Source organism: Xylophilus rhododendri, assembly GCF_009906855.1.
GTDB lineage: Bacteria > Pseudomonadota > Gammaproteobacteria > Burkholderiales > Burkholderiaceae_C > Xylophilus > Xylophilus rhododendri.
On record NZ_CP047650.1, the window covers coordinates 5,558,993 to 5,668,611 of the forward strand.

104 protein-coding genes, 1 tRNA gene and 2 pseudogenes (2 of these 107 running past the window's edge) are annotated in these 109,619 nt (G+C 68.6%); 55 read left to right on the forward strand and 52 right to left on the reverse strand.

The genetic code is table 11. From position 1 onward, the window contains the following. The 3 genes in view from GT347_RS25715 to GT347_RS25725 are tightly spaced (at most 5 nt apart) and all read right to left on the reverse strand, a layout consistent with a single transcriptional unit that may run on beyond the window. Positions 1 to 353, reverse strand: partial view of an EamA family transporter gene (locus GT347_RS25715; RefSeq protein ID WP_160554893.1) — the beginning only. 517 nt of this gene lie to the left of the window's left edge; 353 of the gene's 870 nt are visible here — the first part of the coding sequence; its start codon is at positions 351 to 353; the stop codon falls past the left edge of the window. Next, positions 350 to 904, reverse strand: coding sequence for a phosphonate degradation HD-domain oxygenase (locus GT347_RS25720; RefSeq protein WP_160554894.1), 555 nt, complete (start codon positions 902 to 904; stop codon positions 350 to 352). The genes GT347_RS25715 and GT347_RS25720 overlap by 4 nt, the downstream gene beginning before the upstream one ends. A 5-nt stretch (positions 905 to 909) precedes the next feature. Then, complete coding sequence (locus tag GT347_RS25725) at positions 910 to 1,647, reverse strand: phosphonate utilization associated transcriptional regulator (protein ID WP_160554895.1); 738 nt, start codon at positions 1,645 to 1,647, stop codon at positions 910 to 912. Between the two features lie 154 nt (positions 1,648 to 1,801). On the opposite strand from GT347_RS25725, the gene GT347_RS25730 reads away from it, so the two are divergent. The 6 genes from GT347_RS25730 to phnX are packed head-to-tail and all read left to right on the forward strand — an operon-like array spanning position 1,802 to position 8,325. Continuing rightward, the gene (locus GT347_RS25730; RefSeq protein ID WP_160554896.1) at positions 1,802 to 2,839 is read left to right on the forward strand and encodes a putative 2-aminoethylphosphonate ABC transporter substrate-binding protein; all 1,038 of its coding nucleotides are present in this window, start codon (positions 1,802 to 1,804) and stop codon (positions 2,837 to 2,839) included. A gap of 20 nt (positions 2,840 to 2,859) precedes the next feature. Beyond that, complete coding sequence (locus tag GT347_RS25735; protein WP_160555523.1) at positions 2,860 to 3,954, forward strand: putative 2-aminoethylphosphonate ABC transporter ATP-binding protein; 1,095 nt, start codon at positions 2,860 to 2,862, stop codon at positions 3,952 to 3,954. Next, positions 3,951 to 5,672 (forward strand): putative 2-aminoethylphosphonate ABC transporter permease subunit, encoded by a 1,722-nt coding sequence (locus GT347_RS25740; protein WP_160554897.1) that lies wholly within the window; start codon positions 3,951 to 3,953, stop codon positions 5,670 to 5,672. The genes GT347_RS25735 and GT347_RS25740 overlap by 4 nt, the downstream gene beginning before the upstream one ends. Beyond that, a complete protein-coding gene (locus GT347_RS25745; protein ID WP_160554898.1) occupies positions 5,669 to 6,361 on the forward strand; it encodes an HAD family hydrolase in 693 nt (230 codons plus the stop codon). The genes GT347_RS25740 and GT347_RS25745 overlap by 4 nt, the downstream gene beginning before the upstream one ends. Before the next feature lie 5 nt (positions 6,362 to 6,366). After that, entirely contained in the window at positions 6,367 to 7,485 is a 1,119-nt protein-coding gene (locus GT347_RS25750; protein ID WP_160554899.1) for a TIGR03364 family FAD-dependent oxidoreductase, read from the forward strand. Between the two features lie 18 nt (positions 7,486 to 7,503). Then, positions 7,504 to 8,325, forward strand: a complete 822-nt coding sequence (gene phnX, locus GT347_RS25755) for a phosphonoacetaldehyde hydrolase (RefSeq protein ID WP_160554900.1) — start codon at positions 7,504 to 7,506, stop codon at positions 8,323 to 8,325. A 144-nt stretch (positions 8,326 to 8,469) separates the two neighbouring features. Here phnX and GT347_RS25760 read toward each other — a convergent pair. Then, positions 8,470 to 9,156: pseudogene (locus GT347_RS25760) on the reverse strand (DUF4743 domain-containing protein); the annotation flags it as partial. A gap of 66 nt (positions 9,157 to 9,222) precedes the next feature. On the opposite strand from GT347_RS25760, the gene GT347_RS25765 reads away from it, so the two are divergent. Continuing rightward, a complete protein-coding gene (locus GT347_RS25765) occupies positions 9,223 to 10,434 on the forward strand; it encodes a PrpF domain-containing protein (protein ID WP_160554901.1) in 1,212 nt (403 codons plus the stop codon). Positions 10,435 to 10,441: 7 nt separating this feature from the next. On the opposite strand, the gene GT347_RS25770 is transcribed toward GT347_RS25765, so the two are convergent. After that, complete coding sequence (locus tag GT347_RS25770; protein WP_160554902.1) at positions 10,442 to 10,849, reverse strand: winged helix-turn-helix transcriptional regulator; 408 nt, start codon at positions 10,847 to 10,849, stop codon at positions 10,442 to 10,444. 86 nt (positions 10,850 to 10,935) lie between these two features. On the opposite strand from GT347_RS25770, the gene GT347_RS25775 reads away from it, so the two are divergent. Further along, the gene (locus tag GT347_RS25775) at positions 10,936 to 11,790 is read left to right on the forward strand and encodes an SDR family oxidoreductase (protein WP_160554903.1); all 855 of its coding nucleotides are present in this window, start codon (positions 10,936 to 10,938) and stop codon (positions 11,788 to 11,790) included. 6 nt (positions 11,791 to 11,796) lie between these two features. Here GT347_RS25775 and GT347_RS25780 read toward each other — a convergent pair whose 3' ends face one another. Together GT347_RS25780 and sigJ are read right to left on the reverse strand one after the other, a co-directional pair. Next, positions 11,797 to 12,276, reverse strand: a complete 480-nt coding sequence (locus GT347_RS25780) for a carboxymuconolactone decarboxylase family protein (RefSeq protein ID WP_160554904.1) — start codon at positions 12,274 to 12,276, stop codon at positions 11,797 to 11,799. An 88-nt stretch (positions 12,277 to 12,364) separates the two neighbouring features. Then, the gene (gene sigJ, locus GT347_RS25785) at positions 12,365 to 13,246 is read right to left on the reverse strand and encodes an RNA polymerase sigma factor SigJ (protein ID WP_160554905.1); all 882 of its coding nucleotides are present in this window, start codon (positions 13,244 to 13,246) and stop codon (positions 12,365 to 12,367) included. A gap of 72 nt (positions 13,247 to 13,318) precedes the next feature. On the opposite strand from sigJ, the gene GT347_RS25790 reads away from it, so the two are divergent. The 3 genes from GT347_RS25790 to GT347_RS25800 are packed head-to-tail and all read left to right on the forward strand — an operon-like array spanning position 13,319 to position 15,905. Next, positions 13,319 to 13,948, forward strand: coding sequence for a helix-turn-helix transcriptional regulator (locus GT347_RS25790; RefSeq protein WP_160554906.1), 630 nt, complete (start codon positions 13,319 to 13,321; stop codon positions 13,946 to 13,948). Then, the gene (locus tag GT347_RS25795; RefSeq protein ID WP_160554907.1) at positions 13,938 to 14,909 is read left to right on the forward strand and encodes an ornithine cyclodeaminase family protein; all 972 of its coding nucleotides are present in this window, start codon (positions 13,938 to 13,940) and stop codon (positions 14,907 to 14,909) included. The genes GT347_RS25790 and GT347_RS25795 overlap by 11 nt, the downstream gene beginning before the upstream one ends. 30 nt (positions 14,910 to 14,939) lie before the next feature. After that, on the forward strand, positions 14,940 to 15,905 hold the full coding sequence (locus GT347_RS25800; protein WP_160554908.1) for a threo-3-hydroxy-L-aspartate ammonia-lyase: 966 nt from the start codon (positions 14,940 to 14,942) through the stop codon (positions 15,903 to 15,905). Here the strand turns inward: GT347_RS25800 and GT347_RS25805 are convergent. The 6 genes from GT347_RS25805 to GT347_RS25830 form a co-directional block, all read right to left on the reverse strand. After that, entirely contained in the window at positions 15,856 to 16,059 is a 204-nt protein-coding gene (locus tag GT347_RS25805) for a hypothetical protein (RefSeq protein ID WP_160554909.1), read from the reverse strand. The genes GT347_RS25800 and GT347_RS25805 overlap by 50 nt on opposite strands. A 75-nt stretch (positions 16,060 to 16,134) precedes the next feature. Then, a complete protein-coding gene (locus GT347_RS25810; protein WP_160554910.1) occupies positions 16,135 to 16,839 on the reverse strand; it encodes an alpha/beta hydrolase in 705 nt (234 codons plus the stop codon). Further along, positions 16,839 to 17,156: an ATPase with chaperone activity gene (locus tag GT347_RS25815; RefSeq protein WP_160554911.1), complete on the reverse strand. Its 318-nt coding sequence runs from the start codon at positions 17,154 to 17,156 to the stop codon at positions 16,839 to 16,841. Before GT347_RS25815 ends, GT347_RS25810 begins: the two co-directional genes overlap by 1 nt. 17 nt (positions 17,157 to 17,173) lie before the next feature. Continuing rightward, entirely contained in the window at positions 17,174 to 17,599 is a 426-nt protein-coding gene (locus tag GT347_RS25820; protein ID WP_160554912.1) for a PACE efflux transporter, read from the reverse strand. Positions 17,600 to 17,648: 49 nt separating this feature from the next. Then, positions 17,649 to 18,728: an NAD(P)H-dependent flavin oxidoreductase gene (locus tag GT347_RS25825; RefSeq protein WP_160554913.1), complete on the reverse strand. Its 1,080-nt coding sequence runs from the start codon at positions 18,726 to 18,728 to the stop codon at positions 17,649 to 17,651. A gap of 32 nt (positions 18,729 to 18,760) precedes the next feature. After that, complete coding sequence (locus GT347_RS25830) at positions 18,761 to 19,453, reverse strand: GntR family transcriptional regulator (RefSeq protein WP_160554914.1); 693 nt, start codon at positions 19,451 to 19,453, stop codon at positions 18,761 to 18,763. A gap of 121 nt (positions 19,454 to 19,574) precedes the next feature. On the opposite strand from GT347_RS25830, the gene GT347_RS25835 reads away from it, so the two are divergent. From GT347_RS25835 to GT347_RS25850, 4 genes are all read left to right on the forward strand, one after another. Beyond that, positions 19,575 to 21,011, forward strand: a complete 1,437-nt coding sequence (locus GT347_RS25835; protein WP_160554915.1) for an aldehyde dehydrogenase — start codon at positions 19,575 to 19,577, stop codon at positions 21,009 to 21,011. A 13-nt stretch (positions 21,012 to 21,024) separates the two neighbouring features. Then, the gene (locus GT347_RS25840; protein ID WP_160554916.1) at positions 21,025 to 21,942 is read left to right on the forward strand and encodes an NAD(P)-dependent oxidoreductase; all 918 of its coding nucleotides are present in this window, start codon (positions 21,025 to 21,027) and stop codon (positions 21,940 to 21,942) included. Between the two features lie 46 nt (positions 21,943 to 21,988). Next, positions 21,989 to 22,984, forward strand: coding sequence for a tripartite tricarboxylate transporter substrate binding protein (locus GT347_RS25845; RefSeq protein ID WP_160554917.1), 996 nt, complete (start codon positions 21,989 to 21,991; stop codon positions 22,982 to 22,984). A 74-nt stretch (positions 22,985 to 23,058) separates the two neighbouring features. Then, complete coding sequence (locus tag GT347_RS25850) at positions 23,059 to 23,961, forward strand: dihydrodipicolinate synthase family protein (RefSeq protein ID WP_160554918.1); 903 nt, start codon at positions 23,059 to 23,061, stop codon at positions 23,959 to 23,961. Between the two features lie 4 nt (positions 23,962 to 23,965). Here the strand turns inward: GT347_RS25850 and GT347_RS25855 are convergent, their stop codons facing one another. The 5 genes from GT347_RS25855 to GT347_RS25875 form a co-directional block, all read right to left on the reverse strand. Then, entirely contained in the window at positions 23,966 to 26,275 is a 2,310-nt protein-coding gene (locus tag GT347_RS25855; RefSeq protein WP_160554919.1) for an FdhF/YdeP family oxidoreductase, read from the reverse strand. 98 nt (positions 26,276 to 26,373) lie between these two features. Then, on the reverse strand, positions 26,374 to 27,174 hold the full coding sequence (locus GT347_RS25860) for a LytR/AlgR family response regulator transcription factor (RefSeq protein WP_160554920.1): 801 nt from the start codon (positions 27,172 to 27,174) through the stop codon (positions 26,374 to 26,376). Next, positions 27,171 to 28,205, reverse strand: coding sequence for a sensor histidine kinase (locus tag GT347_RS25865; protein WP_160554921.1), 1,035 nt, complete (start codon positions 28,203 to 28,205; stop codon positions 27,171 to 27,173). Before GT347_RS25865 ends, GT347_RS25860 begins: the two co-directional genes overlap by 4 nt. Further along, positions 28,205 to 28,531, reverse strand: coding sequence for a 2TM domain-containing protein (locus tag GT347_RS25870; protein ID WP_229722533.1), 327 nt, complete (start codon positions 28,529 to 28,531; stop codon positions 28,205 to 28,207). Before GT347_RS25870 ends, GT347_RS25865 begins: the two co-directional genes overlap by 1 nt. A gap of 7 nt (positions 28,532 to 28,538) precedes the next feature. Continuing rightward, complete coding sequence (locus GT347_RS25875) at positions 28,539 to 29,054, reverse strand: DUF6622 family protein (protein WP_160554922.1); 516 nt, start codon at positions 29,052 to 29,054, stop codon at positions 28,539 to 28,541. 182 nt (positions 29,055 to 29,236) lie between these two features. On the opposite strand from GT347_RS25875, the gene GT347_RS25880 reads away from it, so the two are divergent. Then, positions 29,237 to 30,127: an undecaprenyl-diphosphate phosphatase gene (locus GT347_RS25880; protein ID WP_160554923.1), complete on the forward strand. Its 891-nt coding sequence runs from the start codon at positions 29,237 to 29,239 to the stop codon at positions 30,125 to 30,127. A gap of 84 nt (positions 30,128 to 30,211) precedes the next feature. Then, positions 30,212 to 30,907 (forward strand): DUF4136 domain-containing protein, encoded by a 696-nt coding sequence (locus GT347_RS25885; RefSeq protein ID WP_160554924.1) that lies wholly within the window; start codon positions 30,212 to 30,214, stop codon positions 30,905 to 30,907. 5 nt (positions 30,908 to 30,912) lie between these two features. Here the strand turns inward: GT347_RS25885 and GT347_RS25890 are convergent, their stop codons facing one another. Beyond that, positions 30,913 to 31,737, reverse strand: coding sequence for a proteasome-type protease (locus GT347_RS25890; protein WP_160554925.1), 825 nt, complete (start codon positions 31,735 to 31,737; stop codon positions 30,913 to 30,915). Between the two features lie 50 nt (positions 31,738 to 31,787). Continuing rightward, entirely contained in the window at positions 31,788 to 34,406 is a 2,619-nt protein-coding gene (gene mutS / locus GT347_RS25895; protein ID WP_160555525.1) for a DNA mismatch repair protein MutS, read from the reverse strand. A 353-nt stretch (positions 34,407 to 34,759) separates the two neighbouring features. Between mutS and GT347_RS25900 the strand changes: the two genes are divergently transcribed. Beyond that, the gene (locus tag GT347_RS25900; RefSeq protein ID WP_229722534.1) at positions 34,760 to 35,113 is read left to right on the forward strand and encodes a hypothetical protein; all 354 of its coding nucleotides are present in this window, start codon (positions 34,760 to 34,762) and stop codon (positions 35,111 to 35,113) included. A 79-nt stretch (positions 35,114 to 35,192) separates the two neighbouring features. Beyond that, entirely contained in the window at positions 35,193 to 35,411 is a 219-nt protein-coding gene (locus tag GT347_RS25905) for a hypothetical protein (protein ID WP_160554927.1), read from the forward strand. 10 nt (positions 35,412 to 35,421) lie between these two features. Here GT347_RS25905 and GT347_RS25910 read toward each other — a convergent pair whose 3' ends face one another. Continuing rightward, complete coding sequence (locus GT347_RS25910; protein WP_229722535.1) at positions 35,422 to 36,447, reverse strand: protein-tyrosine phosphatase family protein; 1,026 nt, start codon at positions 36,445 to 36,447, stop codon at positions 35,422 to 35,424. A 158-nt stretch (positions 36,448 to 36,605) separates the two neighbouring features. On the opposite strand from GT347_RS25910, the gene dapD reads away from it, so the two are divergent. Then, positions 36,606 to 37,589 carry a 2,3,4,5-tetrahydropyridine-2,6-dicarboxylate N-succinyltransferase gene (gene dapD, locus GT347_RS25915; RefSeq protein ID WP_160554929.1) on the forward strand — a complete coding sequence of 328 codons (984 nt, stop codon included), beginning with the start codon at positions 36,606 to 36,608 and terminating at the stop codon, positions 37,587 to 37,589. A gap of 6 nt (positions 37,590 to 37,595) precedes the next feature. Here the strand turns inward: dapD and GT347_RS25920 are convergent, their stop codons facing one another. The 4 genes from GT347_RS25920 to GT347_RS25935 form a co-directional block, all read right to left on the reverse strand. Beyond that, a complete protein-coding gene (locus GT347_RS25920; protein WP_160554930.1) occupies positions 37,596 to 38,753 on the reverse strand; it encodes a hypothetical protein in 1,158 nt (385 codons plus the stop codon). A gap of 224 nt (positions 38,754 to 38,977) precedes the next feature. Further along, entirely contained in the window at positions 38,978 to 40,123 is a 1,146-nt protein-coding gene (locus tag GT347_RS25925) for a mechanosensitive ion channel family protein (RefSeq protein WP_160554931.1), read from the reverse strand. A 67-nt stretch (positions 40,124 to 40,190) separates the two neighbouring features. Then, on the reverse strand, positions 40,191 to 42,371 hold the full coding sequence (locus GT347_RS25930) for an FUSC family protein (RefSeq protein ID WP_229722536.1): 2,181 nt from the start codon (positions 42,369 to 42,371) through the stop codon (positions 40,191 to 40,193). 12 nt (positions 42,372 to 42,383) lie between these two features. Then, positions 42,384 to 43,343 carry an inositol monophosphatase family protein gene (locus tag GT347_RS25935; protein ID WP_160554932.1) on the reverse strand — a complete coding sequence of 320 codons (960 nt, stop codon included), beginning with the start codon at positions 43,341 to 43,343 and terminating at the stop codon, positions 42,384 to 42,386. Between the two features lie 121 nt (positions 43,344 to 43,464). Between GT347_RS25935 and GT347_RS25940 the strand changes: the two genes are divergently transcribed. Together GT347_RS25940 and cysE are read left to right on the forward strand one after the other, a co-directional pair. Beyond that, positions 43,465 to 44,235, forward strand: coding sequence for an RNA methyltransferase (locus GT347_RS25940; RefSeq protein ID WP_160554933.1), 771 nt, complete (start codon positions 43,465 to 43,467; stop codon positions 44,233 to 44,235). Positions 44,236 to 44,266: 31 nt separating this feature from the next. Further along, positions 44,267 to 45,043: a serine O-acetyltransferase gene (cysE, locus tag GT347_RS25945; protein WP_160554934.1), complete on the forward strand. Its 777-nt coding sequence runs from the start codon at positions 44,267 to 44,269 to the stop codon at positions 45,041 to 45,043. A 6-nt stretch (positions 45,044 to 45,049) separates the two neighbouring features. Here the strand turns inward: cysE and GT347_RS25950 are convergent, their stop codons facing one another. From GT347_RS25950 to yjgA, 4 genes are read right to left on the reverse strand one after another with little or no spacing between them, the layout of a single operon-like run. Further along, positions 45,050 to 46,573 carry a M81 family metallopeptidase gene (locus tag GT347_RS25950; RefSeq protein ID WP_160554935.1) on the reverse strand — a complete coding sequence of 508 codons (1,524 nt, stop codon included), beginning with the start codon at positions 46,571 to 46,573 and terminating at the stop codon, positions 45,050 to 45,052. A 4-nt stretch (positions 46,574 to 46,577) separates the two neighbouring features. Next, positions 46,578 to 47,549: a Bug family tripartite tricarboxylate transporter substrate binding protein gene (locus GT347_RS25955; protein WP_160554936.1), complete on the reverse strand. Its 972-nt coding sequence runs from the start codon at positions 47,547 to 47,549 to the stop codon at positions 46,578 to 46,580. A gap of 58 nt (positions 47,550 to 47,607) precedes the next feature. After that, on the reverse strand, positions 47,608 to 48,192 hold the full coding sequence (gene mog, locus GT347_RS25960; protein ID WP_160554937.1) for a molybdopterin adenylyltransferase: 585 nt from the start codon (positions 48,190 to 48,192) through the stop codon (positions 47,608 to 47,610). Then, positions 48,182 to 48,829: a ribosome biogenesis factor YjgA gene (gene yjgA, locus GT347_RS25965; RefSeq protein WP_160554938.1), complete on the reverse strand. Its 648-nt coding sequence runs from the start codon at positions 48,827 to 48,829 to the stop codon at positions 48,182 to 48,184. Before yjgA ends, mog begins: the two co-directional genes overlap by 11 nt. Before the next feature lie 101 nt (positions 48,830 to 48,930). On the opposite strand from yjgA, the gene pmbA reads away from it, so the two are divergent. Beyond that, positions 48,931 to 50,328 (forward strand): metalloprotease PmbA, encoded by a 1,398-nt coding sequence (gene pmbA / locus GT347_RS25970; protein ID WP_160554939.1) that lies wholly within the window; start codon positions 48,931 to 48,933, stop codon positions 50,326 to 50,328. Between the two features lie 22 nt (positions 50,329 to 50,350). Here the strand turns inward: pmbA and GT347_RS25975 are convergent, their stop codons facing one another. The 7 genes from GT347_RS25975 to GT347_RS26005 all read right to left on the reverse strand — a co-directional run bounded on the left by GT347_RS25975 (position 50,351) and on the right by GT347_RS26005 (position 57,850). Further along, on the reverse strand, positions 50,351 to 51,841 hold the full coding sequence (locus GT347_RS25975) for a DUF6600 domain-containing protein (protein ID WP_160554940.1): 1,491 nt from the start codon (positions 51,839 to 51,841) through the stop codon (positions 50,351 to 50,353). A gap of 156 nt (positions 51,842 to 51,997) precedes the next feature. After that, positions 51,998 to 52,456, reverse strand: a complete 459-nt coding sequence (locus GT347_RS25980; protein WP_160554941.1) for a GatB/YqeY domain-containing protein — start codon at positions 52,454 to 52,456, stop codon at positions 51,998 to 52,000. A gap of 126 nt (positions 52,457 to 52,582) precedes the next feature. Continuing rightward, the gene (gene rpsU / locus GT347_RS25985; protein ID WP_007833691.1) at positions 52,583 to 52,795 is read right to left on the reverse strand and encodes a 30S ribosomal protein S21; all 213 of its coding nucleotides are present in this window, start codon (positions 52,793 to 52,795) and stop codon (positions 52,583 to 52,585) included. 121 nt (positions 52,796 to 52,916) lie between these two features. Further along, positions 52,917 to 54,155 carry a BaiN/RdsA family NAD(P)/FAD-dependent oxidoreductase gene (locus tag GT347_RS25990; protein WP_160554942.1) on the reverse strand — a complete coding sequence of 413 codons (1,239 nt, stop codon included), beginning with the start codon at positions 54,153 to 54,155 and terminating at the stop codon, positions 52,917 to 52,919. A gap of 99 nt (positions 54,156 to 54,254) precedes the next feature. Further along, a complete protein-coding gene (gene araD / locus GT347_RS25995) occupies positions 54,255 to 56,021 on the reverse strand; it encodes an L-arabinonate dehydratase (RefSeq protein WP_160554943.1) in 1,767 nt (588 codons plus the stop codon). Between the two features lie 10 nt (positions 56,022 to 56,031). Next, the gene (locus GT347_RS26000; protein WP_160554944.1) at positions 56,032 to 56,841 is read right to left on the reverse strand and encodes an aldolase/citrate lyase family protein; all 810 of its coding nucleotides are present in this window, start codon (positions 56,839 to 56,841) and stop codon (positions 56,032 to 56,034) included. A gap of 28 nt (positions 56,842 to 56,869) precedes the next feature. Further along, positions 56,870 to 57,850: a Bug family tripartite tricarboxylate transporter substrate binding protein gene (locus tag GT347_RS26005; RefSeq protein ID WP_160554945.1), complete on the reverse strand. Its 981-nt coding sequence runs from the start codon at positions 57,848 to 57,850 to the stop codon at positions 56,870 to 56,872. A 140-nt stretch (positions 57,851 to 57,990) separates the two neighbouring features. Between GT347_RS26005 and GT347_RS26010 the strand changes: the two genes are divergently transcribed. Then, a complete protein-coding gene (locus tag GT347_RS26010; RefSeq protein WP_160554946.1) occupies positions 57,991 to 59,097 on the forward strand; it encodes a LacI family DNA-binding transcriptional regulator in 1,107 nt (368 codons plus the stop codon). A gap of 7 nt (positions 59,098 to 59,104) precedes the next feature. Here GT347_RS26010 and GT347_RS26015 read toward each other — a convergent pair whose 3' ends face one another. Continuing rightward, positions 59,105 to 60,094 (reverse strand): LacI family DNA-binding transcriptional regulator, encoded by a 990-nt coding sequence (locus GT347_RS26015; protein ID WP_229722538.1) that lies wholly within the window; start codon positions 60,092 to 60,094, stop codon positions 59,105 to 59,107. A 228-nt stretch (positions 60,095 to 60,322) separates the two neighbouring features. Between GT347_RS26015 and GT347_RS26020 the strand changes: the two genes are divergently transcribed. Genes GT347_RS26020 through GT347_RS26055 form a run of 8 tightly spaced genes read left to right on the forward strand, consistent with a single transcriptional unit; the run spans position 60,323 to position 68,135 of the window. After that, on the forward strand, positions 60,323 to 61,648 hold the full coding sequence (locus GT347_RS26020; protein WP_160554948.1) for an ABC transporter substrate-binding protein: 1,326 nt from the start codon (positions 60,323 to 60,325) through the stop codon (positions 61,646 to 61,648). Beyond that, the gene (locus GT347_RS26025) at positions 61,648 to 62,379 is read left to right on the forward strand and encodes an SDR family NAD(P)-dependent oxidoreductase (RefSeq protein ID WP_160554949.1); all 732 of its coding nucleotides are present in this window, start codon (positions 61,648 to 61,650) and stop codon (positions 62,377 to 62,379) included. The genes GT347_RS26020 and GT347_RS26025 overlap by 1 nt, the downstream gene beginning before the upstream one ends. Before the next feature lie 7 nt (positions 62,380 to 62,386). Beyond that, on the forward strand, positions 62,387 to 63,256 hold the full coding sequence (locus GT347_RS26030; protein ID WP_160554950.1) for a carbohydrate ABC transporter permease: 870 nt from the start codon (positions 62,387 to 62,389) through the stop codon (positions 63,254 to 63,256). Positions 63,257 to 63,269: 13 nt separating this feature from the next. Continuing rightward, positions 63,270 to 64,082 (forward strand): carbohydrate ABC transporter permease, encoded by an 813-nt coding sequence (locus GT347_RS26035; RefSeq protein WP_160554951.1) that lies wholly within the window; start codon positions 63,270 to 63,272, stop codon positions 64,080 to 64,082. Positions 64,083 to 64,095: 13 nt separating this feature from the next. Further along, positions 64,096 to 65,070, forward strand: coding sequence for an alcohol dehydrogenase catalytic domain-containing protein (locus GT347_RS26040; RefSeq protein ID WP_160554952.1), 975 nt, complete (start codon positions 64,096 to 64,098; stop codon positions 65,068 to 65,070). 13 nt (positions 65,071 to 65,083) lie between these two features. After that, on the forward strand, positions 65,084 to 66,148 hold the full coding sequence (locus GT347_RS26045) for an ABC transporter ATP-binding protein (protein WP_160554953.1): 1,065 nt from the start codon (positions 65,084 to 65,086) through the stop codon (positions 66,146 to 66,148). 8 nt (positions 66,149 to 66,156) lie between these two features. Next, entirely contained in the window at positions 66,157 to 67,083 is a 927-nt protein-coding gene (locus GT347_RS26050) for a sugar kinase (protein ID WP_160554954.1), read from the forward strand. Between the two features lie 5 nt (positions 67,084 to 67,088). Beyond that, the gene (locus GT347_RS26055) at positions 67,089 to 68,135 is read left to right on the forward strand and encodes a tagatose 1,6-diphosphate aldolase (protein ID WP_160554955.1); all 1,047 of its coding nucleotides are present in this window, start codon (positions 67,089 to 67,091) and stop codon (positions 68,133 to 68,135) included. Positions 68,136 to 68,195: 60 nt separating this feature from the next. Here GT347_RS26055 and GT347_RS26060 read toward each other — a convergent pair whose 3' ends face one another. Beyond that, positions 68,196 to 68,966: a TSUP family transporter gene (locus GT347_RS26060; RefSeq protein ID WP_195812372.1), complete on the reverse strand. Its 771-nt coding sequence runs from the start codon at positions 68,964 to 68,966 to the stop codon at positions 68,196 to 68,198. Further along, positions 68,963 to 70,126, reverse strand: coding sequence for a mandelate racemase/muconate lactonizing enzyme family protein (locus GT347_RS26065; RefSeq protein ID WP_160554956.1), 1,164 nt, complete (start codon positions 70,124 to 70,126; stop codon positions 68,963 to 68,965). Before GT347_RS26065 ends, GT347_RS26060 begins: the two co-directional genes overlap by 4 nt. 52 nt (positions 70,127 to 70,178) lie before the next feature. Between GT347_RS26065 and GT347_RS26070 the strand changes: the two genes are divergently transcribed. Then, positions 70,179 to 70,898, forward strand: coding sequence for a GntR family transcriptional regulator (locus GT347_RS26070; RefSeq protein ID WP_160554957.1), 720 nt, complete (start codon positions 70,179 to 70,181; stop codon positions 70,896 to 70,898). Between the two features lie 3 nt (positions 70,899 to 70,901). Here GT347_RS26070 and GT347_RS26075 read toward each other — a convergent pair whose 3' ends face one another. The 9 genes and pseudogenes from GT347_RS26075 to GT347_RS26115 all read right to left on the reverse strand — a co-directional run bounded on the left by GT347_RS26075 (position 70,902) and on the right by GT347_RS26115 (position 84,492). Further along, a complete protein-coding gene (locus GT347_RS26075) occupies positions 70,902 to 71,873 on the reverse strand; it encodes a Bug family tripartite tricarboxylate transporter substrate binding protein (protein WP_160554958.1) in 972 nt (323 codons plus the stop codon). A gap of 113 nt (positions 71,874 to 71,986) precedes the next feature. Next, on the reverse strand, positions 71,987 to 72,871 hold the full coding sequence (gene cobA, locus GT347_RS26080; RefSeq protein WP_160554959.1) for a uroporphyrinogen-III C-methyltransferase: 885 nt from the start codon (positions 72,869 to 72,871) through the stop codon (positions 71,987 to 71,989). Next, complete coding sequence (gene ybiB, locus GT347_RS26085; protein WP_160554960.1) at positions 72,868 to 73,821, reverse strand: DNA-binding protein YbiB; 954 nt, start codon at positions 73,819 to 73,821, stop codon at positions 72,868 to 72,870. Before ybiB ends, cobA begins: the two co-directional genes overlap by 4 nt. A gap of 90 nt (positions 73,822 to 73,911) precedes the next feature. After that, entirely contained in the window at positions 73,912 to 76,719 is a 2,808-nt protein-coding gene (locus tag GT347_RS26090; protein ID WP_160554961.1) for a nitrate reductase, read from the reverse strand. Positions 76,720 to 77,360: 641 nt separating this feature from the next. Next, positions 77,361 to 78,559: pseudogene (locus tag GT347_RS26095) on the reverse strand (NAD(P)/FAD-dependent oxidoreductase); the annotation flags it as partial. Positions 78,560 to 78,838: 279 nt separating this feature from the next. After that, a complete protein-coding gene (locus tag GT347_RS26100; RefSeq protein WP_160554962.1) occupies positions 78,839 to 81,274 on the reverse strand; it encodes a glucose/quinate/shikimate family membrane-bound PQQ-dependent dehydrogenase in 2,436 nt (811 codons plus the stop codon). 182 nt (positions 81,275 to 81,456) lie between these two features. Beyond that, complete coding sequence (locus tag GT347_RS26105) at positions 81,457 to 82,275, reverse strand: ABC transporter ATP-binding protein (protein ID WP_160554963.1); 819 nt, start codon at positions 82,273 to 82,275, stop codon at positions 81,457 to 81,459. Further along, positions 82,272 to 83,186 carry a nitrate ABC transporter permease gene (gene ntrB, locus GT347_RS26110; RefSeq protein ID WP_160554964.1) on the reverse strand — a complete coding sequence of 305 codons (915 nt, stop codon included), beginning with the start codon at positions 83,184 to 83,186 and terminating at the stop codon, positions 82,272 to 82,274. The genes GT347_RS26105 and ntrB overlap by 4 nt, the downstream gene beginning before the upstream one ends. 10 nt (positions 83,187 to 83,196) lie before the next feature. Continuing rightward, positions 83,197 to 84,492, reverse strand: coding sequence for a CmpA/NrtA family ABC transporter substrate-binding protein (locus GT347_RS26115; protein WP_160554965.1), 1,296 nt, complete (start codon positions 84,490 to 84,492; stop codon positions 83,197 to 83,199). Positions 84,493 to 84,844: 352 nt separating this feature from the next. Between GT347_RS26115 and GT347_RS26120 the strand changes: the two genes are divergently transcribed. Next, positions 84,845 to 86,926 (forward strand): DUF6351 family protein, encoded by a 2,082-nt coding sequence (locus tag GT347_RS26120; RefSeq protein WP_160554966.1) that lies wholly within the window; start codon positions 84,845 to 84,847, stop codon positions 86,924 to 86,926. Here the strand turns inward: GT347_RS26120 and GT347_RS26125 are convergent. Both GT347_RS26125 and GT347_RS26130 read right to left on the reverse strand, forming a co-directional pair. Continuing rightward, positions 86,923 to 88,191, reverse strand: a complete 1,269-nt coding sequence (locus GT347_RS26125) for a nitrate regulatory protein (RefSeq protein WP_160554967.1) — start codon at positions 88,189 to 88,191, stop codon at positions 86,923 to 86,925. The two genes, GT347_RS26120 and GT347_RS26125, sit on opposite strands and share 4 nt — an antisense overlap. Positions 88,192 to 88,248: 57 nt before the next feature. After that, positions 88,249 to 89,313, reverse strand: a complete 1,065-nt coding sequence (locus tag GT347_RS26130; protein WP_160554968.1) for a hypothetical protein — start codon at positions 89,311 to 89,313, stop codon at positions 88,249 to 88,251. Between the two features lie 90 nt (positions 89,314 to 89,403). Between GT347_RS26130 and tsaD the strand changes: the two genes are divergently transcribed. Beyond that, positions 89,404 to 90,447, forward strand: coding sequence for a tRNA (adenosine(37)-N6)-threonylcarbamoyltransferase complex transferase subunit TsaD (gene tsaD, locus GT347_RS26135; protein WP_160554969.1), 1,044 nt, complete (start codon positions 89,404 to 89,406; stop codon positions 90,445 to 90,447). Positions 90,448 to 90,516: 69 nt separating this feature from the next. On the opposite strand, the gene GT347_RS26140 is transcribed toward tsaD, so the two are convergent. Continuing rightward, complete coding sequence (locus GT347_RS26140) at positions 90,517 to 90,906, reverse strand: Hsp20/alpha crystallin family protein (protein WP_229722540.1); 390 nt, start codon at positions 90,904 to 90,906, stop codon at positions 90,517 to 90,519. Between the two features lie 105 nt (positions 90,907 to 91,011). Between GT347_RS26140 and GT347_RS26145 the strand changes: the two genes are divergently transcribed. Next, complete coding sequence (locus GT347_RS26145; RefSeq protein WP_229722542.1) at positions 91,012 to 92,283, forward strand: branched-chain amino acid ABC transporter substrate-binding protein; 1,272 nt, start codon at positions 91,012 to 91,014, stop codon at positions 92,281 to 92,283. A gap of 9 nt (positions 92,284 to 92,292) precedes the next feature. On the opposite strand, the gene GT347_RS26150 is transcribed toward GT347_RS26145, so the two are convergent. After that, the gene (locus tag GT347_RS26150; RefSeq protein ID WP_229722544.1) at positions 92,293 to 92,568 is read right to left on the reverse strand and encodes a hypothetical protein; all 276 of its coding nucleotides are present in this window, start codon (positions 92,566 to 92,568) and stop codon (positions 92,293 to 92,295) included. 187 nt (positions 92,569 to 92,755) lie between these two features. Between GT347_RS26150 and rpsO the strand changes: the two genes are divergently transcribed. The 19 genes from rpsO to GT347_RS26245 form a co-directional block, all read left to right on the forward strand. Next, complete coding sequence (gene rpsO, locus GT347_RS26155; protein ID WP_160554972.1) at positions 92,756 to 93,022, forward strand: 30S ribosomal protein S15; 267 nt, start codon at positions 92,756 to 92,758, stop codon at positions 93,020 to 93,022. A gap of 225 nt (positions 93,023 to 93,247) precedes the next feature. Continuing rightward, a complete protein-coding gene (pnp, locus tag GT347_RS26160) occupies positions 93,248 to 95,386 on the forward strand; it encodes a polyribonucleotide nucleotidyltransferase (protein ID WP_160554973.1) in 2,139 nt (712 codons plus the stop codon). Positions 95,387 to 95,461: 75 nt separating this feature from the next. Continuing rightward, positions 95,462 to 96,448 carry an NAD(P)H-quinone oxidoreductase gene (locus tag GT347_RS26165; protein WP_160554974.1) on the forward strand — a complete coding sequence of 329 codons (987 nt, stop codon included), beginning with the start codon at positions 95,462 to 95,464 and terminating at the stop codon, positions 96,446 to 96,448. A gap of 9 nt (positions 96,449 to 96,457) precedes the next feature. Next, the gene (gene tpiA / locus GT347_RS26170) at positions 96,458 to 97,207 is read left to right on the forward strand and encodes a triose-phosphate isomerase (RefSeq protein WP_160554975.1); all 750 of its coding nucleotides are present in this window, start codon (positions 96,458 to 96,460) and stop codon (positions 97,205 to 97,207) included. A gap of 24 nt (positions 97,208 to 97,231) precedes the next feature. Further along, positions 97,232 to 97,663, forward strand: coding sequence for a preprotein translocase subunit SecG (secG, locus tag GT347_RS26175; protein WP_160554976.1), 432 nt, complete (start codon positions 97,232 to 97,234; stop codon positions 97,661 to 97,663). Between the two features lie 136 nt (positions 97,664 to 97,799). Further along, positions 97,800 to 97,884, forward strand: a tRNA-Leu gene (locus GT347_RS26180). Positions 97,885 to 97,948: 64 nt separating this feature from the next. Continuing rightward, positions 97,949 to 98,308: an NADH-quinone oxidoreductase subunit A gene (locus GT347_RS26185; RefSeq protein WP_160554977.1), complete on the forward strand. Its 360-nt coding sequence runs from the start codon at positions 97,949 to 97,951 to the stop codon at positions 98,306 to 98,308. 33 nt (positions 98,309 to 98,341) lie between these two features. Further along, a complete protein-coding gene (locus GT347_RS26190) occupies positions 98,342 to 98,824 on the forward strand; it encodes a NuoB/complex I 20 kDa subunit family protein (protein ID WP_160554978.1) in 483 nt (160 codons plus the stop codon). Continuing rightward, positions 98,821 to 99,438, forward strand: a complete 618-nt coding sequence (locus GT347_RS26195) for an NADH-quinone oxidoreductase subunit C (protein WP_160554979.1) — start codon at positions 98,821 to 98,823, stop codon at positions 99,436 to 99,438. Before GT347_RS26190 ends, GT347_RS26195 begins: the two co-directional genes overlap by 4 nt. Positions 99,439 to 99,463: 25 nt before the next feature. Further along, positions 99,464 to 100,717 (forward strand): NADH-quinone oxidoreductase subunit D, encoded by a 1,254-nt coding sequence (locus GT347_RS26200; RefSeq protein WP_160554980.1) that lies wholly within the window; start codon positions 99,464 to 99,466, stop codon positions 100,715 to 100,717. Continuing rightward, a complete protein-coding gene (gene nuoE / locus GT347_RS26205; RefSeq protein ID WP_160554981.1) occupies positions 100,714 to 101,244 on the forward strand; it encodes an NADH-quinone oxidoreductase subunit NuoE in 531 nt (176 codons plus the stop codon). Before GT347_RS26200 ends, nuoE begins: the two co-directional genes overlap by 4 nt. Then, entirely contained in the window at positions 101,241 to 102,596 is a 1,356-nt protein-coding gene (gene nuoF, locus GT347_RS26210; RefSeq protein ID WP_160554982.1) for an NADH-quinone oxidoreductase subunit NuoF, read from the forward strand. Before nuoE ends, nuoF begins: the two co-directional genes overlap by 4 nt. Positions 102,597 to 102,617: 21 nt before the next feature. Next, entirely contained in the window at positions 102,618 to 104,771 is a 2,154-nt protein-coding gene (gene nuoG / locus GT347_RS26215) for an NADH-quinone oxidoreductase subunit NuoG (protein ID WP_160554983.1), read from the forward strand. Beyond that, a complete protein-coding gene (nuoH, locus tag GT347_RS26220; protein WP_160554984.1) occupies positions 104,768 to 105,844 on the forward strand; it encodes an NADH-quinone oxidoreductase subunit NuoH in 1,077 nt (358 codons plus the stop codon). Before nuoG ends, nuoH begins: the two co-directional genes overlap by 4 nt. Positions 105,845 to 105,850: 6 nt before the next feature. Further along, on the forward strand, positions 105,851 to 106,393 hold the full coding sequence (nuoI, locus tag GT347_RS26225; RefSeq protein ID WP_160554985.1) for an NADH-quinone oxidoreductase subunit NuoI: 543 nt from the start codon (positions 105,851 to 105,853) through the stop codon (positions 106,391 to 106,393). A 31-nt stretch (positions 106,394 to 106,424) separates the two neighbouring features. Beyond that, positions 106,425 to 107,066, forward strand: a complete 642-nt coding sequence (locus GT347_RS26230; RefSeq protein ID WP_160554986.1) for an NADH-quinone oxidoreductase subunit J — start codon at positions 106,425 to 106,427, stop codon at positions 107,064 to 107,066. Then, positions 107,063 to 107,371 carry an NADH-quinone oxidoreductase subunit NuoK gene (nuoK, locus tag GT347_RS26235; RefSeq protein ID WP_160554987.1) on the forward strand — a complete coding sequence of 103 codons (309 nt, stop codon included), beginning with the start codon at positions 107,063 to 107,065 and terminating at the stop codon, positions 107,369 to 107,371. The genes GT347_RS26230 and nuoK overlap by 4 nt, the downstream gene beginning before the upstream one ends. 21 nt (positions 107,372 to 107,392) lie before the next feature. Continuing rightward, entirely contained in the window at positions 107,393 to 109,549 is a 2,157-nt protein-coding gene (gene nuoL, locus GT347_RS26240; protein WP_160554988.1) for an NADH-quinone oxidoreductase subunit L, read from the forward strand. A gap of 28 nt (positions 109,550 to 109,577) precedes the next feature. After that, positions 109,578 to 109,619 carry the 5' portion of an NADH-quinone oxidoreductase subunit M gene (locus tag GT347_RS26245; protein WP_160554989.1) on the forward strand. The gene runs 1,434 nt beyond the window's last position, so 42 of the gene's 1,476 nt are visible here — the first part of the coding sequence; the start codon lies at positions 109,578 to 109,580; the stop codon falls past the right edge of the window.

Sequence of the window (109,619 nt, forward strand, 5' to 3'; positions counted from 1 at the left end):
GCCTGGCCCGACAGCCGCTCGCCCACGAATATCGCGCCCACCAGCGCCACCAGCATCGGCGCGGTGCCGCGCATGATCGGATAGGTCAGCCCCAGGTCGCCATGGCGGTAGGCGCCGGCCAGGGCGATGTAGTAGGCGACGTGGATGGTCCACGACGCGACGATGTAGGGCCAGGCGGCCGCCACCGGCAGGCCGAACCAGATCGCCGCGGGGATGGCGAAGAGCACGCCCAGGCTGTGCACCAGGGCGGTATCCAGCGACTTGTCGCCGCCCGATTTGATGAGGGCGTTCCAGCCCGCATGCAGCAGCGCGGCGAACAGGATCGCCAGGACCAGCGGTATGCCGAGCGTCACGCCGCGGCCAGCCGGCAGCGCTGCGCGCGGGCCAGGTAATGGGCAAGGTCGGGCGTGTACAGGCCTTCGACCTTGGCACGGTCGTCCCACAGCCGCAGGCGCACCGCCTCGGCCGCGTTCGGCCGCGCGATGAAGGCCTGGGCTTCATCGGCCGAGAACACACCGCCCTGCAGCAGCAGGCTGCGCTGCGAATCGGCCGACAGTCCGTCGCGGTATTCGGGCCGGGTGGCGCAGAGGTAGCGCTTGGCATCCACATGCCAGCGGATGGCGTCGAGCACCCGTTCGCCGAACAGGCCGCGCAGAAAGGGCAGGGCGGCGAACTGGTGCAGGTCGTCGATGCCGCGCTCGGTCGGTGTCTCGCCGTGGTCGTGCAGCAGATGGCCCAGGTCGTGCAGCAGGGCCGCCGTCACCAGCTCGTCGTCGGCGCCGTCCTGCTCGGCGAACCAGGCGGTCTGCAGCGCGTGTTCGGTCTGGGTGACCGGCTCGCCACTGTACTGGGTGGCGCCGTGGCGCGCGAAGAGCAGGGCGATGTCGTCGAAGGCCAGCGCCATGGCGATCAGGCCTCGGCGGTGCGCCGCGTGGCGCGTTTGCCGGCGGCCGCCGGTGCCGGCGCGGCGGGTTGCTCGCTGTAGTTGTGCAGGGTGCGTTCGCGGCTGTTCATCACATGGTCGAACATGGCCTGGCCGGCGGCCTCGGCGTCGTGGGCGGCGATGGCCTTGACGATCTGCCGGTGCTCTTTCGTGTAGACCGCCATCGATTCCACCGTGAGGTTCTTGCGCCGGATCAGCGACAGCTCGCGGATCAGCCGGCGGTAGTGGGCGGTGAACTTGGCATTGCCCGCCAGGCGCAGCAGGCTGTCGTGGAATTCGAGGTTGTGTCGGTGGAACTCCTGCGCATCGCCGGCCTTGGTGGCCTGGTCCATCGCATCGACCAGCTGGCGCAGGGACTTGGCCTGGGCGGCGGTGGCGGTCTCGGCGAGCTTGCGGCCGATGTACATCTCCATCACGGCGCGCAGCTCGAAGATCTCCAGCGCCTCGTCGAGCGGGATGTCGCGCACGAACACGCCGCGGTTCTTCTCGGTGCGCACCAGGCCGGCCTCGTCGAGCATGCGGAAGGCCTCGCGCACCGGGCCGCGCGATACGCCGAGCTGCGTGGCGATGGTGATCTCGGTGAGCTTGGCGCCGGGCGCCAGGTCGCCGGCCAGGATCATGCGTTCGAGCTCGTTCTGCACCAGTCCGGCGAGCGAGTTGCCCTGGAGTTGTGCGATGGCGTCGGTAGGGGTGGAAATGGTCATGGCCGGGTTCCGGAGAAATACCTGTTTTCCAGATTGTCTACGATCTACAAAAAACAAACTACTAAAACTGGCCCCGATTTTGCTTGGAGGAAATGTCACGAACATGACTTCCACGGGCATCAAAGTCCGCCCGGTTCAACCTCTGGAGCAACGCATGAAAATCGCCAGCAAGTCGTTTTGGGCCGCCGCCATCGGGCTCGTGTTCGCCGCCTCCGCCTTTGCGCAGAAGCAGCAGCTGATCGTCTACACCGCACTGGAGACCGACCAGCTCAAGGCCTACCAGGAAGCCTTCAACCGCGAGAACCCCAACATCGAGATCAAGTGGGTGCGCGACTCCACCGGCGTCATCACCGCCAAGCTGCTGGCCGAGAAGGCCAACCCGCAGGCCGATGTGGTGATGGGCGTGGCCGCGACCAGCCTGGCCCTGTTCCAGCGCAACGGCATGCTGGAGCCCTACGCGCCGCTGAACCTCGACGCGATCATGCCGGCCTACCGCGACAAGAAGAACCCGCCGGCCTGGTTCGGCATGGACGTGTTCGGCGCCACCGTGTGCTTCAACACCGTCGAAGCCAAGAAGAAGAACATCCCGATCCCGACCACCTGGAAGGACCTGACCAAGCCCGAATACAAGGGCCAGGTGGTGATGCCCAACCCGGCGTCTTCCGGCACCGGCTACCTCGACGTGGTGTCCTGGCTGCAGATGTGGGGCGACGAAGGCGGCAAGGGCGGCGGCTGGAAGTACATGGACGCGCTGCACGAGAACATCGGCCAGTACACCCACAGCGGCTCCAAGCCCTGCAACATGGCGGCTGCCGGCGAATACGTGGCCGGCATCTCCTTCGAATACCGCGGCCACACCAACAAGGCCAAGGGCGCGCCGATCGAACTGGTCTTCCCGAAAGAAGGCCTGGGCTGGGACCTGGAAGGCTTCGCCATCTACAAGGGCACCAAGAAGCTGGAGGCCGCGAAGAAGCTGGCCGACTGGGCTTCGTCCAAGGACGCGATGCGCCTCTACGGCAAGAACTTCGCCATCACCGCACAGCCGGGCGTGGCGCCCAAGCTGGCCGGCATTCCGGACGACTACGAGTCGCGCCTGATCAAGCTCGACTTCGACAAGGCCGCCGCCAGCCGCGAGGCGACGCTGGCCGAATGGTCGCGCCGCTACGACGCCAAGAGCGAGCCCAAGAAGTGAGCCACGCGCCGGCCCCGGCGATGCGCGCGGACGAGGCCTACCTCGACCTGCGCGGCATCCACAAGCGCTTCGGCGCCTTCACCGCGCTGCAGAGCATCGACCTGGCGATCCGCAAGGGCGAGTTCGTGTGTTTCCTCGGCCCCTCGGGCTGCGGCAAGACCACGCTGCTGCGCATCGTCGCCGGGCTGGAGACGCAGACCTCCGGCCGCATCGTGCAGGCCGGCCGCGACATCTCGGTGCTGCCGCCGGCCGGGCGCGACTACGGGATCATGTTCCAGTCCTATGCCTTGTTCCCCAACCTGAGCGTGGCGCAGAACGTGGGCTACGGCCTCGTCAACCGCGGCCAGGGCCGGGCGCAGATCGCGGCCCGGGTGGAGGAACTGCTCGCCCTGGTCGGCCTGCCGGGCAGCGGCGCCAAATACCCGGCGCAGATGTCCGGCGGCCAGCAGCAGCGTATCGCGCTGGCGCGGGCCCTGGCCACCTCGCCCGGCCTGCTGCTGCTGGACGAGCCCCTGTCCGCGCTGGACGCCACCGTGCGGGTGCGCCTGCGCAACGAGATCCGCGGCCTGCAGCGCAGCCTGGGCGTGACCACCATCATGGTCACCCACGACCAGGAGGAAGCCCTGTCGGTGGCCGACCGCATCGTGGTGATGAACCACGGCGTGATCGAGCAGGTGGGCACGCCGATGGAGGTCTACCGCGAGCCGGCCACGCCCTTCGTGGCGCACTTCGTGGGCAAGGTCAACAAGCTGGCGGCGGTGGCCGAGGGCGAGCGCTGGTTCCGCTGCGGCGACAAGCGTTTCCAGAGCGCGCCCGGCACCGGGGCGGATTTCCGCGCCGGCCGCGAGGTCTCGCTCTACATGCGGCCGGAAGACCGGGTGGTCGGCGAGATGCCGGCCGACGAGCCGCTGCGCTGCGCCGGCACCGTGCGCGCCATCGAGTTCCTCGGCGGCAACTGCCTGGCCGAGGTGGATGTGGAGGGCCTGCCGGGCCAGCCGCTGCAGCTCCAGTACTCGCTCAACCAGATGGACGAATTCAATGTGCACGAGGGCGCCCGGGTGAGCTTCGCGCTGCGCGCCGACCGGCTGCGGGTGTTCCCCGCGGCGAACGCATGAACGCCGTGACAGCTGTGGCGGCCCCGGTGCGGGCGCCGGCCCTGCGGCAGCGGGTGGATGGCTCCGATCGTGTGGCCCACCTGGGCCTGCTGCTGGTCGTGGCGCTGCTCTGCGTGGGCCTGCTGGCACCGCTGGGGCTGATCCTGTCCAAGGCGCTGGACGCGCCGCAGGGCGCGGGCCTGGGCAATTTCACCGCCTACCTGGCGTCGCCCGCGCTGCTGACCAGCCTGTGGCACAGCGTCTGGGTGTCGGCGCTGGTGACGGCCATCGTGATCCCGCTGGCCTTCGCCTTCGCCTATGCGCTGACCCGCAGCTGCATGCGGGCCAAGCCGGTGCTGCGCGCGGTGATGCTGCTGCCGCTGCTGGCGCCTTCGCTGCTGTCGGCCATCTCGCTGATCTACTGGTTCGGCAACCAGGGGCTGGCCAAGGGCTTCTGGCTGGCGCTGGGCTTCGATGGCATCTACGGCGCGCCGGGCATCGTGCTGGCCGAATGCTTCGCCACCTTTCCCCATGTGCTGATGGTGCTGGTCACCGCCCTGGCGCTGGCCGACGCGCGGCTCTACGAGGCGGCCGATGCGCTGGGCACGGGCACCGTGCGCAAGTTCTTCACCATCACGCTGCCCGGCGCCAAGTACGGGCTGATCTCGGCGGCGCTGGTGTGCTTCACCCTGGTCATCACCGACTTCGGCATTCCCAAGGTGGTGGGCGGCAATTTCAATGTGCTGGCCACCGATGTCTTCAAGCTGGTGATCGGCCAGCAGGACTTCCAGCGCGGCGCGGTCGTGGCCCTGCTGCTGCTGTTGCCGGCGGTGCTGACCTTCGGTGTCGACACCCTGGTGCAGCGCAAGCAGACCGCCACGCTCACCGCGCGTGCCGTGGCCCTGGTGCCCCGGCCCGCGCGCGGCTTCGATGCGGCGATGACGGCCTACTGCCTGCTGATCGCGGCCCTGGTGCTGGCCATGTTCGGCATGGCGGTGTTCGCCTCCTTCGCCAAGCTCTGGCCCTACAACCTCACGCCGGGGCTGGGCCACTACATCTCGGGCCTGGTCGATGCGGAGCTGGGCGACGCGATGGTCAACAGCCTCAAGCTGGCGGCCAGCACCGCCGTCGTCGGCACGGCTGTCGTCTTCGTCGGCGCGTATCTGCTGGAGAAGACCCGGGGCTTCGATGCGCTGCGGCCGGTGGTGCGCCTGCTGGCCATGCTGCCGATGGCTGTGCCGGGCCTGGTGCTGGGCCTGGGCTATATCTTCTTCTTCAATGCGCCGGGCAATCCGCTGAACGGCCTCTACCAGACGCTGCCGCTGATGGTGCTGTGCACGGTGGTGCATTTCTATACGACCGGCCATCTGACGGTGGTGACGGCGCTGAAGGCCATCGATGCCGAATTCGAAGCGGTGTCCGCCTCGCTCAAGGTGCCGCTCTACAAGACCTTCTGGCGGGTGACGCTGCCGATCTGCCTGCCGGTGCTGCTGGACGTGTCGCGCTACTTCTTCATCAATGCGATGACGACGATCTCGGCGGTGGTCTTCCTGTATTCGCCCGACACCAAGCTGGCCTCGGTCGCCATCCTGAACCTGGACGAGGCGGGCGACACCGGCCCGGCTGCCGCCATGGCGGTGCTGATCGCCGGCACCTCCGCCCTGGTCACCCTGGCCTACATGGGCCTGGGCCGGCTGGTGGACCGCCGCACGCAAGCCTGGAGGGCCCCCGCGCGATGAGCTGCCTGGCTGTCTTCGACCTCGACAACACCCTGCTGACCGGCGACAGCGAAGTGCTGTGGGTACGCTACCTGCTGGACCAGGGCCTGCTGCCCGGCACGCTGGCCGAGCGCAATGCGGACATGGACCTGCGCTACCACGCAGGCAAGGCCACGCCGGCCGAGTTCTGCGCCTTCTACGCCTCCACCTTCGGCGGCCGCACGCCCGAGCAATGGGCGCCGGTGCTGCCCGGTTTCGTCCAGACCATCGTCCGGCCGCGCATCGCGCCCGGTGCCCATGCGCTGGTGGAACGCCATCGCGCGCGCGGCGACCTGCTGGTGCTGAGCACGGCCTCCAGCCGTTTCCTTTCGGAGCCCACCGCCGCGCTGCTGGGCTTCGAGCACCTGATCGCCACCGAGATGGAGATCGCCCCCGACGGCCGTTTCACCGGCCGCAACCAGGGCACGCTCAACATGCGTGAAGGCAAGGTGCTGCGCCTGCGGCACTGGCTGGGCGAACGCGGCATGGATGCCGACGAAACAATGGAGGCCGCCGTGTTCTACAGCGACTCCATCAACGACCTGCCGCTGCTCGCCGCCGTCGGCCGGCCGGTGGCGGTGACGCCCGATGCCCGGCTGGAAACCCAGGCCCGCATCCGCGGCTGGCAGGTGCTGCCCACGCTGGCGGTCGAACCCAGCCCTCTCTCCTGAACCTCATGGACAAACCTTACGACCTGATCGTCGTCGGCGCCGGCATCGTCGGCCTGGCGCATGCCTATACCGCCGCCCGACGCGGCCTGCGCGTCTGCGTGGTGGAGCGCGACGCGGCCTGCGTGGGCGCCTCGATCCGCAACTTCGGCTTCATCACCGTCACCGGGCAAGGTGCGGGCGACACCTGGCGCCGGGCGCGGCGGGCCCGCGAGATCTGGGGCGAAGTCGCACCGCAGGCCGGCATCGAAGCGATCCACCACGGGCTGTACCTCACGGCCTTCCGGCCGCAGGCGCTGAAGGTGCTGGAAGAGTTCATGGGCACCGAGATGGGCGAGCAGTGCGAGCTGCTCGACGTGGCCGAGGCCGCCCGGCGCTCCTCCGTGCTGCGGCTCGACGGCGCCCAGGGCGTGCTCTACAGCCCGCACGAGATGCGGGTCGAATCCCGCACCGCCATCGGCCTGTTGGCGAAATGGCTGGCCGAGGTGCATGGCGTGGACTTCCGTTTCTCGGAGGCGGTGCTGGAAGTGGCCACGCCCCGGGTGCGCACCTCGCGCGCCGTGCTGCATGCCGAGCGGGTGGCCGTCTGCACCAACACCGATCTCAACGGCCTGTTCGCCGAACGCATCGCGCCGCACCGGCTGCGCCTGTGCCTGCTGCACATGCTGCGGGTGGTGCCGGAGCCGGGCTTCAAGCTGCCCGGCTCCGTCATGGCCGACCTGAGCCTGGTGCGCTACCACGGCTACAGCCATTTGCCGGCGGCCCGGGTGCTGATGGAGCAGATGCGGCGGGAGGAGGGCGAGTCGCTGGACAACGGCATCCACCTGATCGTGGTGCAGAGCGCGGATGGCTCCCTGGTCGTCGGCGATTCCCACCACTACGGCGCCGCGCCCGAGCCCTTCGCCGACGAGCGGGTGGACGAACTCATCCTGCGCCATCTGAACGAAACCCTGAAGCTGCAGCAGTGCCGGGTGAGCGAACGCTGGGTCGGCATCTATCCCTCCTCGCCATCGACCGACTGCCTGATCGACAGCCCCGACGAAGCCACCCGCCTGGTGCTCGTCACCAGCGGCACCGGCGCCAGCACTGCCTTCGGCATCGCCGAGGACGTGTTCGCCGGCTGGTAAACCCAACAAGAGACATCCATGCGCCAGCAACCCGATCCCCGGCAACTCGCCGCCGTCGTCTTCGACTGGGCCGGCACCATCCTCGACTTCGGCTCCTGCGCGCCCATGGGCGCCTTCGTGAAGCTCTTCGACCGCTTCGGCGTGGCGATCACCATCGAACAGGCGCGCGGCCCGATGGGCGTGGCCAAGTGGGACCACATCAAGGCCCTGTCCCTGCTGCCCGAGGTGGCCGCGCAGTGGGAATCCAGATACGGCAAGCCGATCACGGATGCCGACGTGGACCATCTCTACGAGGTCTTCACCCCGATGAACGCCGCCGTGGTGGCTGACTTCGCCGACTTCATCCCCGGTGCGCTGGAGACGGTGGCCGCCTGCCGCGCACGCGGGCTGAAGATCGGCTCGACCACCGGCTACAACCGGCCGATCATGGACATCGTCACGCCCATCGCCGCGGCCGGCGGCTATGTGCCGGACAACCTGGTCTGCGCGGGCGATCTCGTCTCCGGCCGGCCCTCGCCGCTGATGATGTGGCGCAGCTTCGCCGACCTGGGCGTGTGGTGGCCGGCCACGGTGGTGAAGGTGGACGATACCGACGTGGGCATCCTCGAAGGCCTGCATGCCGGCACCTGGACGGTGGGTGTGGCCGTCAGCGGCAATGCCCTGGGCCTGACGCTGGCGGAGTGGCAGGCCCTGTCGCCCGGCGACCAGCAGGTGGCGCGCATTCGCGCATCGGCCAAGCTGTGGGATGCCGGGGCGCATTACGTCATCGATTCGGTGGCCGACCTGCTGCCGGTGCTGGACGAGATCGCCGGCAAACTGGCGCGCGGCCTCAGGCCCTGAGGGGGCGGCGCGGCAGAGGGCCACGGCCACGCAGGCTTCGAGCGTGAGCCGGCCGGCGGCGATCCAGGCATCGAGGGTGGTGTCGGGCAGGACCTCGAAGCGCAGCACCTCGCCATCCTGGTTGGCCGGCTGTTGGCCGGCGGGCAGGGTGCAGGCATAGGCATGCACGGTTTCCACCTGCCAGCCATGGCTGCCCGAATCAGAGACGGGCCGCCGCACGGTGAAACGGCCGGCGAAGACCGGCGGCGAGGCGAGGTCGGCGAAACGCAGGCCGGCTTCTTCCCAGGCTTCGCGCTCCAGCGCCTCTTCGACCGACTCCCTTGCCGACACCATGCCGCCCATCAGCGTGTCCCACAGGCCGGGGTCGGTGGCCTTGTCGAGGGCGCGCTGCTGCAGCCACCAGTGGCCGGTGACGGCGCATCGTGCATGCAGCTGCACTGCGTCGGTGTGGATGCCCAGCTGCCGCGCCACGCCGCGTTCGACCACGGCCAGCGCGGGTTCGCCGCTCGCCGCACGCACGGCCAGGGCCTCATCGCGCCAGCCGCCGGCATGGCCGGCCTCGCGCAGCCAGCGGGCGATGGCGGCCAGTGCAGCGTCCGGCTCGCCTTCCAGATGGCCATTGGCGCGGATGCCGAGCCCGGCCCGCGCCATCGCATCCAGCAGTTCGGGCGCCACCGAGCCGGCCTGCTGGCCCGCGATCCACAAAGGAATACGCGGCTGCACCGGCTCACGCGATGCACGCACGCGGATGTCCGGCCACCAGGGCGGCGCCTGCTTCTCATCGATTGCCATGTCCAAGATTTCCTCCGCTGGCCTGTGCAGGCCGAACATCCCACTGTGTCGCTGAGTCTTCTATAAGACCTTAAGCTCCAGGTCTTATAGAAGACCTGCGCCGTCATGAACCATTTTCCCAGCCCGCGCCTGCACCAGGGCGTTCTCGAATTCCCGGTCCACCACATGCGCGGCGGCACCTCCACCGGGCTTGTCATCCATGAGGCATTCGCGCCCGAAAGCCAGGCCCTGCGCGAGGAACTGCTGCGCCACCTGATGGGCGTTCCGCTGGCCGGACAGCGGCCCGGCAACCGCCAGATCACCGGCCTGGGCCGCGGCCCGGCGACCAGCAACAAGGTCTTCTTCGCCTACCGGGAAGACGGCCCCGAAGGCCCGCGCCTGGTCAGCACCCTGGCGCAACTGGCCAGCGACCATGGCGAAATCGACTGGAGCGTGAACTGCGGCAATATGTCCTCGGCCTTGCCGCTGTGGGCGATGGACACGGGGCTCTTCACCGCCGGGCCCGGCACCGTCGACCTGGACATCCGTAACACCAATACCGGCGTGATCACCACCGGCCGCATGGTGGTCCGGGAAGGCGGCGGCTTCGAGTTCGCCGCGATTCCCGGCGTGGACGGCGCCTTCCCCTCGGTCGACCTGTTCCTGCACCACCCGGTGGGCGCCAAGACCGGCCGCCTGCTGCCGACCGGCCGGGCGCTGGACACCATCGCCGGCCACGAGGTCTCCTGCGTGGATGTGGCCGTGCCCATGGTCATCCTCGACGCGGCGGGCTTCGGCAAGACGGCGCACGAGCCGGTGAAGGAACTGGAGGCCGATGCGGCATTCATGGCGGCCTTGCGTGCCGTCTGGATCGAGGCCGGCCTGCTGATGGGCCTGAAGCGGCGCGACGGCTCGCCCATGAGCCGGGCCGAGATCGAACGCAGCGAGACCATTCCCAAGGTCTGCATCGTCGGCGCTCCGCGCGCGGATGGCCACATCGCCGTGCGTTACTTCACGCCGCAGACGGGACATGCCTCGATGGCGGTTTCGGGCGGCTGCTGCCTGGCCGCCGCCGCGCTGATCGAGGGCTCGGTGGCCCACCGCGTCGCCCAGGGTTTGCCGGCCGTGGGTGCGGCCTTCGGCGAGGTGCAGGTCGGCATCGAGAACCCGGCCGGCATCCTGGAAGCCACGGTGGTGGCGCGCTGCGACGGCACCGGCCCGCTGGAGGTGGAACGCGCCGCCTACCGCCGCAGCGCCCAGGTGCTGCTGCGCGGCACGGTGCCCTTGTACCGGGCCTCGCCGGAACTGGTGGCGGCCGTGATGGAGCGCCAGGGCTGAGCGCGCCTCAGGCCGCCTCGGCGACGGCCTCGCGCTCGCGCCGGGCGGCCATGATGCGCCAGAGGTTGCCCTCGATCCAGTCGGTCAGCCCCTCCACCTGCCGCGCCACTTCCACGCCCATGGGTGTGAGCTGGTATTCGACATGCGGCGGCACGACGGGGTAGGACACCCGCAGCACGAAGCCATCGGCCTCCAGCCCCTGCAGGGTCTGCGCGAGCATCTTCTCGCTGACGCCGCCGACCTTGCGCCGCAGCTCGCTGAAGCGGTGCGTGCCCGACAGCAGCGCCACCAGCAGCAGCACGCCCCAGCGGCTGGTGACGTGCTGCAGCACCTCGCGCGAAGGGCAGTCGGCCACGAAGAGTTCGCCGCGCCGCATCTGCTCGGCCAGGCTGCGGGTGGGTGTGGGTGGGGTCATGACACTTACCTTCATGTGCGTACTTACGAAAAGTTCGTGTGGCCGGTATTGTCGCGGCTCTTTCTCGAAAACGCACAGGACATCTCATGATCGCCATCACCGGAGCCTCGGGCCAGCTGGGCCGCCTCGTCATCCAGGAACTGTTGAAGACCGTGCCCACGTCACAGATCGTCGCCGCCGTGCGCACGCCTTCGAAGCTGCAGGACCTCGCCGCGCTAGGCGTGGTCGTGCGGGAAGCCGACTACGAAAAGCCGGCCACCCTGGCCGCCGCCTTCGCCGGCGTGGACAAGCTGCTGCTGATCTCCTCCAACGAACTCGGCCGCCGCGCCACCCAGCACCGCGCCGCCATCGATGCCGCCAGGCAGGCGGGCGTGGGCCTCATCGCCTACACCAGCGTGCTGCATGCCGACCCATCGCCCCTGGCCCTGGCCGGCGAACATCGCGAGACCGAGGCCATGCTCCAGGCTTCCGGCGTGCCCTATGTGCTGCTGCGTAATGGCTGGTACACCGAGAACTACGCGGCGTCCATCCCGTCCGCGCTGCAGCACGGCGCCCTGCTGGGCAGCGCTGGCGAAGGCCGCATCGCCTCGGCCGCGCGTGCCGACTACGCCGCCGCGGCAGCCGTCGTGCTGCAGGCAGAAGGGCAGGCCGGCAAGGTCTACGAACTGGCCGGCGATGCCAGCTACACCCTGGCCGAGTTCGTCGCCGAGCTGTCCAAACAAACCGGCAAGACCATCGCCTACAACAACATGCCCGAAGCCGATTTCAAGGCCGTGCTCCTGCAGGTCGGGCTGCCCGAGGGCCTGGCCGGGCTGCTGTCCGATTCGGATGCCGCAGCCGCCAAGGGCGCGCTCTTCGACGACGGCCGCGCACTCTCGCGCCTGATCGGCCGTCCGACCACGCCGCTGGCCGTCACCATCGCGGCGGCCTTGAAGGCCTGAGGCGGCTCAGAACAGCCCGGCCTTGGCCAGGCCATAGGCCTTGTCGGCCGAGCCGGGCACGTTGCGAAAGCCGATGCTGAGGCGGTTCCAGGCATTGATCGTCATCACCACGAAGCTCAGGTCGCTGAGTTCCTTCTCGGAGAACTCGGCGCGCACGCTCTCGTAGATGTCGTCGGGCACGCCGTGTTCGGGCAGCTTTGTCAGCACCTCGGTCCAGGCCAGGGCGGCGCGTTCGCGTGCGCTGAACAGGGCCGACTCGCGCCAGATCGGCAGGTGGTAGATGCGCAGCTCGCGCTCGCCGTGGATCTTGGCTTCCTTCACATGCATGTCGAGGCAGAAGCCACAGCCGTTGATCTGCGAGGCGCGGATCTGCACCAGGTCGAACAAGGTGTTGTCGATGCTGCTCTTCTTGAGCAGCATGCTGAGTTCGACGAGCTTGTTGTAGAGCTCGGGGGATTGCTGAAGGGCGTTGATGCGCTGGGTCATGGTGTGCTCCGTTGGGCCATGAGTGCTCCGGAAAGTGGAGCCTCTGTCCTCAAGACGGCTCAGCCCGCGGCTTTGTGACAGCGCCCGCTCAAATACCCGAAGACAGCCGCGCGAGCTTGTGCGGATTGCGCTGCACATGGATGCGCAGGATGTGCTGGCCGTCGGTCTCGAAAGCCTGGGCCGATTCGATCCGCCCGTCGATCCAGCGCAGCAGCGCCCACTGGCCGTTGAACCGTACCAGCTCCACCCGCATCCGCTCGCCGTAGTTGCGGAAGGCCGCGAAGTACAGCTGCGCGATGCGGCGCGATCCCAGCAGCGCCTGGCCGAAGCTGGGCACGATGCCGCCGCCGTCGCTCAGCAATTCGGACTGCTCGGCCAGCAGCGCCTGCAGGCCGTGGAAGTCGCCGCGCGAAAGGGCGTCGGCAAAGCCCCGCAGCACCTGGTACTGCAGCTTCGGCTGCACGGCCGGCGCGGGGCCCGCCTCGCGCAGCTGCGCCTTGGCGCGGCTCACCACCTGGCGGGCCGCGGCCTCGCTCTTGCCGATGGCCTCGGCCACCTGGGCATAGTCGGCATCGAAGACCTCACGCAGCAGGAAGGCGGCGCGGGATTCGGGCGAGAGGCGGTCCAGCAGCACCAGGAAGGCGACCGAGATGTCGTCGGCCAGTTCGCGGGTCTGCTCTGGCGTCTCGGGGCCGCTCTCGGCCAGCGGCTCGGGCAGCCAGAAGCCGGGATAGGCCTCGCGCCGCACCTTGGCCGCGCGCAGGCGGTCGATGGCCATGCGGGTCGTCATGGTGACCAGCCAGGCCTCGGCATTGGCCACGCCCTGCTGCATGCGGCCTTCGTCCTCGTGCCAGCGCAGCCAGGCGTCCTGCACCAGGTCCTCGGCCTCGTGTACCGAGGCCAGCATGCGGTAGCCGATGGCCATCAGGCGCGGTCGCAGGCGTTCGAAGCTGCCGGTGGTGTCTTGCATGGCGGGGCAGTGTACGGCGGGGTGCTGGAATCAGGTCTTGATAAATATTCCAGAACTGGACAGAATATCCAGATGGCCAGGCGCAACCCCGAACACACCCTGCTGCTGCAACAGCTGCGGCATGTGGCCGATGGCCTGGCGCAGACCTTCGCGCCTTTCTGCGAAGTGGTGCTGCACGATCTGCGGGATCCGAAACACACGGTGCTGGCGATCCACAACGGGCTCTCGGGCCGCGAGCCCGGCGAGCCGGCCACGGCGCTGGGCCGGGCGCGCATCCTCGATCCGGAATATCCGCAGGTCATCGCCAACTACGCCAACCAGTTCGCCGATGGCCGGCAGGCCAAGAGCACCTCCATCGGCATCAAGGATTCGGAAGGCCGCTACGTGGCCGCCCTTTGCCTGAACGTGGACCTGACGCTGTTCAGCGGCTTCCAGACCGCGCTGGCCCAGTTCGCCGCGGTGGATGCGCACACGCCCGCCGGCGAATCGCTGGACCCGGACGGCGCCGAACGCCTGCGCCGCCGCATCGACGCCTTCGCCGCCCGGCTGGCCACCACGCCGCGGGCGCTGAAGGCCGCCGACCGGCGCGCCCTCCTCAAGGAACTGCGCGAGGCCGGCCTGCTAGACGTGCGCCGCGCCATGGACACCATCGCGGCGCATCTCGGTGTGTCGCGCGCCTCGGTCTACAGCTATGCCAAATGAGGCCCGCCTGATCCTGCTGGACCGCGACAGCCTCGCCAGCCTGCTGCAGCCCGACGAGGTGCTGGAGGCCGTGCGCGAGGCCTTCCGCCTGCACAGCCGTCGCGCGGGGCGGGTGTTTCCCGTGGTGCGCGAAGCCTTGCCCGGCGGCGGGGTGTTCGGCATCAAGTCGGGCGATGTGCCGGACGAGGCGCTGCTCGGCTTCAAGGCCGCAGGCTTCTGGCCTGCCAATCGCGCTCTGGGCGGCGAGCCGCACCAGGCCACCATCGTGTTGATCGATCCCAAGACCGGGCGGCCGCAGGGCGTGATCGACGGCAATGCCATCACCACTTTACGCACCGGCGCGGCCGGCGCCCTGGGCCTGCAGCTGCTGGCCCGGCCGGACTCCACAAGCGCCTGCGTTTTCGGCACCGGCGTGCAGGCCGGCATCCAGGTCGACTACGCCCTGCGGCTGCTGCCGGGCCTGCGCACCGTGCGTTATCTCACCCACGACGGCCTGCGGCGCCCCGCATTCGAGGCCCGCTTCGAAGGGCGCTGCGACATCGCCCTGGCCACCGATGCCAACGCAGCCGTCGAGGCCAGCGACATCGTCATCACCGCCACGCCCGGCAAGGCCGCGCTCTTCGACGCCGCCGCCGTGCGGCCCGGCACCCATCTCAATGCCGTGGGCGCCGACACCCGCGGCAAACGCGAGCTGCCCGAGGGCCTGCTGCCGCGCTGCCGGCTCTTCGTGGACGACCAGCTCCAGGCCCGCCAGATCGGCGAGGCGCAATGGTCGCCCGATACGGCCTGCACCGAGATCGGCGATGTGCTGACCGGCACTGCCGCCGCCTGCCGCCAGCCGCAGGACATCACCGTCTTCGACATGACCGGCCTGGCCCTGCAGGACCTCACCGTCGCCCGCCTGGTGCTGCAAGGCGCCGTGGCGCGCGGCATCGGCACCAGCATCGCCTGGCCCTGGTAATCCTTCCAACCCCAACCTTCCGACACCGCCATGACAGAACTCGTCCTGCCCACCTACGAAGACGTGAAGGCCGCAGCCGTGCGCCTCGAAGGCCATGCGCACAAGACCCCCGTCATCACCTCGCGCACCTTCGACGAGGAGACCGGCGCCCAGGTCTTCTTCAAGGCCGAGAACCTGCAGCGCATGGGCGCCTTCAAGTTCCGCGGCGGCTTCAATGCATTGAGCCGTTTCGACGAGCGCCAGCGCAAGGCGGGCGTGGTCACCTTCTCCTCGGGCAATCATGCGCAGGCGATCGCACTGTCGGCCCGCATCCTGGGCATTCCGGCCACCATCGTCATGCCGCACGACGCGCCGGCGATGAAGGTGGCCGCCACCAAGGGCTATGGCGGCAACGTGGTCTTCTACGACCGCTACAAGGAAGACCGCCAGAAGATCGGCCGCGACCTGGCCGAGCAGCACGGCATGACACTGATCCCGCCCTACGACCACCCCGATGTGATCGCCGGCCAGGGCACGGCCGCCAAGGAGCTGTTCGAAGAGGTCGGCCCGCTCGACGCCTTCTTCGTCTGCCTGGGCGGCGGCGGGCTGCTGTCGGGCTCGGCACTGGCCACCCGTGCCCTGTCGCCGGACTGCCAGCTCTACGGCGTGGAGCCGGAGGCCGGCAACGACGGCCAGCAGTCCTTCCGGTCGGGCAGCATCGTCCACATCGACACCCCCAAGACCATCGCCGACGGCGCGCAGACCCAGCACCTGGGCGACTACACCTTCGGCATCATCCGCCGCGACGTGAACGACATCGTGACCGTGTCGGACGCCGAATTGGTCGAGGCCATGCGCTTCGCCGCATCGCGCATGAAGCTGGTGATCGAGCCGACCGGCTGCCTCGGTTTCGCCGCCGTGCGCAAGATGAAGGACCAGCTGCGCGGCAAACGCGTGGGGGTGCTGGTCAGCGGGGGGAATGTGGATATCGCGAGCTTCTGCCGTTTGCTGGGCTGAGGTCTTCTGCGGCGTGGGGCTCGCCCGGTTTGGCGGCCTCGCTTTGCTCCCATGCCGCCACTTCCTTGATCGCCAGGGCCTGGGTTTGCTCGAACAAGTCCTGATCCTTCAGGAAATCGTCAAGGCTCGATCCGTGATGCTTGCTGCTGTTCATGTTTTCAACTCCATCAGCAGAAGGTAGCAAGCCTTGCTTGCCATTCGTCAGCGATAGGTGCAGCTGAGAGGCTCTTCAGGCCTGCAAGATCGCTCTGACGCGGTCCAGAACCGGCCGCATCCGATCAGGCTGCTCCTGCAGCCACCGATGCAGCAAATGCCCGGCCGGCAATGAAATCAGCTCGACGCGGGCCGCCTGCCTGGCCCGTTGGCGGTATTGCTCGATGACCGCGGGCGGGATGACGGCGTCCTGCTCGCCGAGCACCAGCAGCAGCCGGCCGCGAAAGTGCTCCAGCGCCTCGAAGGCGGGCGATGCGGCGAAGTCGCTGGTGGACCGGATGGTCTGCTGGAACGCCGGGCCGAAGGGCAGGGGCTCGGCGGCGGCTTCGTAGGCGGCGGGGCAGAACAGCACCAGGGCTTCGGGCTGCAGGCGGGTGATCAGGCGGCAGGCGATATGGCCGCCCATGCTGCTGCCGATGAGGGCCAGGGGAGGGCGCATCCGCCGGGCCTGGGCGACCGCCACCGCCTGCTCGACGCGGTCGTCCAGGCTGGAATCGGAAAGCTCGCCGCCGGTGTCGCCGTGGCCGATGTGGTCGAAGGCGGCGCCGGGCAGGCCGTGCTCGGCGAGGTGGGTGAGCAGGTATTGGGCGGTGCGGTGGTTCGACTGCCCGCCGCCGTGCAGGGCCAGCACGCGGAGTGTGTCGCCATCGGCGGCCGAGGTGATCGCGCCGGCCAGGCGGTAGCCGCGAAAGGGAACGCTGAACGCGCGGACCGCCGTCATCACGCTTCGAGCAGCCAGGCCGGGACGTCCCACTGCAGCAACTCGGCCACCCGGCACATCACCCAGCGGGCTTCCGCCGGGCTGACGCTGGCCGGCGGCTGCAACAGGCCGTCCAGGCATTTGCGCAGCGCCTCGCTCTCGCTGAGGTTGCCGCCGAACTGCACCGTCTGGCACAGCTCCGACACCTGGGCGGCCAGGTCCTCGCAGAATTCGAGCCGCGCTTCCAGGGCCTCGCGGGCCAGCGTGGGCCGGCCGCGCTGCAGGTACAGCGCCATGAAGCTCTCGGGAATCGGGATCTGGTTGGTGTCTTCTTCCATGGCGGTTCTCCAGTTTTTCAAGCCGCGCTGGCGGGCAGGCCGAAGATGCGGTCGAAGGCCCAGTTGAAGACGAAGGTGTAGACCAGGAAGAAGCAGAGCAGGCCGATGTCCAGCCAGAAGGCCTGCACGATGGACACCCCCAGCCCGAAGGCCACCAGCGGGATCAGCATCAGCGCCAGCCCGCCCTCGAAACCCACGGCATGGGCCACGCGCCGCGCCAGGCTGCGGCCGCGTTTGGCCTGGCCCGCCTCCCAGCGCTCGAAGAGCATGTTGAAGACCAGGTTCCAGAGCACCGCCACCACCGAGCAGGCCACCGCCACCAGCGTGGCGCGGCCCAGCTGTTGCTCGCCGCCGGTCGTGGCCGACAGGCCGAAACTGGTGCAGACGATGGCGATTCCCTCGTACAAGCCCACAAACACCACCCGCCGCCAGATACCCTGCATCGCCTGCCTTTTTCGTAGAGCCGTGGAATGTACAGAAAAAGCGTGACGCTCAATGTCCGGCCAGGGATTGCAGGCGCCGCAGCGTCTCGGCCGCCAGCGTGCGGGTCAGCTCGGCCGCCGGCATCGCACGGCCCAGGGCCGCGGACTGGCCCGACCAGAGGGACATGAAGTCGCCCGAGCCCGTGGGCTCACTGGCCGCACGCAGGGGTGCGAGTGCGCCGCCAGCCAGCGGAAAGGCCGGCGCCAGCGGCGACATCGGGCCCAGATCCCGCATCACCCTGTTCATCAGCCCGCGCGCCGGCCGGCCGGTGAAGATCCGGGTCATGGCGGTGCTGTCGTCATGCGATGCCTTCAGGGCGGCCCGGTGCGGCGCCGGCACCTTGGCCTCGGGGCTGAACAGATAGGCCGTGCCCAGCTGCACCGCCGATGCGCCCAGCGCGAAGGCGGCCGCGATGCCGCGTGCATCGCCGATGCCGCCGGCCGCGATCACCGGCACGCCGATCGCATCGACCACCTGCGGCACCAGGGCCATGGTGCCGACCTGGGTGGCGATGTCGTCGCTGAGGAACATGCCGCGATGGCCGCCGGCCTCCGCACCCTGGGCGATGACGGCGTCGCAGCCGCGCTCGGCCAGCCAGACGGCCTCGCGCACCGTGGTGGCCGAGGAGATGACCTTGGCGCCCGTGGCCTTGACCCGGTCCAGCAGCGCGGCGGGCGGCAGGCCGAAATGGAAGCTCACCACCTGCGGGCGCAGCTCCTCGACCAGGGCGCAGAGCTTCTCGTCGAAGGGCGCGCGGCTGGAGACGGGGATGGGGCCGTCCGGATCCACGCCCAGCTCCAGGTAATAGGGCCGCAGCCACGCGCGCCAGGCCTGTTCGGCCGCCTCGTCGGCCAGCGGTGCCTGGTGGCAGAAGAAGTTCAGGTTGAGCGGCTTGCCGGACTGCTGGCGAAAGCTCGCGATCTCCGTCCGCGCCTGGGCTTCGCTGAGCAGGGCGCAGGGCAGGGAGCCCAGGCCGCCGCCCTCGGCCACGGCGATGGCCAGCGGCGACAGGCCGGGCCCGGCCATGGGGCCGAGCAGGATGGGCAGTTCGATATCGAAGAGTTCGGTGACTGCGGTGGGCAGTGCCATGTTGGGTCCTTGGTTCCAGGGGGGAAGGATGTTCAGCGGGTGAGGAACTTGCCGACGTAGAGCCGCCGGGCCCGGTCCATGTGTTCCAGCGCCAGTGCGCCCAGCGTGGGCCGGTCGCCTCTCCGCAGCGATTCCACCATGGCGGCGTGTTCCTCGCAGGCCTGGGCCAATGCCCCCGCGTCGGCGATGCCATAGGCCCGGGCGGGAAAACTCAGCCAGTCGTGCAGCCGGATCGATTCGGCCAGGTAAGGGTTGTCGCACAGGCCGTAGAGCACCCGGTGGAAGGCCATGTTGGTGCGGTGGATGGCGATCAGGTCGCCGGTCAGCACGGCGGCGGCATGGGCGTCGCGCGCGGCCTCCAGGGCCTGCAGCCGGGGCGGTGCGGGCGGCATGGGCATCAGGTCGACGGCGGCCTGGTGCAGCACCGAACGCATGTGATAGAGCGCGCCCAGCGTGGCCTCGTCGAAGCGCCGGATCTGCGCGCCCAGGTGGGGCGGTTTCACCACCACGCCGAGCCGCTGCAGTTCGACCAGGGCCGCGCGCACCACATGGCGCTTGGCCTGGTAGTCCTCCATCAGGTGGTCTTCGATCAGCCGGTTCCTGGGCAGGATGCGGCTGCGGATGATGTCGGTCTCGATCGCGGCGATGACGGCGGCGACGGCTTCGGGTAATGCACTGCCGGGGAAAACCCCAATATCTCCGGCTGAATCTTGTTTTTTGCTCATGGCTTTTCGCTGAATCCGCACATTATCAATAGTTTTATTGCCAGGATTGGCGACAACGTGCTTGTTGTGATGCGCCATGGCCATCCCTATGCTGGCGGCCAGCCAACAACGAGGATGAATCATGGACGCGTCCAGCGCCCCGCAGGAACTGATCAGCATTAATCCGGCCAATGGCGCGGAAATCGCGCGCGTGAAAATCACCACGATTCCCGAACTGGATGCCGCGGTGGCCACGGCGCAGCGGGCATTCGAGGAGTCGGGCTGGAAATCGCTACTGCCGCATAAACGCGCGCTGGTATTGCAGGCGATCGCCGACGGACTGCTCGCCGAGAAAGAATCGCTGGCCCGGCTGCAAATGCAGGATAACGGCAAGCCGCTGGCCGAATGCCGCGGCATGGTGGAATCGGCGATCGGCACCTTTCGATATTACGCAGGCGTTTGCGAGGTATTGGAAACCGAAGTCACGCCGCCGCGCGGCGATTATGTTTCCTTCACGGTGCTGGAGCCTTTCGGTGTGGTCGCGGCGATTACGCCGTGGAACTCGCCGATCATGAACGATGCCACCAAGGTGGCACCGGCGCTGGCCGCGGGCAATGCGGTGCTGCTCAAGCCATCGGAGGATTCGCCGCTGCTGGCGCCGGAGCTGGCGCGCATCGCCCTGGCGGCCGGCCTGCCGGCGGGCCTGCTGCAGGTGGTGCAGGGGCGCGGTGCGGAGTTGGGGGCGGCGCTGGTGGCGCATCCGGGCGTGCGCATGATTTCCTTCACCGGCGGTACCGTGTCCGGCCGCGCCATCGCCCGGGTGGCGGGCGACCGGCTGGTGCCGGCGGCGCTGGAGCTGGGCGGCAAGTCGCCGCATGTGGTGTTCGCCGATGCCAACCGGGCGCATGCGGTGGCGGCGGTGGTGGCCGGCATCTTCGGCTCGGCCGGGCAGTCCTGCGTGGCGGGCTCGCGGCTGTTCATCGAGGAAAGCATTTACGACGAGGTGCTGCGGCAGGTGGTGGAGCGCACCCGCGTGCTGCGGGTGGCGCTGCCGGATGCGCCGGATGTCGAAGTCGGCCCGCTGGCCTCCTTCCATCACCGCGAGCGGGTGGCGCGTTTCGTGGACCGGGCGCGGGCGGAGGGCGGCCGGGTGCTCTGCGGCGGTCAGGCGCCGGAGGGCGACGGTTATGCGCAGGGCGCTTTCTATCTGCCGACCGTCATCGACGGCCTGGCGCCCGGATCCCTGTCCTGCCAGGAGGAGGCCTTCGGCCCCGTTCTGGTGGCGCTGCCGTTTCGCGACGAAGCCGACCTGATCGCCCAGGCCAATGGCACGGCCTTCGGCCTGGCCTGCGGCATCTGGTCCGAGGATTTCAAGCGCGCCTGGCGGATCGGTCGGGCGCTGGAAGCCGGATCGGTCTGGATCAATACCTACAAGCAGTCGGTCACCAGCACGCCATTCGGCGGTTTCAAGAACAGCGGCATCGGCCGGGAAAAGGGTATCGACGGCCTGCGGCTGTATGCGCAGGTCAAGAGCATGTATTTCGGCCTGCACGAGAAAGCGCTGGCCGTTGCCAAATAAGGAGAGAGAAACGATGAGCGATATTCAAACCAGCCCGTCCGCGGCGCCGGTGGCCGTGTATGGCCTGGGCAATATGGGTTTTCCGATCGCGGCGCGTGTTGCGCGGCGTTTTCCGGTGCTGGTGTCGGATCTGGACGAGTCCCAGCTCGAACGCTCTGTCCAGGCATTCGCCGCCAGGCCGATCGCCACGACCGCCGATCTGGCGCAGGTCCGGGTCGTGGTGCTGTCCCTGCCGAGTCCTGCCATTTCGCAGGCGGTGATCCGCCAGATCGCGCCGGCCTTGCCCCGCGGCGCGGTGGTGCTGGAAACCAGCACCGTCAATCCCGAGGACATCCACGCTGCCAGCGCACTGCTGCGGCCCTTCGGCATCGCGCTGGTGGATGCCTCCGTGATGGCCGGCGTCAGCCAGATGGAGGCGGGCAGCGCCACGCTCGCCCTGGGCGGTGCCATGGAGGCCATCGCCCTCGCGCAGCCGGTGCTCGATGCCATCGCCCAGAAGCAGGTGTACTTCGGCCAGAGCGGTGCCGGCGCGGCCGCCAAGGTCATCAACAACGCCGTGGCCCACGCGGTGATGGTGGTGGTGGCCGAAGCCGGCTCGCTGGCCACGGCGGCCGGCGTCAGCTGCGAGAAGCTGATCGCGCTGCTGTCGGACGCACAGATGGGCCTGCACCGCCCGCTGACCCACCGTTATGCCGAACGCATCGTGCAGGGCAACTACGCCGGCGGCATGCCGCTGGACGCGGCCCGCAAGGATTCGGTGCTGGCGCTGCAGCTGGCGCAGTCGCTGGGTGTGCCGCTGTTCGCCATCCAGGGCTCGCACTCGGTCTACGAAATGGCGGCGACGGCGGGTTATGGCCGCGACGACTATGCCGCCATCGCCAAGCTCTGGGCCGACTGGGGCCGGCCGACGGTGCCCGCGGCCGGCGATTGAGCGCCGGGCTTTTATTTCCCACAAGACCCATCCCGAGGAGACAACCATGAACATCGACAAGAAACGCCCATCGTCCCGCCGCGGCCTGCGCGCCATCGCCGCAGCCGCGGTCGGGCTGCTCGGCCTGCTGTCCGCGCCCGCCTGGGCCTGGCCGGACCGGCCGATCGAACTGGTGGTCGGCTTCGCCGCCGGCGGCGGCACCGACATCACCGCCCGCACCGTGGCCATGCACCTGGGCAAGCTGCTCAACACCTCGGTGGTGGTGAGCAACAAGGCCGGCGCTTCGGGAGAACTGGGCCTGGCCTTCGTCGCCAAGGCCCCGCCGGACGGCTATGTGATCGGCATGACCAATATGCCCGGACTGGTGACCCTGCCGATCGAGCGCCGCACCCAGTTCAAGGCCGAGGACTTCAGCTACATCGCCAACCTGGTGCGCGACCCCAGCGCCTTCAGCGTGAACGCCGGCAGCAAGTACCGCACCGTGGCCGACCTGGTGGCCGATGCCAAGGCCCGGCCGGGCGAGATCAGCTACGGCTCGACCGGCGTGGGCACCGACGACCACCTGGCCATGGTGCTGTTCGAACGCCTGACCGGCACCCGGCTGAACCATGTGCCCTTCAACGGCGCCGGCCCGCTGCGCAATGCGCTGTTCGGCGGGCATATCGTGATCGGCGGCATGAACCTGGGCGAGGTCATGCCCTTCAAGTCCAAGGTGGTCGTCCTGGGTGAAGCCGGCGCCGCCCGTTCGCGGCTGGCGCCCGAGGTGCCTAGCTTCGTGGAGCAGGGCGTGAACCTGGTCTTCAGCTCGGAGCGCGGCATCGTCGCACCGCGCAACCTGTCGCCGGAGGTGCTGCAGAAACTGACCGAGGCGCTGCGCACCATGGCGGCGGATCCGGAATTCCAGAAGCAGATGGAGGACCAGTTCACCGAAATGGACTACCTGGAGGGCGCTGCCTGGAAGACCCGGCTGGACAAGGCCACGCAGGAGTTCACCACGCTGTGGAAGAGCAATCCCTGGGGCGATGCGCAGCGGCCGCAGTGAGCGAATTCCCGGAGCACGGGAACGTCTGTTAGCGCTAATAATGAGGCTTTCCGCTTTTCGACGGGAGCTTCCTCGTGCTGACCGACACCCGTGGCGTCTACATCGTCACCCAGACCCCCTTCGCCGCCGATGGCGCCACCGACCTGGCCAGCATCGACACGCTGATCGACTTCTATTCCAGCCACGGCGCGGACGGCTTCACCGTGCTCGGCGTGGCGGGCGAGGCGGCCAAGCTGACGCCGGCCGAGGCGCTGGCGGTGGCCGGGCGCTTCATCGCCCGGGCGGGCGGCAAGCCGGTGATCGTGGGGGTGAGCAATGCCAGCGTGGCGCAGCTGGCCGAACTGACGGCCCAGGTGATGGACCTGGGCGCGGCCGGCGTGATGATCGCGCCGCCCACCGGGCTGAAGACCGAGGAGGAACTCTTCGCCTACTTCGCAGGCGTCTTCGCCCGCATCGGCGATGTGCCGACCGTGCTGCAGGACTTTCCCTTCTCCACCGGCGTGTGGATGTCGGTGCCTTCCATCTGCCGCCTGGTGCGCGAGTTCCCGCAGATCCAGGTGCTGAAGGAGGAGGACCTGCCCAGCATCACCAAGATCACCAAGCTGCGCGAGTCGCTGGACCGGCGCATCGCCATCCTCACCGGCAACAACGCCATGTTCCTGCCGCTGGAGATGGGGCGCGGGATCGACGGGCCGATGGCGGGCTTCTCGCATCCGGAGATGCTGTCTGGTGTGTACCGGCTCTACACGCAGGGCAAGGTCGAGGAGGCCCACGCGCTGTTCGACAGCTATCTTCCCCTGCTGAGCTACGAGAACCAGAGCCAGTGGGGCGTGGCCGTGCGCAAGGAGGTGCTGCGCCGCCGCGGCGCCATCGCCTGCGCGGCCATGCGCCAGCCGGGGCCGCGCCTCACGCCGGTTGACATCGGCGAGATCGACCTGCTGCTGCGCCAGCTGCAGCGCCGCCTGGCGGCGGCCTGAAACCTCAGGCCGCGATGGGCAGGCGCGCCATCGGTTGCGGCAGCACCCGCACCGGCACCGACTTGCCCGCCGGCACCTGGCTTTCGTCGGCGTGCTGCCACAGCGGAATCAGCGGATTGCATTCGGGGTAGTAGGCGCCGAGCGAGCCGCGCGGCAGGTCGTATTCGACCACCCGCAGGCCATGCACCTCGCGCTGGAAACCGTCGCCCGCGGCGCTGGACAGGCCGATCTCCTGGCCATCCTCCAGGCCCAGCATGGCGATGTCCTCCCGGTGCATGAAGACCACCCGGCGTGTGCCCTCCACGCCGCGGAAGCGGTCGTTCATGCCGTAGATGGTGGTGTTGAACTGGTCGTTGCTGCGCAGGGTCATCAGGCGCATCACGTCGGTGCCGCCGTCGCCGGTGAAGGCGGCGCTCAGGCCCTGGGGCAGGGTGAACTCGGCCTTCTTCGACGGCGTCTTCCACACCCGTTCGCGCGCCGGCAGCGGCCGGGCGAAGCCGCCGGGCGCTTCGATGCGGCGGTTGAAGTCGTGGAAGATTTCCGGGAAGGTCTCTGCGATGGCGTCGCGCACCCGGCCGTAGTCGTCGCACCAAGCGTCCCAGTCAATGCGCGGATTGGGCGCCAGCGTGGCCTTGGCGATGCCGGCGACGATGCGGGCTTCGGACAGCAGCTGTTCCGAAGCCGGCGCATGGTGGCCGCGCGAGGCGTGCATCCAGCCGGTGCTGTCCTCGGTGCTCAGGGTCTGCAGCACGCCGTGCTGCTCGTCGCGCTCGATGCGGCCCAGGCAAGGCAGCAGGTAGGCGAGCTGGCCGTGGACCAGATGGCTGCGGTTGAGTTTGGTGGCGATCTGCACCGTCAGCCTCAGGCCGCTCCAGGCGGGCTCCACCCGGTTGTGGTCCGGCACCGCACGCACGAAATTGCCGCCCAGGCCGATGAAGGCGCGCACCGAGCCGTCGATCACGCCCTCGCAGGTTTCCACCGTGGTCAGGCCCTTGTCGCGCGGCGGCTCGAAGCCGAATTGTTTTGCCAGCTTGTCCAGCGGCACCAGCTCGGGCTTCTCCGAGATGCCCACGGTTCGCTGTCCCTGGACGTTGGAATGCCCGCGCACCGGGCAGATGCCGGCACCGCTCTTGCCGATATTGCCGCGCATCAGCAGGAAGTTGACCAGGGTGGTGACGTTGTCCAGGCCGCGTTTGTGCTGGGTCAGGCCCATGCCGTAGACGGCCATCACGGCGGTGGCCCGCGCGTAGATGCGGGCGGCGCCTTCGAGGGCGCTGCGCTGCAGGCCGGATTCGTGCTCGATGTCGGCCCAGGCGGTGTCGCGCACGCGGGCCTCGAAAGCTTCGAAGCCGTGGGTGTGGGCTTCGATGAAGGGCTGGTCCAGCACGCGGGGCTTGCCGTCCGCGCGGGCCTGGTCGTCGAGTTCCAGCACCGCCTTGCACAGGCCCATCAGCGCGGCGATGTCGCCGCCCGGGCGCACCTGGTGGTGGTGGGTGGCGATCTCGGTGGCGGACCCGCCCAGCATCTGCGCCGGGTTCTGCGGGTTCTTGAACTCGATCAGGCCGCGCTCGCGCAAGGGATTGAACACCACGATGGGAATGCCGCGCTCCCGCGCCTCCTGCAGCTGGTGCAGCATGCGCGGGCTGTTGCTGCCCACGTTCTGGCCGAAGAAGAAGATGCAGTCGGTGTGCTCGAAGTCGGCCACATGCACCGTGCCCACGCCCTGGCCGATCACCTTCTGCAGGGCCACGGAGGTGGTCTCGTGGCACATGTTGGAGCTGTCGGGCAGGTTGTTGTTGCCGTAAAGGCGGGCCAGCAGCTGGTACATGTAGGAGGTTTCCAGCGAGGCGCGGCCGGAGGCGTAGAAGACCACGGACTTTGGCGCCAGCGCCTTCAGCTCCGTGCCGATGTCCGCGAAGGCTGCTTCCCAGCTCACCGGCAGGTAGCGGTCGCTGTCGCTGTCGTAGCGAAGCGGCTCGGTCAGGCGACCCAGGTCTTCCAGGTCCATGTCGGGCCAGGTGCGCAGCTCGGCCAGGGTGTGGCGGGCGAAGAAATCGGCGCTGACACGTTTGCTGGTCAGTTCCGAGAAGGTGGCCTTGGCGCCGTTCTCGCAGAACTCGGCCACATGCGATTTCTGCGGCCGGCCCCAGGCGCAGCTCACGCAGGCATAACCGTCGGGCTTGTTCTGGTGGCGCAGCACCGGGACGGCGTCGTAGGCGTGGAAGTGGGCCGCCGTGGTGCCCAGCGACTTGACCGAGCCCCAGCCGCCGGCCGGAGCGTCGTAGGGATGGATCGTGATGGTTTCTTTTTGCATGGGGCGCGCCGGGTAGGAAAACGCCATTTCGCCGCGCGCGGCTCGCCCAGCCTGTCGGATTGCCGCCTGTCCCGCCGTGCGTAGGAGGCGCGGCGGCGCTACAGCGCCTTGAACCGGGCCGCGTAGAGCCGGCCCACGGGCCAGCGCTGCGGCAGGCCGCGCTGGCACAGGTGCAGCCGGCCGGTTTCGTCGCGCTCCACCGTGTCGATGGCGTCGGCGCGCACCAGCAGGCCGCGGTGGATCTGCCAGAAGACCTCGGGATCGAGCTGGGTCGAGAGTTCGCGCAGGGCGCTGCGCACGAGGTATTCGCGGCCGGCGGTCAGCACCCGCACGTATTTGTCCGCGGCTTCGAAGACCAGAACCTCGGCGACCGGCACCATGCGCAGGACCGAGCCGCCGCTGCCCGGCTCGGCCGCCGCGATGAAACGCAGCGGCGTGGGCGGCGCCGCTGCGGGCTGCGCGCCGAGCAGGCTGCGCAGCCGCTCCAGCATTTCGTCCTGGCCGCCGGCTGCGCGGCGCGACATCTCGGCCTGCAGCCGCGCCACCGTGCGCCGCAGCCGCTGCGGCTGCACGGGCTTCTGCACGTAGTCGATGGCCTGGGCTTCGAAGGCCTGCACTGCGTAGTGGTCGAAGGCGGTGACGAAGACCAGCAGCGGAAACGCCGATCCGGCCGGCCAGGCATCGGCGAGTTCGGCGGCGGCCTGCAGGCCGTCCTGGCCGGGCATGCGGATGTCGAAGAAGAGCAGATCGGGCCGCAGGGCCAGGCTGCGTTCGACCGCGCTGTTGCCGTCGGCCACGGTCTCCAGGACCTGCAGCTGCGGCCATTCGTGCTGCAGGGCCCGGGCCAGGGCCTGAGCGAGCAGGGGTTCGTCCTCGGCGATCAGGGCGGTGGTGCTCATGCGCTGCCCTGGGCCGGTATCTGGATCAGCAGCCGGGTGCCGTGCGGCTCGATGGCCTCGCAGCGCACGCTTGCGCGGCCATCCCAGGCGGACGCGATGCGTTCCTCCACATGCCGGGTGCCGAAGCCCGTGCCCCAGGCGTTGGAGAAGGGCATGCCACGGCCGGTATCCGCCACGGTCAGCACGATGGTGTCGCCTTGCAGCTGGGCTCCGATGTCGATGCGGCCGGCGCCGACCTGCGGCTCCAGTCCATGGCGGATCGCGTTTTCCACCAAGGGCTGCAGCAACAGCGGGGGCACCGGCACCTGCGCCAACATCGGCGGCAGGTCGAGGCGGTAGGCCAGCCGGTCGCCCATGCGCACGGCCATCAGTGCGAGGTAGTCGTCCAGCCGCGCGAACTCCTCGGATAGCGGATGCCAGGCGGCGCGCGAGCCGTCCAGCGTGGCGCGCAGGTAGGCGATGAGATGGTCCAGCATGGCCTCGGCCCGCGGCGTGTCGGCGGCGATCAGCATGCGCAGGTTGGCCAGGGTGTTGAACAGCATGTGCGGCTCCAGCTGGGCCTCCAGCAGCTTGAGCCGCGCCTCGGCCGCCTCCTGCCGGGCCTCGCGGGCGCGGCGCGCCAGGCCGGCGCTGCGTCCGCTGGAATAGAAGTAGTAGGAGATGACGGCGCTGGCCAGCACGGTCAGCAGTACCGAGCGGATCAGCTCCTGCGTGTCGCGCCCATGCCAGGGCGCGCGGCCGAAGCACAGGTCGCCGATGGCGATGCCGGCGGCGAAACCCAGCGGTATCGACAGGCCCACCAGCAGCGCGCCGCGCCAGCCGCGCGGCCAGCCGTTGTCGCTGTCGGGATCGACCCGGGTGCGGCCGAAGTCGATCAGCGCCCAGATGCAGCTGCCGATGGCGATGGAATAGACCAGCGATCCCGCATACGACTCGCCGGGCTGCAGATAGGCCTTGAGCGAGGCGATGACCAGGCAGAAGGCCAGCGTCTGCAGCAGGTGGCGCAGGCGGGATAGCGGCTCGACGCCCATCAGCGGCGCTCGCGCAGGCGCTGGCGTTCGCGCTCGATCAGGCGCTCCCGCAAACCGCTGCCGGCGCCCAGCAGGAAGACCGACACGCCGTGCAGCAGCAGCCCCAGGCCCCAGCCGGCGGCCGGATAGAGGTTCCAGGGCCGGTGCGTCACGCCATGACGGGCCAGCACGAAGAGCACGGCGTTCACCACCAGGTAGATCAACGCATGGGTGTACCAGCCCAGCTTGGCGCCGGCGCGGCGGCGGGCGAGGCTTTCGAGGTCTTCGTCGGTCATGGGGCTGGGCATGGCGGTGGATTGTGGGGTGGCGGGCAGGTTGGCGTCCATGGCGGCCTCACGCATTGAGGGCGGTGGTGCCACGTCGCGCCAGGCGCAGCAGGCGCGCGGCACGGCCGGCGAACAGGCCGCTGAAGGCGCCATAGGCCAGTCCGAGCAGGCAGAGCAGCGTGCCGTCGTGGCGCAGTTCCGCATGCGTGGCCAGGGTGTAGCCGGCGGCGAACTTGGTGAAGAAGATCGCCATCGTCAGCGCCAGCGGCACCGCGCTGCCCGGGATGCGGAAAGCCCGTTCGGCCGGCTCCCAGCGCACGCCGGCCGGCAGTGCCGTGCGCGACATCGCCGCGAAGGCCAGCGCCGCCGCGACGGCCCAGCCGAGCAGCGCGACCGGCATGCCCGAAAGCGCCTGCAGGGCTCCGTACAGGGAGAGGCAGGCCATGCCCAGCGGCAGCACCACCGCGCGCGCCAGCGGCACCGTGCCGCCGCGCCATTGCCGCAGGCCCATCCAGAACAGCAGCAGAAACAGGCCGAAGACCCAGGCCGGGGTGTGCGCGAGGACGTTCGATAAGGAAGCCATAAGGCGATCTCCAGGACAGTTGCGATGGCCCGCACCTTAGGCAGCCGCGGGTCCTTCCTCCAGCGCCATGCGACGAAGCGCGGCCCCGGCGGCGCCAGCGGCAGCCGCCCGGCGCGAGCGGTCATGAAGCCGGCCGCGCAGGTGGCGATAATCCCGCCTGCTTTTCTTATTAGGGAGATCCCTTGGATACCGTCTTGCTAGTCAAAGCCGCCATCATGGGCGTGGTCGAGGGTCTGACCGAATTCCTGCCGATCTCCTCGACCGGCCACCTGATCCTGGCGGGCTCGCTGCTGGGCTTCGACGACGACCGCGCCAAGGTCTTCGACATCGCCATCCAGACCGGCGCCATTCTGGCCGTGGTGCTGGTGTACTGGCAGAAGCTGCAGTCGACCTTCACCACGCTGCCATCGAGCGCCAAGTCGCGCCGCCTGGTGCTCAACGTGCTGATCGGCTTCCTGCCGGCCGTGGTGCTGGGCCTGCTGCTGGGCAAGGTGATCAAGGCGCATCTGTTCACGCCCGTGGTGGTGGCGACCACCTTCATCGTGGGCGGCTTCATCATCCTGTGGGCCGAGCGGCGCCAGCACGTGGAGCGATTCGCACTGGAAAAATCGTCAGATCCAAATATCCTTGAAGCGCGTAGAACAAGCACTACCGCCGTGCGTGTTCAGTCGGTCGATGACATGACGCCGCTGGACGCGCTCAAAGTCGGCCTGGCGCAGTGCCTGGCCCTGGTGCCCGGCACCAGCCGCAGCGGCGCGACCATCATCGGCGGCATGCTGATGGGCCTGTCGCGGCAGGCGGCGACCGATTTCTCCTTCTTCCTGGCGATCCCGACGCTGATCGGCGCCGGGGCCTACAGCCTGTACAAGGAGCGGGCGCTGCTGTCGGCTTCCGACGCGCCGATGTTCATCGTCGGCCTGGTGTTCTCTTTCATCAGCGCCTGGATCTGCGTGCGCTGGCTGCTGCGCTACATCGCCACCCACAGCTTCACGGCGTTTGCCTGGTACCGCATCGTCTTCGGCATCGTGGTGCTGGCCACGGCCTGGAGCGGGCTGGTGACCTGGGCGGAATAAGGAGAGCCCCTGTCAGGGTGGGCTGAGCAAGCGCGTGCTTGCGGCCTGATACGCCTGCCGCGGCACGGCGCAGATAATGCGGCGATGCCCGCCTTACGCACCCTCCGCCGCCTCGCCGCTCTGCTGGCTGCCGCCTCGGCCCTGGCCCTGGCCGGCTGCGCCAGCTACATCGAGACCAAGGTCACCAACTTCAACGCCTGGCCGGCCGACGCGGCCGGCGCCAGCTACAGCTTCGGCGCGCGGCCCGCGGGCAGCAGCGAGCTGGAGCAGAGCACCTACGAGCAATACGTCAGCGAGCAGCTGCAGCGCCTGGGCCTGGGCCTGAAACCGGCGGCGCCGGGGCAGAAGGGCCGCCTGCTGGTGGACGTGGCGGCCAGCGGCTCGCAGCGCACGGTGCGGTCGCTGCAGCCCGTCTACCAGAACTACCGGGTTTTCGTGCCATCGCGTCCTGGCCCGAACGGCACGGTGCTGCCGGGCTACTGGACGCAGGACATGTACGGCGGCCAGTACGTGGGCGACCGCGAGGTGGCGCGCACCCTGCAGGTCAGCCGGCTGAAGGTGCAGATCCACGACCAGGGCCGCAGCGTGTACGAATCCACGGCGGTGTACGAGGGCGGGCTGGAGAACCTGCCGGACATGGTGGTCTACCTGGCCCGCGCGGCCTTCGACGATTTTCCGGGCCGCAATGCCGAAACCCGGGTGGTGCGCTTCGACACGCCCGCCGCCAACCAGCTGCAGAACGCGGAGCCGGCCCGCACGCCACCAGCTACCGCGCGCTGATCAGATCAGATCAGCTTCTCGTTCGGATTGCTCAGCTTCTTGAGCGGCGCGATCCGGCCTTGCGCCTTCAGCGGGTTCTCGGTCTTGGCGTCGTCCCAGACCGGATCCTCCAGGCTGTCGAACACCTCGCGCAGCTTCTGGCCCCAGCTGTTGTGCAGCATGCGGAAATAGGGGTTGTCGGTGTCGATGGCGACGATCTTGTTGCTCTTGAGCGCGTTGGCCTCGTACACCACCAGGTCCAGCGGCAGGCCCACCGACAGGTTGGACTTGAGCGTGGAGTCCATGGACACCAGGGCGCATTTGGCGGCCTCGTCCAGCGGCGTTTCCGGCGTGATGACCCGGTCGAGCACCGGCTTGCCGTACTTGGACTCGCCGACCTGGAAATACTGGGTCTCGGGCGTTGCCTCGATGAAGTTGCCGGCCGAGTAGACCTGGAACAGGCGCATGCCTTCGCCGCGGATCTGCCCGCCGAAGATCAGCGAGACATTGAATTCGACGCCCGCCTGCTGCAGCGCCTCGGCATCGCGTTCGTACACATGGCGCACCGCCTGGCCCAGCACCCGGGCGGCGTCGAACATGCTCTTGGCGTTCCAGATGGTGATCGGCTCGGCGTCCTCGAACTCGCGCAGCTGCTCGGTCTGCAGGATCTCGCGCACCGACTGCGAAATCGACAGGTTGCCGGCCGACAGCAGGGTCATGAAGCGGTCGCCCGGCTTCTCGTAGACGATCATCTTGCGGAAGGTGCTGATCTGGTCGAGGCCCGCATTGGTGCGGGAGTCGGACAGGAACACCAGGCCGGCATTGAGCTTGATGGCGACGCAATAGGTCATGGGTGGGGGATCTTTCGCGAGAGGGGCCGGTGGGGCCGGCCGGATGCGGGTCAGCGGCTGTCGCGTTGCGCCAGCTTCTTCAGGGCGTAGAGGGCATCGAGCGCTTCCCGTGGCGTCAGTGCGTCGGGGTCGATCTCGTGGAGCCGGGATTCTAAGGCGCTGGGCCCGTCGGTCTCGGTAACCAGCGGTGCGGCGAACAGGTCGGCCTGGGCCTGCTGGGCGCCGGCGTTTTCCTCCAGCGACGCGAGCGCGCCGCGGGCATGGGCCAGCACCCCGGTGGGCATGCCGGCCAGCCGTGCCACCTGGATGCCGTAGCTGCGGCTGGCTGGGCCGGGCTGGATCTCGTGCAGGAAGACGATGCCGCCGGCGCTGCGCGGCGAGCCGGGTGTCTCGGCCGCACTCACATGCACATTGATGGCCGCATGGTGCTTGGCCGGAAACTCCGTCAGCTCGAAGTAGTGGGTGGCGAACAGGGTGAAGCACTGCGCCTTGTCGTGCAGGTGGGCGGCGATGCCGGCGGCCAGGGCCAGGCCGTCGAAGGTGCTGGTGCCGCGGCCGATCTCGTCCATCAGCACCAGGCTGTGCGGTGTGGCGGCATGCAGGATCTGCGCGGCCTCGGTCATCTCCAGCATGAAGGTCGACTGCGCATTGGCCAAGTCGTCGGCCGCGCCGATGCGGGTGTGGATCGCATCGATGGGCCCCAGCCGGCAGCGGGTGGCCGGCACATAGCTGCCGACCGAAGCCAACAGCACGATCAGCGCCACCTGCCGCATATAGGTCGATTTACCGCCCATGTTGGGGCCGGTGATGACCTGCATGCGCTGCTTCGCGCCCAGCCGGGTGTCGTTGGCGATGAAGTTGGCCGCGCGCTGGCTGCTGCCGCCGAAGCCTTCGGCCAGGCGGGCTTCCACCACCGGATGGCGGCCGGCCTCGATCTCGATGCAGGGCTCGCGGGTGAACTCCGGCGGGCACCAGCCCAGCGTGAGCGAGCGTTCGGCCAGGGTGCAGAGCACGTCCACCGCGGCCAGGCTGCGGGCGGCGCGGCCGAGCGCCGGCACATGCGGCTGCAGGGCGTCGAGCAGCTGTTCGTAGAGCAGCTTTTCGCGGGCCAGGGCGCGCTCCTGGGCGGACAGGGCCTTGTCCTCGAAGGTCTTCAGTTCGGGCGTGATGAAACGCTCGGCGTTCTTCAGCGTCTGGCGGCGGCGGTAGTCGCCGGGCACCCGGTCGAGCTGGCCCTGCGTCACCTCGATGTAGAAGCCGTGCACCCGGTTGAACTGCACCCGCAGGTTGGCGATGCCGGTGCGGGCGCGTTCGCGGGTTTCGAGTTCCAGCAGGAAGCCGTCGCAGTTGGTCTGGATGGCGCGCAGCTCATCGAGTTCGGCGTCGAAGCCGTCGGCGATGACGCCGCCGTCGCGCACCATGGCGCCCGGCTCGGGCTGGATGGAGCGCTGCAGCAGGGCGGCGATCTCCGGCGGCGGCACCAGGTCCAGCGCGGCATCGGCCAGCAGCTGGGCCTCGGTGGGCAGGGCGGCGGCGATGCGTTCGGTCTTCTGCAGCGACTGCGCCAGGGCCACCAGCTCGCGCGGACGCACCTGGCGCAGGGCGGTGCGGGCGGTGATGCGTTCCACATCGGCCATGCCCTTCAACTGCTCGCGCAGGCGGCTGAAGGGGCCGGCGCCATGCTCGCCGCGCAGGGCGGCGATGGCCTGCAGCCGGCGGCTGGCCTGGGTGCGCTCGCGCCGCGGCTCCAGCAGCCAGCCGCGCAGGGCCCGGCTGCCCATGCCGGTCATGCAGGTGTCGAGCAGGGAGAACAGGGTGGGCGTGTCCTCGCCGCGCAGGGTCTTGGTGAGTTCCAGGTTGCGGCGGGTGATGGCGGGCAGCTCGATCAGCTCGTCGTCGCGGTGCACCCGCAGGCTGGCCACATGGCCCAGCGCGCGGCCCTGGGTGTGCTCGGCGAAGGCCAGCAGCGCGGCGCAGGCGGCATGGGCCTGGGGCAGGTCGTCGGCGCCCCAGGCGCCCAGGCCGCGGGTGCCGAGCTGTTCCTGCAGCCGGGCGTAGCCGAGGGCGCTGTCGAACTGCCATTCCGGCCGGGCGGTGACGGCGAAGGGCAGGGCGCGGCGGGTGGCCTGCAGCTGGCGTGCGGTGGCGCTCGCCTCGTCGGCGCTGTAGAGCACTTCGCTGGGGGCGATGCGGGCGATCCAGTTGTCGAGCGCATCGTTCTCGCATTCGGCCAGCTGGATCTCGCCCTGGGTGACAGACATCCAGGCCAGCCCCACGCGGTTGCGGCTGCCCGGGTGCACCGCCAGCAGCACGGCTTCGGACTTGTCCTGCAGCAGCTCGGTATCGGTCAGCGTGCCGGGCGTGACGACCCGCACCACCTTGCGCTCCACCGGCCCCTTGCCGGCGCCCACTTCGCCCACCTGCTCGCAGATGGCGACCGACTCGCCCAGGCGTATCAGCTTGGCGAGGTAGGTGTCGACCGCGTGATAGGGCACGCCGGCCATGGAGATCGAATAGCCGGCCGACTGGCCGCGGCGGCTGAGCGTCAGGTCGATCAGGCGGGCGGCCCGCTCCGCGTCTTCCCAGAACATCTCGTAGAAATCGCCCATCCGGTAGAAGAGCAGGGTCTCGGGGAAGTCTGCTTTCAAGCGAAGGTATTGGGCCATCATCGGCGTGTGGGCCGAGAAATCGCCGTTCGCCAGCGCCTGGCGGATGACGGAGCTTTCTTCCACTTCCTTGAACGGGCCAGTGGAAATCGGTTCGGACAGATGCATGGATGGATTCGGGGGGAGGCCTGCGCCGGCGGCATCGCGGCAGGGTCAGCGCCGGCACCGCCTAGGCGGGGCGCCGGAGCAAAGCGCGCATTATCGTGGAGGGGGCGGCCTGGCGGCGGTGGCCGATGTCGGTGCGGCTTTTGGATACACCTGTTAAATATTCCACGCTAGGCGCGATTGCCGTATCTGCAATCGTTAACCATAAGCACTGGACTGCGGCACCATGCATTCACCCTTTTTTGGTGAGTATGGAAATGCAGACCGGCGCAGCGCAGAAAGCAAGAAAGAGCCAGGACGAGATCGTCGGCGAGATCCGGCGGCTGGTCTTCGCCGAAAGTCCCCGCAAGGCCCAGGCCCTGAGCGAGGTGCAGTTCGCCCCCAGCCGGCGTTTCGCCACCGGCGATGGCGAGCTGGACGCGCAGAGCAACTGGCAGCTGATCATTCTTCCCCCTGTCTCCGCCGATCTGTTCCATGCGCTGAACCGCGCGGCGCTCGCGGTGCAGCAGCGCTGGGACATGGTCGACGCCTTCCATGCGCCGGCAGCCCACCGCGGCATGGCGGAACGGAGCCCGAGGTCCGGCTCGCGTTGCGCAAAAAGGTAGCAAAAAGTTAAAAAAGAGTCAGGCCGCAGGCAGCTTGGCAACAAGACACTTGCGCCCACCACATCGCAGGAGGGGTGCCATGCACACTCATCATCCAGACCGTTTCCGCTACGAGGTCGAAACCCATGCCATCGCCGGCGGCGGGCGCAGCTGGCGTGTGCTCGAGCGTCACTCGGGTGGCCGGTTCTCCGTGATCGCCAGCGGCACGGTGCTGGCGCCGCGCGGCGAACGCTGCGACCACGAAGCCCTGGTGTCCTCCATCCGCGCTGCGGAGAGCGCCGGCATGGCGCTCGGCTGAAAGCTTCCGGTCAGCGGGCAGAGGTCGCCACGCGGCCTGTCGGGCCATGGCGTCTCGGGTCGTGGCGGAAAGCGCGCTGGTGCCGCGCAAGCGCCTGCTCGCACCAGCGGTAGAGGGTCTTGCGCTGGTGCTCGTCGGGTAATACGAAATTGCCGCGGATATCGCGCGCCGCCTGCACGATGCCGGTGATGAATGCATCGGCATCATGGTGCGTGACCATGTGGCCGCGCCGCCGGGCCTCGGCGAGATAGTCGGCAAAAGCGTGGGGTACCAGCACGGTCAGGGTGCGGCCGATGCCGCCCGCGCAATGCACGATGGGCCGGTCCGGGCCCCGGCCCCTTCGCTGGGAACGCATCAAGGCTGCGAAGGTGGCATCGGGCAGGGTGCTGCGGTCCCGCCAGTTGCGATAACCGTCGTATTGCACGCGGGTGCAGCCCGCCTTGGGGTCTAGCGGGTCGTACACCAGCAGCGTGGCGGGCTCGTGGATCAGTTGCCGGCCGAAGCCGTTGGAGCCGAGCTCACGGGCGGGTTCACTGATCTTGCAGACTTTCAGGTGGCCGACCCGCGCCCATTGGCGCTCGGGCAGCTTTTCGACCTGGTATTGCCGGATCCCCATGTCGCCCGCATTCATCAGGTTGATGACGTGGCGGCTGCCGCGGCGTGCCTTGTCCAGCAGGGCGGCGAATTCGGCGGTGGTCTCCGGGTAGCGAGTCATGGTGCCCCAGACCCGGCCGCGGTATCGCAGCTCCTGCAGATCGCCGCCATGCACGGTCTGCAGCTCGGGCCGTATGGCCATCTTGCGCGCGAAACCGGTGGCACCCTGCAGCGCCGTGGCCTGTTCGGGCACCGCGAAGACGCGGGCGGAGGGTGGCTTTGGCTGCGGGCCTCGCAGCAGGGCCTGGTGGTGCCAGGCGCCCGGGACCTGCGCGCCGGTCGGCGGCCGTGGTGGCTTGCCCGATACGCGCTGGGGCAGGCCCTTGGATTCGTTCAGGTGAAGAACGCGGCGAATGGGTTGGAGGATCGGTCGCAGAAACATTCCGCGAGGATGCATCGGCGATCCGATGCGGTCCGACGCGAAGGCGACAGGAACGCCGGGAAAACGAACTGCTTCGTCCCGCGATAATCGGCGGTTCGCCCTTTCCCATCTCCGTGCAGGCCCAGCTCCCGCGCGGATACATCGCAAGCCTTGTTGCCATGACCACTCCCAGCTCCTTCCTCACCCGCGGCGCCTTCGCAGTCGGACTCGCCACCCTCGCCGCAGACGGCACGGTGCTCGACACCTGGTTCCCCCAGCCCGCCCTGGCCGATGCGCCCGGCGCCTCCGGCAGCCAGCGCCTGTCGGCCGACGAAGCGGCGCAGGCCCTGGGCGATGCCGCCCAGGCGCTGGGCACCGACCCGCTGCGCGGCGTCGAGGTGATCGCGGTGCGCACCACCGTGGCCTCGCTGGCCGAGCCGCCGGCCGATGCGCATGACGCCTACCTGCGACTGCACCTGCTGAGCCACCGCCTGGTGCGGCCGCACCAGCAGAACCTGACCGGCATCTTCGGCAAGCTGGCCAATGTGGTCTGGACCTCGCTCGGCCCCTGCGCCGTCGAAGGCCTGGAGCAGGTGCGCGGCCGCGCGCGCGCCAGCCGCCTGCCCTTCACCGTGCACAGCGTGGACAAGTTCCCGCGCATGACCGACTACGTCATCCCCTCGGGCGTGCGTATCGCCGATGCGGACCGGGTTCGCCTGGGCGCGCACCTGGCATCCGGCACCACGGTCATGCACGAAGGCTTCTGCAACTTCAACGCCGGCACGCTGGGCGCTTCCATGGTCGAAGGCCGCATCAGCGCCGGCGTGGTGGTGGACGACTACAGCGACATCGGCGGCGGCGCCTCCATCATGGGCACGCTGTCGGGCGGCGGCACGCAGGTGATCTCGGTGGGCAAGCGCTGCCTGCTGGGCGCCAACTCGGGCATCGGCATCTCGCTGGGCGACGACTGCGTGGTGGAAGCCGGCTGCTATGTCACCGGCGGCACCCGCGTCACCATGCCGGACGGCTCGGTGGTCAAGGCGCTGACGCTGTCGGGCCAGTCCGGCCTGCTCCTGCGCCGCCACTCGCAGACCGGCGCGATCCAGGCGATCGGCCGCACCGAGGTCTGGGGCGCGCTGAACGCCGAGCTGCACAAGAACTGAGCCACCTCATGCGCGGTTGATCCTCGCCCGCTGCGACGCGTCGAAGGCGCCGTGGCAGCCGGGCCGGTTCAGCAGCTGCCAGCAGACGGAGTGCCGCAGCGCCGGCGGCAGGATGCGCACGGCGCGCAGCCAGTCGTCCAGCGCCTGCGGGCGCGCTTCGGCCGGCAGGCGCAGCAGCAGGGCCGACAGTTGCGCCAGTGCCGGCTTGCAGTGCGGAGGCTGCTGGGCGCATTCCAGCAGCCGCGGGAAGAACACCTGGGCCTGCTGCGGATCGAGCGTGCGCAGCAGCTGCGTGAAATACAGCACCAGGTGGCTGCCGGCCAGGCCGGTGCCGTGCACCCGGTCCAGCACCATGCCGAGGACGGTGGCGCCGGCCGCCCTCAGCCGGGGATCGCAGTTCTGCCATTTCAGTTCGGCCAGCCGGCACAGGTTGTCCTGCAGCACCGGCTCGTCCGGCGTATCCAGCAGTGTCTTCACCACCTCGGCGAGATGGCCGGGCCGGGCATGCGGGCGCCGCGTGAAGGACGAGAGCAGGGCTTCGAGCAGGGCGCCGCGCGCGGCATGGCTGTCGGCGGTGAAATCCAGCAGGCGCTGGCTCAAGTCCGCTTTCTCGTCCTCGTCGATGCGGCGGTCGTCCAGGTGATCGAGCAGGAGGTCCGAGCCGAAATCCGGGTCGTGGAAGTTCATGATCACCGCCTCGCGCCCGTCGTGCGAAAGCCCGGGCAGGCCGCGCAGCAGGCTGGCGAAGAAGTCGCCGTCGGTGAAATCCCAGCAGGTGTCGCGCATGCGGTGCATCACCTGCGTCAGCCGAAGGCAGATGTCGGCCTTCGCGTCGCAGGACAGGCGCTGCGAATGTTCCAGGCAGAGCCGCAGCGATGCGGCCAGGCCGGCCACCCCATGGCGCGTGGGCCGCTGCCTGCGCCGCCACATCTCCGCGGCCAGGCGTGCGATGGCGTTGGCCAGGACCGGATGGAGATCGCCGGTCTCCACCTGCGTGAGGGCACGCCGCAGAAAGGCCGGTATGCCGGCGGCGCCCTGGCGCAGGGCGTCGGCCCGGTAGCGGGCGGCGCGCACTTCCGGACGGCGCTGCAGCTGCCTGCCGCCGGGCACGCGAAAGACGGCGGCGCAATAAGTGGCGCAGCTGCGGGCGTCGAGGTATTGCACGACTTCGGCGTGGACTTCCTGCGGCAGCCTGTCCGGGCTCGCCGGCCCGGATGGATCGGAAGAATCGCAAGGTAGGGCCGGGGCTGGGCACGGCATTCGGATGGGGAGCACAGGCGTCTGGCCGGGAGGCGTAAAGCCACTAAGCTGGCTGTATCCAGCCGTGCTTGTGGCGCTGCGTGCGCATTCTTGTCACACCGGGCGAAGGCTTTCGCGGGGCTTGCCGCTCAGCGGTCGGGCGCGCTCGGCGCGGCGGTGATGCCAGCCTCGGACCGGTCGGTCGCGGGCCGCACCTCGGGCTCCGGCGGCACCTGCACCACGCCGCTGGCCACGTCCTTCTCGTTGAGGATGCGCATGGTCGGCAGGTACTGCGGGTACTCCTTCTGCATGTAGGCGATCATGTCCTCGCGGATCTTGCAGCGCAGGTCGAAGGCCTTGCTGGAACTCTGCGCGGTGCACAGGATGCGCAGCTGCATGGTCTGCTCGGTGACGTCGGTCACCTGCACGTTGAAGAAGCGCCGGTCCCATTCGGGATAGCCGGGCATCATCTTTTCCAGGGCGGCGCGCAGGGGTGCCACCGGCATGCGGAAATCCACGTTCAGAAAGACCGAGCCCAGCAGCTGCGAGCCGGTGCGGGTCCAGTTCTGGAAGGGGTTCTCGATGAACCACTGCAGCGGGATGATGAGCCGCCGGTCGTCCCAGATCTTCAGCACCACGTAGGTGCCGGTGATCTCCTCCACCCGGCCCCATTCGCCCTGCACGATCAGCACGTCGTCGATGCGGATCGGCTGGGCCAGGGCGATCTGCAGCCCGGCGATCAGGTTGCTGAACACCGGCTTGGCGGCAAGACCCGCCACGATGCCGATCACCCCGGCCGAGGCCAGCAGGCTCGCGCCCACCTGCCGGGCGCCGGGAAAGGTCATCAGCATCATGGCCGCGCCGGCCACCGCCACCACCAGCATGGCGCTGCGCGACAGCACCCGGGCCTGGGTGTGGATGCGGCGGGCCTGCAGGTTGTCGTCCACATCGGCCGGGTGCTGGGCGATGATGCCGGCCGCCAGGCCGTCGATGGCGCTGATCAGCAGCCAGGTGATGCTGACGATCAGCACCAGCCCGTTGAGATGGCGGATGCCGAGGATGAAACGCATGTCGTCGCTGGCGGCCTGCCACACCACCTGCAGGGCCAGCACCGGCAGCAGCAGCCGGGTGGGGCGCTGGCAGGCGCGCACCATGGCGTGGATGGTCGGCGCCGGCTGCGTGGCGCGCAGCAACACCATGGCGGCCACCCGGTGCACCAGCAGGGCGACCAGCACCGCGATGATGGCTGCGATGGCCGTGGCGATCCACGGTGAATAGTCCGAGAGATCGGGCATGCGGCTTTCCTCCTGAATATCAAGCGCAATACGGACGCGGCCGCCTGCGCCCGTGTGGTCCGGTACGTCAGGAGCCGCTGCTCAGATCTGCCGCGGCGCGCATCTGCGCCGCCAGGCTTTGCGACACCGCCAGGCGCTCCAGCAGCCAGGGCGTGAGATCGGCCGCCAGCATGTCCGGCGGACGCGCCTGCGACGGATCGACGGTGGCCGCCCGCGAGCGCCGCGGCGCCGCCGGCTCGCTGCCGGTGAGGGCCCTGGCGATCGCCGCAGCGGCGGCGGCGAGTGCCGGCTCCGCCACGGCCATGTCGAGCTGGCCACGCCGCAGCTGCAGCATCGACTTCACCGCGGTCAGGTGCGCAAGCATGTGATAACTGAGTGCCTGCAGTGTTTCCAGAGGTTCAAGAGCCGGCTGCACCGCACGCGGTTCGGAGCGGCTGCGCGCCGTGGCCTGCACCAGGGCCGACAGGCTGTCGTAGGCCTCGCGGCGGGCCAGCCGCCACTGCAGGTCGGGCGAGGTGGTGCTGGCCGGCACCAGCGCCAGCTCGGCATGGCGGGACTGCGCCGCCAGGGCGCGCTGCACCATCTGCGGCACCGAGCTTTTTTCCCACACCGGCAGCACATAGCTGCAGCCCCAGGCGATCAGGGCGCCGATCACCGTATCGGCGATGCGTTCGGCCGCCGCGAAGACAGGATGCACATCGGCGGCCAGCAGATGCGCCTGCATCAGCCCGAGCAGCGTGGCCGCCACGGAAGTGATGAAGTAGCGCCGCACCACGAAGGCATGGGCCACGGCCGAAGACAGCGCGATCACCCCCAGCACCACCTGCGGCGCCGGATGCTCCGCCAGCACCACCATCACCAGCACGCAGCCGAAGATGGTGCCGGCGATCCGTGCGTTGCGCCGCTCCAGGGTCTGCGCCAGGCTGGCCCGCAACACCACCACGATGGTGGCCAGCACCCAGTAGGGATGCGCCGCCCAGGGCAGGTGCTGCGACACCAGGTAGCCGATGGCGATCGCCAGCGAGCCGCGCAGCGCGTAGCGCAACGTGGGCGCATACCAGCCCTGCAGCGAACGCAGCGGCATCCAGCTCCAAGTGGTGGCGCTGATGAAGAGCTGCCAGGTCTCGCGCACCGCGGCGATGTCGGCCTTGAGTTCGCCGTGCGCCAGGGCGTACATGCGGTCGACCTCGGAAGCGATGGTGGCGACCCGGGCGATCACTTCGCGCAGGGCGGAGTTGTCCGGCGCGGTGATCTCCGGAATCGGCCGGTAGGGCAGGGGCTGGGCCGGCGCGCCGCGGCCCAGCAGCAGGGCGGTGGCCAGGGTTTCGAGCTGGCGGGCGCGAAACAGCAGGGCATCGCGCAAGGCGGGCTGCACCGTGGCGTTCTCGCCCTGACGGGCCAGGGCGTCGATGTCGAGGTCGCAGGCCAGCAGGTGGTCGCGGGCATCGAGCAAGGCCATCAGGATGGCGGCGCGGCGCTGGCGGGCGGGCGTGCGGGGCGATTCCAGCACCAGGTCGCGTGCCGACTGCAGCGCATCGGCCAGCGCGGCCTGCTGCGTCAGCATGTCCGACATCACGCCGCCGGCATGCACATGGCCGTCGAAGCGCCGCGCCTGGGTGCGCAGGATGCCGGCGAAGCCCTTGATCGCATCGGCCAGCAGCTGGTTGCGGTACAGGCCGTTGAGCAGCCCGTTGGACACCACGCCGTACACCACGTAGATGCCCGCCCCCAGCGCGAACCAGCCGGTGCGGTGCAGCGCCTCGAACAGCCCGCGCGGCGGCTGCTCGGCCAGGGCGAAGACCATGGAGAACATCATGCCGGCGCTGACCGGCCCGCCGCGCTTGCCCCAGGCCATCGCCAGGAAGGAGACGAAGGAGCCGCAGATCAGCACCATGGCCTGCTGCTGTATCGAGTCGTGCGAGAGCTGCATCGCCAGGAACAGCGGCACGCCCAGCAGCGGCCCGGGCAGCATCTGCTGCAGCTTGTGGTGCTTCTGGGCCGGCAGGTCGGCCATGGTGGCGATCAGGATGCCGACACCGGCCGTGGCCGCCGCGGTCAGCCCGCCGATCGCGTAGAGGATGAGGGCCGTGCCGATCAGCCCGATGGCCACCGAGAGGCCATTGGTGACATGCGGCCCGAGCACCGAGAACATGAGCTTCCAGACGCGCCGCCGCGCGGCGCGCCACAGGCTCCAGGATTCGGCGTGCCGCAGCAGCGCCGTCCTCAGCTTACGAAGATGTTCGGCCACGACCTGCGCAGGTCAGGCGTCCCCGGTGGGCTTGCGTACGCGCAGGGGGGCGCGCTTGGGTGCGGGCGCGGCTTCGGCGGACGGGGCCTCGGCGCCATCCGCGGCGGCCGGGGTTTCCTCGACGGCGGCGGCGAGGTCGCCGGCCAGGCGCTTGTCGTCCACACCCGCGAACTTGGAGTACTTGCCGATCAGGCCGACCAGCTGCGCATAGATGCGCGGGTTGCCGGCCAGGCATTCCTTCTGATCGAGGAAATCGGCCTCGCCGGTGAAGTTGCCGACCAGGCCGCCGGCCTCGGTCACCAGCAGCGAGCCAGCGGCCACGTCCCAGGGCGAGAGGCCGGTCTCGAAGAAACCGTCGGTGAAGCCGGCGGCCACATAGGCCAGGTCCAGCGCAGCAGCGCCCGGGCGGCGCACGCCGGCCGTGCGTTCCATTACCTCGCCCATGATCTTCAGGTAGCGGCGCAGGTTGTCGCCCGGACGGAAGGGGAAGCCGGTGGAGACCAGCGATTCCTCCAGGCGGGTGCGCTTGGAGACCCGGATGCGCCGCTCGTTCACATAGGCGCCGCGGCCCTTGGTGGCGGTGAACAGGTCGTTACGGGTGGGGTCGTACACGACGGCCTGCTCGATCTTGCCGCGCACCGACAGGGCGATGCTCACGCAGTAGACCGGGAAGCCGTGGATGAAGTTGGTGGTGCCGTCCAGCGGATCGATGATCCAGACGAATTCCGAATCCTGCGCCCCATGCTGCGAGCCGGTTTCCTCGGCCAGGATGCCGTGGCCGGGATAGGCGGTGAGCAGGGTCTCGATGATGATCGCCTCGGCGGCGTGGTCCACCTCGGTCACGAAGTCGTTGACCTGCTTCTGCGACACGCGCACGGATTCGACGTCGAGCGCGGCGCGGTTGATGATGGCGCCAGCGGCGCGTGCGGCCTTGATGGCCACGTTGAGCATGGGATGCAGGTTCGTCGACATGTGAGAAAGAAAGTGGCGCTGGTGCGGCCGCGAGACGGGCCGGGGGGCGGGCATGCCTGGCGATGCAGGCGGCGACAATGCGAGGATTTTAGCCGGCCGCGCCGCCTCGCCCCTTTCCTCCATGCATACCCGCTTCGTTCTCATCCATACCAGCCATGCCGGCAACGTCGGCGCGACCGCCCGCGCGATGAAGACCATGGGCTTCACCGACCTGGTGCTGGTCGCCCCGCGCTGGGCCAATGTGCTGCGCCGCGAGGAGACCATACAGCGCGCCAGCGGCGCCCTGGATGTGTTGAACAATGCCCGCATCGTCGAGACCCTGGACGAGGCGCTGGACGGCATCACCCACCTCTGCGCCACCGCCATGATCGGCCGCGATTTCGGCCCGCCCACCAGCACGCCGCGCGAGCATCTGCCGGCCCTCGCCGCGAATGCCGAAAGCACGGGCGAGAAGGGCGTGGCCTTTCTCTTCGGCAGCGAACGCTTCGGCATGCGCAACGAGGATGTCTACCGCTGCCATGTGGCGCTGACGATTCCGACCGATGCCAAGTTCGGCTCGCTCAACCTGGGCGCTGCGGTGCAGGTGATCGCCTATGAATGGCGCCAGGCGCTCGGCGGCTTCGGCGATGCGACTCCGGTGGCCGCACGGGAATCGCAGCGGGCCGATGCGCGCCAGCTCAACGGCATGCTGGAACACTGGGAGCGCGCCCTGGTCGACATCGGCTTCCTCGACCCCGCCGCGCCCAAGAAACTGATGCCGCGCCTGCAGCAGCTCTTCCACCGCGCCCAGCCCACCGAGGAGGAGATCCACATCCTGCGCGGCATCGCCAAGGCCATGATGGCGCCAAGTCCGGCGAAGCCGGCGCCGGCAGACGGCGAATCGAAGCTATAGACTGTTTCTGCCTCTGCTTATGACCTGAACGATGTTCGACCGCCTCCGCTCCGATATCCAGTGCATCCTCGACCGCGACCCGGCCGCGCGCAGCCGCTGGGAGGTGCTGACCTGTTATCCGGGCCTGCATGCGGTGATGCTGCACCGGCCCGCGCACTGGTGCTGGCACCACGGCCTGCCCTGGCTGGGGCGCTTCATCTCGAACTTCAGCCGCTTCCTCACCGGCATCGAGATCCATCCGGGCGCCAAGCTCGGCGAGCGCGTCTTCTTCGACCACGCCATGGGCGTGGTGATCGGCGAGACGGCCGAGATCGGCGACGGCTGCACCATCTACCAGGGCGTGACGCTGGGCGGCACCTCGCTCTACAAGGGCTCCAAGCGCCATCCCACGCTGGGCCGCGACGTGGTGGTGAGCGCCGGCGCCAAGGTGCTGGGCGGCTTCACCGTGGGCGACGGCGCCCGCATCGGCGCCAACGCGGTGGTGATCAAGCCGGTGCCGGCGGGCGCCACGGCCATCGGCATTCCGGCGCGCATCATCCGCTCGGGCGCCGAAGGCCGTCGCGAGGCGACCGCCGCCAAGCTGGGTTTCTCGGCCTACGGCGTGACGGCGCAGGACGATCCACTGAGCCAGGCCATGCGCGGCCTGATCGACAACGCCGGTGCGCAGGAGCACCAGATCGCGCTGCTGTGGAACGCGATCCAGGCCCTGTCCGACCGCCGCAGCGAGGAGCCCTGCTGCGTGCCGGCCGGCGCGGCGCGGACCGAGAGCTTCGAGGCCGCCAAGCTCAACGAGCTGGTCGGCAAGTAGGCTTTCTCAGCCGGCGCTGGCGGGCCAGGCGGTGTCCGCGTCCAGCGGGAACACCGGGCGGGGCAGATGGCGGAAGGGCACACGCGCCAGGTTGGGGGTGGTCAGGCCGTCGCTGTCCACGTCCACGATGCGGTCGTCGCTGAAGAACTCGTCGAAGCCTGCGCGGTAGTGGCCCCTGCTCTTGACGATCAGCACCCGGGCGGCGGCGATGTCGATACCGTGCATCTCCAGCATGGCCGGCTCCGACAGCTGGCGCCGCAGGCTGGACACCAGCACCCGCATGCCCGAGGGCAGCAGCTCGACCAGCGCGCTGGCGCCGAGCGAAAAACGGCGGTCCTTCAGGATGCCGCGCCGGCCGGTGCCTTCGCCGTCGCTCAGCATCAGTACCCGCGCCGTGGCGGCATAGGTGTCGGCGAAGAGCGAGGGCATGCGGTTGAAGACGAGTTCGGCCGTGCCGCCGACGCCGGCCGCGACGGCCTGCTGCACGGCATCGGCGTCGATGAAGACACCCAGCACCACGCCCGGAATGCGCGCTTCGTGGAAGGCCTTCATCAGCCCGACGGTATTGCCGCCACCGCCGCCGCCGGGGTTGTCGGCCACGTCGGCGAAGAGCAGGGGAACGGTCGAGGTCCTGGCCTGCGCCACGGCCTCGTCCACCGTCGAGGTGACGACCAGATAACGGTGCCGGTCCTCCCAGATGCGCCGCGCCAGGGCCTGCGCGGTGCGCTCGGCATGCAGCGGATCGCCGCGTGTGGTCACGCTGACACACATGCCGCACTGCGGCACGTCGGAGAACACGAAGCCGCCGGTGACCGATACATCCACCAGCTCGCCGCTGGTGTCCTCGCGCAGCAGCGTATCGGCCCAGCCGATGGCGTCCGCAAAGGGGCCGCGTGCGGTCAGCAGCGTGACCGAGGGCGGCGTGAAGGGCAGGCGCACATGGCGCAGCTGCAGGCGCTCGCCGCCCAGGCAGGCCAGGATCGCATCCGCCGCATCGGCGGCGCGCTGGCGCAGGTCCACATGGGGATTGGTGCGGTAGGGAAAGAGGCCGTCCAGTGCGTGGATCACCCGGTCGGAGATATTGCAGTGCAGGTCGTAGCTGGCGATCAGCGGCACCTCGGGGCCGACGATGGCGCGCACGGCATCCATCAGCTCGGCCTCGGTGTCGCCCTGGCCCAGGCCGGAAGCCGCGCCGTGGTTGCCGAGGTAGACGGCGTCCACCGGCAGGGCCGCGCGCAGCCGGGCCGTGGCGGTGTCGAGGAAGAGCTGCCAGGTCGGCTCGTCCACCGGCCCGCCCGGCGGCGCGGCAGCGATCACCAGCGGCAGCGGCTGCCAGGGGCCGGCCGCGTCCATGCGGGCATAGAAGCCGGTGATCTCGCTCGGCATGTGGTTGAGGCGCCGGGCGTGTTCGCTGACCGCCTCGCCCTCCAGCCAGCAGAGCTGGCGGAAATCCTCCAGCCGGCTGGGCGGCGAGAAGGCGTTGGACTCCAGGTGGAAGGACAGGATGGCGATGCGCGGGCCCCGGGTCATGGCATCAGTCCGCGGTGATCTTGCTGGCCTTGATGACAGCGCCCCACTTGGCGCGTTCGGTGCGGGCGAATTCGCGCGCGGCGGCGCTGCTGCCGCCGTCGAGGATGGTGCCGCGGTCGGCCAGGAATTTCTGGAAGCCCGGATCGGCGAAGGCCTTGTTGAGTTCGGCATTGAGCCGCTCCACGATGGCCTGCGGCGTGCCGGCCGGCGCCAGCAGGGCGGTCCAGGAGACGGCCTCGTAGCCCTTCACGCCGGCCTCGTCCATGGTGGGCAGCTTGGGGAAGATGGCGGCGCGGTCGCGCGAGGTCACGGCCAGGGCCTTCACATGGCCGCTGGTGATCTGCGGCTCGATGGTGGAGGTGTTCTCGAAGATGAAGTCCACGCGTCCGCCCAGCAGGTCCTGGATGGCCTGCGGGCCGCCCTTGTAGGGCACGTGCACGAAGTCGATGCCGGCCAGCGTCTTGTAGATCTCGCCGCTCAGGTGGCCGGTGCTGCCGGTGCCCTGCGAGCCCATGGACAGCTCGCCCGGATGTTTCTTGGCATAGGCCGTCAGCTCGGCCACGCTGTTGACCGGCAGGTCCTTGCGCACCACCAGGATGTTGGCCTGGCGGGTGAAGCGGCCGATGTATTCGAAGGAGCTGGCCGTGTCGTAGCCGGGCTTGGCATTGAGTTCGGGCGTGATCGCCAGCCCGGCCGCGTTGCCCACGCCCAGCGTGTAGCCGTCGGGCTTGGCGCGCGCCACGGCGGCCAGGGCGATGGCGCTGCCGGCGCCCGCGCGGTTGTCGATCACCACCGGCTGGCCGAGCGAGCGCGAGAGCAGCTCGGCGAAGCGGCGCACATTCACATCGAAGGAGCTGCCGGCGGCCGTCGGCAGCAGGATGGTGATGCCGCGTTCCGGCCAGGCGGCCTGGGCGTGGGCGGAGAGGGTGGAAAGTGTCAGCAGGGCGCCGGCCAGGGTGGCCTTGAGTCGGGTCATGTTTTTCATAGGAAGGTTCCGCATGAAATTTCCGTGCCCGCTTGCCGCGCCCGGGCGCTCAGCGGGCGCGGATGGCCGACTTGGGCCGGAAGGCCTTGCACACCGCGTCGTCGGTTTCGAGATAAGGCCCGCCGATCAGGTCGATGCAGTAGGGCACCGCCGCGAAGATGCCGGGCACGCGCTGGGAACCATCCGGATTCTTCAGGCCTTCGAGCGTCTCGGCGATGGCCTTGGGCTGGCCCGGCAGGTTGAGGATCAGGCTGCGGCCGCGCACCACGCCGACCTGGCGGGACAGGATGGCGGTGGGCACGAAGGCCAGGCCGATCTGGCGCATCTGCTCGCCGAAGCCGGGCAGTTCCTTGTCGGCGATGGCGAGCGTCGCCTCGGGCGTCACGTCGCGCGGCGCGGGGCCGGTGCCGCCGGTGGTCAGCACCAGCGAGCAGTTGGCATCCACCAGTTCGACCAGGGCGGCGCTGATGGTGGCCTGCTCGTCGGGGATCAGGCGCGAGGCGAAGGTGATCGGATTCTTCAGCGCGCGCTGCAGCCATTCGCGCAGGGCGGGCAGGCCCTGGTCCTCGTACACGCCGGTGGAGGCGCGGTCGCTGACCGAGACGATGCCGATGGTGACCGCGTCAGTCGTCATCGTCCGGCTCCGGCGCATCGGCCTCGTCGGTGCCGGCATCGCCCTTCATGGCGCTGCGCACCAGCTGGAAGATCTCGCGGTAGGCGCGGCCGTGGCGTGGCGCCAGGCCCGGCTTCTCGGGCACCGCGTCCTTGCGGGCTTGGCGCACCAGGGCGCGCAGCTGCTGGATGTCGGTGTCGGGATAGGCCTCGATCCAGCGCTGTACCGCTTCGTCGCCCTCGATCAGCGTGTTGCGCCAGCCTTCGGCCTCGTGCAGCAGGGCGGCTTCCTCGGCCGAGCCGCGTTTTTGCACATCGAGCGCGGCGCGCACGGCGGCGATCTGCTCCTCGTCGAGCTTGCGCATCAGCTTGCCGATGAACTGGCCCTGGCGGCGCCGGCCTTCGAAGTTGGTGATCTTGCGGGCGGCTTCCAGCGCGTCGAACAGGCGCTCGGGCAGGGGCAGGGCGGCGCGGGCCGCCTGGCCCAGGGTGAGCAGCGCTTCGCCGAGCTGCTGCAGCTCGGTGCTCTCGCGCTTGAGGTCGGTACGGCTGCTGTCTGCCGTGCCCTTCAACTCGGCTTTCATTTCGATGTCGAGTTCGCTGCCTTCGGCGACGAACTGGCCACGAACGAAGTAGCCTTTCTTGGGTTTGCGTGACATGGGTCCAGGGGAAGAGAAAATGCGGGCCGCGACGGCTGGCAGGCGGACTAAAGCCGGGTGCCAGGGCAGGGTCGGGGGCGGCAAGTATCATAGCCCTCGACATGAAACATAAGATCTCCCAAGCGGCCGCAGCGGCCACGCCCGGTGGCGGCACCGATGGTTTCAGCTACAGCCGGGGCTTTTTCGAAGGCATCGTCGACAAGGCCCTGGCCCATGCCAAGAAGGTCGGCGCGACCGATGCGGGCGCCGAAGCCTCCGAAGGCTGCGGACTCAGCGTGAGTGTGCGGCGCGGGGAGCTGGAGACGGTGGAACGCAACCGCGACAAGTCCCTGGGCGTGACCGTCTACCTCGGCCAGCGCCGGGGCAATGCCAGCACTTCCGACTTCTCCGACGCGGCCATCGCCCAGACGGTGCAGGCGGCCTACGACATCGCCCGCTTCACCGCGGAAGACCCGATGGCCGGCCTGCCCGACGAGGCCGACATCGCCCACGAGCATCCCGACCTGGACCTGTTCCACCCCTGGGCGATCGACAGCGAGAAGGCGGCCGAGCTGGCCCGCGCCTGCGAACACGCGGCGCTGTCGGCCGACAAACGCATCACCAACAGCGAAGGCGCGGGCGTGTCGGCCCAGCAGTCGCATTTCTTCTCGGCGCATACCCGGGGCTTTCGCGGGGGTTATGCCAGCTCGCGGCACAGCATCTCGGTGGCGCCCATCGCCGGCCGCGGCGACGGCATGCAGCGCGACGCCTGGTACAGCTCGATGCGCGATGCGGCCGAACTCTCTAGCGCCGAATCGGTGGGCCGTTACGCGGCCGCCCGTGCGCTGTCGCGGCTCAAGGCCCGCAAGATCCCGACCACGCAGTGCCCGGTGCTGTTCGAGTCGCCGCTGGCCGCCGGCCTGCTCGGCGCCTACACCCAGGCGGTGAGCGGCGGCGCGCTCTACCGCAAGAGCACCTTCCTGCTGGATTCGCTGGGCAAGCCGGTGTTTCCCAAGCATGTGTTCGTCGAGGAAGACCCCTTCCTGCTGAAGGGCAAGGGCAGCTCGCCCTTCGACGAGGAGGGTGTGTCGACCAAGGCCCGGCGCGTGGTCGATGCCGGCCGCTGCGAGGGCTACTTCCTCAGCACCTATTCCGCCCGCAAGCTGGGCATGAAGACCACCGGCAATGCCGGCGGCTCGCACAACCTGGTGATGCGTTCCACGCAGACCAGGGCCGGCGACGACCTGGACGCCATGCTCAAGAAACTGGGCACCGGCCTGTTCGTCATCGAGCTGATGGGCCAGGGCGTGAACTACGTCACCGGCGACTATTCGCGCGGCGCCAGCGGCTTCTGGGTGGAGAAGGGCGAGATCGCCTTCCCGGTGCAGGAGATCACCATCGCCGGCAACCTGAAGACCATGTTCAAAGGCATCCAGGCCATCGGCGCGGACGCCTACAACTACGGCGCCAAGACGGTGGGCTCGGTGCTCATCAACAAGATGAAGGTCGCCGGCAGCTGAGGCCGCGCCCGGCCCGGCCGCCTCAATGGTTGGGCGGCGGGCCGCCATGCGAGCCCCGGCCGCCGGGCTCGCCACCACCGCGGTTCTGAACGCCGCCCTGCCGCATCATCGGCGCCTGCGGGGCCGCCTGTGGCTGGACTTGCGGCTGGGCCTGGGGCTGCATGCGCTGCGGCATCTGGGGTTGCATCGCCGGCTGCATTGGCTGGCGCTGCATCTGGTCCTGCTGGATCTGCCGTTGGCGCGCCTGCTGCTCGGCCATGCGCTGCATCTGCTGCTGCTGGTCCTGGCGCATCAGCTGTTCCTGCTGATGGCGTTGCTGGAACATCTGCTGCTGTTGCTGCTGCTCGATCTGCCGGCGTTGCTCGTCGAGCTGGCGTTGCCCGTAGCTGGGCTGGAAGCGCTGCTGCGCCTCGCGCATCTGCTGCTGGCGTTGCATGTCGGCCTGGTGCTGGTCCTGCTGCGCGCGCTGGGTGCGTTCCCACTGGTCGCGGCGCACCTGGTCGGCCAGGGGCTCGATCGGCGCGCCTATGCGCTGCGGTGCCATCGGATGCTGCATCGGCGGGCGGAAACCAGGCGGCACGCCCTGCGGGATATTGGGCCGGGCGCCGCCGAAGGGCAGGGCGGGCGCATAGGGCTGGCGGCGTTGCGGCGGGCCGGGAATCCAGCCCCAGCGGTTGCCGGCCTGCTCCCAGCGGCCGTAGTGGAAGGGTGCGAAGCCCCAGGGCGCGTCGTCCACCCAGGTCCAGCCCCAGGGCGGGATGAATTCCCAGTGGCCGTTGCGGTAGGGCGCCCAGTCGGCTGCCACGCTGCGCGGGTACCAGATGGCGCCGTAGCGCGGGTCGTTGCCCCAGTCGCCATAGGCGTCGAGCTGGGCCACGCCGGGGATGTCGGCCGAGGCGTAGCGCAGGGACGGCGATTGCGCCAGGGCGCGGTCGCGCTCATTGGACCAGCGGTCGAAGGCGTCTCCGCTGTTCAGCGCCAGCGGCTGCGATCCCGCCAGGCTGCGGAAGGCATATTCGCGGCTTTGCGGCGCATTGAAGGCCAGGGGCTGGCCACCCTCGCCGTAGAGCGTTCCCGAGCCCTGCTCGGCCGTCACGCGGGTGGTGTTGCGCTGCGGGTCCACGTCGAGCCGCCAGCGGCCGGGGCGGTCCAGCACCACGGCGAGGTTGGGGGTGTCGATCTCGAAACGGTCGCCGGGCGGAATGTCGCGCAGCACCACACCGAGGGTGCCGGCGGTCAGGCGGATCTGGGCATTGCGCTCGTCCAGCGCGGTGAAGGTGATATCGGCGCCGTCGCCCACCCGCACGATGGCGCCGCCGGCATTGAGTTCGCCCCGGCTGCCGGCGGCGGCCCAGACGCGGTCGCCGGCGGCCAGCGGCCAGCGCGGATCGGCCAGCCGGGTCTGGTTGTCGGCTGCGGACTGGAACTGGATGCTGCCTTCCACCGCCTCGAAACGGGCGATGCGCTGCGGGCCCGGATCCGTCTGCGCCCAAACGGCGACGCCCTGGAGCACGAGGGCACCCAGGGCGGCGAGGCGGACGAGACGGGCGAATCGAATCGAGATGGACATATCAACGAGCAACGCGCGAGAGATAGCCCACGTTAACCAAGCCAGGGTTTGTCCGGCCCGTCATTTGAAAGCGCCGGTAACGCCCGGCGCCTTGCCTCATCAGGCCAGCGCGGCCTTCACGGCGGCCGAAACCTGGCCCATCTCGGCCTTGCCCGCCAGCCGGGCCTTGGCCGCGCCCATGACCTTGCCCATGTCGGCGGCGGCCGGCTTGCGGCCCAGTTCGGCGGTGAGCGCCTCGACCACGGTGGCGATCTCGGCCTTCACCTCGTCGGCCGACAGGCGCGCGGGCAGGTAGGCCTGCAGCACGGTGGACTCGCTGGCTTCCTTGTCGGCCAGGTCCTGGCGGCCGGCCTGCTCGAAGGCGGCGATGGAATCCTTGCGCTGCTTGAGCAGCTTGTCGACGATGGCCACCACGGCGGCGTCGTCGAGTTCGATGCGTTCGTCCACTTCCTTCTGCTTCATCGCCGCCAGCAGCAGGCGGATGGTGCCCAGGCGCTCGCTGTCCTTGGCGCGCATGGCGGTCTTCATGTCGTCGGTGATGCGTTGCTTGAGAGTCATGGCTTTCTTCCTGGTGTGATGCGACGAGAGAAAAGGGAAGCGGAAAAAACAAAACCCGCACCTGGCGTCCCTGGTGCGGGTCGTGCCGGCCGGCTGCAGAGCCGGCGGCGGTGAAGCTTACTGGACTCAGTAGAGCTTCTTGGGCAGCTGCATGCTGCGAACGCGCTTGTAGTGGCGCTTCACGGCGGCTGCCTTCTTGCGCTTGCGCTCGGCGGTGGGCTTTTCGTAGAACTCGCGGGCGCGCAGGTCGGTCAGCAGGCCCAGTTTCTCGATGGTGCGCTTGAAGCGGCGCAGGGCAACGTCGAAGGGCTCGTTTTCTTTAACTCGAATGGTGGTCATTACTCTAAATGTTTCTCTATTGAAGAGGTGCCAGCAGGAGGATCGAGAGCCCGCTCGGCGATTTTTTCCCGGCTGAAGGTTGATCAGGCCGCCGGGAGTCTGCCGGTAAATTAGCCCGCCATTATAGCGCGCGATTGGCGGGCTGCAAGGCTTGTCCGCAGGCATGGGCACTCGCCCAGGCCCACTGGAAGTTGTAGCCGCCGAGCCAGCCGGTCACGTCCACCACTTCGCCGATGAAGAACAGCCCCGGCTGGGCGCGCGCCTCCATGGTCTGGGATGACAGGTCGCGGGTGTCCACCCCGCCCACGGTGACCTCGGCCTTGCGGTATCCCTCGCTGCCGTTGGGCGTCAGTTCCCAGCGGGCGATGCGTTGGGCGAGGCTGCTGAGCGCCTTGTCCGGCGCCTCGACGATGGGGCGCTGCAGGGCCGGGTCGTTCGCGCTCCAGGCCTCGGCCAGGCGCGAGGGCATCCAGGCGGTGAGTTCGTTGATGGCCTTCTTGCGCGATCCGGACTGCTTGGCCTGTGCCAGCAGCCCGGCCAGGTCGGTGCCCGGCGCCAGGTCCACCGCGATGGGCGTGCCTTCCTGCCAGTAGCTCGAGATCTGCAGGATCGCCGGGCCGGACAGCCCGCGGTGGGTGAACAGCAGATCCTCCAGGAAGGCCGTGCGTGCCTTGCCACTGCCGGTCGACACCCGCACCGGCAGCGCCAGCCCGGCAAGGCCCGCGAAGGGCGCCCAGCCGGCGCCGTCGAAGGTCAGCGGCACCAGGCCGGGCCGCGGCTCGACCAGACGCAACCCGAACTGCTTGGCCAGCCGAAAACCGAAGTCGGTCGCGCCGATCTTGGGGATGGAGAGCGCGCCGGTCGCCACCACCAGCTGTCGAGCCCGGGCCAGGCCGTTGTCCGTATCGACCTCGTAGCCGGCATCGGAATGCCGCACCGCCTTCACCGCGCAGGCCATCCAGCGCAGCACGCTGCCACCGGAGGCGCCGCCGCCGCATTCGGCCACCAGCATCTCGATGATGTCCTCGGCCGAGCGGTCGCAGAATAGCTGGCCCTTGTGTTTCTCGTGGTGCGGGATGCCGTGCCTGCGCACCAGCTCGATGAAGTCGCCCGGCGTGTAGCGCGCCAGCGCCGAGCGGCAGAAATGCGGGTTCTGGCCGATGAAATGCTGCTGCGGCGTGGCCGGGTCCAGCTCGCGGTTGGTGAAATTGCAGCGGCCGCCGCCGGAGATGCGGATCTTCTCGGCGAGCTTGGCCGAATGGTCGATCAGCAGCACCGACAGCCCGCGCTGCGCCGCCACGCCCGCGCAGAAAAGCCCGGCCGCGCCGGCGCCGATGACGATGGCGTCGAAATCCTGCATCGATGGGTGTTCTTCAATGAAAAAGGCCGACGGGGTTCGACGGCCAGGGAGCGGATCGTAAACCGGCCTTCGTGGCACGGACCGGCGCGGTGCGCGCCATCAGTAGATGGGCGGCTCCGGCGTCGGCGCGTTGCCCGCGAGGCTGGCGAAATCGCAGCCCAGGTTGGCCTGCGTGACCTCGGCCTGGAAGATGCGTGTATAGCCGCGCTGGTAGGTGGACACCGGCCGTACCCAGGCGGCGCGGCGGCGGGCCAGTTCCTCTTCGCTCACCAGCATGTCGAGCCGGCGCTCGCCGATGTCGAGGCGGACGGTGTCGCCGGTCCGGAGCAGGGCCAGCGGGCCGCCGACCGCCGATTCGGGCGCCACATGCAGCACGCAGGTGCCGTAGTGGGTGCCGCTCATGCGGGAGTCGGAGATGCGCAGCATGTCGCGCACGCCCTGGCGCAGCAGCTTCTTGGGGATCGGCAGATTGCCCCACTCGGGCATGCCCGGGCCGCCGATCGGGCCGCCATTGCGCAGCACCAGCACCGTGTCGCGGTCGACCTCCAGGTCGGGATCGTCCATGGCGGCGAGCATCTCGGCATTCGAGTCGAAGACCAGGGCCCGGCCTTCGTGGCGCAGCAGTTCCGGGCTGGCGGCGGACGGCTTGATGACCGCGCCGTCCGGGCAGAGGTTGCCGCGCAGAACGGCCAGGGTCATGCCGGCCTCTGGGCATTCGGCGCTGCCTTGCTTGAGCGGGTGCGCCGGGTCGAGGATGGTGCCGTCCTCGGTGCCCGCCCAGCCGGCGATATCCTCGCCCAGGGTCTTGCCGGTGACGGTGAGGGCCGACAGGTCCAGGTGATCGCGGATCTTGTTCAGCACCGCCGGCAGGCCGCCGGCATAGAAGAAGTCCTCCATCAGCTTCTCGCCGGAGGGGTAGAGGTTGGCGATCACCGGCACGCGCCTGGCGATGGCGTCCATCTCTTCGAGGTCCAGCATGATGCCGGCGCGCCCGGCCATCGCCGGCAGGTGCACCGCGGCGTTGGTGGAACCGCCGAGCGCCGCATAGGCGGTGATGGCGTTGACGAAGGATTGCCGGGTGACGATGCGCGAGGGTTTCAGGTCTTCCCACACCATGTCCACCGCCCGCGCGCCGCATTGCCAGGCCATGCGGCTGTGCGCCGCGTCGACCGCCGGGATGCTCATGGCGCCCGGCAGCGACAGCCCCATCGCCTCGACGATGGCGGTCATGGTGCTGGCCGTGCCCATGGTGTTGCAGGTACCGGTGGTGCGGGTCATGCGGGCTTCCAGGCCCACCCATTCGTTGCGGTCGATGTTGCCGATGGCGTACTCGGCCCAGAACTTCTTGGTGTGGGTTCCGGCGCCCACGGCCTGGCCCTTGTAGCGGTCGTTGAGCATCGGCCCGGCCGGCAGGAAGATGGCGGGAATGTCCATGGACAGCGCACCCATCACCAGTGCCGGCGGTGTCTTGTCGCAGCCGCCCATCAGCACCACGCCGTCGATCGGCAGGCTGCGCAGCAGCTCCTCCGTCTCCATGGCCAGCAGGTTGCGGTAGATCATGGTGGTGGGCTTGACCATCACCTCGCCCAGGCTCAGCGCCGGCAGCTCCAGCGGATAGCCGCCGGCCTGCAGCACGCCGCGCTTGACCGCCTGTGCGCGCTCGCGCAGGTGCGCGTGGCAGGGCGAGAGATCGCTCCAGGTGTTGACGATGCCGATCACCGGCCGGCCCATGAACTCCTCGCGCACCAGCCCCTGCTGCTGCATGCGCTGGCGGTGGGCGAAGCCGCGGATGTCGTCGCTGGCGAACCAGCGGTGGCTGCGGAGTTCCTCGACGGTCTTGCGTGGGCGCGATGCTGGGCTGCTCATGGCCGCTTTCTCAGTAGGTGGAAGGTGGGGTGGTGGCGGCCGGCGGTGCGGCGGGCTGGAAGCGCCGGGCGAGATCGTCGGCGGACTTGCGCAGCAGCACCTGGTCGGTGCCGACGGCGACGAACAGGGCGCCCAGGTCCAGGCATTCCCGCGCGCGTTTCTCGTCCAGCATCAGGATGCCCGGCGCCTTGCCGCAGGCCAGGATGCGGCCGATGGCGTCGTCGATCGCGGCGCGCACCCGCGGATGGTGGATGTCGCCGGCCACGCCCATGCTGGCCGACAGGTCGGCCGGGCCGATGAAGACGCCGTCCACGCCGTCCACCCCGGCGATCTCCTCCAGCCGCTCCAGCGCCTCGGCGGTCTCGATCTGCACCAGCACGCAGAGCTCCTCGGCGGCCTGCGCCACATAGCGCATGTCCCGGCCGAAGCGCGAGGCGCGCATGGTCCCGCCCATGCCGCGCACGCCCTGCGGCGGATAGCGGGTGGCGGCGACGGCGGCCTCGGCCTCGTCGCGGTCCTGCACGAAGGGCAGGAGCAGGCTCTGCGCGCCGATGTCCAGGTACTGCTTGATCATCACCGTGTCGTTCCAGGGCGGCCGCACCACGGCCGACGAGGGCCGGTCGCGTTCCGCCGCCAGCGCCTGCAGCTGCTGCTGCATCCGGTCGGGGTCGCTGGCGGTGTGCTCGGTGTCCAGCATCAGCCAGTCGAAGCCGGCGCCCGCCAGCAGCTCGGTGACGTAGGGAAAGGGCAGGGTGGACCAGAGGCCGATCTGCGCCTGCTTGCGGGCGAGGGCCCGCTTGAAGAGATTGGGGGAGGGCATGCGTGCTTTCCTTGGAGGCGGGGCGGCTTCAGTCGATGCTGACCTTGCCGGCCTCGATGACCTTGCCCATGGTGGTGTAGTCGGCCTTCAGGCGCGCCGCGAATTCCGCGGGCGTCGAGACGAGGATCTCGCTGCCTTGCTCTTCCTGGGGCTTGCGGAACTCGGGCGATTGGAGGATGGCCTTCATCTCGCGCACCAGCCGGTCCACCACCGGCTGCGGCGTGCCGCTGCGCACCAGCATGCCGCTCCAGGCGATCTGCACCACGCCCGGCGCGCCGGCCTCGGCCATGGTGGGAACATCCGGCACCAGCGGTGAACGTTTGGTGTCGGCCACGGCCAGGATGCGCACCTTGCCGGCCTTCTGGAAGGCCAGTACCGCCGACAGGTTGTGGAACATCATGGGGATCTGCCCGGCGATGACGTCGTTCAGCGCGGCCGGGCCGCCCTTGTAGGGCACATGCGTCAGGCGGGTGCCGGTGCGGGCCTCGAACTGCACGCCCGTCAGGTGCATGGTGTTGCCGTTGCCGGCCGAGCCGAAATTGAGTTCGCCCGGCCTGGCCCTGGCCGCGGCGATCACCTCGGCCACCGAGCGGTAGGGCGTCTGCGCGCCGACGATCAGCACATTGGGCGTCTGGTTGGTGAGGGTCAGCGGCTGGAAATCCTTCAGCGGATCGAAGCCGGTGGACTTGTACAGGTGCGGGTTCACCGCCAGGGTGCTGACCGAGCCGAAGAAGATGGTGTAGCCGTCCGCCGGCTGGCTGCGCGCCACGTAGGCGGCGGCGATGTTGCCGTTGGCGCCGGGGCGGTTGTCGATCACCACCGCTTGCCCCAGCCGCTGCGACAGCAACTGGCCGAAGGGGCGGGCCACCGCGTCGGCGGCGCCGCCGGGTGGCTGCGGCACGACGATGGTGATGGGGCGGTCCGGGTAGTCGGCGCCGGTGGCGGCCAGGGTGCAGCTGGCGAGCAGGGCGGCGAAAAGGGCCCGGAGCGAGGCTTTGGGAGAAGGCATGTCGAAATCCGTTCTTGTCTCTGTTCGAAGATGGTACCGGTTCCATTCCTGGAGAAATGGAACCGGTACCATCGATCGGCAGTGTATAGTTCGGGGTCTTCGAACGTCAACCCGTTCACCCTCGTCGCAAACCCTGACGCATGGCCTCCAGCCCCGAAGACAGCCCCTCTCCCGCCGGCGAACCGGCGGCCGATGCCGCGCCCGGCAGGGGCCCGCGGCGCAAGCTCGGCACCCTCACCATCCACGACGTGGCGGCGCTGGCGGGGGTGTCCTCGGTTACCGCCTCGCGGTATTTCAACGACCCCGGCCGGGTCAGCGAGAAGCGGCGCGAAAAGCTCGCCGCCGTCATCCGCCAGACCGGCTACGTGCCGAGCCAGGTGGCGCGCCGGCTGGCGTCCTCGCAGGGCGGGCTGGTCGGCGCGGTGATGCAGAACGTCTCCAGTCCCACCTTCGCGCCGCTGGTGCGCGCCATGGGCGACACGCTGGAGCAGCACGGCCTGCAACTGCTGCTGGCCAACAGCGACTATTCGATCGCCTCGGAGGAGCGCGCCATCCAGGCCTTCCTGGGCTGGCATCCCAGCGGCCTGATCCTCACCCGCGGCGACCACTCCGAGGCTTCCGACGCCCTGCTGGCCCAGATGCGCATTCCGGTGGTCGAGGCCTGGGAAGTGGTGGAAGGCCGGCCGTTCCACCAGGTCGGTTTCTCGCAGCGCGAGGTCGGCCGCATCCTGACCCGGCATTTCCTGGAACAGGGCGTCAGGCGCCTGCGCTTCGCCATGAACGCCCGCCTCGACGACACCCGCGCCGCCCGGCGTATCGAGGGCTACACCGAGGCGATGCAGGCCGCGGGCCTGGCGGCCGACGTGGTGTATTCGGCCCACGGCGACGACATCGAGGCCGGCACGGACCACGCCGTCCGCCTGTCGCAGGAAGCGCCGGCCACACGCCCGCGCGCCCTGGTCTTCGCCAACGACAGCATGGCGATGGCGGCCCTCCTGGGCTGCGCCCGCCTGGGCCTGGCGGTGCCGCACGACTGCGCGCTGGCCGGCTTCGGCGACGCGGCCATCGGCGCCATCCTCACCCCGGCCCTGACCACCGTGCGCACCCAGCCCCAGGCCATCGGCAGCACCGCCGCGCGCACGCTGGTCGAGCTGCTGCATGCGCCGGCCGGCGAGCCGGTCGGCATCCGCACCCACCACATCGACTGCGAGCTGGTGGTGCGCGAGAGCAGCCGCATCTCCCGCTGAAGGCCGGCTAGACGGCGCGCGTCCTGGCGGTCGAGTCGCGCACCACCAGCGAGACATCGACCTCGTAGTGCAGCGTGGCCGGCTCCCCGGCCAGCGACTTCACCAGGTACTGGCCGGCGCGGGTCCAGATCTCGTCGGTCGGCACATGCATGGTGGTGAGGCTGGGCCGCAGGTGGCGGCTCCATTCGAGGTCGTCGAAGCCCATCACCGACAGGTCCTGCGGCACATGCAGGCCGTGGCGCTCGGCTTCCATCATCACGCCGTAGGCGATGACGTCGTTGCCGCAGACCACCGCCGTGGGTTTGTCGGGCGCGGCCAGCAGCTGGCGGGCGGCCTCGCGGGCGTCGTCGAGCCGGTAGGGCACTTCGATGAACCACTGCGGCGGCATGCTCAGCCCGCTTTCGGCCAGCGCCCGGTGCACACCGGCGATGCGTGCGGTGGCCCGGTCGTTCTGCGCGGAAATGGCGGCGACCATGCCGATCCGGCGGTGGCCCAGTTCGATCAGGTAGCGGCAGGCGCGCCAGGCCGCCGCCTCGTTGTTGGTGCCGACCGAGGCATAGGGCTTGTCGGGGTGGTAGACCCCCACGTTGATGAAGGGGATGCGCTGCGTGGCCAGCAGCTTGCGCAGCGCATCGGTGTGCACGTCGCCGCGCAGGATCAGGCCGTCGATGCCGCGGCTGACCATGTTCTGCGCCAGCCGGGCCTCGGTCTCGGGGTCGTAGCCGCTGGTCGACAGCAGCAGCAGGTAGCCCTGCAGCGAGAGATAGCTCTGCAGCGCCTCGATGCCGCGCGCGAACATGGCGTTGTCCACCGTGGGAATGATCGCGCCGATGGTGTGGCTGCGCCGCGATGACAGCGCCCGCGCCGCGGCGTCCGGGATGTAGCCCAGGTCGGTGATGGCGCTGTGGATGCGGGCGCGCAGGTCGGCGCTGACGGAATCCGGCTTGTTCAGAGCACGCGAGATGGAGGCGGTGGACACGCCCGCGCGCAGCGCCACCTCCCGTATCCCGACCGATTTTGCAGAGGCTCTTGGCTTCATCCTGAAACAGTTTACAGGACCGGCTGGGCTTTTCCCCTTGCCGGCAGGTTCCGGGAAATTACCTATGAAAAGGTCTAGGAAACCAGACCATTCCCCATTGACGTTGCGCTTGAGCGCTTCCCATAATCTGTAAACGGTTACATGGGGCCCGGCGACACCGACAGGACCCTGAAAAAGGAGACAGACATGAGACAAGCCTTCGCTCGCCCGGCCCTGCGCCGGACCCTGCTCGTCCTGGCCGCCGCCGCCTGTGCCGGTGGAGTGCATGCCCAGGAATTCAACTGGAAGAAGCACCAGGGCAAGACCCTCACCTTCCTGGCCAACAACAACCCGGTGGCCAACGCGCTGCTCAAGTACAAGGCCGAGTTCGAGCAGCAGACCGGCATGACACTCAAGGTGGACTCCTACCAGGAGCAGCAGATGCGCCAGCGCCTGGTCACGGTGATGAACTCGCGCAGCGACGAGGTCGACGTCTTCATGTCGCTGCCTTCGCGCGAAGGCCTGCAGTTCGCCAAGGCCGGCTGGTACGCCGATCTCTCCGAGCTGGTGAAGACCGCCAGCGCCAGGGACTACGACTTCGGCGACCTGAGCGCCGGCATGCTCAAGGACGCCAGTTACGGCAAGCAGCTCACCGGCATTCCGATGAACGTCGAAGGCCCGGTGCTCTATTACCGCAAGGACCTGCTGCAGAAATGCGGCGTGGCGCTGCCTAGGAATCTGGGCGAACTCGAAGCCGCGGCCGGCAAACTCAAGGCCTGCGACGCGGGCGTGACGCCTTTCGTCTCACGCGGCCTGAAACCCGCGCTGCCTTTCACCTACAGCGTCTTCCTGCACAACATGGGCGGGCAGTACATGCAGGACGGCAAGTCCCAGCTGTGCAGCAAGCCGGGCCAGGACTCGCTGGCGCTGTATGCCAAGCTCCTCAAGGACTTCGGGCCGCCCGGCGTCGTCAACTACAGCTTCTATCAGATCTCCTCGCTCTACCGCGAGGGCAAGGCGGCCATGGCCTTCGAGTCCTCCAACGAGCTGCGCAACGTGATGGAAGGCGGCGCGCGGCTGAAGGACACCGGCGTGGCGGTGCTGCCGGCCGGCCCCGGCGGCTCGCATCCCACCGTCATCGGCTGGACCATGTCGGTCTCCGCCCACAGCAAGAACAAGGAGGCCGCCTGGTACTTCGTGCAGTGGGCGACCAGCCCGGCGGTGCAGGCCAGGCTGGCGCTCGACGGCGTGGCGCCGCCGCGCTCGGCGGTGAGCCAGGCGGCGGGCTACAAGGCCTGGACGGACGAGCAGCCGGTGCGCGCCGAATGGGTCGCCGCGGTCAACGAACTGTCCAGGACCGGCACCTCGGAAGTCGGCTACCCCATCGGCGCCAACCCGGCCTCGCGTGACTTCATCGGCCAGGCCGCCACCGAGCTGATCCTGGGCCAGAAGACCGTCGCCCAGGCCTGCGCCGATGCCGACAAGCAGCTCGACGCCCTCATCGCCAAGGATGCCAAGGACGGCAAGGACTGATGGCCGCCTTCGACTTCCCCCCGGGCCACCGCGTGCTGGTGGTGGGCGGCGCCGGCGGCATCGGCTCCGCCATCTCGGCCGCCTTCCTGGACATGGGCTGCAGCGTGATCGCCACCGGCGTGGACGAGGCCGCCTTGTCTGCCAGCACCCTGCGCCCTTGCGAGCGCCTGGAACTGCGCACGCTCGATGTGACCGACGACCGCGCGGTCGCCGGCTTCTGCGCCTCGCTGGGCAGCCTGCACACCCTGGTCAATTCGGCCGGCATCCTGGCGCGCTTCAAGGAATTCGAGATCGACACCTTCCAGCGGGTGCTGGACGTGAACCTCACCGGCACCTTCCGCCTGTGCAATGCCTGCCTGCCGCTGCTCAAGGCCAGCGGCGGCAGCATCGTCAACGTGGCCTCGATGAACGCCTACGTCGCCCTGCCTTTCATCCCCGCCTACTGCGCCAGCAAGGGCGGGGTGGTGATGCTCACCAAATCCCTGGCGCTGGCCTGGGCCGAACACGGCGTGCGGGTGAACGCGCTGGCGCCCGGTTATGTGGAAACGCCGATCAATGCCGCCGGCCGGCAGGACCCGGCGCACTACGAACGCATCCGCTCGCGCATTCCGCTCGGCCGCTGGGCGCAGCCGGACGACATCAGCGGCAGCGCCGTCTTCCTGGCCTCGCCGGCCGCCGGCTATCTCACCGGCACGGTGCTGGCGGCCGACGGCGGCTTTCTCGCGGGATGAACACAGCATGAGCCAATCCATAGGCACCCGCGGCCAGCTGGCCTTTCTGTCGCTGCCGGCGGTGGCGTTCACCGTGGCGATGATCGCCTTTCCCTTCGCCTACACCGTGTGGTTCAGCCTCCACGAGTTCAGCTTCGGCGGCAAGCCCAAGCTCAACTTCGGCATGAACTATGTCGAGATGGCGGGCGACGGCGAGTTCTGGAACGGCCTGAAGATCACCCTGGCGCTCTACCTGCTCTCGCTGGCGCTGCAGCTGGTGCTGGGCACCTGGATCGCGCTGCTGCTGCACCACTCCAAGAAGCTGTCGGGCATCGTGCGCACCCTCATGATCTCGCCCTTCGTGCTGCCGCCGGTGGTGGTCGGCATGATGTGGCTGGTGGTGCTGGACCCTTCCATCGGCGCGGCCAACTGGCTGCTGCAGTCGGTCGGCCTGCCGCGCTCGGACTGGCTGGCCTCGCCGGTCTGGGTGATTCCCACCGTCGCCATGATCGACACCTGGCAGTGGACGCCCTATGTGGCCCTGATCGTGCTCGGCGGCCTGCAGTCGCTGCCGCCGAACGTCTACGAGGCCGCGCAGATCGACGGCGCCTCGCGCTGGCGCACCTTCTGGCGCATCACGCTGCCGCTGCTGGCGCCCACGCTGGTCACCGCCGCCATCCTGCGCAGCGTGGACCTGCTGCGCTTCTTCGACATCATCTACATCACCACCCAGGGCGGGCCGGGCAATGCCTCCAACACGCTCAACATCTACGGCTTTCGCAAGGGCTTCGAGCTGTTCGAGATCGGTTATTCCAGCGCGCTGATGATCACGCTCTCGGCCATCGTGCTGGGCGCCGTGATGGTGCTGACCCAGGCGCGCAAGCGCGTGGCCTGGTGAGCGGGGCGGGACCATGAACGACAAACTCCTGCGCCGCCTCAACCTGCTGCAGATCGCCTTCGTGGCGCTGCTGATCCTGCTGCCCATCGCCTGGATGGTGCTGTCGTCCTTCAAGCCCTCGGCCCAGGTCACGGCCTATCCGCCCCGGCTGTTCTTCTCGCCCACGCTGGACAACTACCGCACGCTCTTCGGCAGCACGCCCTTTCTGCACTACACGTGGAACAGCACGGTGATCACCGTGGGCTCCACCGCCATCGGCCTGCTGCTGGGGGTGCCGGCGGCCTTCGCGGTCTCGTGGACCCGCATCACCTGGCCGGCCACGGTGACGCTGCTGGCGCGCATGGCGCCGGGCACCCTGTTCCTGCTGCCCTGGTACGTGATGTTCCGCGAGGCCGGGATGATAGGCGGCTACTGGGCGCTGATCCTGACCCATGCGGCCATCACCATGCCCATCGTCATCTGGGTGCTGCTGCCCTTCTTCGACAACATCCCGCGCAGTGTGTTCGAGAGCGCGCAGGTGGACGGCTGCAGCGTGCCGCGCATCCTGTGGCGCATCGCGCTGCCGCTGGTCACGCCGGGGCTGGTGGTGTCGTCCATCCTGTCCTTCGTCTTCTCCTGGAACTACTTCCTCTTCGCCCTGGTGCTGTCGAACGGGGACACCAAGACGCTGATCGCCGCGTCCTTCAACTTCATCGGCGAGGGCGCATCCAACTGGGGCGCGCTGATGGCGGCCGCGACGCTGATCGCGCTGCCGCCGCTGCTGCTCGCATTCATCGTCCAGCGCAGGCTCGTCTCGGGCCTGGCCATGGGCGCCGTCAAAGGCTAGAGGAGACATCCACATGCAGGCTGCAATTTTTCATGGCGAGCAGAAGATCACCATCGGCCAGGCGCCCATGCCGGTGGCCGGCCCCGGCGAGGTGCTGCTGAAGGTGCGGCGCACGGCGCTCTGCGGCTCCGATACCAAGCTGTGGTTCAAGGGCGCGGAGATCACCCCCGGCCACGAGATCTTCGGCGTGGTGCAGCAGCCCGGCCATGCGCTGGACGGGCGGCGCTGCCTGGTCTACATCCCCGTGCACTGCGGCCACTGCGAGGCCTGCCTGGCCGGCGACACCCAGATGTGCCTGAACGAATCGGTGCTGGTGGGCTGGAACCGGCCGGGCGGCTATGCCGAATACCTCACCGTGCCCGAGCAGTGCCTGCTGCCGGTGCCCGACGACATCCCCGACGAACTCGCGCCCCTGCTGCTGGACACCATAGGCACCGCCGCCCACGGCATCCGCTTCGTGCGCCCGCTGGTGCCGCCGCAGACCACCGGACCGGTGCTGGTCACCGGCGCCGGCCCGGTCGGCATCGGCGCGCTGATCGCGCTGCAGAACATGGGCTACACCGATGTGTACGTGTCCGACCTGAAGCAGGAGCGCCTGCAGCTGGCCGAATCCTTCGGCGCGAAGTCCCATCCGGTGGGCGACGGCAGCAAGCGCTTCAAGCTGATCGTGGAATGCAGCGGCGCCCATGCCGCGCGCAGCCTTGGCATGGAGATCGTGCTGCCGCGCGGCGTGCTCATCCTCATCGGCGAGAGCGACAAGCCCTGGCCGGTGCAGGAGAACAAGGCCATCCGCCGCAAGGACTTCTACATGGTGCGCACCTTCTACTTCCCCAAGTCCGACTTCCCCCTCAACTTGGAGCTGCTGCGCAGCGAGCAGGCGCGCTACCGGCAGCTGGTGGATGCGCAGTTCGGCATAGAGCAACTGCCCGAGATGTTCGGCCGCTTCGTGGCGGGCGAGCTGGTCAAGCCGCTGCTGGCCTTTGCCTGAAGGACACGCACAGATGGCAGCCATCCGCATGCAGGGACTGGTGAAACGCTTCGGCGACACCACGGTGATCCCCTCGCTCGACCTGGAGATCCGCGACCAGGAATTCGTGGTGTTCGTCGGCCCCTCGGGCTGCGGCAAATCGACCCTGCTGCGCATCGTGGCCGGGCTGGAGCCGGTGGACGGCGGCGAGCTGTTCATCGGCGAGCGCAAGGTCAACGACATGCCGCCGGCCGAACGCGACATCGCCATGGTCTTCCAGGACTACGCCCTCTATCCGCACATGACCGTGCGCGACAACATGGGCTTCGGCCTGGAGATGCGCAACACACCCAGGGACGAGATCAGGCGCCGGGTCGACCGCGCCGCCGGCATGCTGCGCATAGGCGACTACCTGGACCGCAAGCCCAAGGCGCTCTCCGGCGGCCAACGCCAGCGGGTGGCCATGGGCCGGGCGATGGTGCGCGATCCGCAGGTCTTCCTCTTCGACGAGCCCCTGTCCAACCTCGACGCCAAGCTGCGCGGCGAGGTACGCACCGAGATCAAGGCGCTGTCGCAGCAGTTGAAGACCACCATGATCTTCGTCACCCACGACCAGGTGGAGGCCATGACCATGGCCGACCGCATCGTGGTGCTCAAGGCCGGCGTGGTGCAGCAGTTCGGCACGCCCGAAGAGGTGTACCAGTCGCCCGCGAACCAGTTCGTGGCCGGCTTCATCGGCTCGCCGACCATGAACTTCTTTTCGGTGCAGGCCGACGGCGCCGCGCTGCGCCTGCAGGACGGCACGCAGATGCCGCTGCCGCCGAAGTGCCGGGGCGTGTCGGGGCCGGCCGTGCTGGGCGTGCGGCCCGAACACATCGAGGTATTGCCCGAAGGCTCGCCCGGCGTGCGGGTGCAGGTGAGCGTGGTGGAGCCGCTGGGTTCGGACACGCTGGTCTACTTCGACTGCGAGGGCAGGCGCCATGTGGCCCGGGTGCCGCCGGCGCTGCGGGTGCGGCCCGGGGACATGATCACGCTGGGCTTCGACATGGCGCAGAGCCATCTCTTCGGCGTGGAAGACGGCGCGGTGCTGCGGTGCTGAGGCCGGCCATGGACAGCGGCGGTGCGGCTCCCCATCCCCGGCTGGTCTGCCTGGGCCTGTCGGCGCTGGACATCACCTGGCAGGTCGAGACCCTGCCGCGCGGCGGCAAGACCCGGGCATCGGACCTGCGCGAGGGCGGCGGCGGCATGGCAGCCAATGCGGCGGCCGCCGTGGCGCGGCTGGGCGGCAAGGCCAGCTTCTGGGGCCGGGCGGGGCAGGACGGCGCCGGGCGCGAGATGCAGTCGCAGCTGCAGGCCTGCGGTGTCGATACCCGCGGGTTCCGGCTGTTCGAGGGCGCACGCTCCTCGGTGTCCGGCATCGTGGTGGACGGGCAGGGCGAACGCATGATCGTCAACTTCCGCGGCGCCGGCCTGCCGGCCGCCGCCGACTGGCTGCCGCTGGATGAACTGAATGGCGCGGACGCGGTGCTGGCCGACCCGCGCTGGCCCGAAGGCGCCGCGGCCCTGTTCGCCGCCGCCCGCCAGCGCGGCCTGCCGACGGTGCTGGACGGCGATGTCTCCGATGAGGAGGTCTTCGACCTGCTGCTGCCCCATACCGATCACGCGGTGTTCTCCGAACCCGGACTGGCCGCCTATGCGCCGGCCGGCTGCGGCGTGGACGAGAGCCTGCGTTTCGCCCTGTCGCGCGGCTGCCGGCTGGCGGCGGTGACCCTGGGCGAACGCGGCCTGCGCTGGCTGGATGCCGGCGGTTTCCAGTCGCTGCCCGCCCATGCGGTGGAAGCCATAGACACCACCGGCGCCGGCGATGTCTTCCACGGCGCATACGCCTTCGCGCTGGGCGCCGGCTGGCCGGTGCGCCACGCCTTCCAATTTTCCGCTGCGGTGGCGGCCCTCAAGTGCACCAGCCCCGGCGGACGCGCCGGGGTGCCGGACTTCGCCACCGCGATGTCTCTCGTCGAACAACTGAAGGAGTGATCCACATGGCCGCAGACCTCAAGCTGGGCAAGACATGGGGCATGCGCCGCATGGCCACGCCGCAAGGGCATTTCACGATGGTGGCGCTGGACCAGCGCCCGCCCATCGCCGCGCTGATTTCCGCCAAGCGCGGCATTCCGCCATCGGAGGTGAGCTTCACCGACATGATCGATGTGAAGCGCACCCTGGTCGACACGCTGGGCGAGCATGCCAGCGCCATGCTCTTCGATCCCAACTACGCCTTTCCCGCCGCGCTGCAGAAGCTGCCGGCCCACACCGGCCTGGTGGTGACGCTGGAGGACCACCGCTTCAGGGACACCCCCGGCGGCCGGCTGTCGCATTCCATCGACGACTGGAGCGTGGAGAAGATCAAGCGCGCCGGCGGCGACGGCGTGAAGGTGCTGGCCTGGTACCGGCCGGATGCGGATGCCGATGTCATCGCGCACCAGAAGCAGTACGTCGAGAAGATCGGCCAGGAGTGCAAGCGCTGGGACATCCCGCTGGTGCTGGAGCTGCTGGTCTACCCCTTCCCCAAGAGCGAACGCCACACCACCGACTACATCGAATCGCCCGAGAAGCTGCCCGAGCTGGTGCTGGAGAGCGTGCGCGAATTCGCCAAGCCGCAGTACGGCGTGGACCTGTTCAAGCTCGAAGCCCCGCTGCCCGGCGCCACCCTGCCGGCACGCGACGGCAGCGCCGCCCACCTAGCGGCGCAGGGCTGGTTCGACCGGATGGGCGCCATCTGCAAGCAGGCCGGCATCCCGTGGGTGATGCTGTCCGCCGGTGTCACCTCCAGGCAGTTCGTGCGGGTGATGGAGTACGCCTATGCCGCGGGCGCCCACGGCTTCCTGGCCGGCCGTGCCGTCTGGTGGCAGGCGCTGCAGAACTTCCCCGACCTGCAACGCTGCGCCGAGCAGCTGCGCGTGGAAGGCGCCGCCACCCTGGCCGAGCTGGAGGCGCTCACCCAACGCGCGGGCAATGCCTGGCAGGCCGACTACAGCGCCTTCGACTCGATGCAGGCCGAAGGCGAGCTGTGTTCGGCCTACGCCTGATCGGCTAGCCCCCCAGGGCCGGCAGCCGCCGGCCCTGCACGCCCTGCAGGCCGGGGCGGCTCAGACGGCGACGGCGACCATCGCCCGCCAGGCCGACAGCAGCAGCGTCGCGCCCGAGGCGCACAGCAGCACCGCTACCAGCGCCTTCAGCAGACCCGGCCGCAGCGCCAGCGGATGGCGGTGGTGCAGCCGGGTGACGATGTAGACCACGGGTATCGCGCACACCGCCAGCACCAGCGCATGCAGCGAGAACTGCCCGGTCGGCAGCACCAGCGCCAGCCGCACCGCGGAATTGAAGGCGAACACCAGCAGCAGACCGCGCCGCACCAGCTCCCGGGGCATCGGCTGGCGGTACATCTGGTAGACCAGCGGCGGGCCGGAGCTGGCGAACATGCCGCCCAGCAATCCCGACAGCAGCCCGACCACCGCGAAGGAGCGCTGCCCGGAAACCCGCGCCAGCGGCTCGCCCTGCAGCAGGAGCAGCGCGGCGCAGCCCAGGATGCTCAGGCCCAGCAGCGCACGCAGGTAGCCGATGGCATTGCCGCTGAGCCAGCCCAGCAGGGCCACGCCCGCCGCCACGCCGACCAGGCTGGCGCAGAGGGTGGTGCGCATCAGCCGCCAGGGCGGTGGCGCCTCGGCCGCGCGGAAATAGGTCCAGGCATTGACCAGGGTCAGCACCGTCGCCGCATTGGCGGCATCGGCCACCGAGGCGATGTGCAGGCTGGCGCTCAGGCCCAGCAGGATCAGCCCGAAGGCGAAGCCGGTGAGGTTCTGCGCATAGGTGGCTAGCGCCACGCAGGCCATGAAGGCCAGCAGCGAAAGAGCGCTCAAGTGCCGGCGACCTGGACGATGAAATCGCGGCAGGCCTGCAGGTCGGGCTCCACGCCGAGCCCCGGGCGCTCGTCCAGCTGCACCGCGCCATCGACGAGCTGGAAGGTCGGCAGGGCCAGCAGCTCACGCAGCGGGTTCGGGTTGGCGTCCACCTCCACATAACCCGGCCCGCCGACCACCGCCTTCAGGTGGAAGGAGGCCGTCAGGCCGATGCCCGCGCCCAGCCAGTGCGGGCAGAAAGTCTTGCCCTGGCGCAGGGTGCGCCGTCCCACTTCCAGGCAGCCGCTGAAGCCGCCCCATTTGCCCAGATCGGGCTGGATCACCGTCATGCCGCCGGTGCCTATGAATTCGTCGAACTGCGCCAGGCCAGCAAGGTTCTCGCCGCCGGCCAGGCGCAGCGGCTGTTCGGCGGCCAGGCGGGTCCAGTCGGCGGCGGGGCGGTCGGCGCGTATCGGCTCTTCCAGCCAGCCCAGGCCGAAGCGTTCCATGCGGCGGCCGGCGGCGATGGCCTCTTCCATGTCCCAGGCCTGGTTGGCATCGACCATGAAGGGCGCGTCCTCGCCGATCACCTCGCGGATCGCCTGCAGGTTGGCGCTGTCGCGCGCGGCGCCGAAACCCACCTTCAGCTTGAAGGCCCGGTAGCCTTCCTGCAGCTTGGCGGCGGCGAGCTGGTCCGGGTCGGTGGGGTTGATGCCGGAGGCATAGAGCGGGATGGGGGCGGGCCTGTCGAGCGCGCCGTCGGACAGCAGCCGCCACAGCGGCATGGCGGCGCGGCGCGCCAGCATGTCCCACAGGGCGATGTCCAGCCCGGCGACGATCTGCTGCAGGGTGCCCGGCTCGCCGCACTGCAGCGCCAGCACGGCGAGTTTGGCCGTCAGCGCCTCGAAGCAGGCGCGTGGATGCTCGAAGCGGCTGCCGCAGACCAGCGGCCGCAGATAGGTGGCCGCCATGCGCGCGCGGTGCTCGGCGCCCACCACCGGGAAGTTGCACCACACCTCGCCCCAGCCGCAGGCGCCCTGGGTATCGGTCACGCACAGCAGCACGGCCGGGCGGTCGCGCATGATGCCGAAGGAGGTCTGCACCGGCGGGTCGGCCGGGGCGCGGAAAACGAAGACGTCGATGCGTTCGACGGAAAATGCGGTGTCAGCTGTGCAGGCCATGAATCTGTCGTCCTTGTCAGGCAATGGAAAAACGGGGTGGAGGCGAGTCGCGATGAGTCAAAACGAGCGCGCGGGCAACGCGCCCAAGTACGGCGTGGTGGCCAACGCCCTGCGCCAGCGCATAGACCGCGGCCAGTGGGCGGCGGGCACCCGCGTGCCTTCGCTGCACGAACTGGCCGAGGAGTTCGGTGTGGCCCGGCTGACCGCCCGGCAGGCGGTGCAGCTGCTGGTGGAGGAGGGCCTGCTGGATGCGCGGCGCGGCAGCGGCACGGTGGTCACCGGCCAGCCGCGCGCGGTGAAGAACATCCAGGTGCAGACCACGTTGCAGGCGCTGGGCGCCATGTACCTGCGGGCGCCGCCCGAGATCCGCACGCTCGGCGAAAGCCGCGGCCCGCTGCCGCCCGCGCAGCGCCGCGACGACACCGAATACGTCTGCCTGCAGCGGGTGCATTCCGAAGGCGGCGTTGCCTATTGCGTGATCACCCTCTACATCGACGCCGCAGTGTTCGCCCTGGCGCCGCGGCGCTTTCGCCAGCAGGCGGTGATCCCGGTGCTGCTGGCCATGCCCGGCTGCAAGGTGCGGCGCGCGCACCAGACCATGACGGTGGGCACGGCCGATACCGACGTGGCGCGCCACCTGGGCGTGGCGCCGAACGCACCGGTGGCCTTCGTCGAGCGGGTGTTCGAAGGGGAGGGCGGACATGTGATCTACCTGGCCGAGGTCATCTACCGCGGCGAGGCGGTGCGGCTGGAGATCGACCTGACGGTATAGCCATCACTCGATGCGCGCGGCCTGCACGATCTGGCGGAATTTCGCCCGCTCGGCCTGCACGAAGGCCTCGAATTCGGCCGTCGGCATGCCGCTGGGCTCGGCGCCCTGGCGCAGCAGGGTGTCGCGCACCTCCGGCAGGGCCAGCACCTCGGCGATGTCGTGCTGGATCTTCTGCACCACCGTTTGCGGTGTCCTGGCCGGCACGAAGACGCCGAACCACTGGATCAGCTCGAAGCGCTCCAGCCCCGGCGTCTGCGCGATGGCCGGCACCTGCGGCGCGGCGGCGGCCGGCTCGCGCGAGGACACGCCCAGCGCCCGCAGCTTGCCGGCCTGGATCTGCTGCAGCGCGGTCGGCAGGCCGGCAAAGCCGATGTCCACCTGGCCGCTGAGGATGTCCGTCATCGCCTGCGCCACGCCCTTGAACGGCACATGCAGCAGCGACACGCCGGCCAGCTGCTCCACCAGCACGCCGGCCAGGTGCTGCGGCGTGCCCGGCCCGGAGGAGCCGTAGCTCACCGCACCGGGATGCTGGCGCGCGTAGGCGACCAGGCCGGCCATGTCCGCATAGGGCTTGGAGGGGGATGCCACCAGCGCGAAGGGCAGCTTGACCAGCAGGGTGACGGGCTTCAGGTCACGCTCCGGGTCGTAGGCCATCTTCTTCATGAAGAACTGGTTGATGGCCACTTCGGCGGTGGCCGACATCAGGATGGTGTGCCCGTCCGGCGCCGCCTTGGCGACCGCGTTGGCGCCTATGGTGCCGCTGCCGCCGGCGCGGTTGTCCACCAGCACCGGCTGCCCCCAGCGCTCGGCCAGCTTCTGCGATACGAGCCGGGCGACGGGATCGACGCCGCCGCCGGCCACATAGGGGACGATGGCCGTGACCGGCCGGGATGGCCATGCCTGCTGTGCCCCCGCGGGCGTGTTCGGGCCGAGGAAGGCCGCCGCCAGCGCCAGGGCGGCCAGTGGGATGCGCATGCTGTCGTCTCCTCCCCGGAACGGGGTGGGGACGAGCCTAGCAAATTAAGGTATGTATTTATATACCTTTAATCCCTGGCTGCAGTCCGGCTGCGGGCCGGCTGCGCGCCGGTTCAGGCCAGGCGTGCCTGCTGCTGCCCGGCGGCGGACGCGGCTGCAAGGCCCTGCAGCACATCGCCCACCACGATCACCGAGGGGCTGGCGAAGCCCTGGGCCACGATGGTCTCGTGCAGATCGGCCAGGGTGCACACCGTGTGGCGCTGGCTGGGCAGCGACACGTTCTGGATGACCGCCACCGGCGTCTGCCCGGGCAGGCCCTGCAGCAGCTCGCCCTGGATGTGTTCGGCGCCGCTCACACCCATGTAGACCACCAGCGTCAGCCGCGCCGCATGCGCGGTGGCGGCCAGCATGCGCCAGTCGGTGCCGGCCGAGCCGGGCCGGGCATGGCCGGTGACGAAGACCACGCCGTGCGCATGCGCGCGGTGGGTGAGGGGCACGCCCAGCGTGGTCACCGCGGCCAGGCCGGCGGTGATGCCGTTGATGACTTCCGGCTCGATGCCGAAGCCGCGCAGGTGTTCCACCTCCTCGCCGCCGCGGCCGAAGATGAAGGGATCGCCGCCCTTCAGGCGCACCACCGTCTCGCCTTCGCGCACCGCCATCAGCATCAGCTTCTCGATGAAGGCCTGCGGCGTGCTCTTGCAGCCGCCGCGCTTGCCCACGTAGACGACCCGTGCACCAGGCTGGGCCAGGGCGACGATGGCATCGCTCACCAGGTCGTCGACCAGCAGCAGCGTGGCCGAGGCGATGGCCTTGACGGCCTTCACGGTCAGCAGGTCCGGATCGCCCGGGCCGGCGCCGACCAGGATGCAGCGGCCGCCGCTGCGCGGGCCGACGGGCTCGGTTGCCGGGGCCGGCGGCAGGTCGTGCACCTCCCCGCCGCGCAGCTGGAAGATGGGGTCGATGGCGTCGCCGGGTTTGGGGGTTTGGGGATCTTTCATGCTGTCTCCGTGGCTGCGGGCAGGATCGGATGGTCGTCGCTGCCCATGGACCTTGCCAGGAGCAAGAGATGTTCCAGCTGCCGCGCGATCGCTTCGGGCAGGGGAAGCCGGCCGTCGAGCACGGCCCGGGTGTAGGCGGCGGTGCTGTCGGCATCGATGTCCGCCGGCAGGCCGGGCACTTCGGCCGCGGTGCCGGGGGCCTGCGCCTGCAGCTGCACGGCGGCGCCGCGGCGGAAGCCCGTCAGCTCGGCCGTGCGGCGCGGGTCGGCGACGACTTCGCCCTCCAGGCCGCGCGACAGCAGCGCGCTGGCGCCCAGCAGGGCGAAGGTCTCGGCCATCGATTCGGCATAGGCCGGATGGGTGTAGCTGGCCACCAGCAGGGCTGGGCCGGCGCAGGGGTTCATCAGCTTGACGACGCTGTGCGCCGGATTGCGCAGGCCCACCACACGGCGCACGTCGAGCAGGCGTTTCAGGCCCGGGCAGATGATCTCGGTCGGTGCGAAGACGACTTCCCCTGCGGCAATTTCGCGCACCTGGGTGAGCGCCTGGATGCCGAGCCGCTCGAACACCTCGCGTGCACCGATGCGGGCATCTTCGCTCGGGCTGCCGTGCACCAGCACCGGCAGGCCGGCACGGGCGACCAGCAGCGCCAGCAGCGGCGTCAGCACCGGCATGCGGCGGGCGCCGTTGTAGCTGGGCAGCACCACGATGGGCTGTTCGCCGGCGGTGGAAAAACGCTGGCTGCGTTCGGCCGTGGCGTCGAGAAAGCCGGCCAGCTCCGCCGAGGTCTCGCCCTTGATGCGCATGGCCAGGCAGAAGGCGCCGATCTCCAGGTCGGTCACGCTGCCGTCCAGCACCTGGCCGAACAGGTCGGCGGCCTGCGCGCGGTCCAGCGGCCGCGCGCCGCGTGCGCCTCGGCCGATTTCCTTGATGTAGTGGCTGATGGCCATGGTCTCTTTTGGTGGGGGCGGGCGTGGGGAACCCTCGATTGTCCGAAAAGCTTGATGACCTTGCGCTATATCGACATGCGCCGCATGGATTCAGGCTGGCTGCAGCACGATCAGCCGCGCCGCCTGCACCCGGCGCCGCAGCTCCGGCACGCAGGAGCCGCAGCTGGTGCCGCAGCGCAGGCTTTGCTGCAGGCCGCGCAGGGCGGCCTGTTCGTCGGCCGCGGCGCAGGCATGTTCGGCCAGGTGTTCGTCGATGGCGGCGGCCGGCACGCCGATGCAGCTGCAGACCAGCGGCCCGCGCGACACCATGGCCAGCGGCGCGGCGGCGCTGCCCGAGAGCAGCAGGCGGCCGAAGGCCTGGGCAGGCAGCTGCTGCTGGAGCAGAGGTTTCATCCAGGCCTCGGCGCGGATGTCGCCGCCGAGCAGGAAGGCTTGCATCCGCGCCTCCTCGCCATCGCGCTGCAGCCGCACGGCGCGGTGCTGGCCGCGGTGCGGGTCGGCATAACGCATCACGTCGGGGGCATCGAGGCCGAGCAGGGCTTCGATGCGGTCGAGCAGGGCCTCGGACGGCCGCTGCCGCGAGGCGGCCCGCAGCAGCACGCCGCTGCGTTCTTCGGCGGCCTGGGCCAGCGGGGTGTCGCTGGCGAAGGGCACGCAGCTGGCGAAATCGAATTCCGGCATCAGGCCACGCAAGGCCTCGCGCACCGCCAGCACCTGTTCGGCCGGCAGCCAGGCCAGGGCCACCATCTGCCAGGCGAATACGGCCGGCTCGATGCGGATCGCCGCGTGCTTGAGTTCGGGCTGGCGGGAGTCGGGGCAGTAGAGCGGCTGGGTCAGGGCGTTGACGCCGGCCAGCGGCGAGCCGTCGGCGGCGCGGCCGCTCAGGTATTCACCGCCCCAGTGCATGGCGACGAAAGCCTGCGCGGGCGCCACATCCGGCGAGGCATGGGCCGGCAGCAGCACGCTGCCGCGGCGCGACTGCAGCTGCACCAGGGCGCCCGGCGCGAGCTGCAGGCGGGCCATGTCGGTCGGATGCAGCTGCACCGTCGGCTCGGCCGCATGGCCGAAGAGCCGGCCCAGGGTGCCGGTGCGGCTCATGCCGTGCCATTGGTCGCGCAGCCGGCCGGTGTTGAGGGCGAAGGGGTAGTGCGCATCGCAGGGCTCGGCCAGCGCGCGGTAGGGCACGGCGGCGAAACGTGCGCGGCCATCGGGTGTGGGAAAGCGGCCGTCCTCGTACAGCCGGGCCCGGCCGCTGCGGGCGCCTTCGGGGAAGGGCCATTGCTGCGGGGCTTGGTCGAGCTGGTCGTAGCTCAGGCCGGTGATGTCCAGGTCGCGGCCGCGGGTGGATTCGCGGTGTTCGTTCCACACCGATTCCGGCGTGGGGTAATCGAAGGACGGCGACTCTCGATGCAGCCGCGCCGCCAGGCGCTGGGCGAAGTCGCGGCCGATGCGCCAGTCGTCCCGCGCCTGGCCGGCCGCCGGCACGGCCGCGCGCACGCGGGAGATGCGGCGTTCGCTGTTGGTGACCGTGCCGGCCTTCTCGCCCCAGGTGGTGGCGGGCAGCAGCAGGTCGGCGAAGGCGCAGGTGGCGGTGGTGGCGAAGGCTTCCTGCACCACCACGAATTCGGCGCGCTCCAGGGCGCGGCGCACGGTGGCCTGGTCGGGCAGGGATTGCGCCGGGTTGGTGCAGGCGATCCACAAGGCCTTGATCTGGCCGTCGGCGGCGGCCTGGAACATCTCGATGGCCGTCTTGCCCGGGGTGGCCGGCACGTCCGGCACGCCCCACAGGGCGGCGACTTCGGCGCGGTGGACGGCATTGCCCAGGTCGCGGTGGGCCGACAGCAGGTTGGCCATGCCGCCGACCTCGCGGCCGCCCATGGCGTTGGGCTGGCCGGTCAGCGAGAAGGGGCCGGCACCGGGCTTGCCGATCTGGCCGGTGGCCAGGTGCAGGTCGATCAGCGCGGTGTTCTTCGCGGTGCCGCTGGCCGACTGGTTCAGGCCCTGGCAGTAGAGGCTGAGGGTGGCCGGCGAGCGGGCGAAGAGGCGGGTGGCCTCGACCAGGTCGGCCTGTGCGATGCCGCAGGTTTCGGCGACCGTGATCGGGGTGGCTTCGCGCACCAGTTCGCGCAGGGCCTCGAAGCCGCTGGTGTGGGCGGCGATGTAGGCGGGGTCGGTCCAGCCCTGGTCCAGCATCAGGTGCAGCATGCCGTGGTAGAGCAGGACGTCGGTGCCGGGCTGGATCTGCAGGTGCAGGTCGGCGACGGCGGCGGTGTCGGTGCGGCGGGGGTCCACCACCACCATCTTCATCTGCGGCCTGGCGGCGCGGGCGTCCTCGATGCGGCGGAACAGGATGGGGTGGGCCCAGGCGGCGTTGCTGCCGGTGATGAACAGGCAGTCGGCCAGGGCCAGGTCTTCGTAGCAGGCGGGAGGGGCGTCGGCGCCCAGGGTCTGTTTGTAGCCGGCTACTGCGCTGCTCATGCAGAGGCGCGAGTTGGTGTCGAGGTTGTTGGTGCCTATGAGGCCTTTGACCAGTTTGTTGAAGACGTAGTAGTCCTCGGTGAGGAGCTGGCCTGAGAGGTAGAAGCCTGCGGCGTCGGGGCCGTGGTCTTTGATGACCTGGGCGAACTTGTCTGCTGCCTGGGTTAGGGCGCTGTCCCAGTCTATGGGCTGGGGTTTGGTGTTGCGCGACTTGCGCTGCAGGGGGCTCAGCAGGCGGGTCTGCAGCGTTACCTCGGCTGTGGCTGTGCGGTGGAGGGTGCTGCCCTTGGTGCAGAGTCTGCCGAAGTTGGCTGGGTGGTGGGGGTCGCCTCTCACGCCTGTGATCTGGGCACCTTGGGATTCGATGATGACGCCGCAGCCTACGCCGCAGTAGGGGCAGGTGGATTGGGTTTCCTTCATGGCGCTGCCTTTTGCTTTGCCCTTGCTTGGGCTGTTGGGGCGCTTGGGTTTTTATTTCTTCTACTCCGTAGGAGGGTGGAGCTGGGGGCTTGCGCGCCCCCAGACCCGCGGTAACTTTCTTTCTGCTGAAAGAAAGTCACCAAAGAAAAGCTCGGCGGTCTTTCGCCCGCAACGGGCCGTCGCTGCGCTCGGCCTCTGGAATGTGCCATCGGGCGCTCTTGAGGTGACAGTTTGGCCGTGCCTGACAGGCGTTCCGGGCCTTGCCTCCGGCTGCGGGCAAGGCAGGCAGGATGACCAACAGCCTCGGCCGCACTGGCGGCGCTGGCAAACCCGTGCGTGTGCTTCGCCGGTGCACCAAAACGCCCTCGTCTTCCTGCTCGCCTTGCCCGCAGCCGGAGGCAAGGCCCGGAACGTGGATGCCCGCATGGCCAAACTGTCACGGCCAGAGCGTTGGATGGCACATTCTCCAGGCCGAGCGAAGCGACGGCCCGTTGCGGGCGAAAGACCGCCGAGCTTTTCTTTGGTGACTTTCTTTCAGCAGAAAGAAAGTTACCGCGGGTCTGGGGGCGCGCAAGCCCCCAGCTCCACCCTACGGCGGAGTAGAAGAAGTACATAAAACCCCCGCCCATCTAGGAACCAACACCAAACATCAACCCATCCCGCAGAGCCCCAACCAGCCGCCCTTCGCGCAAGAGCGAAAAGTAGTACCCCCCATCCCCCACATCCCCAAAAAGACAGGCCCCCACCACCCGCTCATCCTTGATCACAAGCTTCTTGTAGACCCCCCCAAGAGGATCGCGGAGCACGATCGACTCAGTCCCTTCCCCCCCATGAAGTCGCCCGCCGAAAACAGATCGATCCCCGTGACCTTCAACTTGGTGGAGGTCAGAGACCCGAGATACCGGGAGATCCCCATCTCCGCCAGATGATTGGCAGCCACCAGGGCCTGCTCGAACAAGGGCGCCACCAGCCCGTAGGCAATGCCGCGGTGCGCAGCGCACTCGCCAACGGCATAGATACGCGCATCGGTCACCGTCTGCAGCGTGTCCGTCACCACGATCCCCCGATCGCAATGCAGCCGCGCCGACTCCGCCAGCCCCACGTTCGGCCGGATGCCGATCGCCATCACCACCAGATCGGCCGGCTCCTCGCCACCGTCCTGAAAACGAACAGCCCGCACCCGCCCCGAAGCGTCGCCGACCAACTCCTGCGTCTGAGCCCCCAGCCGAAACCGGATGCCCCGCGCCTCCAGCGACTCCCGCAGCAGCCCGGCCGCCACCTCGTCGAGCTGCCGGTTCATCAGCCAGGCGCTGGCATGCACCACCGTGACCGCCATGCCGCGCAAGGCCAGCCCGTTGGCCGCCTCCAGCCCCAGCAGGCCGCCGCCGATGACGACCGCGTGCCGGTGGGTGCGGGCCGCCTCGATCATGGCCTCGGTATCGGCGATGTCCCGATAGGCGATCACGCCCTGAAGCCCGGCCCCGGGCACCGGCAGCACGAAGGGCCGCGAGCCGGTGCACAGCAGCAGCCGGTCATAGGGGGCCTCGGTCCCGTCCTCGGCCCGGACGACACGTCGCCGGCGGTCGATGGAGCTCACCTTGCAACCCGCATGCACGGTGATGCCGTGCTCCTCGTACCAGGACCAGGGGTTGAGCACGATCTCGTCCACCGTCTGCTCGCCCGCCAGCACCGGCGACAGCATGATCCGGTTGTAGTTGGGATGCGGCTCCGCGCCGAACACGGTGATCTCGTAGTGGTCCGGCGCGATCTTCAGCAGCTCTTCGAGCGTGCGTACGCCGGCCATGCCGTTGCCGACCAGCACCAGCTTCTGCTTCTTCACCGCACGCATGTCCATGGCGCTTCCTTCACGGGCCGGCCGGGCGAGCGGCCAAAAAAAAAGCGTCCGCACGGTCGGCACCGGCTGTGAGAGCCGGCGCTTCCATGCGGACGCCTTTGTCCTGAGATCCTTCCCCGGCGCCATTGCCGCGGAGGGATCGATGCAGCAGGCACGCAAACCGTGTGCCAGCCAGAAGCGGCCCGATCCGCATCGCTTTGGTGCGCGCGGCCATGAAAAAAGCCCGGCGGACCGGGCTTGCTTTCGAGGCGATGCGCTTGGGGCTTACTTGCTCTCGGGCAGCGCGTAGGCGATCACGTAGTCGCCACGGTCTTCCGACTGGCGGGCACCGCCGGCGCTGATCACCACGTACTGCCTGCCGGTCCTGGGCGAGCGATAGGTCATCGGCCCGCCCTGGCTGCCCACCGGCAGGCGGGCCTTCCAGGCCTCGGCGCCGGTGGCGGAATCGAAGGCACGCAGGTAGTAGTCCTGCGTGCCGGCGATGAAGACCAGGCCGCCCTGGGTGGACAGGGTGCCGCCCAGCGTCGGCATGCCGATCGGCATCGGCAGGTGCATCTTGATGCCGAAGGGGCCGGTGTCCTGAACCGTGCCCACGGGCACCTGCCAGGCGATCTGGCGGGTCTTCATGTCCACGGCGGTCAGCGTGCCGAAGGGGGGCGCCTGGCAGGGGATGCCCAGGGCCGACAGGAAGCGGTTCTTGTTGACGGCGTACGGCGTGCCCTTGAGCGGCACAGCGCCCATGCCGGTGTTCACCGCCTCGCCGCCGGATGCGGCGGGCTGGTCGCGGTTCTGCGAGGGCATCATCTGGATCCACAGGCCCAGGCGCATGTCGTTGACGAAGATGAAGCCGTGCACCGGATCGGTGGAGATGCCGCCCCAGTTCATGCCGCCCAGCGAGCCGGGGAAACTCAGCGACACGTCGGTGCCGGGCGCCGTGTACAGGCCCTCGTAGCGCATCTTCCTGAAGGCGATGCGGCACAGCAGCTGGTCGAAGGGCGTGGCGCCCCACATGTCGGACTCGGTGAGGGTCTGCGCGCCGATCTGCGGCATGCCCACCGAGCGCGGCTGGGTCGGCGAATAGGGCTCGCCGGGGATGTCCGAGGGCTTGACCGGCACTTCCTTCACCTCGGTCAGCGGCTGGCCGGTGGCGCGGTCGAGCACGAAGAGCTGGCCCGCCTTGGTGCCGATGACCATGGCCGGCACTTTCGAGCCGTCGGGCTTCTGGAAATCGATGAAGCTGGGCTGCATCGGCAGGTCGAAGTCCCAGAGGTCGTTGTGCACCGTCTGGTAGACCCATTTCTCGTGGCCGGTGGTGGCGTCCACCGCCAGCACCGAGGCGCCGTACTTGTGGTCCATCGCCGTGCGTTTCACGCCCCAGATGTCGGTGGAGGGGCTGCCCATGGGCAGGAAGACGGTGTTCATCGCCGGGTCGTAGGACATCGGCGCCCAGGAGTTGGGCGTGCTGCGGGTGTAGCTCTTGCCGTCGGCGGGCGCGTTCTTGTCTTCCGGATTGCCGGGGTCGAAGGCCCAGCGCATCTGGCCGGTGATCACGTCGAAGCCGCGGATCACGCCGCCGGGCATGTCTTCCTGCACGTTGTCGGCCACCCGGCCGCCCACCACCACGGTGGTGCCGGCCATGATGGGCGGGGAGGTCAGCACGTATTGCGGATCGGGCGCGGCGCCCAGGCCGGCGGTCAGGTCCACCCGGCCGTCGGTGCCGAAGCCCTGGCAGAAGGCGCCGGTGTCGGCATCGACCGCGATCAGCTTGGCGTCGATGCTGTTCAACAGCACCCGGCGGGTGCAGTTGGCGCCGGGCGCCACGGCCACGGCGGTCACCGGCGTGGGGTTGGCGACGGTGGGCGGCGCGATGGGCGCCGAGGCATCGAAGTAGGCCAGGCCGCGGCAGCGCATCCAGACGGAGGACTTGGCGTTGATCTTACGCTTCCAGATCTCCTTGCCGGTGTCCGCATCGATCGCAATGATGTTGTTGTGCGGCGTGCAGAGGAAGACCTTGTCGCCGATCTGCAGGGGCGTCTGCTGGTCTTCCGCGCCGTTGCCGGCGGGGCTGACCGGCACGTCGCCGGTGTGGTAGGTCCAGGCGACCTGGAGCTGGCCGATGTTGCCGCGGTTGATCTGGTCCAGCGCCGCGAAGCGGGAGCCGCCCGAGGTGTTGCCGTAGTGCTGCCAGTCCTTCTGCTGTTCGGCCGGGTTGACCGGCGTCAGCCCCGGGCCGGCGCCGTTGGCGGTGACGGTGGCATGCGGCATGAACATGCCGACGAAGCCCGCCACGATCGTCACGACCAGCACGGCAGCCACCACGCCGGTGCCGGCGGGGGACGCCCGCGCACCGGACTGGCGCCTGAGCAGCGGATAAGCCAGCGTGACCAGCAGCCCCAGCACCACGAAGGCGAACACACGCGAGACCAGCGGCCAGAAGTTGAGCCCGGCATCCAGCACCGCCCAGAGGATGGTGGCGGCCAGCACCAGGGCGAACAGCCAGGCCCCGGCGGTCTTGCCCCGGGCGATCAGCGCACCCGAGACGATCAAGCCCAGCCCGGCCAGCGCGAAGTAGGAGCTGCCGTGCAGGCTGGCGAGATAGGCGCCGCCGATGGTCAGGAAAAGGCCCATGGCGATGGCCAGCAGTCCGATGAGGACCAGCGGCCAGCGCCGGGGTGCGGCGTTGTCGGTTCTGTTTGTCATGAGGGGATCGACGAGGGAAGGGCGGATGGGCGCGAAAGGGATAGCGCAATCCGTAAAAGGGTGACATTGTCCTATATCAAGGGAAAACCCTGATTTCTCTTCGAACACATGTTCGTATCGCGCACGCGATGGGCGTAAAAAAACGCGCCGGAGCGCGTTTGGCAGAGGGCCTGGCGGATGACTCAGGCCGCTTTCTCCACATGCCCTTGGCGGGTGTAGAGGAAGTCGATCACCGCCTTGCGGTAATGCACGTAGTTCTGGTCCTCCGCCAGCTCGACCCGGTCGCGGGGCCGAGGCAGGTCCACCGACAGCACCTCGCCGATGGTGGCCGAGGGGCCGTTTGTCATCATCACGATCTTGTCGGACAGCAGCACGGCCTCGTCCACGTCGTGGGTCACCATCACCACGGTGCTGCGGGTCTTCTGCACGATGGCCAGCAGCTCGTCCTGCAGGCGGGCGCGGGTGAGGGCGTCCAGCGCGCCGAAGGGCTCGTCCATCAGCAGCACCTGGGGCTCCATGGCCAGGGCGCGGGCGATGCCCACACGCTGCTTCATGCCGCCGGAGATCTCGCCGGGACGCTTCTGGGTGGCGGGGGTGAGGCCGACCAGGGCCAGTGCGGCATCGGTGCGCTGCTTCAACTGGGCCTTGCCTTCGGTCTTGCCGAAGACGCGTTCCACGCCCAGGAAGATGTTCTCGTAGCAGGTCAGCCAGGGCAGCAGCGAGTGGTTCTGGAACACCACGGCGCGCTCAGGGCCTGGGCCCTTGATCTCGCGGTTGGCGCACATCAGGCTGCCGTGGGTGGGCGTGGTGAGGCCGGCGATCAGGTTGAGCAGCGTCGACTTGCCGCAGCCGGAGTGGCCGATCAGGGCGACGAACTCCCCCTTGGCCACGTTCAGGTGGATGTCGCGCAGTGCCTGGAAACTGCCCTTGGGCGTCCGAAAAGTCTGTTCGACGTCGCGGATCTCGATGAACTTGCTGTCCTGGGTCTGCTGGGAGCTCATGACTTCACCTCCTCGAACGTGAATGCGGTTGCGATCTTGATGAGGGCGAATTCGAGCAGCAGCCCGACGATGCCGATCACGAAGATGGCGATGATGATGTTCTTGACGTTGAGGTTGTTCCACTCGTCCCACACCCAGAAGCCGATGCCGACGCCGCCGGTCAGCATCTCGGCCGCCACGATCACCAGCCAGGCGGTGCCGACCGCCAGGCGCACGCCGGTCAGCATGTAGGGCAGCACGGCGGGGAACAGGATCTTGGTGAGGATCTTCCATTCCGACAGGTTGAGCACCCGGGCCACGTTCATGTAGTCCTGCGGCACGCGCTGCACGCCGACCGCGGTGTTGATGATCATCGGCCAGATCGAGCAGATGAAGATGGTCCAGATGGCGGCCGGGTTGGCGCCCTTGAAGACCAGCAGGCCGATCGGCAGCCAGGCCAGCGGCGACACCGGCCGCAGCAGGCTGATCAGCGGATTGAACATGCGCCCGAGGAAGGTGAAGCGGCCGATGGCGAAGCCCACCGGTATGCCGACGACGGCCGCCAGGCCGAAGCCCATGGCCACCCGCTTGAGCGAGGACAGCACGTTCCAGCCCACGCCCTGGTCGTTGGGGCCGTTGCTGTAGAAGGGGTTGCTGAAGACCGTCACGGCCTGTTGCCAGGTGTCCTTGGGCGAAGGGATGCTGCTGCCGGTGGTGACCGAGACGGCCTCCCACACCAGCACCAGCAGCACCAGGCCGAAGACGGGCGGCAGCACGCGCAGCCACAGGCCGCGCCAGTCGTAGGGCGGCTTGGCGCGGGCGGCGGGGGCTGGTTTCATCGTGGGCTCGGCAAGGGTGCTCGCGGACGGGGCCCTGGCCCCGTCCGCGTCGGCGGGAACCGCCAGGGTGTTGTGGAAAACGGCGCTGACCATGTGCTGCTCCTCAAGCCTTGATGGCGAAACTGTCGGCGTACTTGGCCGGGTCCTTGCCGTCCCAGACCGTGCCGTCGAACAGCTTGCTGCTGCGCATCGGGTCCTTGGGGACGGACACCTTCATGGCCCCGGCGACGTCCTTGTACAGGTCGATCTGGTTGATCTGCCTGGCCACGGCCAGGTAGTCCGGATGCTCCTTGAGCAGGCCCCAGCGCTTGTGCTGGGTCAGGAACCACATGCCGTCGGAGAGATAGGGGAAGTTGACCGCGCCGTCGTCGAAGAACTTCATGTGGTTGGGGTCGTCCCAGGTCTTGCCCATGCCGTTCTCGTAGCGGCCCAGGATGCGCTGGTTGATCGCGTCGGCGCTGGTGTTGACATAGGACTTCTCGGCGATCACGTCGGCCATGCGGGTCTTGTTCTGCAGGCTGGCGTCGATCCACTTGCCGGCTTCCATCACGGCCATCATCACGGCCCGGCAGGTGTTGGGGTTGGCCTTGACGAAGGCGGCCTGGGTGCCGAGCACCTTCTCGGGATGGTCCTTCCAGATGTCCTGGGTGGTGATGGCGGTGACGCCGATCTTGTCGATGATGGCGCGCTGGCCCCAGGGCTCGCCGACGCAGAAGCCGTCCATATTGCCCACGCGCATGTTGGCCACCATCTGCGGCGGCGGCACGACGATCACCTTGGCGTCCTTGACCGGGCTGATGCCCGAGGCGGCCATCCAGTAGTTCAGCCACATGGTGTGGGTGCTGGTGGGGAAGGTGCCGGCGAAGGTGTATTCGCGCTTGTTGGCGGCCATCACCTTGGCCAGGGAGGGGCCGTCCACCGCGCCCTTGTCGGCCAGGGCCTTCGACAGGGTGATGGCCTGGCCGTTGCGGTTCAGGCCCATCAGGTTGGCCATTTCCTTCTTCGGGCCGCCCACGCCCACGTGCACGCCGTAGATCAGGCCGTAGAGCACATGGGCCATGTCGAGCTCGCCGTTGACCAGCTTGTCGCGCACGCCGGCCCAGCTGGCCTCCTTGCTGGGCACGATCTTCACGCCGTACTTCTTGTCGAAGCCCAGCACCGAGGCCATGACCACGCTGGCGCAGTCGGTGAGCGGGATGAAGCCGATCTTGACTTCTTCCTTCTCCGGCTTGTCGGAGCCCGCGGCCCAGACGCCGCCGTGGCCGAGGCTGGCGAAGAGGGCCGCGGCGCCGGCCTTGCGGATGAAGTCGCGGCGCGGTGCGGCCACTTCGGTGCCGGCTGCGGGCGTGGCTGCAGCGACAGCGGGGTGGTCGGCGGTGCCGGGAAGCTTCTGGGCCATGGTCGAACTCCTTCGTGGGCAAAACAAAAACGGCGTCCATTCCCCGCTGCGCAAAAGCCGAGCGGGAAATGGACGCCGTTGTCCAGGTGTCGTCGAGAAGACGGGTGACGCCGGGCCGCCTTTGGCCTGGTGTCGTGAACCCAGTGATGCACGAGGCGTGCCAGGGTCTGGATGCCGTGATCGCCCATCGAGAGGGCATGAAGCGGCCGCGCAGCGTGCGCAAGCCCGCTCTTTGTGGTGCGGCGCACCAAACTGCGTCATGCCGTTCATCAGGTCGGATCGGCAGACGGGCGGCGAGGGGCCGGCGGTAGAAAACGCGCCTTTCCATTGCTGCGCACACGCGCAACCCGTCATGAAACTCGACCCGCATGTCGTCCTGCGATCCTGGAGGCCGATCGCCTTCGCCCTGACCCTTTGCGCTGCGCTGTGCGCCTGCGGCAGCGGACGTTCTTCCGTGGAGCCGGCCGTTTCGCCGACGCCCACGCCGGCACCCTCGCTGATGCCCCAGGTCGTGCCCTATTTCTGCGCCACGCCCCAGCCGAAGCCCGCCACGGCCAGCGCGCCGGCCAGCAATGCCAGCGGCCTGTCCTCACCGCCGACCGATGCGGCCTGCAACACACCGGCCGAATTCAGCCTTTACTACCGCAGCACCGATACCGGCTGTTCCTTCGTGCTGCCGGAGAACGCGCCGACAAATTCCTGCTTCAGGCCCTACGACCCGGCCCGGCCGCCGGCGGACCTGGCCCAGGTGACGGGCGAGGGCGGTGTGAAGCGGCCCTATGTGGTGCGGGTGGAGCGGGGCGTGATCAACCGCGGCATCTACGAAGTGGTGGTGCTGGTGGATCCGGCGCTGCCGGGCATCGCCCGGGGCGAGCGGCCGGCCCGGTGGGGCGGCAAGGTGTTTTACCTGCTGGGCGCCGGCACCGGCCAGCCGCGCCGGCAGTTCCGGCCCGCCATGCCCTGGCCTTCCGCCGACCAGGCCCTGGCGGCCGGCTATCTGGTGGCGACCAACGGCATGACCGATTCGAGCAGCAATTCCAACCGCAGCCTGATGGCCGAGACCCTGGGGCTGATGAAGGCCCATATCGCCGCCCACTACGGCCCGGTCGCCTTCGTGATGGCCACCGGTGGCTCCGGCGGCGCGATCAATGCGCAGGTCGCGGCCAGCCTGGCGCCCGGCCTGATCGACGGCGCCGTGATCGGCGGCCAGTTCCCCGATGCGCAGACCACCGAGATCGAGGTGCTCGACTGCCAGCTGCTGGTGCAGGCCTACCAGCATCCCGCCTGGCGCGCGCTGATGGCCAGCGAAGGTGTCGCACCGCAGGCCGAGGCGCTGAAGAAGGCGGCGATCAACGGCCATGTGGATGCCAGCGGCTGCCACGGCTGGTTCAACACCTTCGCCGCGCTGCCGCAGCCGGGCAATTACGTCCAGCGGGTGGTGGTCAGTCCCGCGGGCCAGTGGATGCCCTTCGGTCCCTTGAAGAACAACTGCGATCTGCCGGCGGCCCTGGTCTACGACCGCACGAACAACCCTGCCGGCGTACGCTGCGGCATCGCCGACTGGTCCGCACCGGTGTTCGGCACCGCGCCGGCGCAGCCCGGCGCGACGCCGCGCACCTACGACACCCAGGACAACGAGGGTGTGCAGTACGGGCTCAAGGCCTTGCGCGAGGGCGCCATCAACGGGGAGGAGTTCGTGCTGCTCAACGAGATCGTCGGCGGCCTGGATGCCGATGCCCAGCCGCAAGCGGCCCGCAGCCGTGCCGACCTGCAGGCCCTGGAGGTGGCCTACCGGAGCGGCCTGGTCGCCGACGGGCTCGCGCTGGCGCGCCTGCCGGTGATCGACCTGCGCGGCTGGGACGACTCCTCGTTGATCCCGCAACCCGGCGCCGACGGCTCGCCGGTGCTGGCCATCCACCACACCTGGCGCAGCGCCTCGGTGCAGGCGCGGCTGGACCGCGACACGGGCAGCCACGACAGCCGCGCCGTATGGCGTTTCGGCCGTGGCGGCCTGTTCCCGGTGGCGCTGATCGCCAAGGCCATTCCGGTCATGGACGGCTGGCTCACCGCCCTGAAGGCCGATGGCAGCAGCCGCCCCCTGGAAGACAAGGTGCGTGCGGCGCGGCCCGCCCAGGCTGCCGACTTCTGCCTGCTGAGCACCGATGTGGCCCAGTCCACCCCGGTCACCGGGCCGGCCTGCGATGCCGACCCCTTCCTGCAGGCCCATGCCTCGCCGCGCCAGGTGGCCGGCGGGCCGCTGGCCGAGGATGTGCTCAAGTGCCGGCTGCGGCCGCTGGTGCAGGCCGACGACCTGGGCGGCCTGCTGGATGCCACGCAGATGCAGCGCCTGCGCGCCGTCTTTCCCGAAGGTGTCTGCGACTGGAGCCGGCCCGGCGTGGCCCAGCCGGTCGTGCCGCGCCTGGCCAGCCGCTAACGCCGGGCCACCGGCGCCGGCAGCAGCTCGGCCATGGCCAGCACCGCCTCGGCCACGTCCACCAGGCGTTTGCCCTGGCCCATGGCCGTCTGGCGCAGGGTCTTGTGGGCCTCTTCCTCGCTGAGGTGGCGGTGCGCCATCAGCAGGCCCTTGGCGCGTTCGACGATCTTGCGTTCGTTGAGCGTGGCGCGCACGCTGGCCAGTTCGTCGGCCATGGCCTGCAGGCGGTGCGACTGCTCCTGCACCATGTCCAGCACCGAACGGCCGAGCTGCGGGCCGATCGGCGGCGCATCGCGGCGCTGGGCCGGCTGGTCGAAGAAGGCGCTGCCCGGGTTGTCGGCCGCCAGCGACTGGGCGGCCTTGAGCTGCATCGCCTGCTGTTCCAGGTCGGCGCGGGCCTGCTGGAGTTTTTCCTGGCAGCGCTGCACCAGGTCGGCGGCCAGGCGGGTCTCGACGCTCTGCATCGCGTCCATGCGTTCGCTGCAGGCGTCGAACCAGGTGCGGCTGAGGGCGCGGTCCAGCGTGCTGCCGACCGGGGCGGTGCAGCCGATGCGGCGCAGGCGCTCGATCTCGGCCATGGCGCCGCCGCCCAGGCAGGCCTGCCAGGCGGCGATGTGCTGCGGCTCGGCGAAATCGGCGAAGACGGTGAAGCAGCGTTCCTGCGATTCGATCAGGTGCAGCCACAGCTGCTGCTGCTGGATCTCGGCCGCGCCCTGGGCGAAAGTGCCGGCGCCGGTGGCGCGCTCCTGGCCGGTGAATTCCTTGCCCTGCATGAAATGGAAGGTGGCCACCAGCAGGCGCGAGAGTTCCGGGTCGCTGGCGCTGTCGGCCGCCTCGAAGACCACACCCATCAGCGCGGCCACCAGGCGGCTGAAGCCGCGTGTCGATTCGGCGGCGGGCAGGCCGCGCTGCGTGATGCGTTCGCGCAGCAGGGGCAGGGCGCCCAGGCCCTGCAGCGCATAGGCGATGCGGCTGAACAGGCGCGCGCCGTTGCCTATGGTGCTGGCGCCGTCGATGTCGAGCTGTTCGAGGGCGCTGCGCCAGCGTTCGGCGGCGGCGTCGCAGGCGCCCATCTGCTTGCCGCGCTGCGCGCCGAATTCGGCGTCGCCGCCGCCCAGGTACAGATTGCTGAGGCCGCGTTCCTTCTGCAGGGCGTGGACCAGCTCGGCGGTGCGGCGCACCAGTTCGCTGGTCAGCAGCAGCTGTTCGAGTTCGCGGATTTCGCAGCGGCGCGCCGCGACGAGGAAGTTGAGGCCGGATTTCATGGGGGTGGCCGGAACTGCAGCAAGGGTCATGCCGCGATTCTGGCAAGGTTGCGCCGATCAGCCGGATCGCACGGTGCTGCGGGCCCGGCGGGAGCGTTCCTGCAGCAGGGCGTCGCGGCGTTCGCGGGGCGTGGGCGAGCGTTTCTTCCCGGCATGCGCGGCCCGCAGTTCCTGCGCCTTGCGGATGGCCTCGCTGGCCTGCTGCACCTTGAAGGCTTCGATGGCCGGTGTGCTCGGATAGGGCATGGGCAGCCAGGCGCCGCCGCCCACCTGGTAGCGGTGGCCGCCGTCGGTATCGGGCAGGACGAGGGCGGAGCGGTAGATGCTGTCGGCGAAGCGGCCGGTGTGCTGGCGGTCGATGAAATACGGTTTCTGGATCAGCCGGGTATCGGGCGCCACCGCCACGGTGGAGTATTTCACCTTGCGGCCGATGCGGAACACGCCGGCATAGATGGGCTTTTCGGTGGTCAGGGGCACGGCCTTGAGCATCGCTTCGAGGCTGGGATAGGTCGGGTAGCCCTGGCGCAGCCGCTCCATCAGCAGGTGGTAGGAGATGCCCAGCGGCTGCGAGCCGTTGGCCTGGTAGATGGCGCGGATGTCGTCCATCGCGCTCGCTTCGTAGAGCCGCTGGTCGTCTTCGGCGAGCCTCGTCAGCTGTTCGGCCGAGGGCAGGGCGGTGAGCGGGGCGCCGCGCGCCAGCTGGCCCGCCTTGCCTTGCAGCAGCCGCTGCCAGCGCTGCAGCAGGAAGGGCCTGAGGGTCTTCGATGCCGGCGGCAGAGCCGCGTCGCGCAGCGCCTTGCCGCGGCGGATCAGGCCGTCGACCTCGCTCCTGGCGTTTTCGTAGGGCAGGCCGGCCGGATCCTGGTAGGCGATGTGTTGCCACACGGCCTTGTTGTAGGCGGCGCCCGTGACCGGCGACTGCAGGGAGGCATTGAAGTAGCCGGCGATGTAGTCGGCCAGGGGCGGGCGATGCGACCAGCCAGCCGCTTGCCGGGGCAGGCGTTGCAGCGGAGCCGGGCCGTGGAAGTGGCTTTCGCCGCCTCGGTCCGGCGCCGTTGGCCAGGGCTCGGTGAAAGCCCGCATGGGCGGCGCAAAGGCATTGACGGGCAGGCCGATCTCCATCCGGAGCAGCGTGGCCGCATTCCCGCATGGTGTCCACGGACGCCACGAATGGCCCGCAGCCGCGCCGAAGCCTCCCACTACACTGCCGCGATGCTTTGCGATTTCACGGTGCTGGGTTTCGAATCTTCCTGCGATGAGACAGGTGTGGCGCTGGTACGCGCCGATGCCGCCGGCCAGGTGCCGCGGCTGCTGTCCCATGCGCTGCACAGCCAGGTGGCGATGCACCAGGCCTACGGCGGCGTGGTGCCGGAACTGGCCAGCCGCGACCATATCCGTCGTGTGCTGCCGCTGACCGATGCGGTGCTGGCCGAGTCGGGCCGCTCGCTAGATGCGGTGGACGTCATCGCCTATACCCGCGGCCCGGGCCTGGCCGGCGCGTTGCTGGTGGGCGCCGGCGTGGCCTGCTCGATGGGCGCGGCGCTGGGCATCCCGGTGCTGGGCGTGCATCACCTGGAGGGCCACCTGCTCTCGCCCTTCCTCAGCGCCGATCCGCCGGAATTTCCCTTCGTGGCGCTGCTGGTCTCGGGCGGCCACACCCAGCTGATGCGGGTGGACGGCGTGGGCCGCTACGCCATGCTGGGCGAAACCATAGACGACGCGGCCGGCGAGGCCTTCGACAAGTCGGCCAAGCTGATGGGCCTGGGTTATCCGGGCGGGCCGGCGCTGTCGAAGCTCGCGGAGCAGGGCGATCCCAAGGCTTTCGCCCTGCCGCGCCCGCTGCTGCGCAGCGGCAATCTCGATTTTTCCTTCGCCGGCCTGAAGACGGCGGTGCTCACCCAGGCCCGCAAGCTGGGCGATGAACTGGAGGCACGCAAGGCCGACCTGGCCGCTTCCACCGAGGCGGCCATCGTCGATGTGCTGCTGAAGAAGTCGCTGGCCGCGCTGGAGCTGACCGGCCTGGACCGCCTGGTGGTGGCCGGTGGCGTGGGCGCCAACCGCCTGCTGCGGGTGCAGCTCAACGCCGAATGCCGGCGGCGCGGCGTGCGGGTGCACTACCCGGAGCTGCATCTGTGCACCGACAACGGCGCCATGATCGCCATGGCCGCCGCCATGCGCATGGCCAGCGGCGCGGCCGAGCCTTCCAAGCGTTATGCATTCGATGTGCGGCCGCGCTGGACGCTGGGCGAAGATTAATTCTGATTAATACAGCGGCCGCAAAAAAGCCGCCGAATTAATCGGCGGCTTTTATCCATGAATATGAATTCAGGAAATGCTGAGCGTCTTGGCGGTCGGCACCACCACACGACGGGCGAGTTTCAAGGTCAGCACGCCATTCTCGAGTTTGGCTTCGCTGGCATCGGCGTCGATTTCGCTGGCGATCTCATAAGCGAGTTTCAGGCTGCGCGGTGCATCCTTCACGCTTTCGAGCCGCACCACATTCGCGTCGATGTTGATGGTGATCTGCTCGCGGGACAGGCCGGGCACATCCAGCGTCAGGGTGACGAACTGCTCGTCCTGGCTCACGCTGGGCGCTTGCGCGGTGGACTGGCGGCCGGTATTGCTGAAGGCATTGGCCAGAAAGCGCTCCAGTGCCTGGTCGGCGGCGCGGAGTTGCGGGACATAAGCCTGGCGGCGTGCGGGGGTGTAGAACACAGTAAAAGCTCCTATACACTGCGCGGCGCTCAACCGTGATTGCCGCATGCCGTGGAATCTGTGCCCGTGCGGAGGTATTTCAAGAGAATGAATTCAAGGAAAAAAATGCGTCGTGTCGTCTTGAAATCGATCGCCGCGGCACTAATGGCGAATGTGCCGGTGCTGCAGGCATTTGCGGAGGCTCCGGGCCCGACGATCGATATCGCCCTGATCGAGGGGCTCTCGGGCAGTTTCGCCAACGCCGGTGAAGCGGTGTTCCGCAATATCGCCTGGGCGATCGAGCGGGTGAACGCGCGCGGGGGCATCAAACTGCCCGGCGGCAACCGGCTACTGCGCCTGGTGCGCTACGACAGCAAGGGCCAGACCGAGGAGGCGCTGTCGGCCCTGCGCGCCGCCATCGATGCCGGCTCGCATTTCGTGATGCAGGGCAATTCCTCGGCGGTGGCCGCCGCGCTGCTCGACGCCATCGACAAGCAGAACAGCCGTGACCCGGCGCACCGCGTCGTCTTCCTGAACTATTCGGCGGTCGATCCGGTGCTGACCAACGAGCGCTGCAGCTTCTGGCATTTCCGCTTCGACGCCCATGCCGACATGCGGGTGGCCGCGCTGATGGATGTGCTGCGCGACGACAAGAGCGTGGGCAGCGTCTACCTGATCGGCCAGGACTACAGCTTCGGCCAGCGCGTGCTGCGCGAGGCGCGCCGCCAGCTCGGCGTGCAGCGGCCGGATGTGAAGATCGTCGGCGACGAGCTGCATCCGCTGGGTCGCGTGAAGGATTTCGCGCCCTATGCGGCCAAGATCCGCGCCAGCGGCGCCCAGGCCGTCATCACCGGCAACTGGGGCAACGACCTGACCCTGCTGGTGAAGGCGGCGCGCGAGGCCGGTTTCGACGGCAAGTTCTACACCTTCTACGGCAATGCCCTGGGCGCGCCGGCGGCGCTGGGCGATGCGGGCGTGGGGCGGGTGCTGGCGGTGGCCGACTGGCTGCCCAACGTGCCCGGCGCGCAGAGCGAGGCCTTCTATGCTGCCTTCCATCAGCGCTTTCCCAGCCCCGCCGAAGACTATGTGCACATGCGCATGCAGCTGATGGTGGAGTCGCTGGCCCAGGCCATCGAGAAGGCCGGCAGCGACGATGCGCTGGCGGTGGCGCGCGCGCTGGAGACGACGTCGGTGTCGCTCTATGGCCAGAACGGCCACATGCGCGCGGTCGACCACCAGTTCCAGCAGTCGCTGGTGGTCGGCCAGATGGAGAAGAAGGGCACGCCGGGCGTGAAGTTCGACGTGGAAGGCTCGGGCTATGGCTTCAAGGTGGTGCGCAGCATCCCGCCGGAGCGGGCCGAGCAGCCGAGCAGCTGCCGGATGAAGCGGCCGGCCTGAAATCCGCGCTCAGGAGCCGTAACCGTAGCCGCTGCAGGCGCCGGCATTGGGCCGGCCACGGCATTCGCGCTGCATGCGGCGCGAGCGGTCGGCGGTGGATTCGCCGCTGTCGCCATGCGGCGCGAGTTTGACCTTGGTGCTTTTCTTGCCGGCCTTGGGCTCGGCCCCGGATGTGGCTTCGGCCTTCTTGCGGCCCGCCCGGGCCAGGACGGGGGCGCCGGCGGCCATCAGGCCCAGGAGCAGATGGATGCCGGCACGCCGGCGGCTGGAGATGTCTGCGCTCATGAAAAATCCTTTGGGAATCCTTTGGAAAAGAGCCTGCATGCTGGCTGCTTCCCGGCCGCTTCCAGGGCCGCTCGTCGGCCGCCCATGACCGTAGCGCTATAATCGACGGGCTTTGCCTCCCGCAAGGCGCACGTGCAGCGCATTTCCAGCGCCGCTCGCAAGTCAAACACTCAACGGAAATATCGAAATGATTGCATCCTCCATCAAGGCAGAAGTCGTCAAGGACAACGCCCGCGCCGCCAACGACACCGGTAGCCCGGAAGTCCAGGTCGCCCTGCTGACCGCCCGTATCAACGAGCTGACCCCCCACTTCAAGACCCACGCCAAGGACCACCACGGTCGCCGCGGCCTGCTGCGCATGGTGAGCCGTCGCCGCAAGCTGCTGGACTACCTGAAGGCCAAGGACGCCGAGCGCTACACCGCCCTGATCGCCAAGCTGGGCCTGCGCAAGTAAGGCGCCAGCGGCTGAAGAACGCCTGAGTTAGCCCGCTAGCTCAGGCGTTTTTTGCATTGCGATTTCCTCTTTTTCCTCCCGGACAAGCCACCCACCCAGAGCGAAGCTGTGTCATTCCAGAGGCGTTGCGCCAAGCTGAGCGCCGCTGGAATGGCATCGTGTTTTGATGGGACTTTCCGGCTCCGCATCTCACGTACAAAGACAACCGACAGGAGCTGAACGAATATGAGCATCTTCAACAAAGTCACCAAGACCTTCCAATGGGGTCAGCATCAAGTCATCCTGGAAACCGGTGAGATCGCCCGCCAGGCCGCCGGCGCCGTGCTGGTCAACATCGAAGGCACCGTGGTGCTGGCGACCGTCGCCGCCTCCAAGACCGCCAAGTCCGGCCAGGACTTCTTCCCGCTGACCGTCGACTACATCGAGAAGACCTACGCCGCCGGCAAGATCCCCGGCAGCTTCTTCAAGCGCGAAGCCAAGCCCAGCGAACTCGAAACCCTGACCAGCCGCCTGATCGACCGCCCGATCCGCCCGCTGTTCCCCGAAGGCTTCTTCAACGACGTGCATGTGGTCATCCACACCCTGTCGCTGAACCCGGAAGTCGATGCCGACATCGCCGCCATGATCGGCGTGAGCGCCGCCCTGGCCGTGTCCGGCATTCCCTTCGCCGGCCCGATCGGCGCGGCCCGCGTGGGTTACGTCAACGGTCAGTACGTGCTCAACCCCGGCCAGACCGCCCGCAAGGATTCGCAGCTGGAACTGGTCGTCGCCGGCACCGAATCCGCCGTGCTGATGGTCGAGTCCGAAGCCAAGCAGCTGTCGGAAGAAATCATGCTCGGCGCCGTGGTCTTCGGCCACGAGCAGGGCAACATCGCCATCAACGCCATCCATGAGCTGGTGCGCGACGGCGGCAAGCCGGTCTGGGACTGGCAGGCGCCTGCCAAGAACGAGCCGCTGATCGCCAAGGTCAACGCCCTGGCAGAAGACAAGCTGCGTGCCGCCTACCAGCTGCGCAACAAGCAGGCCCGCACCCAAGCCCTGCGTGAAGCCACCGCTTCCGTCATGGAAGGCCTGAAGGCCGACGGTTCGGCTGTGGACAGCGTGCTGGTCGAAGGCCTGCTGTTCGAGATCGAATCCAAGATCGTGCGCAGCCAGATCCTGTCGGGCGAGCCGCGCATCGACGGCCGCGACACCCGCACCGTGCGCCCGATCGAGATCCGCGGCAGCGTGCTGCCCCGCACCCACGGCTCCTCGCTGTTCACCCGCGGCGAAACGCAAGCCCTGGTCATCACCACCCTGGGCACCGAGCGCGACGCACAGCGCATCGACGCGCTGGCCGGCGAATACGAAGACCGCTTCCTGTTCCACTACAACATGCCTCCCTTCGCCACCGGCGAAGTCGGCCGCATGGGCAGCACCAAGCGCCGCGAAATCGGCCACGGCCGCCTGGCCAAGCGCGCGCTGATCGCCGTGCTGCCGAGCAAGGAAGAGTTCCCCTACACCATCCGTGTGGTGTCGGAAATCACCGAGTCGAACGGCTCGTCTTCGATGGCTTCGGTCTGCGGCGGCTGCCTGTCCATGATGGACGCGGGCGTGCCGATCAAGACCCACGTGGCCGGCATCGCCATGGGCCTGATCAAGGACGGCAACCGTTTCGCCGTGCTGACCGACATCCTGGGCGACGAAGATCACCTGGGCGACATGGACTTCAAGGTGGCCGGTTCCGCAGCCGGCATCACCGCCCTGCAGATGGACATCAAGATCCAGGGCATCACCAAGGAAATCATGCAGGTGGCACTGGCCCAGGCCAAGGAAGCCCGCCTGCACATCCTGGACAAGATGCAGGAAGCCATGGGCACGGCCAACACCACGGTGTCGGACTTCGCGCCCAAGCTCTTCACCATGAAGATCAATCCGGAAAAGATCCGCGACGTGATCGGCAAGGGCGGCTCGGTGATCCGTGCGCTGACCGAAGAGACCGGCACGCAGATCAACATCGACGAAGACGGCACCATCACCATCGCCTCTTCCGACGCCGCCAAGGCCGACGAAGCCAAGCGCCGCATCGAGCAGATCACGGCGGAAGTCGAGATCGGCAAGATCTACGAAGGGCCGGTCGTCAAGATCCTGGACTTCGGCGCACTGATCAACCTGCTGCCCGGCAAGGACGGCCTGCTGCACATCAGCCAGATCGCCCACCAGCGTGTCGAGAAGGTCACGGACTTCCTGTCCGAAGGCCAGATCGTCAAGGTCAAGGTCCTGGAAACGGACGAGAAGGGTCGCGTCAAGCTGTCCATGAAGGCGCTGCTGGACCGTCCGGCCCAGAACTTCGAACAGGGCGGCCAGCCCAACCAGCAGTTCTGATCGCCTCGGACTGAGGAAATGCGGCGCCTCGGGCGCCGCTTTCAACTTTCGCCCAACGTTTTTCAGGAGCCGGACATGCGAGCTGTCGAGATCACCCAGTACGGCGCCCCCGAGGTGCTGGTGGCGGGCGATCGTCCGCGTCCGGTCCCGGCCGCGGGCGAGCTGCTGATCCGCGTGAGCGCCAGCGGCATCAACCGCCCCGACGTGCTGCAGCGCACCGGCAACTATCCGGTGCCGCCGGGCGCTTCCGACATCCCCGGCCTGGAAGTGGCCGGCGTGGTGGAGGAGGGCGAGCCCGCGGCCCTGGCCGCTGCCGGCCTGGCGCTGGGCGACCGCGTCTGCGCGCTGCTGCCCGGTGGCGGTTATGCGCAGTACGCGGTGGCGGCCATCCCGCTGTGCCTGCCGGTTCCGGCCTGCCTGAGCGACATCGAAGGCGCCAGCCTGCCCGAGACCTTCTACACGGTCTGGAGCAACGTCTTCATGCGTGGCAGGCTGCAGCCCGGCGAGACCCTGCTGGTGCAGGGCGGCACCAGCGGCATCGGCGTGACGGCCATCCTGATCGCCAAGGCCCTGGGCTCGACCGTGATCGTTACAGCAGGCAGCGACGAGAAATGCCAGGCCTGCCTGGCGCTCGGCGCCGACCATGCCATCAACTACAAGACCCAGGATTTCGTCGCCGAAGCCAAGCGCCTGACCGGCGGCAAGGGTGTCGACGTGGTGCTGGACATGGTGGCCGGCGGATACGTCACCCGAGAGATCGAATGCCTGGCCGACGACGGCCGCATCGTCATCATCGCGGTGCAGGGCGGCACCAAGGCCGAGTTCAATGCTGGCCAGTTGCTGCGCCGCCGCCTCACGGTGACCGGTTCCACGCTGCGCCCGCGCCTGGTGGCCTTCAAGGCCTCCATCGCGGCCGGCCTGCGTGAACATGTCTGGCCGCTGCTGGAGTCGGGCCGTATCAAGCCGGTGGTGCACGACACCTTCCCGGCCGAGCGGGCCGCCGAGGCGCATGCCCTGATGGAGTCCGGCACGCATGTCGGCAAGATCGTTTTGACCTGGTAGCTTTTCTTCATGCAGCAACGCAAAAAAATCGTAGCCGGTAACTGGAAGATGAACGGCAGCCTGGCGGCCAACGCCGCGCTGCTCGACGGAGTGCTGGAGGGCCTCGGCCAGCCGGCCTGCGCCGTGGTGGCCTGCGTGCCCGCGCCCTACCTGGCGCAGGTGCAGGCCCGCATCGCCGGAACCGCCCTGGCGCTGGGCGCGCAGGACATGTCCGCCTTCGCCTCGGGCGCCTATACCGGCGAGGTGTCGGCTGCGATGCTGGGTGACTTCGGTGTCGCCTACGCCATCGTCGGCCACTCAGAGCGCCGCCAGTACCACGGCGAGACCGATGCCAAGGTGGCCGACAAGGCGCTGGCCGCGCTGGCCGCCGGCATCACGCCCCTGGTGTGCGTGGGCGAGACCCTGGCCGAGCGCGAAGCCGGCCAGACCGAAGCCGTCGTCGGCCGCCAGCTGGCCGCCGTGCTGGAAAAGCTCGGCGACCAGGCCTCCGGCATGGTCGTGGCCTACGAGCCCGTCTGGGCCATCGGCACCGGCAAGACCGCCACGCCCGAGCAGGCGCAGGCCGTGCATGCTGCCCTGCGTGCGCAGCTGCAGTCGGCCGGCGACGCCGTGGCCGCCCAGCCCATCCTCTACGGCGGCAGCATGAACGCGGCCAACGCCGCGCAGCTGCTGGCCCAGCCCGACATCGACGGTGGCCTGATCGGCGGCGCGTCGCTCAAGGCGGCCGACTTCCTGGCGATCGTTTCCGCCGCAAACTGAACACTCTCTTACCTCCAGCCTGATATGACCATCGTCCACAACCTGATCCTGATCATCCAGATCCTCTCCGCCCTGACCATGATCGGCCTGATCCTGGTGCAGCACGGCAAGGGCGCCGACATGGGCGCGGCCTTCGGCAGCGGCAGCGCCGGCAGCCTGTTCGGCGCCAGCGGCAGCGCCAACTTCCTGTCGCGCAGCACGGCCGTCGCGGCCGTCGTGTTCTTCGTCTGCACGCTGGCACTGGCCTACTTCGGCAACCTGCGTGTGGAAGGCTCCAACAGCGTGCTCGACCGCGCGCTGAACACGGCGCCCGTCACGGCCCCCGCCGCACCCGTCGACACCGGCCCGGCCTCGCAGATCCCCGGCAACACGCCCGCGGCCAAGGGCGCGGCGGCACCGGCGGCATCGGGCTCGGCCAATGTGCCAGCGCCCGCTCCGGCGCCCAAAGCACCCTGAACACTTCTATAAGACTTGCTGAAAATCTCTGCTTCGAGGGTAAAAACCCGGATGTTTAGAGGGTAGAATGTGAGTCTGTTCGGAAAGCCACAAACCGTTAACAACGGTCCTCATGCCATCCGAACAAAGATAACAAGCCGTCGTGGTGAAATTGGTAGACACGCTATCTTGAGGGGGTAGTGGCGAAAGCTGTGCGAGTTCGAGTCTCGCCGACGGCACCATACAAAGACAGGCCCGCATCCCCCGGTGCGGTGCCTGTACCGAGTAGCGCAAGGCAAGCCCCAGATGAACCTCAGTCAGTACCTCCCCGTCCTCCTGTTCATCCTGGTCGGTATCGGTGTCGGAGTAGCACCGCAGGCTCTTGGTTATTTGCTCGGCCCCAACCGGCCCGACGCACAGAAAAACTCCCCTTATGAGTGCGGCTTCGAAGCCTTCGAAGATGCCCGCATGCAATTCGACGTACGGTATTACCTCGTCGCGATTCTTTTCATCCTGTTCGACCTCGAAATCGCCTTCCTCTTCCCCTGGGCGGTGGCGTTGAAGACCATCGGCGCGACCGGCTTCTGGGCCGCCGTGATCTTCCTGGGCATCCTCGTCGTGGGCTTCGCCTACGAATGGAAAAAAGGCGCCCTGGACTGGGAATAAGCGCGAGCGTTCGGCAGGCAAGGAGTACTAGCCATGGCAATTGAAGGCGTCCTGAAGGAGGGGTTCATCACCACCTCCTACGACTCGGTAGTGAATTGGGCCAAGACCGGCTCGCTGTGGCCCATGACCTTCGGTCTGGCCTGCTGCGCGGTCGAGATGATGCATGCCGCCGCGGCGCGCTACGACATCGGCCGTTTCGGCGCGGAAGTGTTCCGCGCCAGCCCCCGGCAGTCCGATCTGATGATCGTCGCCGGCACCCTGTGCAACAAGATGGCGCCGGCGCTGCGCAAGGTCTACGACCAGATGGCCGAGCCGCGCTGGGTGCTGTCGATGGGGTCCTGCGCCAACGGCGGCGGCTACTACCACTACAGCTACTCGGTGGTGCGCGGCTGCGACCGCATCGTGCCGGTCGATGTCTACGTGCCCGGCTGCCCGCCGACCGCCGAAGCGCTGATCTACGGGATCATCCAGTTGCAGCAGAAGGTGCGCCGCACCAACACCATCGCCCGCGTATGACCGCCGAATCCTATGCAGTCGCCCCCGAGGCGCTGAAAGAAACCGTCGTCGCCGCCCTCGGCGACAAGGCCCGCCGCGTCGAAGTGCGCCTGGGCGAGGTGACGGCCATCGTCCATGCCGAGCACTACCTCGAAGCCATGCAGCTGCTGCGCGATGCGCCCGGCTGCCGCTTCGAACAGCTGATCGACATCTGCGGCGTGGACTACTCCACCTACCGCGACGGCCAGTACGAAGGCCTGCGTTTCGCCTCGGTCGCCCACCTGCTGTCGGTGAGCCTGAACCAGCGCCTGCGCGTGAAGGTCTTCTGCCCGGACGACGACTTCCCGGTCGTGGCGTCCGTCAACCACATCTGGAGCTCGGCCAACTGGTTCGAGCGCGAGGCCTTCGACCTCTACGGCATCGTCTACGACGGCCACGAGGACCTGCGTCGCATCCTGACCGACTACGGCTTCATCGGCCATCCCTTCCGCAAGGACTTCCCGCTGTCCGGCCACGTCGAGATGCGTTACGACGCCGAGATGCAGCGTGTGGTCTACCAGCCGGTTTCCATCGAGCCGCGCGAGGTCACGCCCCGCATCCTGCGCGAAGACAACTACGGCGGCGGGCTGCACTGAGCGCGGTGCGCCCGGAATATCCGACATGGCAGAAATCAAGAACTACACCCTGAACTTCGGTCCGCAGCATCCGGCAGCCCACGGCGTGCTGCGCCTGGTGCTGGAGCTAGACGGCGAAGTCGTCCAGCGCGCCGATCCCCACATCGGCCTGCTGCACCGCGCCACCGAGAAGCTGGCCGAGCACAAGACCTTCATCCAGTCGCTGCCCTATATGGACCGGCTGGACTACGTCTCGATGATGTGCAACGAGCACGCCTACTGCCTGGCCATCGAGAAGCTGCTCGGCCTCGACGTGCCGATCCGCGCCCAGTACATCCGCGTGATGTTCAGCGAGATCACCCGCATGCTGAACCACCTGATGTGGCTCGGCTCGCACGGCAACGACTGCGGCAGCTCCACCATCCTGATCTACGCCTTCCGTGAACGCGAAGACCTGTTCGACATGTACGAGGCCGTCTCCGGCGCGCGCATGCACGCAGCGTACTTCCGTCCGGGCGGCGTCTACCGCGACCTGCCGGACGAGATGCCGCAGTACACGGTCAGCAAGCTGAAGAACGCCCGCGCCCTCGCTCGCATGAACGAGAACCGCCAGGGTTCGCTGCTGGACTTCATCGAAGACTTCACCAAGCGCTTCGACCACAACTGCGACGAATACCACACGCTGCTGACCGACAACCGCATCTGGAAGCAGCGCACCGTCGGCATCGGCGTGATGGACCCGCAGCGCGCGCTGAATCTGGGCCTGACCGGCCCCATGCTGCGCGGCTCCGGCATCGCCTGGGACCTGCGCAAGACGCAGCCCTACGACGCCTACGACAAGGTCGAGTTCGACATCCCCGTCGGCAAGACCGGCGACTGCTACGACCGCTATCTCGTCCGCATGGAAGAGCTGCGCCAGTCCAACCGCATCATCGCCCAGTGCGTGAAGTGGCTGAAGGCCAACCCGGGCCCCGTCATCACCGACAACCACAAGGTCGCTCCGCCCGACCGTGAGTCGATGAAGGCCAACATGGAAGAGCTGATCCACCACTTCAAGCTCTTCACCGAAGGTTTCCACGTGCCCGAAGGCGAAGCCTACGCAGCGGTGGAACACCCCAAGGGCGAATTCGGCATCTACCTGATGAGCGACGGCGCCAACAAGCCCTACCGCCTGAAGATCCGTCCCCCGGGCTTCGTGCATCTCGCGGCCCTCGACGAGATGACACGCGGCCACATGATCGCCGACGCCGTCGCGGTCATCGGGACGCTGGACATCGTTTTCGGGGAGATCGACCGATGAGCGCACACCACGCAAGCACCCCTTCCGAAACGCCAGCCCTGCCGCTGTCGGCCCAGGCCCTGGCGCGTTTCGACAAGGAAGTCGCCAAGTACCCCTACGAGATGCGCCAGTCGGCCGTCATGGCCTGCCTGGCCATCGCCCAGCAGGAGCAGGGCTACGTCAGCCAGGCCAGCGAAGCGGTGATCGCCGAGCTGCTCGGCATGGCCGAGATCGCCGTGCACGAGGTCACCACCTTCTACAACATGTACAACCAGCGTCCGCTGGGCAAGTACAAGCTGAACGTCTGCACCAACCTCCCGTGCCAGCTGCGCGACGGCCAGAAGGCGCTGCACCACCTGGAAAAGAAGCTGGGCATCACCATGGGTGAGACCACGGCCGACGGCCTGTTCACGCTGCAGCAGAGCGAATGCCTGGGCGCCTGCGCCGATTCGCCGGTGATGCTGGTCAACGACCGCACCATGTGCAGCTTCATGAGCGAGGAAAAGCTCGACCAGCTGATCGACGGCCTGAAGGGAGCGTCCGCATGAATGCCGAACAAGTCCTCTCGCAGTTCCAGGCCACGGGTGTCCAGACCTGTTTCCACGACCGCCACATCGAGCCGCAGATCTACAAGGATCTCGACGGCACCAACTGGCGCCTGAAAGACTACGAAGCGCGCGGCGGCTATGCGGCCCTGCGCAAGATCCTGCTGGGTGCCGACGGCGCCGAGCCGCTGACGCAGGACCAGGTCATCGCCACCATGAAGGAATCGGCCCTGCGCGGCCGCGGCGGCGCGGGTTTCCCGACCGGCCTGAAGTGGAGCTTCATGCCGCGCGCCTTCCCGGGCCAGAAGTACCTGGTCTGCAATTCGGACGAAGGCGAGCCGGGGACCTGCAAGGACCGCGACATCCTGATGTTCAACCCGCACATCGTCATCGAAGGCATGATCATCGCCGCCTTCGCGATGGGCATCAGTGTGGGCTACAACTACATCCACGGCGAGATCTTCCAGGTCTACGAACGCTTCGAGGAAGCGCTGGAAGAGGCGAGGGCGGCCGGCTACCTGGGCGACCAGCTGCTGGGCAGCAAGTTCAGCTTCCAGCTGCATGCGCACCACGGCTTCGGCGCCTACATCTGCGGCGAGGAAACCGCGCTGCTGGAGTCGCTCGAAGGCAAGAAGGGCCAGCCGCGCTTCAAGCCGCCGTTCCCGGCAAGCTTCGGCCTCTACGGCAAGCCGACCACGATCAACAACACCGAGACCTTCGCGGCCGTCCCCTGGATCATCCGCAACGGCGGCGCGGCCTACCTGGCCTGCGGCAAGCCCAACAACGGCGGCACCAAGATCTTCTCGATCTCGGGCGACGTGGAGCTGCCGGGCAATTACGAGATCCCGCTGGGCACCCCGTTCTCCAAGCTGCTGGAGCTGGCCGGCGGCGTGCGCAAGGGCCGCACGCTCAAGGCCGTGATCCCCGGCGGCTCGTCCTCGCCGGTGCTGCCGGCCGACGTGATGATGCAGTGCACGATGGACTACGACTCCATCGCCAAGGCCGGCTCCATGCTGGGCTCGGGCGCCGTCATCGTGATGGACGACTCGCGCGACATGGTCGAATCGCTGCTGCGCCTCTCGTACTTCTACATGCACGAGTCCTGCGGCCAGTGCACGCCCTGCCGCGAAGGCACCGGCTGGATGTGGCGTGTCATCGACCGCATCATGAACGAGCACGGCCGCGAGGGCGACCTCGACCTGCTCAACTCGCTGGCCGACAACATCCAGGGGCGCACCATCTGCGCCCTCGGCGACGCGGCGGCCATGCCGGTGCGCGCCATGATCAAGCACTTCCGCCCCGAATTCGAGGCGCTGATCCAGCAGAGGAAGAACTCCGGCACGGCTCACGCCTGAACGACCGCGAGTACACAAGACATGGTTGAAATCCAACTCGACGGCCAGAAGGTCGAAGTCGCCGAAGGCTGCATGGTGATGCATGCCGCCGAAAAGGCCGGCACCTACATCCCTCACTTCTGCTACCACAAGAAGCTGTCCATCGCGGCCAACTGCCGCATGTGCCTGGTGGAAGTGGAGAAGGCGCCCAAGCCGATGCCCGCCTGCGCCACGCCGGTGACCAACGGCATGATCGTGCGCACCAAGAGCGACAAGGCGATCAAGGCCCAGCAATCGGTGATGGAGTTCCTGCTCATCAACCACCCGCTGGACTGCCCCATCTGCGACCAGGGCGGCGAATGCCAGCTGCAGGACCTGGCCGTGGGCTACGGCGGCTCCGCCTCGCGCTACGCCGAGGAAAAGCGCGTCGTCTTCCACAAGGACGTCGGCCCGCTGATCTCCATGGAAGAGATGAGCCGCTGCATCCACTGCACCCGCTGCGTGCGTTTCGGCCAGGAAGTGGCCGGCGCGATGGAGCTGGGCATGATCCACCGCGGCGAACATTCCGAGATCACCACGGTGATGGGCGACACGGTCGACTCCGAACTGTCGGGCAACATGATCGACATCTGCCCGGTCGGCGCGCTCACCAGCAAGCCCTTCCGCTACAGCGCCCGCACCTGGGAGTTGTCGCGCCGCAAGTCGGTCAGCCCGCACGATTCCACCGGTGCCAACCTGATCGTGCAGGTCAAGAACAACCAGGTCATGCGGGTGCTGCCCCTGGAGAACGAGGCCGTCAACGAATGCTGGATCGCCGACCGCGACCGCTTCTCCTACGAGTCGCTGAACGGCGACGAACGCCTCACGCAACCCATGCTCAAGCAGGGCGGCGAGTGGAAGTCCGTCGACTGGCAGACCGCCCTCGAATACGTGGCCAACGGCCTGCGGGGGATCTTGGCCGACCACGGCGCGGCCTCCATCGGCGCGCTGGTCAGCCCGCACAGCACGCTCGAAGAGCTGCAGCTGGCCAGCTCCCTGGTGCGCGGCCTGGGCAGCGACAACATCGACTACCGCCTGCGTAATGCCGACTTCACGGCAGCACCGACTGGCGCGGTCCGCTGGCTGGGCATGCCCATCGCCGAGTTGTCCTCGCTGCAGCGTGTGCTGGTCGTGGGTTCCAACCTGCGCAAGGACCACCCCCTGTTCGCCCAGCGCATCCGCCAGGCCGCCCGCAAGGGTGCCAGCGTGCATGCCATCGGCAAGGGCGCTTCGGGCTGGGCGATTCCGTTGGCCACCTCGGTCGATGCTTCATACGACCTGTGGCTGAACGCGCTGGGCGGCGTCGCCGCCGCCATCGCGGCAGAGAAGGGCGTGCAAGCGCCCCTGGCCATCGATGCCGACGACGCCACCAAGGCCATCGCCGCATCGCTCACCGGCGGCGAGCGCAAGGCCATCCTGCTGGGCAACGCCGTCGCCCACCACGGCCACGCTTCGCAGCTGCTGGCCCTGGCCAACTTCATCGGCGAGCACACCGGCGCCAGCGTCGGTTTCCTCACCGAAGCCGGCAACACCGTCGGCGCCCAGTACGTCGGCGCGCTGCCGGTGCAGGGCGGCCTGGATGCCGCGGCGATGCTGAACGGTGGCCTCAAGGCCGCCATCCTGCTCGACGTGGAACCCGGCCTCGACACGGCAGTCTCCGGCAAGGCCCTCGCAAATGCAGAGATGGTGATCAGCCTGAGCCCCTTCAAGGCCAACCTCGACATCGCCGACGTGCTGCTGCCGATCGCGCCCTTCACCGAAACCTCGGGCAGCTTCGTCAACGCCGAAGGCCGCATCCAGAGTTTCCACGCCGTGGTCAAGCCGCGCGGTGACGCGCGTCCGGCCTGGAAGGTGATCCGCGTGATCGCCAACCTGCTGGGCCTGGCGGGCTTCGACTTCGAGTCCTCGCAGGACGTGCTGAAGCAGGCCCGTGGCGGCATCGCGGCTGACGCGACCCATCTGCCGGCCGAGCGCCTGTCCAACGCCACATCCGTGGCCGCCGGCAGCGCCAGCGGCACGACGGCCGCGCCGGTCGTCGCTTCCATCTACCAGCTCGACGGGATGGTGCGCCGCGCCGTGTCCCTGCAGCTCACCGCGGATGCGCGCCTGGCCGCGGCGCCCGCCGTCTCGACCACCGAAGAAGGCGTGGCAGCATGATCGACAGCATCTACAACGGCGGCCTCGGACTGGTCGCGGCCAGCTGGTGGAGCGCCATCGTCTGGCCGGTTCTCTGGAACCTGATCAAGATCATCTGCGTGCTGCTGCCGGTGCTCGGCGCCGTCGCCTACGCCACGCTGTGGGAGCGCAAGTTCCTCGGCTGGATCCAGGTGCGCCACGGCCCCAACCGGGTCGGTCCCTTCGGCCTGCTGCAGCCGATCGCCGACGCGGTCAAGCTGCTGACCAAGGAACTGATCAACCCGACCGCCGCGTCGGGCGGCCTGTTCCGCCTGGGCCCGGTCATGGCCATCATGCCGGCGCTGGCCGCCTGGGTGGCGATTCCCTTCGGCCCCGATGTGGTGCTGGCCAATGTGAACGCCGGCCTGCTGCTGATCATGGCGATCACCTCGATCGAGGTGTACGGCGTGATCATCGCCGGCTGGGCCTCCAACTCGAAGTACGCCTTCCTGGGCGCGCTGCGCGCCTCGGCACAGATGGTGAGCTACGAAATCGCCATGGGCTTCTGCCTGGTGGTGGTCATCATGATCACCGGCTCGCTGAACCTGGGCGACGTGGTGGCCTCGCAGGCCAAGGGCATGTTCGCCGAGCGCGGCATCGGCTTCCTGTCCTGGAACTGGCTGCCCCTGCTGCCCATCTTCGTGGTCTACCTGATCTCCGGCGTGGCCGAAACCAACCGCCATCCTTTCGACGTGGTCGAAGGCGAGGCCGAGATCGTGGCCGGCCACATGGTCGAGTACTCGGGCATGGGCTTCGCCATCTTCTTCCTGGCCGAATACGCCAGCATGTGGCTGGTCTCCATCCTGGCGGTGCTGATGTTCCTGGGCGGCTGGCTCTCGCCGGTCGGTTTCCTGGACTTCATCCCGGGCTGGATCTGGCTCGCCGCCAAGACCTTCCTCGTGCTCTCCACCTTCATCTGGATCCGCGGCACCTTCCCGCGCTTCCGCTACGACCAGATCATGCGTCTGGGCTGGAAGATCTTCATTCCGGTGACGCTGGTGTGGCTGCTCATCGTCGGCGGCTGGATGCAGACGTCCTGGAACATCTGGAAGTAATACACGATGACTGCCGTCGCAACATCCCCGTCCACGTCGTCCGCCGCGAACGCCTCCACAGGCTTCTCGCTGCGCGACTTCTTCAAGAGCTTCATGCTGGTGGAGCTGCTCAAGGGCATGGCCCTGACCGGCCGCTACACCTTCCGCCGCAAGATCACGGTGCAGTTTCCGGAAGAGAAGACACCGCTGTCTCCGCGCTTCCGCGGCCTGCACGCCCTGCGCCGCTACGACAACGGCGAAGAGCGCTGCATCGCCTGCAAGCTGTGCGAGGCCGTTTGCCCGGCGGTCGCCATCACCATCGAGTCCGAAGTGCGCGAGGACGGCAGCCGCCGCACCAGCCGCTACGACATCGACCTGACCAAGTGCATCTTCTGCGGCTTCTGCGAAGAGAGCTGCCCGGTGGACTCCATCGTCGAGACGCAGATCCTGGAATACCACGGCGAGAAGCGCGGCGACCTGTACTTCACCAAGGACATGCTCCTGGCCGTGGGCGACCGCTACGCCAAGGAAATCACCGCGGCCAAGACGGCGGACGCCAAGTACCGCTGAGCGCCCGAGCGACACCATCACAAGAATGACCATGGACGTCACCACCGGCTTTTTCTACCTCTTCTCGCTGGCGCTGCTGTTTGCCGCGTTTCGCGTGATCACCGCACGCAATCCCGTGCATGCGGTGCTCTACCTCATGCTGGCCTTCTCGCAGGCCTCGGCCATCTGGCTGATCCTGCAGGCGGAGTTCCTGGCCATCACCCTGGTGCTGGTCTATCTCGGTGCCGTGATGGTGCTGTTCCTGTTCGTGGTGATGATGATCAACCTGAACATGGACGGCCTGCGCCAGGGCTTCTGGAAGCACTTCCCGCTGGCCGCGGTGGTCGGCGTGGTGATCGCGCTGGAAATGGCCTACGTGCTGCTGGGCGGCTTCCGTGTCAGCACGCCGGTGGCGGCTGCGCCGGGCACCGTCGCGGTGTCCAACACCCAGGCGCTGGGCTACCTGCTCTACACGCAATACCTGTATCCGCTGGAGATCGCCGCCGTGATCCTGGTGGTGGCCATGATCGCCGCCATCGCACTCACGCTGCGCCGCCGCAAGGACACCAAGGCGATCGACCCGTCCGAGCAGATCCGCGTGCGCGCCTCCGACCGCCTGTCGGTCGTCAAGGTCGCCGCCACCCGCCCGGCACCGGCCGCCGCACCCGCCGCCCCCGTGGAGACCAAGGCATGACCCTCACCCTCGGACATTTCCTGGCGCTGGGCGCCATGCTCTTCGCGCTGTCGGTGATCGGCATCTTCCTGAACCGCAAGAACATCATCGTGCTGCTGATGGCCATCGAACTGATGCTGCTGGCGGTCAACATGAACTTCGTGGCCTTCTCGCATTACCTGAACGACATGCACGGCCAGGTCTTCGTGTTCTTCATCCTCACCGTGGCCGCCGCCGAGTCGGCCATCGGCCTGGCCATCCTGGTGCTGCTGTTCCGCAACCGCTCCAGCATCGCGGTGGATGAGTTGAATTCGCTCAAGGGCTAAGGGACCAGAAGAAGAATCACGATGAGTGCAACCCTCTCCGCATCCACACTGCTGGCGATCCCGCTGGCACCCCTGGCCGGCGCCTTGCTCGCCGGCATTCCCGGCACGCTGTTCGGCGGCAACGCCATCGGCCGCAAGGCCAGCCACACGCTGACCATCCTCGGGGTGTTCATCGCCTTCGTGCTGTCGGCGTTCACGCTGCGCGACGTGCTGGTGGACGGCGCCCGCTTCGACGCCACCATCTACGAATGGATGAACATCGGCGGCCTGAAGATGGAGGTCGGCTTCCTGATCGACAGCCTCACCGCCATGATGATGTGCGTGGTGACCTTCGTCTCGCTGATGGTCCACCTCTACACGGTGGGCTACATGGCCGAGGACGAGGGCTACGACCGCTTCTTCTCCTACATCTCGCTCTTCACCTTCTCCATGCTGATGCTGGTGATGAGCAACAACCTGCTGCAGCTGTTCTTCGGCTGGGAAGCGGTCGGCCTGGTGTCGTACCTGCTGATCGGCTTCTGGTACACCCGCCAGACGGCCATCTTCGCCAACATGAAGGCCTTCCTGGTCAACCGGGTCGGCGACTTCGGCTTCATCCTGGGCATCGGCCTGATCGCCGCCTACACCGGCACGCTGCACTACGGCGAGATCTTCGCCAAGGCAGAAGAGCTGTCGAAGCTCACCTTCCCCGGTACCGGCTGGATGCTGATCACCGTGATCTGCATCTGCCTGTTCATCGGCGCGATGGGCAAGTCGGCCCAGTTCCCGCTGCATGTGTGGCTGCCGGACTCGATGGAAGGCCCGACGCCCATCTCCGCGCTGATCCACGCCGCCACCATGGTGACGGCCGGCATCTTCATGGTCAGCCGCATGTCGCCGCTGTTCGAGTTGTCCGACACGGCGCTCAACTTCATCCTGATCATCGGTTCCATCACCGCGCTGTTCATGGGTTTCCTGGGCATCATCCAGAACGACATCAAGCGGGTGGTGGCGTACTCCACGCTGTCCCAGCTCGGCTACATGACGGTGGCCCTGGGCGCCTCGGCCTACTCGGTGGCCGTGTTCCACCTGATGACGCACGCCTTCTTCAAGGCCCTGCTGTTCCTGGGTGCCGGCTCGGTCATCATGGGCATGCACCACAACCAGGACATCCGCTGGATGGGCGGCGTGCGCAAGTACATGCCCATCACCTGGATCACCTCGCTGCTGGGCTCGCTGGCCCTGATCGGCACGCCGTTCTTCGCCGGCTTCTACTCGAAGGACAGCATCATCGAGGCGGTGCACGAAAGCCATCTGCCCGCGGCCGGCTTCGCCAGCTTCGCGGTGCTGGCCGGCGTGTTCGTCACTGCCTTCTACTCGTTCCGCATGTACTTCCTGGTCTTCCACGGCAAGGAACGCTACGACCAGAACCCGGATGCGCACGGCCATGGCCATGACGATCATGCCGCGCACGGCCATGATGACGGCCACGGTCACGGCCACAACGCCGCAGAAGCCGGGGACGGCCATGTGCACCATGAGGCCACCATTTCGGCGGCGCACGAAGAGGAAGACCACGGCCACCACGATCACGGCGGCAAGCCGCACGAGTCGCCCTGGGTCGTCACCGTGCCGCTGATCCTGTTGGCCATCCCCTCGGTGATCATCGGCTTCATCGGCATCGGCCCAATGCTGTTCGGCGACTTCTTCAAGGGCGTGATCTTCATCGACGAAGCCAGGCACCCGGCCATGGCCGAACTGGGCGAGGCCTTCCACGGCGCCGTCGCCATGGGCCTGCATGCCTTCACCAGCGCGCCGTTCTGGCTGGCACTGGCAGGTGTGGTGATGTCCTATGTGTTCTACATGGTCAAGCCCGAGTGGCCTGCCGCGATCAAGCGCACTTTCAACCCGATCTACGTGCTGTTCGAGAACAAGTACTACCTCGACTGGTTCAACGAAAACGTCATCGCCCGCGGCGCCCGCTGCCTGGGCACCGGCCTGTGGAAGGGCGGCGACCAGGCCGTCATCGACGGCGCCATCGTCAACGGCTCGTGGAAGCTGGTCGCCCGTGCAGCCGGCGCGATCCGCCAGCTGCAGTCCGGCTATCTCTTCCACTACGCGTTGATGATGATCGTCGGCATCTTCGTCCTGCTCACGTACTTCGTGTGGCACGACCAGTTCATGGCGCTGTTCCGCTGATCCGGTTACCACAAGGAAAACGATAAAAATGGGCTGGTTGAGTCTCGCCATCTGGACACCGATCGCATTC

What these genes read in the sequence shown, in the direction of transcription:
- GT347_RS25720 (WP_160554894.1), bottom strand. Translation starts at nt 904, where the DNA reads ATGGCGCTGGCCTTCGACGACATCGCCCTGCTCTTCGCGCGCCACGGC.
- GT347_RS25725 (WP_160554895.1), bottom strand. Translation starts at nt 1,647, where the DNA reads ATGACCATTTCCACCCCTACCGACGCCATCGCACAACTCCAGGGCAAC.
- GT347_RS25730 (WP_160554896.1), top strand. Translation starts at nt 1,802, where the DNA reads ATGAAAATCGCCAGCAAGTCGTTTTGGGCCGCCGCCATCGGGCTCGTG.
- GT347_RS25735 (WP_160555523.1), top strand. Translation starts at nt 2,860, where the DNA reads ATGCGCGCGGACGAGGCCTACCTCGACCTGCGCGGCATCCACAAGCGC.
- GT347_RS25740 (WP_160554897.1), top strand. Translation starts at nt 3,951, where the DNA reads ATGAACGCCGTGACAGCTGTGGCGGCCCCGGTGCGGGCGCCGGCCCTG.
- GT347_RS25745 (WP_160554898.1), top strand. Translation starts at nt 5,669, where the DNA reads ATGAGCTGCCTGGCTGTCTTCGACCTCGACAACACCCTGCTGACCGGC.
- GT347_RS25750 (WP_160554899.1), top strand. Translation starts at nt 6,367, where the DNA reads ATGGACAAACCTTACGACCTGATCGTCGTCGGCGCCGGCATCGTCGGC.
- phnX (WP_160554900.1), top strand. Translation starts at nt 7,504, where the DNA reads ATGCGCCAGCAACCCGATCCCCGGCAACTCGCCGCCGTCGTCTTCGAC.
- GT347_RS25765 (WP_160554901.1), top strand. Translation starts at nt 9,223, where the DNA reads ATGAACCATTTTCCCAGCCCGCGCCTGCACCAGGGCGTTCTCGAATTC.
- GT347_RS25770 (WP_160554902.1), bottom strand. Translation starts at nt 10,849, where the DNA reads ATGACCCCACCCACACCCACCCGCAGCCTGGCCGAGCAGATGCGGCGC.
- GT347_RS25775 (WP_160554903.1), top strand. Translation starts at nt 10,936, where the DNA reads ATGATCGCCATCACCGGAGCCTCGGGCCAGCTGGGCCGCCTCGTCATC.
- GT347_RS25780 (WP_160554904.1), bottom strand. Translation starts at nt 12,276, where the DNA reads ATGACCCAGCGCATCAACGCCCTTCAGCAATCCCCCGAGCTCTACAAC.
- sigJ (WP_160554905.1), bottom strand. Translation starts at nt 13,246, where the DNA reads ATGCAAGACACCACCGGCAGCTTCGAACGCCTGCGACCGCGCCTGATG.
- GT347_RS25790 (WP_160554906.1), top strand. Translation starts at nt 13,319, where the DNA reads ATGGCCAGGCGCAACCCCGAACACACCCTGCTGCTGCAACAGCTGCGG.
- GT347_RS25795 (WP_160554907.1), top strand. Translation starts at nt 13,938, where the DNA reads ATGCCAAATGAGGCCCGCCTGATCCTGCTGGACCGCGACAGCCTCGCC.
- GT347_RS25800 (WP_160554908.1), top strand. Translation starts at nt 14,940, where the DNA reads ATGACAGAACTCGTCCTGCCCACCTACGAAGACGTGAAGGCCGCAGCC.
- GT347_RS25805 (WP_160554909.1), bottom strand. Translation starts at nt 16,059, where the DNA reads ATGAACAGCAGCAAGCATCACGGATCGAGCCTTGACGATTTCCTGAAG.
- GT347_RS25810 (WP_160554910.1), bottom strand. Translation starts at nt 16,839, where the DNA reads ATGACGGCGGTCCGCGCGTTCAGCGTTCCCTTTCGCGGCTACCGCCTG.
- GT347_RS25815 (WP_160554911.1), bottom strand. Translation starts at nt 17,156, where the DNA reads ATGGAAGAAGACACCAACCAGATCCCGATTCCCGAGAGCTTCATGGCG.
- GT347_RS25820 (WP_160554912.1), bottom strand. Translation starts at nt 17,599, where the DNA reads ATGCAGGGTATCTGGCGGCGGGTGGTGTTTGTGGGCTTGTACGAGGGA.
- GT347_RS25825 (WP_160554913.1), bottom strand. Translation starts at nt 18,728, where the DNA reads ATGGCACTGCCCACCGCAGTCACCGAACTCTTCGATATCGAACTGCCC.
- GT347_RS25830 (WP_160554914.1), bottom strand. Translation starts at nt 19,453, where the DNA reads ATGAGCAAAAAACAAGATTCAGCCGGAGATATTGGGGTTTTCCCCGGC.
- GT347_RS25835 (WP_160554915.1), top strand. Translation starts at nt 19,575, where the DNA reads ATGGACGCGTCCAGCGCCCCGCAGGAACTGATCAGCATTAATCCGGCC.
- GT347_RS25840 (WP_160554916.1), top strand. Translation starts at nt 21,025, where the DNA reads ATGAGCGATATTCAAACCAGCCCGTCCGCGGCGCCGGTGGCCGTGTAT.
- GT347_RS25845 (WP_160554917.1), top strand. Translation starts at nt 21,989, where the DNA reads ATGAACATCGACAAGAAACGCCCATCGTCCCGCCGCGGCCTGCGCGCC.
- GT347_RS25855 (WP_160554919.1), bottom strand. Translation starts at nt 26,275, where the DNA reads ATGCAAAAAGAAACCATCACGATCCATCCCTACGACGCTCCGGCCGGC.
- GT347_RS25860 (WP_160554920.1), bottom strand. Translation starts at nt 27,174, where the DNA reads ATGAGCACCACCGCCCTGATCGCCGAGGACGAACCCCTGCTCGCTCAG.
- GT347_RS25865 (WP_160554921.1), bottom strand. Translation starts at nt 28,205, where the DNA reads ATGGGCGTCGAGCCGCTATCCCGCCTGCGCCACCTGCTGCAGACGCTG.
- GT347_RS25870 (WP_229722533.1), bottom strand. Translation starts at nt 28,531, where the DNA reads ATGGACGCCAACCTGCCCGCCACCCCACAATCCACCGCCATGCCCAGC.
- GT347_RS25875 (WP_160554922.1), bottom strand. Translation starts at nt 29,054, where the DNA reads ATGGCTTCCTTATCGAACGTCCTCGCGCACACCCCGGCCTGGGTCTTC.
- GT347_RS25885 (WP_160554924.1), top strand. Translation starts at nt 30,212, where the DNA reads ATGCCCGCCTTACGCACCCTCCGCCGCCTCGCCGCTCTGCTGGCTGCC.
- GT347_RS25890 (WP_160554925.1), bottom strand. Translation starts at nt 31,737, where the DNA reads ATGACCTATTGCGTCGCCATCAAGCTCAATGCCGGCCTGGTGTTCCTG.
- mutS (WP_160555525.1), bottom strand. Translation starts at nt 34,406, where the DNA reads ATGATGGCCCAATACCTTCGCTTGAAAGCAGACTTCCCCGAGACCCTG.
- GT347_RS25900 (WP_229722534.1), top strand. Translation starts at nt 34,760, where the DNA reads ATGGAAATGCAGACCGGCGCAGCGCAGAAAGCAAGAAAGAGCCAGGAC.
- GT347_RS25905 (WP_160554927.1), top strand. Translation starts at nt 35,193, where the DNA reads ATGCACACTCATCATCCAGACCGTTTCCGCTACGAGGTCGAAACCCAT.
- GT347_RS25910 (WP_229722535.1), bottom strand. Translation starts at nt 36,447, where the DNA reads ATGTTTCTGCGACCGATCCTCCAACCCATTCGCCGCGTTCTTCACCTG.
- dapD (WP_160554929.1), top strand. Translation starts at nt 36,606, where the DNA reads ATGACCACTCCCAGCTCCTTCCTCACCCGCGGCGCCTTCGCAGTCGGA.
- GT347_RS25925 (WP_160554931.1), bottom strand. Translation starts at nt 40,123, where the DNA reads ATGCCCGATCTCTCGGACTATTCACCGTGGATCGCCACGGCCATCGCA.
- GT347_RS25935 (WP_160554932.1), bottom strand. Translation starts at nt 43,343, where the DNA reads ATGTCGACGAACCTGCATCCCATGCTCAACGTGGCCATCAAGGCCGCA.
- GT347_RS25940 (WP_160554933.1), top strand. Translation starts at nt 43,465, where the DNA reads ATGCATACCCGCTTCGTTCTCATCCATACCAGCCATGCCGGCAACGTC.
- cysE (WP_160554934.1), top strand. Translation starts at nt 44,267, where the DNA reads ATGTTCGACCGCCTCCGCTCCGATATCCAGTGCATCCTCGACCGCGAC.
- GT347_RS25950 (WP_160554935.1), bottom strand. Translation starts at nt 46,573, where the DNA reads ATGACCCGGGGCCCGCGCATCGCCATCCTGTCCTTCCACCTGGAGTCC.
- GT347_RS25955 (WP_160554936.1), bottom strand. Translation starts at nt 47,549, where the DNA reads ATGACCCGACTCAAGGCCACCCTGGCCGGCGCCCTGCTGACACTTTCC.
- mog (WP_160554937.1), bottom strand. Translation starts at nt 48,192, where the DNA reads ATGACGACTGACGCGGTCACCATCGGCATCGTCTCGGTCAGCGACCGC.
- yjgA (WP_160554938.1), bottom strand. Translation starts at nt 48,829, where the DNA reads ATGTCACGCAAACCCAAGAAAGGCTACTTCGTTCGTGGCCAGTTCGTC.
- pmbA (WP_160554939.1), top strand. Translation starts at nt 48,931, where the DNA reads ATGAAACATAAGATCTCCCAAGCGGCCGCAGCGGCCACGCCCGGTGGC.
- GT347_RS25980 (WP_160554941.1), bottom strand. Translation starts at nt 52,456, where the DNA reads ATGACTCTCAAGCAACGCATCACCGACGACATGAAGACCGCCATGCGC.
- rpsU (WP_007833691.1), bottom strand. Translation starts at nt 52,795, where the DNA reads ATGACCACCATTCGAGTTAAAGAAAACGAGCCCTTCGACGTTGCCCTG.
- GT347_RS25990 (WP_160554942.1), bottom strand. Translation starts at nt 54,155, where the DNA reads ATGCAGGATTTCGACGCCATCGTCATCGGCGCCGGCGCGGCCGGGCTT.
- araD (WP_160554943.1), bottom strand. Translation starts at nt 56,021, where the DNA reads ATGAGCAGCCCAGCATCGCGCCCACGCAAGACCGTCGAGGAACTCCGC.
- GT347_RS26000 (WP_160554944.1), bottom strand. Translation starts at nt 56,841, where the DNA reads ATGCCCTCCCCCAATCTCTTCAAGCGGGCCCTCGCCCGCAAGCAGGCG.
- GT347_RS26005 (WP_160554945.1), bottom strand. Translation starts at nt 57,850, where the DNA reads ATGCCTTCTCCCAAAGCCTCGCTCCGGGCCCTTTTCGCCGCCCTGCTC.
- GT347_RS26010 (WP_160554946.1), top strand. Translation starts at nt 57,991, where the DNA reads ATGGCCTCCAGCCCCGAAGACAGCCCCTCTCCCGCCGGCGAACCGGCG.
- GT347_RS26020 (WP_160554948.1), top strand. Translation starts at nt 60,323, where the DNA reads ATGAGACAAGCCTTCGCTCGCCCGGCCCTGCGCCGGACCCTGCTCGTC.
- GT347_RS26025 (WP_160554949.1), top strand. Translation starts at nt 61,648, where the DNA reads ATGGCCGCCTTCGACTTCCCCCCGGGCCACCGCGTGCTGGTGGTGGGC.
- GT347_RS26030 (WP_160554950.1), top strand. Translation starts at nt 62,387, where the DNA reads ATGAGCCAATCCATAGGCACCCGCGGCCAGCTGGCCTTTCTGTCGCTG.
- GT347_RS26035 (WP_160554951.1), top strand. Translation starts at nt 63,270, where the DNA reads ATGAACGACAAACTCCTGCGCCGCCTCAACCTGCTGCAGATCGCCTTC.
- GT347_RS26040 (WP_160554952.1), top strand. Translation starts at nt 64,096, where the DNA reads ATGCAGGCTGCAATTTTTCATGGCGAGCAGAAGATCACCATCGGCCAG.
- GT347_RS26045 (WP_160554953.1), top strand. Translation starts at nt 65,084, where the DNA reads ATGGCAGCCATCCGCATGCAGGGACTGGTGAAACGCTTCGGCGACACC.
- GT347_RS26050 (WP_160554954.1), top strand. Translation starts at nt 66,157, where the DNA reads ATGGACAGCGGCGGTGCGGCTCCCCATCCCCGGCTGGTCTGCCTGGGC.
- GT347_RS26055 (WP_160554955.1), top strand. Translation starts at nt 67,089, where the DNA reads ATGGCCGCAGACCTCAAGCTGGGCAAGACATGGGGCATGCGCCGCATG.
- GT347_RS26065 (WP_160554956.1), bottom strand. Translation starts at nt 70,126, where the DNA reads ATGGCCTGCACAGCTGACACCGCATTTTCCGTCGAACGCATCGACGTC.
- GT347_RS26070 (WP_160554957.1), top strand. Translation starts at nt 70,179, where the DNA reads ATGAGTCAAAACGAGCGCGCGGGCAACGCGCCCAAGTACGGCGTGGTG.
- GT347_RS26075 (WP_160554958.1), bottom strand. Translation starts at nt 71,873, where the DNA reads ATGCGCATCCCACTGGCCGCCCTGGCGCTGGCGGCGGCCTTCCTCGGC.
- cobA (WP_160554959.1), bottom strand. Translation starts at nt 72,871, where the DNA reads ATGAAAGATCCCCAAACCCCCAAACCCGGCGACGCCATCGACCCCATC.
- ybiB (WP_160554960.1), bottom strand. Translation starts at nt 73,821, where the DNA reads ATGGCCATCAGCCACTACATCAAGGAAATCGGCCGAGGCGCACGCGGC.
- GT347_RS26090 (WP_160554961.1), bottom strand. Translation starts at nt 76,719, where the DNA reads ATGAAGGAAACCCAATCCACCTGCCCCTACTGCGGCGTAGGCTGCGGC.
- GT347_RS26100 (WP_160554962.1), bottom strand. Translation starts at nt 81,274, where the DNA reads ATGACAAACAGAACCGACAACGCCGCACCCCGGCGCTGGCCGCTGGTC.
- GT347_RS26105 (WP_160554963.1), bottom strand. Translation starts at nt 82,275, where the DNA reads ATGAGCTCCCAGCAGACCCAGGACAGCAAGTTCATCGAGATCCGCGAC.
- ntrB (WP_160554964.1), bottom strand. Translation starts at nt 83,186, where the DNA reads ATGGTCAGCGCCGTTTTCCACAACACCCTGGCGGTTCCCGCCGACGCG.
- GT347_RS26115 (WP_160554965.1), bottom strand. Translation starts at nt 84,492, where the DNA reads ATGGCCCAGAAGCTTCCCGGCACCGCCGACCACCCCGCTGTCGCTGCA.
- GT347_RS26120 (WP_160554966.1), top strand. Translation starts at nt 84,845, where the DNA reads ATGAAACTCGACCCGCATGTCGTCCTGCGATCCTGGAGGCCGATCGCC.
- GT347_RS26125 (WP_160554967.1), bottom strand. Translation starts at nt 88,191, where the DNA reads ATGAAATCCGGCCTCAACTTCCTCGTCGCGGCGCGCCGCTGCGAAATC.
- GT347_RS26130 (WP_160554968.1), bottom strand. Translation starts at nt 89,313, where the DNA reads ATGGAGATCGGCCTGCCCGTCAATGCCTTTGCGCCGCCCATGCGGGCT.
- tsaD (WP_160554969.1), top strand. Translation starts at nt 89,404, where the DNA reads ATGCTTTGCGATTTCACGGTGCTGGGTTTCGAATCTTCCTGCGATGAG.
- GT347_RS26145 (WP_229722542.1), top strand. Translation starts at nt 91,012, where the DNA reads ATGCGTCGTGTCGTCTTGAAATCGATCGCCGCGGCACTAATGGCGAAT.
- GT347_RS26150 (WP_229722544.1), bottom strand. Translation starts at nt 92,568, where the DNA reads ATGAGCGCAGACATCTCCAGCCGCCGGCGTGCCGGCATCCATCTGCTC.
- rpsO (WP_160554972.1), top strand. Translation starts at nt 92,756, where the DNA reads ATGATTGCATCCTCCATCAAGGCAGAAGTCGTCAAGGACAACGCCCGC.
- pnp (WP_160554973.1), top strand. Translation starts at nt 93,248, where the DNA reads ATGAGCATCTTCAACAAAGTCACCAAGACCTTCCAATGGGGTCAGCAT.
- GT347_RS26165 (WP_160554974.1), top strand. Translation starts at nt 95,462, where the DNA reads ATGCGAGCTGTCGAGATCACCCAGTACGGCGCCCCCGAGGTGCTGGTG.
- tpiA (WP_160554975.1), top strand. Translation starts at nt 96,458, where the DNA reads ATGCAGCAACGCAAAAAAATCGTAGCCGGTAACTGGAAGATGAACGGC.
- secG (WP_160554976.1), top strand. Translation starts at nt 97,232, where the DNA reads ATGACCATCGTCCACAACCTGATCCTGATCATCCAGATCCTCTCCGCC.
- GT347_RS26185 (WP_160554977.1), top strand. Translation starts at nt 97,949, where the DNA reads ATGAACCTCAGTCAGTACCTCCCCGTCCTCCTGTTCATCCTGGTCGGT.
- GT347_RS26190 (WP_160554978.1), top strand. Translation starts at nt 98,342, where the DNA reads ATGGCAATTGAAGGCGTCCTGAAGGAGGGGTTCATCACCACCTCCTAC.
- GT347_RS26195 (WP_160554979.1), top strand. Translation starts at nt 98,821, where the DNA reads ATGACCGCCGAATCCTATGCAGTCGCCCCCGAGGCGCTGAAAGAAACC.
- GT347_RS26200 (WP_160554980.1), top strand. Translation starts at nt 99,464, where the DNA reads ATGGCAGAAATCAAGAACTACACCCTGAACTTCGGTCCGCAGCATCCG.
- nuoE (WP_160554981.1), top strand. Translation starts at nt 100,714, where the DNA reads ATGAGCGCACACCACGCAAGCACCCCTTCCGAAACGCCAGCCCTGCCG.
- nuoF (WP_160554982.1), top strand. Translation starts at nt 101,241, where the DNA reads ATGAATGCCGAACAAGTCCTCTCGCAGTTCCAGGCCACGGGTGTCCAG.
- nuoG (WP_160554983.1), top strand. Translation starts at nt 102,618, where the DNA reads ATGGTTGAAATCCAACTCGACGGCCAGAAGGTCGAAGTCGCCGAAGGC.
- nuoH (WP_160554984.1), top strand. Translation starts at nt 104,768, where the DNA reads ATGATCGACAGCATCTACAACGGCGGCCTCGGACTGGTCGCGGCCAGC.
- nuoI (WP_160554985.1), top strand. Translation starts at nt 105,851, where the DNA reads ATGACTGCCGTCGCAACATCCCCGTCCACGTCGTCCGCCGCGAACGCC.
- GT347_RS26230 (WP_160554986.1), top strand. Translation starts at nt 106,425, where the DNA reads ATGGACGTCACCACCGGCTTTTTCTACCTCTTCTCGCTGGCGCTGCTG.
- nuoK (WP_160554987.1), top strand. Translation starts at nt 107,063, where the DNA reads ATGACCCTCACCCTCGGACATTTCCTGGCGCTGGGCGCCATGCTCTTC.
- nuoL (WP_160554988.1), top strand. Translation starts at nt 107,393, where the DNA reads ATGAGTGCAACCCTCTCCGCATCCACACTGCTGGCGATCCCGCTGGCA.